At 30.8% G+C, this 115,343-nt stretch carries 104 protein-coding genes and 3 tRNA genes (2 of these 107 only partly in view); 27 read left to right on the forward strand and 80 right to left on the reverse strand.

The genetic code is table 11. The annotated features are described in order from the left end of the window. From EYR00_RS12720 to EYR00_RS12750, 7 genes are all read right to left on the reverse strand, one after another. Positions 1–263 carry the start of a MurR/RpiR family transcriptional regulator gene (locus EYR00_RS12720; protein WP_008790974.1) on the reverse strand. It extends 505 nt beyond the left edge of the window, so 263 of the gene's 768 nt are visible here — the first part of the coding sequence; the start codon lies at positions 261–263; its stop codon lies beyond the left edge, outside the window. A 103-nt stretch (positions 264–366) separates the two neighbouring features. Next, positions 367–1,362, reverse strand: a complete 996-nt coding sequence (locus EYR00_RS12725) for a PTS sugar transporter subunit IIC (protein ID WP_003537208.1) — start codon at positions 1,360–1,362, stop codon at positions 367–369. 1 nt (position 1,363) lies between these two features. Then, a complete protein-coding gene (locus tag EYR00_RS12730) occupies positions 1,364–2,725 on the reverse strand; it encodes an MATE family efflux transporter (RefSeq protein WP_226814572.1) in 1,362 nt (453 codons plus the stop codon). A 2-nt stretch (positions 2,726–2,727) separates the two neighbouring features. Continuing rightward, positions 2,728–3,483 carry a putative ABC transporter permease gene (locus EYR00_RS12735; RefSeq protein ID WP_009009628.1) on the reverse strand — a complete coding sequence of 252 codons (756 nt, stop codon included), beginning with the start codon at positions 3,481–3,483 and terminating at the stop codon, positions 2,728–2,730. Positions 3,484–3,539: 56 nt separating this feature from the next. Beyond that, a tRNA-Ala gene (locus EYR00_RS12740) sits at positions 3,540–3,615 on the reverse strand. A gap of 18 nt (positions 3,616–3,633) precedes the next feature. Beyond that, positions 3,634–3,710: transfer RNA gene (locus EYR00_RS12745), tRNA-Ile, on the reverse strand. 26 nt (positions 3,711–3,736) lie between these two features. Continuing rightward, positions 3,737–3,813 (reverse strand) — tRNA-Ile (locus EYR00_RS12750). A gap of 180 nt (positions 3,814–3,993) precedes the next feature. Between EYR00_RS12750 and EYR00_RS12755 the strand changes: the two genes are divergently transcribed. Further along, positions 3,994–4,470, forward strand: a complete 477-nt coding sequence (locus EYR00_RS12755) for a glutathione peroxidase (RefSeq protein WP_003537204.1) — start codon at positions 3,994–3,996, stop codon at positions 4,468–4,470. A gap of 188 nt (positions 4,471–4,658) precedes the next feature. Further along, positions 4,659–5,153: a putative ABC transporter permease gene (locus tag EYR00_RS12760; RefSeq protein ID WP_003537203.1), complete on the forward strand. Its 495-nt coding sequence runs from the start codon at positions 4,659–4,661 to the stop codon at positions 5,151–5,153. 12 nt (positions 5,154–5,165) lie between these two features. On the opposite strand, the gene EYR00_RS12765 is transcribed toward EYR00_RS12760, so the two are convergent. From EYR00_RS12765 to EYR00_RS12775, 3 genes are all read right to left on the reverse strand, one after another. Further along, positions 5,166–5,474 (reverse strand): hypothetical protein, encoded by a 309-nt coding sequence (locus EYR00_RS12765; RefSeq protein ID WP_008790970.1) that lies wholly within the window; start codon positions 5,472–5,474, stop codon positions 5,166–5,168. Positions 5,475–5,754: 280 nt separating this feature from the next. Further along, positions 5,755–6,489: an N-acetylmuramoyl-L-alanine amidase family protein gene (locus EYR00_RS12770; protein WP_003537201.1), complete on the reverse strand. Its 735-nt coding sequence runs from the start codon at positions 6,487–6,489 to the stop codon at positions 5,755–5,757. A gap of 121 nt (positions 6,490–6,610) precedes the next feature. Then, positions 6,611–7,471 carry a helix-turn-helix domain-containing protein gene (locus EYR00_RS12775; protein ID WP_003537199.1) on the reverse strand — a complete coding sequence of 287 codons (861 nt, stop codon included), beginning with the start codon at positions 7,469–7,471 and terminating at the stop codon, positions 6,611–6,613. A 187-nt stretch (positions 7,472–7,658) separates the two neighbouring features. On the opposite strand from EYR00_RS12775, the gene EYR00_RS12780 reads away from it, so the two are divergent. Beyond that, complete coding sequence (locus tag EYR00_RS12780) at positions 7,659–9,590, forward strand: putative bifunctional diguanylate cyclase/phosphodiesterase (RefSeq protein ID WP_050754563.1); 1,932 nt, start codon at positions 7,659–7,661, stop codon at positions 9,588–9,590. Positions 9,591–9,654: 64 nt separating this feature from the next. Here the strand turns inward: EYR00_RS12780 and EYR00_RS12785 are convergent, their stop codons facing one another. The 14 genes from EYR00_RS12785 to EYR00_RS12845 all read right to left on the reverse strand — a co-directional run bounded on the left by EYR00_RS12785 (position 9,655) and on the right by EYR00_RS12845 (position 23,603). Continuing rightward, entirely contained in the window at positions 9,655–11,601 is a 1,947-nt protein-coding gene (locus EYR00_RS12785; RefSeq protein WP_003537195.1) for a BglG family transcription antiterminator, read from the reverse strand. Positions 11,602–11,612: 11 nt separating this feature from the next. After that, on the reverse strand, positions 11,613–13,052 hold the full coding sequence (locus tag EYR00_RS12790; RefSeq protein WP_003537193.1) for a glycoside hydrolase family 1 protein: 1,440 nt from the start codon (positions 13,050–13,052) through the stop codon (positions 11,613–11,615). Between the two features lie 11 nt (positions 13,053–13,063). Then, positions 13,064–13,990, reverse strand: coding sequence for a class I mannose-6-phosphate isomerase (locus tag EYR00_RS12795; protein WP_003537191.1), 927 nt, complete (start codon positions 13,988–13,990; stop codon positions 13,064–13,066). Positions 13,991–14,029: 39 nt separating this feature from the next. Continuing rightward, the gene (locus EYR00_RS12800; RefSeq protein WP_003537190.1) at positions 14,030–14,479 is read right to left on the reverse strand and encodes a zinc ribbon domain-containing protein; all 450 of its coding nucleotides are present in this window, start codon (positions 14,477–14,479) and stop codon (positions 14,030–14,032) included. 11 nt (positions 14,480–14,490) lie between these two features. After that, a complete protein-coding gene (locus EYR00_RS12805; RefSeq protein WP_003537189.1) occupies positions 14,491–14,913 on the reverse strand; it encodes a zinc ribbon domain-containing protein in 423 nt (140 codons plus the stop codon). Positions 14,914–14,931: 18 nt separating this feature from the next. Beyond that, positions 14,932–16,245 (reverse strand): PTS sugar transporter subunit IIC, encoded by a 1,314-nt coding sequence (locus tag EYR00_RS12810; RefSeq protein ID WP_003537188.1) that lies wholly within the window; start codon positions 16,243–16,245, stop codon positions 14,932–14,934. 750 nt (positions 16,246–16,995) lie between these two features. Beyond that, entirely contained in the window at positions 16,996–17,592 is a 597-nt protein-coding gene (locus EYR00_RS12815) for a hypothetical protein (protein ID WP_003537187.1), read from the reverse strand. Position 17,593: 1 nt separating this feature from the next. After that, positions 17,594–17,890, reverse strand: a complete 297-nt coding sequence (locus EYR00_RS12820) for a transcriptional regulator (RefSeq protein ID WP_003537186.1) — start codon at positions 17,888–17,890, stop codon at positions 17,594–17,596. Positions 17,891–18,718: 828 nt separating this feature from the next. Further along, complete coding sequence (locus EYR00_RS12825; protein ID WP_003537183.1) at positions 18,719–19,459, reverse strand: hypothetical protein; 741 nt, start codon at positions 19,457–19,459, stop codon at positions 18,719–18,721. 74 nt (positions 19,460–19,533) lie between these two features. After that, the gene (locus EYR00_RS12830) at positions 19,534–19,962 is read right to left on the reverse strand and encodes a hypothetical protein (RefSeq protein ID WP_003537180.1); all 429 of its coding nucleotides are present in this window, start codon (positions 19,960–19,962) and stop codon (positions 19,534–19,536) included. A 217-nt stretch (positions 19,963–20,179) separates the two neighbouring features. Next, positions 20,180–20,707, reverse strand: a complete 528-nt coding sequence (locus EYR00_RS12835; RefSeq protein ID WP_003537179.1) for a putative immunity protein — start codon at positions 20,705–20,707, stop codon at positions 20,180–20,182. A 344-nt stretch (positions 20,708–21,051) separates the two neighbouring features. Beyond that, the gene (locus tag EYR00_RS15985; RefSeq protein WP_003537178.1) at positions 21,052–21,378 is read right to left on the reverse strand and encodes a hypothetical protein; all 327 of its coding nucleotides are present in this window, start codon (positions 21,376–21,378) and stop codon (positions 21,052–21,054) included. After that, positions 21,338–22,489: an HNH endonuclease signature motif containing protein gene (locus tag EYR00_RS12840; protein ID WP_003537176.1), complete on the reverse strand. Its 1,152-nt coding sequence runs from the start codon at positions 22,487–22,489 to the stop codon at positions 21,338–21,340. Before EYR00_RS12840 ends, EYR00_RS15985 begins: the two co-directional genes overlap by 41 nt. Before the next feature lie 169 nt (positions 22,490–22,658). Further along, positions 22,659–23,603, reverse strand: coding sequence for a PDDEXK nuclease domain-containing protein (locus EYR00_RS12845; RefSeq protein ID WP_307726373.1), 945 nt, complete (start codon positions 23,601–23,603; stop codon positions 22,659–22,661). A gap of 482 nt (positions 23,604–24,085) precedes the next feature. Here EYR00_RS12845 and EYR00_RS12850 point away from each other — a divergent pair, with 482 nt between their 5' ends. Then, positions 24,086–25,249 carry an AIPR family protein gene (locus EYR00_RS12850; RefSeq protein WP_008790958.1) on the forward strand — a complete coding sequence of 388 codons (1,164 nt, stop codon included), beginning with the start codon at positions 24,086–24,088 and terminating at the stop codon, positions 25,247–25,249. A gap of 11 nt (positions 25,250–25,260) precedes the next feature. Continuing rightward, positions 25,261–25,476 (forward strand): helix-turn-helix domain-containing protein, encoded by a 216-nt coding sequence (locus EYR00_RS12855; RefSeq protein ID WP_008790957.1) that lies wholly within the window; start codon positions 25,261–25,263, stop codon positions 25,474–25,476. Between the two features lie 505 nt (positions 25,477–25,981). On the opposite strand, the gene EYR00_RS12860 is transcribed toward EYR00_RS12855, so the two are convergent. Next, positions 25,982–26,452 carry a helix-turn-helix domain-containing protein gene (locus tag EYR00_RS12860; RefSeq protein WP_003537168.1) on the reverse strand — a complete coding sequence of 157 codons (471 nt, stop codon included), beginning with the start codon at positions 26,450–26,452 and terminating at the stop codon, positions 25,982–25,984. Positions 26,453–26,753: 301 nt separating this feature from the next. Between EYR00_RS12860 and EYR00_RS12865 the strand changes: the two genes are divergently transcribed. The 5 genes from EYR00_RS12865 to EYR00_RS12885 all read left to right on the forward strand — a co-directional run bounded on the left by EYR00_RS12865 (position 26,754) and on the right by EYR00_RS12885 (position 30,721). Then, a complete protein-coding gene (locus EYR00_RS12865) occupies positions 26,754–26,990 on the forward strand; it encodes a hypothetical protein (protein ID WP_003537166.1) in 237 nt (78 codons plus the stop codon). Further along, positions 26,987–27,919, forward strand: coding sequence for an AAA family ATPase (locus EYR00_RS12870; protein WP_003537163.1), 933 nt, complete (start codon positions 26,987–26,989; stop codon positions 27,917–27,919). Before EYR00_RS12865 ends, EYR00_RS12870 begins: the two co-directional genes overlap by 4 nt. A 186-nt stretch (positions 27,920–28,105) precedes the next feature. After that, positions 28,106–29,296: a plasmid recombination protein gene (locus tag EYR00_RS12875; RefSeq protein ID WP_003537161.1), complete on the forward strand. Its 1,191-nt coding sequence runs from the start codon at positions 28,106–28,108 to the stop codon at positions 29,294–29,296. Then, positions 29,277–29,519: a hypothetical protein gene (locus EYR00_RS12880; protein WP_003537159.1), complete on the forward strand. Its 243-nt coding sequence runs from the start codon at positions 29,277–29,279 to the stop codon at positions 29,517–29,519. Before EYR00_RS12875 ends, EYR00_RS12880 begins: the two co-directional genes overlap by 20 nt. Positions 29,520–29,629: 110 nt before the next feature. Next, the gene (locus EYR00_RS12885) at positions 29,630–30,721 is read left to right on the forward strand and encodes a tyrosine-type recombinase/integrase (RefSeq protein ID WP_003537157.1); all 1,092 of its coding nucleotides are present in this window, start codon (positions 29,630–29,632) and stop codon (positions 30,719–30,721) included. 77 nt (positions 30,722–30,798) lie between these two features. Here the strand turns inward: EYR00_RS12885 and EYR00_RS12890 are convergent, their stop codons facing one another. The 7 genes from EYR00_RS12890 to EYR00_RS12920 form a co-directional block, all read right to left on the reverse strand. Then, positions 30,799–31,728 carry an HNH endonuclease gene (locus tag EYR00_RS12890; protein WP_040434251.1) on the reverse strand — a complete coding sequence of 310 codons (930 nt, stop codon included), beginning with the start codon at positions 31,726–31,728 and terminating at the stop codon, positions 30,799–30,801. A 228-nt stretch (positions 31,729–31,956) separates the two neighbouring features. Then, a complete protein-coding gene (rpsI, locus tag EYR00_RS12895) occupies positions 31,957–32,349 on the reverse strand; it encodes a 30S ribosomal protein S9 (protein WP_003537153.1) in 393 nt (130 codons plus the stop codon). Positions 32,350–32,366: 17 nt separating this feature from the next. Further along, on the reverse strand, positions 32,367–32,804 hold the full coding sequence (gene rplM / locus EYR00_RS12900; protein ID WP_003537152.1) for a 50S ribosomal protein L13: 438 nt from the start codon (positions 32,802–32,804) through the stop codon (positions 32,367–32,369). A gap of 266 nt (positions 32,805–33,070) precedes the next feature. Beyond that, complete coding sequence (locus EYR00_RS12905; protein WP_003537151.1) at positions 33,071–35,614, reverse strand: family 16 glycosylhydrolase; 2,544 nt, start codon at positions 35,612–35,614, stop codon at positions 33,071–33,073. Positions 35,615–35,924: 310 nt separating this feature from the next. Further along, positions 35,925–36,665: an alpha/beta hydrolase gene (locus tag EYR00_RS12910; RefSeq protein ID WP_003537150.1), complete on the reverse strand. Its 741-nt coding sequence runs from the start codon at positions 36,663–36,665 to the stop codon at positions 35,925–35,927. Beyond that, the gene (locus EYR00_RS12915; RefSeq protein ID WP_003537149.1) at positions 36,665–36,907 is read right to left on the reverse strand and encodes a hypothetical protein; all 243 of its coding nucleotides are present in this window, start codon (positions 36,905–36,907) and stop codon (positions 36,665–36,667) included. Before EYR00_RS12915 ends, EYR00_RS12910 begins: the two co-directional genes overlap by 1 nt. After that, entirely contained in the window at positions 36,907–37,593 is a 687-nt protein-coding gene (locus EYR00_RS12920; RefSeq protein WP_003537148.1) for a tRNA threonylcarbamoyladenosine dehydratase, read from the reverse strand. Before EYR00_RS12920 ends, EYR00_RS12915 begins: the two co-directional genes overlap by 1 nt. 137 nt (positions 37,594–37,730) lie before the next feature. Between EYR00_RS12920 and EYR00_RS12925 the strand changes: the two genes are divergently transcribed. Further along, the gene (locus EYR00_RS12925; RefSeq protein WP_003537145.1) at positions 37,731–37,961 is read left to right on the forward strand and encodes a helix-turn-helix domain-containing protein; all 231 of its coding nucleotides are present in this window, start codon (positions 37,731–37,733) and stop codon (positions 37,959–37,961) included. Between the two features lie 91 nt (positions 37,962–38,052). After that, the gene (locus EYR00_RS12930) at positions 38,053–38,271 is read left to right on the forward strand and encodes a helix-turn-helix domain-containing protein (protein ID WP_008790949.1); all 219 of its coding nucleotides are present in this window, start codon (positions 38,053–38,055) and stop codon (positions 38,269–38,271) included. A 29-nt stretch (positions 38,272–38,300) separates the two neighbouring features. Here the strand turns inward: EYR00_RS12930 and thrB are convergent, their stop codons facing one another. Further along, on the reverse strand, positions 38,301–39,194 hold the full coding sequence (gene thrB, locus EYR00_RS12935; protein ID WP_003537141.1) for a homoserine kinase: 894 nt from the start codon (positions 39,192–39,194) through the stop codon (positions 38,301–38,303). A gap of 9 nt (positions 39,195–39,203) precedes the next feature. After that, entirely contained in the window at positions 39,204–40,688 is a 1,485-nt protein-coding gene (gene thrC / locus EYR00_RS12940; protein ID WP_003537139.1) for a threonine synthase, read from the reverse strand. Positions 40,689–41,017: 329 nt separating this feature from the next. On the opposite strand from thrC, the gene EYR00_RS12945 reads away from it, so the two are divergent. From EYR00_RS12945 to EYR00_RS12955, 3 genes are read left to right on the forward strand one after another with little or no spacing between them, the layout of a single operon-like run. After that, positions 41,018–42,172, forward strand: coding sequence for a homoserine dehydrogenase (locus tag EYR00_RS12945; protein WP_003537138.1), 1,155 nt, complete (start codon positions 41,018–41,020; stop codon positions 42,170–42,172). 1 nt (position 42,173) lies between these two features. Next, positions 42,174–43,415, forward strand: coding sequence for an aspartate kinase (locus EYR00_RS12950; RefSeq protein ID WP_003537136.1), 1,242 nt, complete (start codon positions 42,174–42,176; stop codon positions 43,413–43,415). Between the two features lie 3 nt (positions 43,416–43,418). Beyond that, positions 43,419–44,453 (forward strand): aspartate-semialdehyde dehydrogenase, encoded by a 1,035-nt coding sequence (locus tag EYR00_RS12955; RefSeq protein ID WP_003537130.1) that lies wholly within the window; start codon positions 43,419–43,421, stop codon positions 44,451–44,453. 113 nt (positions 44,454–44,566) lie between these two features. Here EYR00_RS12955 and EYR00_RS12960 read toward each other — a convergent pair whose 3' ends face one another. From EYR00_RS12960 to EYR00_RS12990, 7 genes are all read right to left on the reverse strand, one after another. After that, on the reverse strand, positions 44,567–46,756 hold the full coding sequence (locus EYR00_RS12960) for a bifunctional diguanylate cyclase/phosphodiesterase (protein ID WP_029481154.1): 2,190 nt from the start codon (positions 46,754–46,756) through the stop codon (positions 44,567–44,569). A 109-nt stretch (positions 46,757–46,865) separates the two neighbouring features. Next, complete coding sequence (locus EYR00_RS12965; protein ID WP_003537121.1) at positions 46,866–47,297, reverse strand: winged helix-turn-helix transcriptional regulator; 432 nt, start codon at positions 47,295–47,297, stop codon at positions 46,866–46,868. A 26-nt stretch (positions 47,298–47,323) separates the two neighbouring features. Next, positions 47,324–48,484: a cytochrome c biogenesis protein/redoxin gene (locus EYR00_RS12970; protein ID WP_003537119.1), complete on the reverse strand. Its 1,161-nt coding sequence runs from the start codon at positions 48,482–48,484 to the stop codon at positions 47,324–47,326. A 1-nt stretch (position 48,485) separates the two neighbouring features. Then, positions 48,486–48,794 carry a thioredoxin gene (gene trxA / locus EYR00_RS12975; protein ID WP_003537117.1) on the reverse strand — a complete coding sequence of 103 codons (309 nt, stop codon included), beginning with the start codon at positions 48,792–48,794 and terminating at the stop codon, positions 48,486–48,488. Between the two features lie 24 nt (positions 48,795–48,818). Further along, a complete protein-coding gene (locus EYR00_RS12980) occupies positions 48,819–50,138 on the reverse strand; it encodes an FAD-dependent oxidoreductase (protein WP_003537115.1) in 1,320 nt (439 codons plus the stop codon). A gap of 110 nt (positions 50,139–50,248) precedes the next feature. Further along, entirely contained in the window at positions 50,249–50,914 is a 666-nt protein-coding gene (locus EYR00_RS12985; protein ID WP_003537113.1) for a nitroreductase family protein, read from the reverse strand. Continuing rightward, on the reverse strand, positions 50,914–51,273 hold the full coding sequence (locus EYR00_RS12990; RefSeq protein WP_003537111.1) for an ArsR/SmtB family transcription factor: 360 nt from the start codon (positions 51,271–51,273) through the stop codon (positions 50,914–50,916). The genes EYR00_RS12985 and EYR00_RS12990 overlap by 1 nt, the downstream gene beginning before the upstream one ends. Before the next feature lie 183 nt (positions 51,274–51,456). Here EYR00_RS12990 and EYR00_RS12995 point away from each other — a divergent pair, with 183 nt between their 5' ends. From EYR00_RS12995 to EYR00_RS15925, 4 genes are all read left to right on the forward strand, one after another. After that, positions 51,457–52,134, forward strand: coding sequence for a TVP38/TMEM64 family protein (locus EYR00_RS12995; protein ID WP_003537109.1), 678 nt, complete (start codon positions 51,457–51,459; stop codon positions 52,132–52,134). 75 nt (positions 52,135–52,209) lie between these two features. Further along, on the forward strand, positions 52,210–52,920 hold the full coding sequence (locus EYR00_RS13000; RefSeq protein WP_008790938.1) for a response regulator transcription factor: 711 nt from the start codon (positions 52,210–52,212) through the stop codon (positions 52,918–52,920). Between the two features lie 8 nt (positions 52,921–52,928). Continuing rightward, positions 52,929–53,996, forward strand: a complete 1,068-nt coding sequence (locus EYR00_RS15920; protein ID WP_034559220.1) for a hypothetical protein — start codon at positions 52,929–52,931, stop codon at positions 53,994–53,996. Positions 53,997–54,205: 209 nt separating this feature from the next. Next, on the forward strand, positions 54,206–55,015 hold the full coding sequence (locus EYR00_RS15925) for a sensor histidine kinase (protein WP_259394446.1): 810 nt from the start codon (positions 54,206–54,208) through the stop codon (positions 55,013–55,015). A 71-nt stretch (positions 55,016–55,086) separates the two neighbouring features. On the opposite strand, the gene EYR00_RS13010 is transcribed toward EYR00_RS15925, so the two are convergent. The 18 genes from EYR00_RS13010 to EYR00_RS13095 all read right to left on the reverse strand — a co-directional run bounded on the left by EYR00_RS13010 (position 55,087) and on the right by EYR00_RS13095 (position 72,492). Next, a complete protein-coding gene (locus tag EYR00_RS13010) occupies positions 55,087–55,983 on the reverse strand; it encodes a DegV family protein (RefSeq protein WP_003537104.1) in 897 nt (298 codons plus the stop codon). A 52-nt stretch (positions 55,984–56,035) separates the two neighbouring features. Then, a complete protein-coding gene (locus tag EYR00_RS13015) occupies positions 56,036–56,755 on the reverse strand; it encodes a hypothetical protein (RefSeq protein WP_003537103.1) in 720 nt (239 codons plus the stop codon). 87 nt (positions 56,756–56,842) lie between these two features. Next, a complete protein-coding gene (locus EYR00_RS13020; RefSeq protein ID WP_003537102.1) occupies positions 56,843–58,540 on the reverse strand; it encodes a sensor histidine kinase in 1,698 nt (565 codons plus the stop codon). Then, complete coding sequence (locus tag EYR00_RS13025; protein ID WP_003537100.1) at positions 58,527–59,210, reverse strand: response regulator transcription factor; 684 nt, start codon at positions 59,208–59,210, stop codon at positions 58,527–58,529. Before EYR00_RS13025 ends, EYR00_RS13020 begins: the two co-directional genes overlap by 14 nt. 12 nt (positions 59,211–59,222) lie before the next feature. Beyond that, complete coding sequence (gene phoU, locus EYR00_RS13030) at positions 59,223–59,882, reverse strand: phosphate signaling complex protein PhoU (protein WP_003537098.1); 660 nt, start codon at positions 59,880–59,882, stop codon at positions 59,223–59,225. Between the two features lie 9 nt (positions 59,883–59,891). Beyond that, positions 59,892–60,647, reverse strand: a complete 756-nt coding sequence (gene pstB, locus EYR00_RS13035) for a phosphate ABC transporter ATP-binding protein PstB (RefSeq protein ID WP_003537096.1) — start codon at positions 60,645–60,647, stop codon at positions 59,892–59,894. A gap of 1 nt (position 60,648) precedes the next feature. Next, entirely contained in the window at positions 60,649–61,509 is an 861-nt protein-coding gene (gene pstA, locus EYR00_RS13040; RefSeq protein WP_003537094.1) for a phosphate ABC transporter permease PstA, read from the reverse strand. Further along, on the reverse strand, positions 61,502–62,434 hold the full coding sequence (pstC, locus tag EYR00_RS13045; RefSeq protein WP_003537092.1) for a phosphate ABC transporter permease subunit PstC: 933 nt from the start codon (positions 62,432–62,434) through the stop codon (positions 61,502–61,504). Before pstC ends, pstA begins: the two co-directional genes overlap by 8 nt. Before the next feature lie 9 nt (positions 62,435–62,443). After that, positions 62,444–63,286 (reverse strand): phosphate ABC transporter substrate-binding protein, encoded by an 843-nt coding sequence (locus EYR00_RS13050; protein ID WP_003537090.1) that lies wholly within the window; start codon positions 63,284–63,286, stop codon positions 62,444–62,446. A 131-nt stretch (positions 63,287–63,417) separates the two neighbouring features. Beyond that, positions 63,418–64,404 (reverse strand): helix-turn-helix transcriptional regulator, encoded by a 987-nt coding sequence (locus EYR00_RS13055; protein WP_003537088.1) that lies wholly within the window; start codon positions 64,402–64,404, stop codon positions 63,418–63,420. Between the two features lie 13 nt (positions 64,405–64,417). Then, the gene (locus EYR00_RS13060) at positions 64,418–65,050 is read right to left on the reverse strand and encodes a hypothetical protein (protein WP_003537087.1); all 633 of its coding nucleotides are present in this window, start codon (positions 65,048–65,050) and stop codon (positions 64,418–64,420) included. 215 nt (positions 65,051–65,265) lie between these two features. Further along, positions 65,266–67,584 (reverse strand): cation-translocating P-type ATPase, encoded by a 2,319-nt coding sequence (locus EYR00_RS13065; RefSeq protein ID WP_003537086.1) that lies wholly within the window; start codon positions 67,582–67,584, stop codon positions 65,266–65,268. A 109-nt stretch (positions 67,585–67,693) separates the two neighbouring features. Beyond that, a complete protein-coding gene (locus EYR00_RS13070; protein WP_003537085.1) occupies positions 67,694–68,263 on the reverse strand; it encodes a signal peptidase I in 570 nt (189 codons plus the stop codon). Between the two features lie 53 nt (positions 68,264–68,316). Next, positions 68,317–68,829 (reverse strand): hypothetical protein, encoded by a 513-nt coding sequence (locus EYR00_RS13075; protein WP_003537084.1) that lies wholly within the window; start codon positions 68,827–68,829, stop codon positions 68,317–68,319. Between the two features lie 140 nt (positions 68,830–68,969). Next, positions 68,970–69,890 carry a LysR family transcriptional regulator gene (locus EYR00_RS13080; protein WP_003537083.1) on the reverse strand — a complete coding sequence of 307 codons (921 nt, stop codon included), beginning with the start codon at positions 69,888–69,890 and terminating at the stop codon, positions 68,970–68,972. A gap of 70 nt (positions 69,891–69,960) precedes the next feature. Then, the gene (locus EYR00_RS13085) at positions 69,961–71,130 is read right to left on the reverse strand and encodes an aminotransferase class I/II-fold pyridoxal phosphate-dependent enzyme (protein WP_003537082.1); all 1,170 of its coding nucleotides are present in this window, start codon (positions 71,128–71,130) and stop codon (positions 69,961–69,963) included. Continuing rightward, positions 71,130–71,621, reverse strand: a complete 492-nt coding sequence (locus EYR00_RS13090; RefSeq protein WP_003537080.1) for an Lrp/AsnC family transcriptional regulator — start codon at positions 71,619–71,621, stop codon at positions 71,130–71,132. Before EYR00_RS13090 ends, EYR00_RS13085 begins: the two co-directional genes overlap by 1 nt. Before the next feature lie 409 nt (positions 71,622–72,030). Further along, positions 72,031–72,492, reverse strand: a complete 462-nt coding sequence (locus tag EYR00_RS13095) for a TetR-like C-terminal domain-containing protein (protein ID WP_003537078.1) — start codon at positions 72,490–72,492, stop codon at positions 72,031–72,033. A 332-nt stretch (positions 72,493–72,824) separates the two neighbouring features. On the opposite strand from EYR00_RS13095, the gene EYR00_RS13100 reads away from it, so the two are divergent. From EYR00_RS13100 to EYR00_RS13110, 3 genes are all read left to right on the forward strand, one after another. Next, positions 72,825–73,865, forward strand: coding sequence for a lactonase family protein (locus tag EYR00_RS13100; protein WP_003537076.1), 1,041 nt, complete (start codon positions 72,825–72,827; stop codon positions 73,863–73,865). Position 73,866: 1 nt separating this feature from the next. Continuing rightward, complete coding sequence (locus EYR00_RS13105) at positions 73,867–74,541, forward strand: TIGR00266 family protein (protein WP_003537074.1); 675 nt, start codon at positions 73,867–73,869, stop codon at positions 74,539–74,541. Between the two features lie 90 nt (positions 74,542–74,631). Further along, complete coding sequence (locus tag EYR00_RS13110) at positions 74,632–75,402, forward strand: Cof-type HAD-IIB family hydrolase (protein WP_040434249.1); 771 nt, start codon at positions 74,632–74,634, stop codon at positions 75,400–75,402. A 36-nt stretch (positions 75,403–75,438) separates the two neighbouring features. Here EYR00_RS13110 and EYR00_RS13115 read toward each other — a convergent pair whose 3' ends face one another. Together EYR00_RS13115 and EYR00_RS13120 are read right to left on the reverse strand one after the other, a co-directional pair. Continuing rightward, positions 75,439–77,022: a hypothetical protein gene (locus EYR00_RS13115; RefSeq protein WP_003537070.1), complete on the reverse strand. Its 1,584-nt coding sequence runs from the start codon at positions 77,020–77,022 to the stop codon at positions 75,439–75,441. 82 nt (positions 77,023–77,104) lie between these two features. After that, on the reverse strand, positions 77,105–77,935 hold the full coding sequence (locus EYR00_RS13120) for an AraC family transcriptional regulator (RefSeq protein ID WP_008793040.1): 831 nt from the start codon (positions 77,933–77,935) through the stop codon (positions 77,105–77,107). A gap of 245 nt (positions 77,936–78,180) precedes the next feature. On the opposite strand from EYR00_RS13120, the gene EYR00_RS13125 reads away from it, so the two are divergent. Then, positions 78,181–78,663 carry a QueT transporter family protein gene (locus EYR00_RS13125; RefSeq protein WP_003537067.1) on the forward strand — a complete coding sequence of 161 codons (483 nt, stop codon included), beginning with the start codon at positions 78,181–78,183 and terminating at the stop codon, positions 78,661–78,663. 36 nt (positions 78,664–78,699) lie between these two features. On the opposite strand, the gene EYR00_RS13130 is transcribed toward EYR00_RS13125, so the two are convergent. The 7 genes from EYR00_RS13130 to carB (EYR00_RS13160) all read right to left on the reverse strand — a co-directional run bounded on the left by EYR00_RS13130 (position 78,700) and on the right by carB (EYR00_RS13160) (position 89,469). After that, the gene (locus tag EYR00_RS13130; protein WP_003537065.1) at positions 78,700–79,164 is read right to left on the reverse strand and encodes a VOC family protein; all 465 of its coding nucleotides are present in this window, start codon (positions 79,162–79,164) and stop codon (positions 78,700–78,702) included. Between the two features lie 10 nt (positions 79,165–79,174). Beyond that, positions 79,175–80,608 carry a sensor domain-containing diguanylate cyclase gene (locus EYR00_RS13135; protein ID WP_003537064.1) on the reverse strand — a complete coding sequence of 478 codons (1,434 nt, stop codon included), beginning with the start codon at positions 80,606–80,608 and terminating at the stop codon, positions 79,175–79,177. 27 nt (positions 80,609–80,635) lie between these two features. Next, positions 80,636–80,905, reverse strand: a complete 270-nt coding sequence (locus EYR00_RS13140; RefSeq protein WP_008793043.1) for a DUF1905 domain-containing protein — start codon at positions 80,903–80,905, stop codon at positions 80,636–80,638. A 97-nt stretch (positions 80,906–81,002) separates the two neighbouring features. Beyond that, positions 81,003–81,389, reverse strand: a complete 387-nt coding sequence (locus EYR00_RS13145) for a MurR/RpiR family transcriptional regulator (RefSeq protein WP_226814466.1) — start codon at positions 81,387–81,389, stop codon at positions 81,003–81,005. Positions 81,390–81,622: 233 nt separating this feature from the next. Next, on the reverse strand, positions 81,623–84,820 hold the full coding sequence (carB, locus tag EYR00_RS13150; RefSeq protein ID WP_003537061.1) for a carbamoyl-phosphate synthase large subunit: 3,198 nt from the start codon (positions 84,818–84,820) through the stop codon (positions 81,623–81,625). Between the two features lies 1 nt (position 84,821). Next, the gene (locus EYR00_RS13155; protein WP_009300698.1) at positions 84,822–85,892 is read right to left on the reverse strand and encodes a carbamoyl phosphate synthase small subunit; all 1,071 of its coding nucleotides are present in this window, start codon (positions 85,890–85,892) and stop codon (positions 84,822–84,824) included. 358 nt (positions 85,893–86,250) lie between these two features. Next, entirely contained in the window at positions 86,251–89,469 is a 3,219-nt protein-coding gene (carB, locus tag EYR00_RS13160; protein ID WP_003537059.1) for a carbamoyl-phosphate synthase large subunit, read from the reverse strand. Between the two features lie 327 nt (positions 89,470–89,796). Between carB (EYR00_RS13160) and EYR00_RS13165 the strand changes: the two genes are divergently transcribed. Then, entirely contained in the window at positions 89,797–90,267 is a 471-nt protein-coding gene (locus EYR00_RS13165) for a DUF1003 domain-containing protein (protein ID WP_008793046.1), read from the forward strand. Positions 90,268–90,322: 55 nt separating this feature from the next. Beyond that, complete coding sequence (locus tag EYR00_RS13170) at positions 90,323–91,207, forward strand: GH25 family lysozyme (RefSeq protein ID WP_040434247.1); 885 nt, start codon at positions 90,323–90,325, stop codon at positions 91,205–91,207. A gap of 56 nt (positions 91,208–91,263) precedes the next feature. Here the strand turns inward: EYR00_RS13170 and EYR00_RS13175 are convergent, their stop codons facing one another. The 5 genes from EYR00_RS13175 to EYR00_RS13195 form a co-directional block, all read right to left on the reverse strand. Then, a complete protein-coding gene (locus tag EYR00_RS13175) occupies positions 91,264–93,126 on the reverse strand; it encodes a thioester domain-containing protein (protein WP_003537054.1) in 1,863 nt (620 codons plus the stop codon). 128 nt (positions 93,127–93,254) lie between these two features. Further along, positions 93,255–94,910, reverse strand: coding sequence for an alpha-glucosidase (locus EYR00_RS13180; protein WP_003537052.1), 1,656 nt, complete (start codon positions 94,908–94,910; stop codon positions 93,255–93,257). A gap of 145 nt (positions 94,911–95,055) precedes the next feature. Continuing rightward, the gene (gene ilvA / locus EYR00_RS13185; protein ID WP_003537050.1) at positions 95,056–96,258 is read right to left on the reverse strand and encodes a threonine ammonia-lyase; all 1,203 of its coding nucleotides are present in this window, start codon (positions 96,256–96,258) and stop codon (positions 95,056–95,058) included. Positions 96,259–96,383: 125 nt separating this feature from the next. Next, entirely contained in the window at positions 96,384–96,563 is a 180-nt protein-coding gene (locus tag EYR00_RS13190; RefSeq protein WP_003537049.1) for a DUF4250 domain-containing protein, read from the reverse strand. Then, positions 96,563–97,381, reverse strand: a complete 819-nt coding sequence (locus tag EYR00_RS13195) for a Cof-type HAD-IIB family hydrolase (RefSeq protein ID WP_003537047.1) — start codon at positions 97,379–97,381, stop codon at positions 96,563–96,565. Before EYR00_RS13195 ends, EYR00_RS13190 begins: the two co-directional genes overlap by 1 nt. Positions 97,382–97,595: 214 nt before the next feature. Here EYR00_RS13195 and EYR00_RS13200 point away from each other — a divergent pair, with 214 nt between their 5' ends. Both EYR00_RS13200 and asnB read left to right on the forward strand, forming a co-directional pair. Continuing rightward, positions 97,596–98,060: a YbaK/EbsC family protein gene (locus tag EYR00_RS13200; protein WP_003537045.1), complete on the forward strand. Its 465-nt coding sequence runs from the start codon at positions 97,596–97,598 to the stop codon at positions 98,058–98,060. Between the two features lie 396 nt (positions 98,061–98,456). Further along, a complete protein-coding gene (gene asnB / locus EYR00_RS13205; protein ID WP_003537043.1) occupies positions 98,457–100,043 on the forward strand; it encodes an asparagine synthase B in 1,587 nt (528 codons plus the stop codon). Positions 100,044–100,057: 14 nt separating this feature from the next. Here asnB and EYR00_RS13210 read toward each other — a convergent pair whose 3' ends face one another. From EYR00_RS13210 to EYR00_RS13240, 7 genes are all read right to left on the reverse strand, one after another. Continuing rightward, positions 100,058–102,535, reverse strand: coding sequence for a transporter substrate-binding domain-containing diguanylate cyclase (locus EYR00_RS13210; protein WP_003537041.1), 2,478 nt, complete (start codon positions 102,533–102,535; stop codon positions 100,058–100,060). A gap of 94 nt (positions 102,536–102,629) precedes the next feature. After that, on the reverse strand, positions 102,630–103,064 hold the full coding sequence (locus tag EYR00_RS13215; protein ID WP_003537039.1) for a YaiI/YqxD family protein: 435 nt from the start codon (positions 103,062–103,064) through the stop codon (positions 102,630–102,632). After that, positions 103,052–103,633 carry a rhomboid family intramembrane serine protease gene (locus tag EYR00_RS13220; protein ID WP_003537037.1) on the reverse strand — a complete coding sequence of 194 codons (582 nt, stop codon included), beginning with the start codon at positions 103,631–103,633 and terminating at the stop codon, positions 103,052–103,054. Before EYR00_RS13220 ends, EYR00_RS13215 begins: the two co-directional genes overlap by 13 nt. Continuing rightward, complete coding sequence (locus EYR00_RS13225) at positions 103,634–104,434, reverse strand: immunoglobulin-like domain-containing protein (RefSeq protein WP_224209033.1); 801 nt, start codon at positions 104,432–104,434, stop codon at positions 103,634–103,636. Positions 104,435–104,611: 177 nt separating this feature from the next. After that, the gene (locus tag EYR00_RS13230) at positions 104,612–106,843 is read right to left on the reverse strand and encodes a bifunctional diguanylate cyclase/phosphodiesterase (protein ID WP_003537035.1); all 2,232 of its coding nucleotides are present in this window, start codon (positions 106,841–106,843) and stop codon (positions 104,612–104,614) included. Positions 106,844–106,954: 111 nt separating this feature from the next. Beyond that, complete coding sequence (locus EYR00_RS13235) at positions 106,955–112,141, reverse strand: discoidin domain-containing protein (protein WP_226814465.1); 5,187 nt, start codon at positions 112,139–112,141, stop codon at positions 106,955–106,957. A gap of 342 nt (positions 112,142–112,483) precedes the next feature. Continuing rightward, positions 112,484–115,343: the 3' portion of a discoidin domain-containing protein gene (locus tag EYR00_RS13240; RefSeq protein ID WP_003537033.1), read on the reverse strand. Its footprint extends 2,981 nt past the window's final position; 2,860 of the gene's 5,841 nt are visible here — the last part of the coding sequence; the start codon falls outside the window, past its right edge — the gene reads right to left on this strand; it ends in the stop codon at positions 112,484–112,486.

Raw genomic sequence — 115,343 nt, forward strand, 5'->3', positions numbered from 1 at the left:
TCTAAAAGAACATCAATTTCATCATCAGTTTCTGGTAGAGTAAGTCCATCATTAAATAACTTTAACTTTGTCTTGAATTCTACAAAACCATTACAATCCAATTTTTGACAAAACCGTACTACTGTCGCCGTTGATACATGAGTACATTCAGCCAGATCACGAACACTCATATTTGTAACAACTTTAATGTGCTTCATTACATAACGATAAATAAATGTTTCTGTTTCATTCAAATTAGCAATTTGCTTGTATGTAAACAGCATTTTATCGCCCCCTTTTTTTGTTGGATGAAGCTTTCTTCCCTGATTATGTATAATTCTAACACATATATCCACCAAATTTAAGAGTTTAAAATTTATTTATTAACTAAAAACGGTCTAATTTAAGATACCCTGCTTTAATATAGTTTAATTTTCTAAAAGCTTTATAAATTCCAAAGCTGATCAACATTGGTGCTAGTAAATCAATAACAATGATTGGAATCCAATAATTATTTCCCATCACATTAACAGCTTCTAAAATCCCTACCAGTCCTGCAGTTCCCATTCCTGAACCAATTGCTGAACAAGATATTTCCAACAAACAAGTAGAAATTGGAGCAATAATAGCACTTGTTAAAATCGGCGGAAGCCAAATTATCGGATGCTTTACAATATTTTTAAACTGCAGCATACTTGTTCCAATGCCAATTGCTACAACATCACCAATATCATTATCATCCATCGACATTACCGCAAAACCAATCATTTGAGCACAACACCCAGCTAAAGCAGCCCCAGCAGCTAAACCATTAAGTCCCAACATCACTCCGATCGCCGCACTAGATATCGGTGCTGTTAAAGCCATTCCCATCAAAACTGCAACTACAATTGACATGAAAAATGGCTGCATGTTTACCCCTTGATTAATTAAATCACCAATCCAAACAATTAATTTAGTGATATATGGACCAATAAATATTGTCACTATTCCCGCAACTATAATAGAAGTAAAAGGCACTAACAAAATATCAACCGGTGTTTTTCCTTGTACTAATCTTGTTACTTCTACTGCAATAATTACGGCTACAAACGCTGCGATTGGATTTCCAGTTGTCGCCGTATTACCATTAAATGTTCCTGCTCCAATCGTTCCAGCAATTACTGCCGCAATTAGATTTAATCCTTTAGCATCGATTGCATAAGCAATACCTGCTCCAATCGCTGGTCCCATTAAATAAGTTGCCACCTCACCCCAAGCAGCTAGTTGGCTAATATTAGCAAAATTCCCTATTTGTTTAAAAATCGTTCCAATGATCAAACTGCAGAAAAAGCCATATGCCATTCCATTTAATGATTTAATAATATAGTTATCTTTTTTCATTCTAACCTCCTACAACTGCAATATTTTTAACCCAGCGTTCTTTTTTAAAGAAGTAGGTTGCAATTATTAATTTTATCAAATCCAAACTTTCAACAACGATATATAACGAAATTAAAGAAATAGTCGTAAATGACGATAATAGAGTTGAAACCAGTACTCCAGCAGCCCACAAAAAACCTGAATCCATAATCATCGTACTAACAACATCTCCACCCGCCCTTAAAATAAAGAAGATGCAGACATTAAAAGCATAGATATTAATCATTATCGATTTAATTCGAACCAATCTTACGATTGCTTCTTTAATTGGTATATCAACATTATACAGATTAGGAATCAGTGGTGCCAATAAAAAACATATCATCCCAATCATTAACGATACCATCAATGCAAAACATAATAATTTACGCGCATTATCTCTAGCCTCATCAAGTTTATTAGCACCTAATTTATTTCCTATCATGATCGACACAGCTGAAGATAGACCACCAAAAACAATAAACATTATATTAGCTACTGTGTCAACAACAGATATGGAAGCCACTAAATATTCGTCACATCGCATATATGACATAAAAATTAAAGCTTGTCCCAATGAAAACAAAATTTCATTGATTGTCAAAGGAATTGCTTTACGAACAATACTGGTTAATAAGTTGACATTAATTCTAATTATCCCTTTTAAATCAAAACTAAAGAAATGTTTATTTCGATATAAAATAATCAAATATATTGCCATTTCAACAAGTCGAGCAATAATCGTTGCAATAGCCGCCCCTTGAATTCCCATTTTAAAGAATCCAAAATTTCCAAAAATCAAACAATAGTTTAATGCGGTATTAGTTATTACTGCTACTATCCCCACTTTTAGCTGAATCTTGTTAATACCAACTGCTCGTAAAGCCATCATACAAGTGAACGAAACAGCAAAAGGGATATATGTATATTTAGCAAGATGTAAATATTTAATCGCCTCATCAACTATAATCGGTGTTTTAGAAAACAATTCAATTGCGTATTGAGGAAAAATAAAAATTATTAATGTAAATAAAAGTCCTGCCCCAACCGCAAAAGCCATATTAATATTAAATACCTCTTGGCAATTTTTCTTCTGCTTAGCCCCGAAAAATTGAGCAATATAGATTCCCGCCGCTCCACATAACCCAAATAAAATTGAGTTCATAATTAGAAAAAAACGATTTGCCACCGTTACTGAAGTTAATGCAATATTGCCAATACTGCCAATCATTACATTATCAATTAAATTTACAAACGTTGTGATAAACTGTTGAGCCATAATTGGAAAAGCAATACTAATAACAGTTCTATAGAATTGTTTAGTTCCAAAATATTTCTTCAGCATCATCACTCATCCTTTTTTCTCTTTAATAAATCAGGGAACGCACGTATCAAACGCCGGTGCCCATATTTAAACAACTTCTTTTGTCTAATTAATGATTTTAAGACGATTTGCTGCTTTTGCCATTCTAGACGCTGTTTTTCAATATATGCACGTGCTTCATTTTGTTTTTCCTCAATACTTGCAATCAATCTATTTTCACTTTCTTCCAGTACTTGTTTTACTAATTCTAATTTCTTTTCAATATCCAATGCTACATGTGTTGATACAATTGTATCAACAATAAAGAGAACTGATAAAACCCCACTTAAGACAAATAAAATATTTTCATCAACTAATAATAGCTTACTAGTAAAAAAAGGCTGAACATAATCGATTGCCACAACACTAAATAAACCAAAACAAATAAAACCCTCTAAACAAACACGACCATTCAAATTAAAAGCCTTTTGGCTATAATCCCACCAGCGTCGATGGAACAGTTTCTCCATTACATACGAAGTAATATATTCTAATAAACAAGCTACTACCCCGCCACTAATAAATAAAGTATAAATAGGATAATTAACCTGCTGAATATCAAATAAAACAATTACCAGCATTGCACCAAAACCATAAATAGGAATCCAGGGACCATTTAAAAAACCTCGATTATATGGTTTTTGATGCCGTGATAAAGGCAAAATGATTGATTCCCAAATCCACCCCATTAAACAATAAATAAAGAATGAAACCACAAGAATTATCAACTTTCCAGTCATATTTTGCCTCCTTTAAATAAATTAAAAAGTCTGCCAAAGCAGACTTAATATACAATTGGTGGAGCCTAGCGGGATCGAACCGCTGACCCCCTGCGTGCAAGGCAGGTGCTCTCCCAGCTGAGCTAAGGCCCCAAAATATTAAAATATATATGGTGGGCCTGAATGGATTTGAACCATCGACCTCACCCTTATCAGGGGTGCGCTCTAACCAACTGAGCTACAGGCCCATATATATCTATTTGCAATTAACTAATGGTGGGCCTGAATGGATTTGAACCATCGACCTCACCCTTATCAGGGGTGCGCTCTAACCAACTGAGCTACAGGCCCATCAATCAACTGCCCTAATATAATAGCATGTAGATTCTTTACCGTCAAGCATTTATTTATAATTTTGACAATTTTTTTTATTTCTTAATTTTATCAAAAAAATCGTCATTGCATATTATTTGTTTGCATATCTAAATATTGTTATACTTTGATTATAGTTTATATTTAAGGGAGGCAATTATGAACTTATATGAAATAGAAGTATTAGATAATAACAATCAAACAATCTCACTAAATAATTATAAAGATCAAGTTTTACTAATCGTCAATACAGCAACCGATTGTGAATTCACCGAGCAATATGATGATTTAGAAGAACTTTATGAAAAATATCATAATTATGGTTTTTGTATTCTAGATTTCCCATGTAATCAATTCGGTGAACAAGCACCTGGAACAATGGAAGAAATCATGTCTTTTTGTGCGGATACTTATGGTGTTAGTTTTCCGCAATTTGCTAAAATCGAAGTCAACGGCCCAAATGAATCACCACTTTATACATATTTAAAAGAAAAACAAGATAGTACTTTATCAAAACGAATCGACTGGAACTTCACAAAATTTTTAGTTAATCAAGAGGGTGATGTCGTTGCCCGCTTTGAACCGTTAGTAAAGCCAAGAGAAATTGAAAATAATATTAAAAAATTATTAAAATAAATCTTTATAACAACATACTTGCATTGCAACATAATAAAAACTACTAAATTGAATGAACTTATTATTTTAAATCAAAAATAATAAGTTCATTTTTAATATTAATATTCATCGTATCTGATACCTCATCTTTAAGATAAGATTCTTGTATATTCCTCTTTTAATTACATATATTATTAAAGGAGGTAATAATGGTAAAATTTGCAATTTATACATTTTTAGGATTTATTCTTGAGTCAGTATATGTTTCAATCTTAAAGAAAGAATTCTATCTATCGGGATTACTAAAAGGACCGTTTATCCCTATCTATGGCTTTGGTGCATTATTGATTTTAAGCATTGTCCCTTATCATACTAATAATTTTGAAATCTTTTTTTATTCACTATTCGGCTGTACTGCCCTAGAATATTTGACTCACTTTTTCTTATCATATGATTCACAAATAGAAGTATGGAATTATGGTAAAATACCTAGCAATTATACTAGCCGTATTTGTATGTTCTATAGCTTGATGTGGGGATTTTTAGGAATTATTTTAGTTAATTACATCGATCCATTTATTAATAGCCTTCTAATTAATTTAAATTATTATGCTGTTAATATTATCGCACTCATATATATCCTTATAATCCTATATCAATTTTATAATCAGCAATTTCAAGTAACAAAAAAGCAGCCTAAATAGGTTGCCTACATATTAGATTCTCTTTTTTCTCATCGCATCAAATGCTTTTAATAAAATTGCCTTAACATCAAATAAAGCATAAGCACCAATTCCGATTATATCAACCGGACAACGTACTAAACGCTCAATTTTAATTTGTTCAAAACAAATCAAAGGACTTAACAAGACAACATCAGCATCAATTCGGTTTTCTAATGCTTCAGCAATTGAATAAGCTTGAATTTCACATTTTACAGAGCCTTTTTCAGATTCTTCAATCAGCTTTTCAACAAAAAAATCACTTGGTATTTCTGTATCCCACAATAAAACAATTTTTTTCATCTTGCTAAACCCCTTTCTTTTATATTTTGGTATAATTTGTTGTATTTTATCCATTAATTTATCACATTAAAAACTTTTTATAAGCAAAAATTATTTTTTATACACACAAATATATCATTTACAAGAAAAGATGTAAATGCTTTCATTACTATTTATTATATTTTTTATTGTTTTTGACAATATATTTTATTATTTATATTTAAAAAACTCCTATAAAATGAAGCACACTTCCATAACTCAGCCAACTAAATTATAGAGTGTACTTAAAAAAGGAGTTTTTCTACGATAATATCTTTTCATAATCCTTTGGATCAATTGTATCTTCTGGATATTTCTCACGATATTTTTCAATCCCATCACATATTTTGACTGCTAATTTTTGATGATACTTACTACTTTGCAGTTGTCCTCTTTCATTAGCATTAGAGATAAAACCACATTCAATCAATACTCCGACTGTCTGGGTTGCCCGTAAAACTCGGAAATCTGCACCTGAAATGCGTTTTGCACTTCCTGTAACTTCTTTCATCGTAGTTTGTATTTCACTGGCAAGGCGCTTTCCTTTATCACTGTTTTTATAATAAAATACTTGGGAACCCCAAGCACCTGAGGCTGGAGCTGAGTTTAAATGAATACTGATTAAATAATCACTTTTATATGAATCTATCTTTTTAACCCTTAAATACATATCATCCTGTTTTGAATAGTGATGATTTCGTTTGGTCATATCCTGCTCGTCTTCACGAGTCATATTTACTGTTGCCCCTCGACTTTCAAGTTCTTCTTTCAAAGCATATGAAATTTTTAAATTTAATTCCGATTCATAAATTTTTCCAACACTTGCACCATTATCAAGGCCCCCATGTCCGGGATCAATTACTACTGATACATTTTTTAATGGTAAATCTTTGCTTACGGCCACATCATTTTTAGGATAAAAATAATGTCCCACAAGATACAATGCTGCTGTAATCGCTATTATAAGATACGTTCTCTTCACAAAATCACCTAACAAATTATATGCAGTAACGATTCTAATAATGCTAAAAACGCGTAAAACTAATTACACGTTTTTTAAGTATTTATCTATAAAGATGCGAATAAAGTGAAAACACGTCATTTAAAATGATGTATTTTTATGATCGTACTTTAGCCCAAAGTTCAATATAACAATTTTCCTGATAAGGATTATAATATTTTTGAACCAGAAGATCATCTGGTTCAAGACGATGTTCAACAAACCAAACTTCATACAAATATCGGCTAGCCTTATATAAAGCTTCATTCACTAATGATTCAAAATTTTCTGCTTCATAACTACATACTACATACTTACCACTAGGAATAATTCGTTGTTCACAATCAATTGACGGTCTATCAATTTCAATCCCTACAAAATAATTAAATAAGGCAGGATCATCACTCAATGTTAAAATATCTACTACTACCGCATCTTGAACATCTAATTCCTGGTACAAAGAAACTATGTTATTTATCTTCGGTTCACCTAATTCATCTACTTTAGCCATTTTGCTTTTACCATAAAAAATTCGATCATTACAAACTTGTTTTTCATTTATCTCTAAAACCATCCCTTCTACGATCAATGGCACGCCAGTATCAATTACAACATAATTAAGCTGTAAATCTGGTTTAATGAAATGATCTAAATGAATTTTTTGATTACGATAATCATCTGGTGTAATTTTATAGACTTCTTTAAAAGCCCGAGTAAAAGCACTATGTCCAGAAAAACCACAGGCTATTGCAATATCTAAGATTCTTTTTTCCGTATTTTTTAATTGATTGGCAGCTTTTTCTAAGCGCCGCAGCTTCACATAATCATTCACAGTTTTTTTAGTTAAACGAAAAAATAATCGCTGATAGTAGTATTTTGATAAATGAGCAATTGCTGCTAATTTATCAATATCAATCTCTTTATCATAATTTTCTTCAATATAATCAAGTGTCACCTGAATCTCTTGCCATGCATACATATTTAATAACCCCTTTCTTAAGTTACTTATAGTCTACCAATTAAATTATCTCTCTGTTTATCTGTCAATGCCTTTATTCACAAATTAGAGTTAAATAAATTTTTGAATGTCAAAAAATCTTTATATCTATTAACTTTATGTGATTGATTTGTGATATAATCTATAAAGAATACATTATAGGAATGTGGTGAAAATATTGATTTGGGATATCACGGCAGAACTTGTTTCAGCAATAACATTATGCATTATTTTAGTCTATGCCCGTAAAGGAAATCTTCTACCAACCGTAAAAAATAAAGTTTTTCAGTATTGTTTATTCATTACTTTTCTTTCAGTCAGCTCTAATATTATTTCAACAACACTTTTACAAAATTATAAGCAAGTACCATTATTCTTTAATAGCTTTTTTCTACTAATTTACTATTTAAGCACACCGTTAATGGGCGCTATCTATTTCATCTATGCACTAGCTAATATTTATGATGAAAAAGAGGTCAAGAAATATGCTGCACTTTGCAGTTTACCATCAATATTATACGTTCTTTTAGTTTTTAGTAATTTCTATACGTCGTTGCTCTTTTCGTTTGATCAAGTATCCGGTTATCAACAAGGACCTTGGATATTTATTACATATTTAGTCTTTTATATTTATGTCTTTTTTTCATTGATTCTAGTAATTCATAAAAGGAAATCGCTCGAACGAAATGTAAGTTATATTTTAGGGGTATTCCCTTTTATTTCTGCCTTTGTAATCCTATTTCAATATATTCACCCTGAATATATTTTAACAGGTACCGCAGCCACTAGTGCTCTTTTAATTATTTATTTGTATTTACAAAACAAGCAAATGTTCACAGACACATTAACGAATTTGTTGAATCGTCAAGAATTCAACAAGATGATCGATATCTTAATCGATAATAACAAACCTTTTATTGCTGTAGTTATTTCTTTAAAAAATTTTAAGTTTATTAATGATAAATTCGGCCAAGAAATAGGTGATCAAATTCTTTTAGAAGTTTGTCATTATTTACGTTATTTATTGCCTAAGCAGGCAATGTATCGCTATGGCGGAGATGAGTTTGCATTAATTTTTTATAATAAAAAGAATGTAATAAATGCTCTAGAAAAGATTGAAACACGAATGAAAAATCCATGGCAGATTTCAAATATTGACTTTATCATTAGTTATGTAGCTGGAGGAATTGCTTATCCTAAAGTTGCTCATAGCAAAGAAGAAATTATTAACGGTCTAGAATATGCTGTTTCGTTAGGAAAAAAGGATAATGCTCATAATATTAATTTTTGTGTTACTGCAATGATCAAACAAATTAGACGAAAATATCAAATTCTTGACTTATTAAGAATTTGTTTAGAAAACAATAGTTTTGAAGTTTATTTTCAACCTATCTATGATCTCAAAACACATAGCTATTGCAAGGCAGAGGCATTACTCCGTTTACCGGACAATCCACTTGGGTTTATTTCTCCCGAGGAATTTATTCCAATCGCTGAAGAAAATGGGTTGATTGCTCCAATTACTTATCAGGTACTTGATAAAACTTGTCTTTTTATAAAAAAAGTGATTGCTGAAAAAAAGGATTTTACCGGTGTTTCTATTAATTTTTCAGTATTACAATTTATGCAAGATGATCTTGAAAATAAAGTTTTAAAAGTTATTGAAAAACATCAACTGCCTTATGAATTAATAAAAATTGAAATTACCGAAAGTATGCTGGTAACTAATTTTGATGCAATCACAAATTTTATGACAAATATGATTAATCGTGGAATCCAATTCTTACTAGATGATTTTGGTACTGGTTATTCTAATATCACCTATGTCCTTACTATCCCTTTTCAAGTCGTTAAAGTAGATAAAAGCCTAATCTGGCAAGCAATGAAAGATGAGAAAGCTGCAATTCTTATTAAAAAAATGATTGAAGCATTTAATCAAATTGGTTTACATATCTTAGCTGAAGGAATCGAGACGAAGGAGCAAATGGAATTTATGAAAAAATGCGGCTGTGATTTATTGCAAGGTTATTATTTTTCTCGACCAGTATCATTTGATGAAGCTTTAAATGTAATCAAAACAACTAAAATTACCGAAAAATAATAGACATGGTTGTCTATAATAATGACCCGATCTCATTCATTAAGTCCAACGAATGAGGAGCGGGTCACTTTTTCACACTTATATCCTTGATGCCTTTGATAAAGCAAACATAAGTGGGATTATTAATAAATTGATCAAACCCCTGCTCATTGTCACATAGATATCTTAGTGATTTCAATAATCCTTGGGTTCTAACATTTCCTTCAAAATCATCTTGTAAAGTCGAAAAAATGATTATTGATACTTTTTTCTTATTATAGATAATAGGGTTTTTTAGTACAAATACAATTAATAGATTTTTTAAATTTAATTTCATATGACTCGAAAAAATAAGACTATGGCTACATGAATCAATAATCTCTACTTGATCTTTGTCTAGTAAGTTTTTCTTAAATATATCAAATGAAATAGCGACTTCTTTTTTTAATACACTATAGAGATAATCGTAAATTCCATTGATATTATCAATATCAACACAATTAAAATAATATTTCTTATTAAATAAAAATTCACTCATTTCGATTTGTCTTGTCTCCATTACAAGATTTTTAAAGTATCTCATTGTATTGTTATCTAAAAACTCAGATATTAAAACAATTGGGATATTGATATCAATATCCATTGAAATTGTTGAAATGATATAATCATATTGATTTATGTCACACTCTAAAATATTACCTACATTACCAAATAGTTCAATATCAACATACGATCCTATATCAAACAATAACTGCCTATATAATAAATCTCTATTTTGATGATCTAGCGTACATACAAATAAAACTTTCTGTTTTTGGAGTTTTGTTAAACAAATGAACTTTTCGAACAAAATTGTAAAAGACGATATACTGCTCATCGAAACATGGTGGATTGTTTTTTGCTCTATTATATTCTTGAGACATAAAGCAAGTTGAAATGAATTGGAGTAATTCTTCTCAACTTTATTATAGTATGTATTACGCTGTTTTGTATTAAAACTACAATGAAACAATGTCTTATCTACCATAGTAAACAATTCTTCCTTTAAATCTTTCAAAAGCGGTTCTTTAAATATAATAAAAAACTCATTTTCAATTGCTTTTAATGATTCATTGACAATCGTTAAAGACATTTCTTTATTATAATAAAATGACCCTTTATCTTCTTTAGCAAACAATTCAATAGCAATTTGTTTAATCTCATCATAGGTAATCTGGCAATTTATAGTATCTTTAATTTTTAATGCAATCTCTTTTGCAACTTGCATTTCAATAGATAAGTTAAACTCTTCCGGAATATCAATTTCAGTTAATAAATGCTTAGATTTAGCTCTTGAAATCATTACCAATATGTAAACGAGGAAATCAATTAAAGATGTATCAGATAAAGAAACATTATATTTTTTTAACAATGATATAATCTTATAATCTAACATCTCTTTATTTTTATAAAGGCTCTTTAAAAAATCAAACATAATATATGAGTGCTTGTAATTAATGAAAATAATATCTGATAATATAATTCGTTTGTTTTCTTCACGTCCTTCTAAAATCAACCCTACATTTGCTTTAGAGTTTATTTTCAGTTCATGCTTCGCAAACCATTCTCTAAGATTAGACAGTTCCTTAGATAAAGTTGATCTTGATACAAAAATTTCTTCTGCAAGATCATCTATCTTAATTCCTGTGTCGCATTCAAGGAGTCGCTTTGCAACATAAAAAGTTCTATTTATATATAGATAGTAATCAAAATTATGGTTACGCTCATGGTTTTCAATCTTGTTAATAAGCTCTAGTGCCTCCAAATAATCTGTAAAATCTATACGATACCCTTTAGGGGTACGTGAAATCAATCGATATCCAAATTCATTTAATAATTCTTGCACATTAATAATTTCATCTCTAACTAATCTCCTACTTATTCCAATATGATTTGCGATTTCATAAGAGGTTGCATAATCATCTAAGAAAGATAAATATCTTATAATTTGAATACAGTAACTTTCTTGATTAAAAATTTGAGCTCTAACCATAATTAATCACCTCACCAATACTCTACATTATTTTCCAAATCATTACCATTGCTTGCAATACATTTTTTATACCAATAAAATGATTTCTTTGGATATCTCTTTAGGTCCTTTAAATCTTCAACATCCCTATTAATATAAATAAATCCATATCGCTTCAACATTTCTTTGTGGGCACTTAGAAAATCAATACTACTCCAAGCTAGATACCCAATAACATCTACACCATCATTTTCAATCGCAGTTTTCATAGCTTGAATATGTTCTTGATAATAATCTATACGATTATCATCATAAATTTTACCATTAATCATTTCCTCTTTGATACCTATTCCATTTTCAACAATAAAAATAGGTAGATGATAACGTTCGTGTAATTGAATTAATGACAATCTAAGAGCATCAGGATCAATTGTCCAATTCCATTCACTTGCGTTATATAATGGATTTTGTACAAATCCTTTCCCCCATAAAAGATTGTTTTCAAAATCTATTATTGATTCATTTTTAATAGTTCTATATGATGTAACCATCATTGAACGATAATAAGATATAGCTAAATATCCTAATTCTTTAGAAGCCTTAAGTACATCCTCTTGTTCTTCATTATTAAATTCACATTCAATATCTCTTTTTTCCATGAAAGAAACAAAATATTCCGGTAAGTATCCTGATGTCATAATATCAAAGGAAAGATAATTCATGAATTTATGCGAGAATTCACAAGCAATCATATCCCTTGAAGTAGTAGTTGCAGGTTGGAACAAACAATAATTAACCATTCCACCAACCATAGCATCAGGTATTTCTTTTTTTATTGCTAAAACTGCCCTTGCATGAGCAACTTGAATATTAATATATAGTTGAGAATAAAATTCTTCTTTACTCATATAATCAGGCTTATTAGTTCCAGCAACCAAATCACTTTGATATGGAGCAAGATTTGTTTCATTATAAGTAATCCAGTATTTAACTTTATCATTCATTCTTTTAGCAATACACCTTACATGTTCAACATAAAAGTCTATAACTTTTTTATTAAAAAAACCATTATATGCCCTCATCAGATGATCAGGCATATCAAAATGAACTAAGGAAACAACTGGTTCAATTCCCTTCGATAACATATAATCAATCATTTCTTCATAAAAGTCTAATCCCTTTTCATTAGCTTCATCGTCGCCATTAGGATGTATCCGTGACCAAATAATTGAGAAACGGTAAGCTTTAATGCCCATTTCGGCCATTAAATCAATATCCTCTTTAAAATGATGATAATGATCTGTTGCAACCTTAGTATCACTATATTGAGATTCAATCCCAGGTTCAGGTGTAACAACAAGTGTGTCATATACATTTAATCCCTTTCCATCTTCTAGGTAGCCACCTTCTGCTTGAACATTGCTTAACGCAGCTCCCCATAAAAAATCTTTTCTTAATTCTTTCTTTTTCATCGTCTTTCCTCTTATTTTGTGGTCATCATAATTATCATCTGACCATCAAATTCTACTTTATTATTTATAGGAATGATAAAATTATCTCCCATTTTTATTTCAACACCATCAGCCTTTCCACAACCTTTAACAACCGTTGCTAGTTGATAGTTATTATAAATATAGCTACTCAATCCATTTACTTCTAACTTTGTAACTGTAAATGAGTCATTGGATATATAGACAGTTTCCTTAATGTTGTCATATTTTTTTTCAATTGGTTGAACATTATTTTCCATTTTTGATTGATCATAATTTAGACATTCAATAGCTTTATCTAAATGTAATTCACGTTCATTACCTTGAGAATCTTTTCGATGATAGTCATAAAAACGATAAGTAATATCTGTTGCTTGTTGTATTTCATAAACTACACTCCCTTTTCTCAAGGCGTGTAACAATCCAGCCGGCAAATATACAAAATCATCAGATTTCACATCTAGATATCTTATTAGATCATCCCAGTGTTCGTTTCTTATATAATCCTTTAAATCTTCTGGACTTGAAGCATTATGACCATAAACAATATTGTAATTTGGCATTGCTTCAATAAAGTACCAAGCCTCATTTTTCCCGCTATTAAAACCTTCTTTTAAAGCATAAATATTATCGGGATGTACTTGAATACTTAAATCATCTTCAGGACCAACCAATGAAATAATAACTGGGAATGGTTCGTTTGGATGACCAAACAATTCTTGATGACCGTTCCATAATTCATGCAATGTCTTACCAACAAATGGTTCAGTAATACAAACTGTAGAAGCGTTTTCTTGCGCGCTAAAAGACCATGATTGCCCTATACCATCCGGGAAATCGCAATAGTCAAAATAATCTTTGACAAGTGTATGTCCCCATATTGCAGGACGAGGTATAGGCTTAAAAAATAATATACTCATTTATATTCTCCTTTGAAAAAAAGACAATTTAAATTGTCTTTAAATTCTTGACATGAATACAAAAAGATCCGCTAAAATTGTGACTGTTGACAATATTCTCGCTACCTTAACTGTTTTTTCTTTAATGGTATAACAGTATTTTTGTGCATAAAATCTATTAACTTGGGTTGCTTTTACACTATGATAAGCCCCCAATAATGCAAAGACTAGAATAACAACACTTAACCATAGACTTGTACCAACTTCCCATGCTGCTGGATAAGGAAAAACACCTAGTATAAACCCAATACACGAAACTGTAATTGCTGGGATAACATATGGATTCTTTAAATCACAATATTTGTCTTGCTTTTTCAAATCACTTTTTGCATTTTTTTCTAAATACTTTTCTTCATAACTTTTTTGTTCCAACTTGATAATCTTCTCGCCACATATTTTACAAAAAACTGTTTTGTTATCTATCGGATTCCCACATTTTCGACAATACATAGAATTCTCCTTTATTTTAAAATAACACCAAATATATTTACGAGTAAAAAATACGAACTTAAAGCCATAGTAGCTAACGCTAATCCTAAATTACCATTCTTTCTATATCCTTGTTTAACAGCATTGTAATCAACAAAAAGCGCAAACCCTTCAGTTGCTAAAGCTAGTATATAGAAAACACTGCTAATATAGAAAACAATACGAGAGTTTCCGACAGTATTATGAACTACAGTTGCCATAAAAAAATCTAAAATAACCATTGAAAATAGAAATAAGATAAGACCCAGTTGGCAGAAATAGTTTTTTTGTGGATTCTCTTTTAATTCAACAACTCTAGAAACATCTTCTTCTTTTTTTGTTAATTCCTTCCCACAATAATCACAATATATTGCATCATCGAGTATTTCGTTATGACAGCATGGACAAGTCTTCATCTTAATTTCTCCTTTTCATTAAACAGCTACTTCAGTAGCTTTCTGCTCTTCTAATTTTTTTATTTCGTTCTTTTCATATGCTTTCCAGAACGGATACATGATAACCATACCGATTGCAAAGTTAATAAATACTAATAATACTGCACCAATTGATCCGGCAGTTGCCAAATATGCTAAAATTGGCGAAGGTGTTGCCCACGGAATGCTTATAACAAATCTTCCTACGAAACCAATTGAGGTTAACAAATAACTTACTGCAGCAGTAATAGTATGAATTAACACAAATGGAATTGCTAAGAAAGGATTTAATACAATAGGTAACCCAAACATCAAAGGTTCCACAATACAGAAAATCATTGATGGTGTTGATAACACAGCTAGTGGTTTTAATTGTGGTAACTTTTTAGAACTCATATACATGTAGATTAAGATCGGCCAACAAGTAGATACATATTGGAATAATCTATTTAATTGATCAATCCATATATGAGGTGCTGCTAAACCAGCTGTATATGCTTCTGTATTTTCAATCATCCAAGTTTGTAACATTGGAGAGATAACTGTCCCCACAATATTATCACCATGAATACCACATACCCAACATAATGAGGCAAAGAAATATGCAAAACAGAAAACAAAGATGTTATCCGCACCGGAAAGAACTGGTAATAAAATATTTGTGATTACTGCAGGAATGTCGAATCCCATAATAGTACGAATTGACCAACAAATTAAAGCAACAAATAAATATGGCACAATAGATGAAAAACTATCTGAAATTGCCGGTGGTACACTACTTGGTAATTTGATCATAATGTTATATTTGTAACATAAATGAATAACATTTACAGATATCGCCATCGCAATAATAGCAGTAACAATCCCCGCACTACCCCAATATGTAATTTCTAATGCATTTACACCTTCAGAAGTTGCTGCGATACCGTTATAGTTTAATAAAATGAACGCAAATAACGCTCCTACAGCACCAGTAGTTTTATTAATATCCTTAATATCAGCATATTCAGCTCCCATTGCCACACACATATAAATTGCCATGATATTCATTGACAAACTATTAATTAATGACAATTGGTCAATATATGGTGTTAAAAACGGTAATAATGCTTTTTCTGTAATATTTCCATCAGCTCCAAATAAACAAATAACCAAAAAGATTGATCCAACCATTGTAACACCAATTGACGAAACCATTCCTCTTTGTAAACCTTGAATAAATGGAATTTGACCAAATTTGATTAACGGACTGGAAATTTTATCCATAGGTCCCATAATCTTATCTACAAAAGAATTTTTTTCCTTTTTAGACATGATACTCTCCTCCTCTTCAATCGAAAAATAAGCGCTTTCTTTTTTCTAAAATCATTATAGATTTTAATGTCTATTTTATCAATTTTTCTAAACGAGCTTATATGTGCCGTTTTATTACATGTCTATATTCACTCTTATTTATGAAAAAACTGTAACACACCAATTGCTCATCTTATTGGTAATATTACAGTTTTATAATCATTTATATTTTTTAATTTTGTAATAATCTTTTTATAACTTTTTTCTTTACCAAACAACGTACTAGTTTATAAAACAAACTCTTTGACACTTACCTTTGATAACATCGCAATTTCTCCGGGAAATAAGTACTGAGAAAAAATAGAAGATGCTCACAAAGGTATTTCTTGATCAACTTCTTTAAAACAGACTAAATGGTTTGCTGAAAGATACAAAAACGTAGATGATAGATGCAGTATATTAGTAAAAGCAAAGATCAATAAAAAATATATACTAGCATCTTTTGAGGACAAAGATGAAGTAGTAATTGACTACAAAAGATTTTTTGATTTAGAATTCTTAAAATAAACAGTATAAAAAATAATTGTTATAATATTTAGGAAAATAAGTATCCGTCCCAAAGTTCTCATTTCTCAATCATGTATAGAAGGACATGTAGATGAATAAAGAAATACGCGATGTTCTTTATTCATCTTACCAGAGAAGTTTATATACAAAAAGCCTGTTAACTGAAGTGAACTAAAAAACACTTTAGTTAACAGGTTTTTATTCTTATAAATTAAAGTTTACTGTAAAAGATTTGTTTGATACAACTCCTGAAGGAGTTATGACTCTTCCCTTTGCAATAATGCTATATGTTTTATTAGAATTCTTAAATGACCCAGTATGACTACTCATTTCAAAGAAGTTTTTAGTATTTACCTTAGTAACAGTTACCCCTGGTTTATAGCTTGTATCAAATTTACTACCACTATATTTATATTTTAATATCATTTTATTATTTCCGTTATAAAATGATAAAGTTCTACTTCCTGAAGTTGAACGAAAATATGTTTCGATATTTACATTAATAGTTTCACTATCAACTGTAATATTGACTATTAATTCATTTTCTAGTTCGTTTAAGTCATAATTTAATAAATGTTTAACATAATCATCATAAGACTTGAAAGTATCCGTAATTTCTGAGTTAATAAACTCTTCCTCAGATAAAATGTAATAATTGGAATTATAAATTTCATTAATATGGTCAATCCGTCTTATTAATAAGTCTAACTCAGTTTCATTATCAAAAGCTTTTGTCGGAACTATATTAATTAACATTATCATTGATAGTGTTAAAAGGAATGTAAACATTATTTTTCTCATTTTATTTCTCCGTTTCTTCAATAATTTTTTTTAAAAATTTAATGTACTCCTTAAATTCCTTTTGCCCATATTCTGTCAAATTGTAAGTTGTTTTTGGTTTATTGTTGACAAATTCTTTTTTTACATCTATAAAACCAGCAGAAACTAGTTTTTTAGTATGTGTTGCTATATTACCATCACTACAATTGCAAAGCTCTCGTAGCTGATTATAAGTCAAATTAGATTTTGATAATCCTGCAACCATTTTTAGCCTAATATTTGATTCAAAAATTTTAAAGGTTTCTCTTCCTTTTATCATCCGTATCCCTCTTTAGAAAAATAATAGTAAATAACATAATAATGGCTACAAGTCCATATGTATCAAAATCATAAAATATATTCATAAAAACACCAAAAGAATTAGAAATAGCTCTTGAACTATAAATGTAAGCCTTAAGAATAAAAGATACAACAATATAACATATAAACAATAAAGTTATAATCATTGTTCTCTTGTTTCTAAAGTAGGAATAAATATAAAATAATTCAATTAAAACTATAATATAGGACAAAGAAATAGTTTGATAAAAAGATATCATTGCATCAGTGTTTAGATAGTTTGTTAATATCGGGATAATTATTTCTATGGAAAACAAAATAGGGAAAATAATCCATAATTTCAAAAACCTACGCTCTTTTACCGATAGTTCTTTTAAACATATTGTTTTCCAAATATATAAATTTATGCATATATTAAATAATACTTTTCCCCCATTATACAAATTGTAGAAATATTTGTAGTTATAAAAACCAAATTTAAAGTTTAAGATATCGATTACATATATAAGTAACATCATTGAAGAATAACATATAAGCCATTTACAAAACACACTAATTATTCCACGATATGGTGAATACTCCGTTGTAATATACTCTGTATCTTTAATAGCCTGATTTATTATTTTTAATTTATTAATATCGTTATTTTTGCTCATTAGTATAACCTCGATTATATATAAGGATATTATAACTTATTTTATATAAATCTACAATTTAAAGCTAAACTGCCCCCATATAACAGTTTAGCTCTTTATTTTGTATCATATCTATTTACTATTTAGATAGTTATATAGTAGATGATTTAAAATTATAGTCTTTGGGAAATTAATACATTATAAGGAACGATGGCTCCCGACTGTTGTGCTAGATACATCGCATTTACTGCAATACCTTCCATTCCATTATAATCACCACTTGCATAATCATAATAATCTGAGATATTAACTAATTTACTACTAGAAGTCGGTTTGCTATAGTTAAAACTATGAAGTGCATAATAACAATCCTTTGATGCAGTTCCTCCAGTATTTGTGAAAATGTCACTTCCATTTGTCTTAGAACCATTTGCTATTTTAACAAATACACTGTGAGACTTAACTCTACTGCCGTTAGTTGGACTATATGTGGAGTTTTTGTTTGTATTTACAGTAGCATGTATTAGTAATTCAGAGGCTAATTTATAATTTTTATTGCTAAAATAACCAATTACTGCAGCAACAGCGGTATTAGGCTGATTTGCTCTAGTTGTATTTTGAATAAAAGCCATGTACTCTTTTTTTATTTTCTCTAAACCGCTTATTAAATCTTTAATCTTATTAATTTCGGTCAGATTTTTATTTTGTGTCTCAATTACAAGTATTTCTTGATACTCATTAGTCAATTTGTCTAACTCTGCAATAATATCTATATGTTCTGATTCTATTTGTTGCTCTAATAATTCATAAGTTTTTTCTTCTTGATTAATTGATTGTGCATAAACATTAGTTTGCAGCAGGCACATACAAGTAACAACACTAATACATCGGATGAGCTTAATTTTATTTTTCATATTCTTCCTTCTTTCTATAAATATTACCTAAAAATATATAGATTTTGAATATTCTTTCTTATAAATTATAATGGTTATGATAAAGATTGAATAATGTATAGCCTTGTCTTATTTTTGTTAATAATTACTAACAATTTATCGGAATTATTTTTTTCAATGTATTTCCAATAATAATCATTTTTGAAATCTGGATATTGATTTGTATTAATTTTCAAGTTAACTAAGTATTCCTTAAATAATGCTTCAAAATCAGTATTTTTGTTAGAAGACAAATTGTTTGGAAGTTTACTTGTTTTTTCTAACTCAAAAATTTCATAAATAGTTCCGTCTCCCTGAAATCCGATTTCTGTTTTTTTCTCATATAGTGATTTCAAGTTAGAAGATAGTTCAATGTTCCAATTATTAATGTATTTTCTCGCATTTGAATTATGGACATAATAAAAATATGAGATTCCCAGAAATAGAAATAAAATAATAAATATAGATATGATAACCTTTTTCATTTCTTCTCTCCCCTTTCTAATTTAAGTATATCAAAAGTACTTTTTATTAACAAGTACTTTGTAATATTGAGAATTATAAAGGCAAATAATTTTTATGAAAAAGTAATGATAAAAAATTTTTTATTGACGATTTAACATTAATATTGATGAAAACAATTTAACACAAAAATAGACCTATATATTAAATAAAAATTTCTCATTTATACCTCTTTTTTAATTAACAATACCATTTAACTTTAACTGGATTATTTTCATTATCTATTGCTATCAGTTGCAGTGATTTTAATACTTTTTTAAACTCTTCTTTAGCAAGCTGATCATATATTTCTTTATTTTCACATAAGCCAGCTTGATGATACACTATTGCTGCCACAGCATAAAAAGTATAACCTAGAGCATTTGTTGGTGAATCTTTTGTTGCACATGCAATTAAAATTGCTCGCACAATTGCCAAAGGTACAATTGTCTCCTCAACATCTTTGATAAGCTCCTTAGCTTCTTTTAAAAGCATTCTTTGTTCTTTTTTTGTTTTAGTACCAGCTAAATATTTTCTAGTTTCACAAATAATATGTTTTAACCTTGCATCATCAGGATATTTATCTTGATAAATACTTAATAAATTTTGTTCCACGTAATTCAAACTCCAATTTGCTAATGTTTCAGCACTTTGACTCTCAATTAAAGCCATTAATACAACCACCGTAGGATCATCTATATCGCCTAACATTCTTTTTAATTTTACCATAAAATTATCTCCTTCTTAAATCTATTGCTTCGATAACAATATTATACCCATATCAACTTCTCCAAGCGATTAAATTGTTATTAATCCTACTTCTGTTTAGTTACTTATAAAAAGAAAAAATCCTTGAATAATCAAGGATTTTATAAACAACACATTTGATAAAATTAACGTTTTGAGAACTCCGAAACTTTATAAAATAAGTGTTTTAAAGTCTTTTTGTCGCTTACTTGTTGCATTGCTAAAACAAGTGAACACTATCTATTAAAACAGATTTTTATAATCACAAATTTTTATTGTTGTTCATAAGTGATTTATTATTTAATATTATTAATTACTTCAATTATTTATTTCAACTTTAGATATGACGAACTAATTCTTGTTAAAAAATTAGTTTCTCTTTCCTCCTCAATACTTAACACTGTAAAATCAACTGGTAATCCACATTCCTTTTCTAAAATGGAACAAATAAAATTTAAATCGTGTATTATATTATCCGATCTCTCTGAATAAATAAGTAATATATCAATATCATTTGGAACTTTATTAACGTCTAATAATGACCCAAACAAATAAACATAATTGAAATTTTCAAACAATGTAATATGTTGTTTAATTAATCTACTTATCTCTTTATTGCTTTTTAATCTCATATATGTATTTATAAAAATCATTCATAGTTAACAATGTTACTTTCATTTTTTCGGCAAGTTCATATGCTTGTTTGGAAATACAAGATTCCCCGTTCCAATTATGTAAATTAACAATAACATCATTTTCTTCTGGCATTAGATTTAATAGTTCAACCTCACTCAAACAATATTCATATACAAAAACTAATTTGACACCATTCACATCAACTTCTCTTAAATTGTTGTACGTAAAAAATCTATAAAATACGTCTCTGGATTTCATATATTTTAATGCAAAGTTTAAACTTTCTAATCTAACCTTAGCATATTTACAACAATCATAGTCAAAATATAATTGCCTCAATCTGGGGGTATCAAATAAATACAATTTACTTGATTCATCGTTCTCAATTAATTGAATATATGGATTATCTATTCCCAAAACTATAGTTTCAAATTTACCATCAGCTGTTAATTTTGTTATTAAATCTTCTAAGGTTTCTGTAGATGGTAAAAGAAACTCTTCAATTGGCTTTATTCCAAACATAGAGTTAATTATTTTAGGAAAAAGAACCTGTCTATTCTTTTCATCTTCACCACGAGTGGTTTCAAATTCATCTATATGTAACATAAATCTATGTATATATGCTAAATTTGAATATTCTTTTTTTGGATGACGTTGAATCAAGTCAAAATTTTTCTCAAACAGTTTTTTTATTTTTCTATTATTTACTAATATTTTAAGTTCAAATTTATCCCATAATTTCTTATTATGACCTAAATAATAATTTTCATAAATTGTTTTATTTTCTAAAAGAAGTGGTGCTACTTCTTTCTTTAATTCATCAAAAGTTTCAAATTTTCTTTGAAAAAATCTATTAACCTCATTTTCTCTAATTTTCTTCCATTCTTTAACTTCATCAGCTGTAAACAAAGAATTTTTATCGAAATCCTTATGACAATTAGGACACAAGATTATTAGATTTTCAAATGAATTATCAGCAGTTTCACAATAAGGAAGAATATGTGCCTTTTCAATTATATCTCCATCTTTTCTAAACAATTCTCTTTGACAGCTAGGATTCATGCATCTTCCTATTGATTCTGCATATAATTTTCTTTTAACATCTTCTGATATACTTTCTCTACTCATCGTATAATTGCTCCTTTCCATAGTTCATCTTAAATGAGAGAGATTATACTCCTATTCATAAAAAGAAGTATCTAATCTTCTCATGACAACATTTACGTTTTGACAACTGTAAAATACGATAAAACAAGATTTTTAAAGTGGTTTTGTTACATTATCAAAACAAAATAATTTAAGTCAATTCGTTTTTATTATCATTAGATGATAATACAGCTTCAACCTGAGCAATTAATTGTTCCTTATCAGGCATATATGTTACATATTTTGAAGCAAAAATATTATTACTCAATCCTCCTAATGCATACTGCATATCAACATTGCCTTTATCAGTGCATAAAATCAATCCAATTGGTGGATTATCATTTTCATCATTAATTTCTGCTGTATAATAATTCAAGTACATATTAAGTTGCCCAACTGCTTCAGGCATTAATTTGATAGTTTTTAATTCTATCAATACATAAGATTTTAAAATTTTGTTATAGAAAACCATATCCACATAATAATGCGTATTTCCGAATGTTATCCTTTGCTGAGTTCCTACAAACATAAATCCTTTTCCAAGTTTCAAAAGAAACTTTTCAATTTGTCTAACAAGAGCTTCTTCCAAATCAGATTCCATCATTGGTTTATTTTCTGGCAGACAAAGAAATTCAAAAACATAAGGATCTTTTACTATATCCTCTGGTTTAGCAATTTCATTTCCTTTTAACGCTAATTCAAGAACCTTCTTTTTATTAGTCTCCCCATTTGATAATAACAATCTTTCAAATAATGAAGTGCTAATTTGTCTTTTTAACTCTCTTACTGACCAATTTGCATTAATTGCTTCTTTTTCATAGAAACTACGTTTGTCATCATCAGATATATATAATAATTCGCAATAATGTGACCAACTTAATTTGCTAGACAGTGTCTGGCAATTTGGATATTTTAAATAAAGCAATCTCATATTTTGAAGATTTGCTCGAGAAAATCCTTTTCCAAATTTATTTGTAAGAGTTTTCGATAGTGTAAGTAATTGTTTTTTTCCATATTCGCCACGCTGAGATTTTAACTCATCCTCAACTATAATACGTCCTATATTCCAATATGCATTAATTAACTCAGTATTAATATTTTAATGACATTAGTTCTAGCATTTGTAATAATACTAGCGATTTCATTTACTAATGCTTCATTGTTTAACAAATTATTTCCCACAATCAACTACTACTTTCAATATTAATTATTCTTATTATACCCTTATTTTAAAAAGAAAAAAAGAAGTATCTAAACTTCTCACAAAGTCCAAATACTTCTCTAAACATCTCATTACTGTTATTACTAACGTTTTGTTAATTCCTAGATATGATAAAATCAGCACTTTTTATTGATTTTGCATCTTACCTGCTTATTTGCCAAACCACTTCAAACCAATTTATTACTATGATTTTTTAATATTTTAGTTTTATTAAAATTATTATTAGTATTTTAAAAAAATCTCATTTGATGTTGACGTTATAACGATATTTCGCTATAATGTAATTATAAAAGCTAACTTTATAAAATATTAATTCTGTTAACACTATGGTGTTAAGTAGAGAAAAGGAGACAAATATGATTACAAAAACATTTAAAGTTAAAGCAAATACATTTAGAAAATTAGATGATCCATTTGAAAATGGAAAATCAAAAAAATATGTATTTTATGTAAAAACATCGGATATCCCTGAGGGAATTCCTATGGCAACCAATCCACGTGAACAAAAATTATCTTCATCTGTTGCTAAAGCCATTGAGGAATCATTATGTAGCAATGATGGGTACTTTCATTTAAAAAATCGTGGTATTGTAATATCAGCAGGAAAAGTCATTTTTAATAACAAGAAAGAGGAAGTAACGATTGAATTTGATGATAACGCCCTCCATGGAAATATTGATGGTGGTCATACATATAAAATTATTTGCGAACACAAAGATGATTCAAAAATTGATCAATATGTACAATTTGAGATTATGACAGGTGTAGAAGATATTATAGAAGATTTGGCTAGGGCACGTAATACATCTGTACAAGTCGATGAAAAATCCATGGCTGAATTAGCTAATAAATTTGATCCAATTAAAGAAGGACTTGAAGGAATGCCATTCTATAATAGAATTGCTTTCAAACAAAATCAAATAGAAATTGATAACACAAATGGAAAAAATTTAAAAATGATTGATGCTAGAGAAATTGTTGCTATTATAAATATGTTTAATATCGATCGTTTTGATTTCAAAACACACCCAACTCAAGCATATTCTTCTAAAGCAAAAATGTTATCCATATATCTTGAAAATCCTGAGCACTATAGAAAATTCGTTAATATTGCACCAGATATTTTTGATCTTTATGATGCAATAGAAACTGAGTTTGCAGATGCTTATAACGAAGCAGGAGGACGATATGGTAGAAAAAAATATTCTGGTTATAAAGATGGACGCATTGTTGGAAAAAGTAAATTTGAGCAAAATGAACTTACATACAAAATACCAGATGGTCTTCTATATCCAGTAGTGGCTGCTTTTAGAACTTTAGTTGTTGATAACAATGTAACAGGAAAATATGAGTGGTATAATGGAGTGGATCCAATTAAAATTTGGAAAAAATGCAAAGTAGAATTAGTAAATAAAATAATGAGTTTTGCTAATTCAATTGGTGATAATCCAAATGCAGTTGGTAAGGATCAAAATATTTGGGATTTAGCATATATGACTGTATTATTTCAAAAAGAGTAAAAGGAGAGTTTATGAGCTATTCTATACACATTCGATTAAAAGAAATTTTAGATAGTAGAAACATCACACAAAAAGAGCTTGCCAAAATGGCTAATATTAGAGAATCAACAATAAGCGATATTTGTCGTGGAACTCGAACAGTAATGAATTTTGAACATATTGCCAAAATTGCAGAAGTTCTAAAAATAACAGATATTAGCGATTTAATTGAACTCACTAAAAAATAACAGAGATAAAATTTTTGTTTTTCAATAAAAAGATTAATACCCATTTGTTTTAATGGGTCTCTAAATTTTGACGGGGTTTGTCACTCGTAAAAATTTAAATATCTGTTTTAAGCACATTTTAATGTGCTTTTTTATTATAAAATTTAGTTAACTATCTGATATATGTAATTATTAAATATTCTAATCTTTAAATTAAAATCAAAACCATTCAACAATATAAATTTTCTGTATTAATTTAAAACAACTAAACGTTGTTCCCTTTAAAAAATCATAATAAATAACATATTAATGTAAAACATATGTGAAATACCTTTATATTATTTACATCATCAAAACCATAATATTCTGTAAAATTTCCATATCTATATAGTTAGCTTTCAATATATTCTTTTAGTTAATAAACAAATATATTGCTATAAAAAATTTTATCATTAAATTTTTTTAAATAATATTTTTCTAATTTTATTAAATCACACCATCTTTTTATTATTTTAAAATATTTAAATTAATCTCTATTAGAAATGTTTTCATTTCTTGTATCTTCCACATCAATATACGTCTTTTCATTAAATGGGCATAATAATTTCCATAATTCATAATTTTGATGCGTTTCAAATCCTTCAGTTAACATTTCTTTTAAACTCATCCAATTATGTAAAAAACGATTAAGATCATCATCATCAAACTCTAAAGTGTATTTAGTTCCTTTTCTTTGTATTTTCAAAGGAAACTTCTCATCTATTGCAAATAATAAAGGTAATATATCAGGTTTTTCATCAATATGATATTCATAAAAAGTATTTAATGGTACATTTAATGCATTTGCAATTTTTAATAACTGTTCTTGCTTTGGCATAACCTTGTTCAACTCATACTTTCGAATAGCAACCTCATGAATACCCGAAAGCTCTCCTAATTGCTTTTGTGTTAATCCTCTATAATTTCTGATTTTTTTTATTTTATCACCTGTTGTCATTATAACGTCTCCTTTATATCTTATAATTATATCATACTATTTTAGTTTTACAATAAAACTTTATAATATCGTTGACAGAGTATATAATGCTCTGTATAATATTTTTATAGAGCAATAATTGCTCTGAAATATAATTGGAGGTGATAAATTGTTAAAATAAAAAAATTCATTAGACTCCGCGACCAAACTTTGTCTAATGAACTATGTATCGAAAGAACAGTTTTTATAATGTCCTTTCTTTGAACATTATATCAAAACATTCTTTCGTATTCAAATACTCTTACAAAGGAGGTATAAGTTTATGGAAGAAAAAAGAGTATATATTGAATTACCAGCCTTTACTGGTAGAAATGTACCGATTAGTGAATTAGCAAAAGCTATAGGTAAAGATGCTCAATACATTCGTATCGGATTACAAATGGGTATCTTAAAATTTGGATATGCATTGAAAAGAGAAAATTCTTCAGAATTTAATTATTATTGTCCTGATAAAAAAGTATGGGAAGAAACAGGATATTTTAAAGAGGTTCGTGTATGAGTAAACCAAAATTAGAATTGATTTCATTAGAGGAAGTTAATGCTAAAAGCGTAGATTGGTTATGGTATCCGTATATTCCATTAGGAAAGGTAACAATTATTCAAGGTGATCCTGGCGGAGGAAAGACAACATTAATTCTCCGTCTTTCTTCCCTCCTATCTAGAGGTAAACCTCTTCCTTTTGAAAATCAAGATATAAACAAAGAACCTATTAAAATCATTTATCAAACTGCTGAAGATGGTTATGATGATACCATTAAACCTAGATTACTTGATGCTAATGCTGATTGTTCTCAAATTCAATTTATTAATGAAGCGGATATACCTTTAACTATGTTAGATGAAAGAATTGAAGAAGCAATAATTAGACTTCAAGCAAAATTATTTATTCTTGATCCAATTCAAGCCTATCTAGGTTCAAATGTTGATATGAATAGAGCCAATGAAATTCGACCACTTATGAAAAATCTAGCAAATATTGCAAGTAGACAAAATTGTGCAATCGTTTTAGTTGGTCATATGAATAAAACAAGAGGTAATAAATCAATATATCGAGGTATAGGTACCATTGATATTCCTGCTGCAGCTAGAAGTGTGTTAATAGTTGGTGAATTAAAAAGCAACCTAGATATTAGAGCAGTTATTCATGATAAAAGTAGTCTTGCTCCAAAAGGTGATGCATTTGCATTCAAATTAAGCAAAGAAAAAGGATTTCAATGGATTGGCAAATATGATATTAATTCCGATGAATTATTAGCCGGATACCATAAAGAATCTGAAAAATCAAGAGCCACCCAATTTATCTTAGAACAACTTCCATCTGGTCCAGTTGCCTCTGTAGAAATATTTAAGCAAGCAAAAATAAATAATATATGTGAAAGAACTCTCAATCAAGCTAAGGCAGAATTAAATGTCCGCTCAAAAAAATAGGTACTTCATGGTGTTGGATATTAAACGATTAAGATTGCATGAATGCAAAACCTTTAAATACTGCAATATTACAATCTTCCTTTCTGTCAGGTACCTTTGTTACTTTGTCGAAAGTAACGCAAATGCACTTTTGACAATATCAAAAGATGCTTGCGCTCTGCGAGGCATTTTAAGGAGTAAAACCAAATGGAACGTACAATAAGTGTAATGATTGGTAGAGGAAACGTTAATCATAATAGACGTCATTTTATCACTAAAAATGTAGATGCATCCCGTACAATATACAATCATGAATATGTTTATATAGACATTCGAGATGCATATCATTTTCTCTTCGATGAAGCATTGCAAAGATATAATAGTAAGCAATATAGAAAAGACCGTGTAATTGATGATTATTATGAAAAAATAAGATTAAGCAAACAAGAAAAGAGTTTTCATGAAATCATTATTCAAATAGGAAATAAAGATGATATGAATGTCAAATCAGAAAATGGAGAGTTAGCAAAAAATATTCTTGATGAATATATGAAAAGTTTTCAGGAAAGAAATCCAAATCTATATGTATATTCTGCTCATCTTCATATGGATGAAGAAACACCTCATTTGCATATTGATTTTATTCCATTCATTACTAACAGTAAAAGAGGACTAGATACACGAGTATCATTGAAACAAGCACTTAATAATCAAGGATTTAAGGGTGGTACAAGAACAAATACAGAGTGGAATCAATGGATTTTATCAGAAAAACAATATCTTGCTAAAATAATGAAAAAATATCAGATCAAGTGGAAACAACTCGGTACACATGAACAACATCTAGATATATTAGATTTTAAAAAAATGAAAAGAAATGAAGAAATTATATCTCTTAAAAATGAAATAAATGATTTAACAAATCAAAAACAACATTTAAACCATATAATTTCATCTACAAAAGAAGAAATCAATGAGATTGAGAACAGACTCACAATTATTAAAGAGGATGAAAAATTATTTAACAAATTAAGTAGTGAAGTTAAAAATGATAAAATTTGGAATATACCTAAACCGTCCCATATGATAAGTTCAAAAACTTATCACAAAAATACAGTGATTCCATTTATTCAAAATATCAAATCATATGTTAATAAAATTATCAAAAAGTGTATTGATTTAACTAAACAAGTAAAATATCTTAATCAATCAACATTTAAATTAAAAATTCAAGTCAATGAACTTAATGAAACAATTGATAAACTCATTAAGGAAAATAGAGAAATAAAAAATGATTTATCTGCAATTCGAAAAGCTCTAGGTCATAGACAATTTCAAGAAATCTTAAATCAAAAAAAGGAAAGAGAGGTTAATCAAAATGAAAAAAATAATCGTTGATGAAAAGAATCATATAGCATATCAATTAATAGGAGATATTTATTATCCTATTTTATGTAACTATCAATTACCATTAGGTAATTACGCAAAAGAAAAGATACAATATTTGAAAAGTTATTATCCTAAAGAATATGTACAGTTATTAAAAGACAAAGATTTTCATAATCAACTATTTATCTTAAACTGCTATTGTGAACAATATTATCAAAAGAGACTTATATAATGGTTCAATTCCCATCCTCATGCCAAGCCAATAGAAATTAAAGATTTTCAGACAAAATTAAAAAAACAAATTATAGAACAATATATTAATACAAAGTAGGAGGATTTCACATGAAAAATATTAAACTACCAAATAGTTATGGAGGCGTTATAAAAATGGGTAATGCCTCCCGTAGAAGAAGACCATATATGGTAAGAATTACCACAGGCTATGAAATAAATGAAAAAACAGGAAAATCAAAACAAAAGTATGGAATCATTGGATATGCAAAAACAAGGACAGAAAGATTACAAATGCTTGCCGACTACCATAATGCACCTTTTGATTTAAATAATAGTTCTACTACATTTAGAGAAGTTTATGAGCAATGGTCTAAAGAAAAGTTTGAAAATGCTTCTAAATCTACAATCAATGGTTATCGTGCTTCATATAATACATGTACATTATTATTTGAAAGAACATTTAGAGAATTAAAAACTTCAGATTTACAAAAAGTTATTGATACTTGTGAAAAAAACTATCCAACATTAAAGAATATTAAAATATTATTTAATCAACTTTATAAATATGCTATGAAAAATGATATTTGCAATAAAGATTATTCAAAGTATGTAGACATTGCTAAATACAGTAATAAAAATCCTAATTCAGTTGAAAGAAAACCTTTCACTAAAGAACAAATTGATATATTTTGGGATTTATCAGATGATATATACTATCAAATTATCCTTATGTTGATTTATACAGGTGTGAGAATAAGTGAGATGTTAGATTTAAAAAAAGAAAACATTTATTTAGATGAACAATATTTTGAAATTATTGACTCGAAAACAGAAAATGGCATACGTAAAGTTCCTATTTCAGACTATATACTACCATTCTTTAAAAATTGGTATCAATCATCAAAAATAGAATACTTACTTCATACTCCAGATCAAAAACACTTTAAATATAGAAACTATTATGATAGTTACTTTAGACCATTATTAGACAGATTCAATTTAGATCATACACCTCATTGTTGTAGACATACTCTTGTATCACTAATGGCAGAAGCTAATATATCATCAACATTTAATAAAATGATTATTGGTCATGCTGGAGCAATGTCATTAAATGAAAAAGTATATACACATATAGATATAAAAGAATTAGTAAAAACTGTTAATAGTGTTTATTATCCATCTTTTATAAAAAAATAACACGAGTATAATCTAAAAATACATTTAAATCATTTTGCATAAAAAGAACTCTATTATAAATCAAATAGAGTTCTTGTTTATAAATCATAATAAGACAGTAATTTTATTAAAGAAATATAAATATTCTTTTTTTCTAACAGACTCTTTCTTTCATAATATAACTTTGTTATTAATTCTCTTGCATTCTCCCCATAATGAATTTCATTATGACAATTACTACACAATGATACTATATTCTCTTCTATATCAATAGAAAAATCAAATTCATCTTGAAAAGCCATTGGTATCAAATGATGGGGTTCAGTATAAGGAACACCATCTTTTTTCCGCTTAAAAGTTTTATGTTTTTTATCAATTTCACAAGAAAAATTAGCTATCCCTAATGCATTAATAGCTACTGCTTTATTTCTTTTATATACTTTATTAAATTTATTTTCTACTAATTTTGGTTTAGGTTTTAAAACATCTGAATATGAATATATTTTTGATGGATTAATGATTATGTCAGTTATAACTGTTTTCAACATATCATCTAATTGATCATTCTGCTTCATTATTTTAGCACGTGTTTTATCTTTTTTGAATATACTAAGTGAATTATGAATATATTGACCAAATTCTAAAAGATTTCCCATTTCATCATATAATTTTCTAGGTCCTTGTATATTTCCTATAAGCCCATTTTTATGTAACTCATCAATCGTTATTTGACTTGTGTCAAAATGTTCAACAAGTTTAAAACGTGTATATTTTGAGTATTTTCTTCCCTTTTCATATTCCCCCATATCAACCCAATAATTCTTATCATCTATAACATTATCACTGGTAATATCAGTTTCAATAACATCAACTAAAAACTCAATAGCACTTACTGGTTTAGTAGAATAAATAAAAACTTTATCTCCTACAGAATAATTAGCATTTTGTTTCCAATCAATATATGGTAATTCTTTAAATGCTCTTACATGATCATATTTATTATGATTAGCTGAAATAATCCATTCCAAAAAAATCCACTCCCATCTATATATAACTTTTATTATAATTAATTTTGATACTTTGTGCATCTTAAATGACAATTGTGCTAGTTAATTTTGCATATTACTTGCTTCTTACGTGCTACTTATCTTTAAAAATCCAAAAAATTTTAAAACATCCATATACAACAAAAGCCCCATAAAAAGGGGCTTTGTGTAGTTTTGAATTGTTCAAAACTGTGAAATAATTTGTGTAAATTAACGTTTTGAGAATTGTGGAGCACGACGAGCTTTTTTAAGACCATATTTTTTACGTTCTTTAACGCGTGCATCACGAGTAAGGAATCCAGCTGCTTTTAAAGTTGGTCTATAATCAGTACCAGCTTGTAATAATGCTCTTGAGATACCATGACGGATAGCTCCAGCTTGTCCAGAGTATCCACCACCATATACGTTTACACTAACATCAAATTGAGAAGTTGTGTTAGTCAATTCTAATGGTTGATTAACAATCATTAATAAAACGTCTGATGGTAAGTATTCTTTAGCTGGTTTATCGTTAATTACGATATTTCCTGTACCTGGTGTTAGGATAACACGAGCTACAGAAGATTTTCTACGTCCAGTTCCTCTATATTGTACATTTGCCATTGTTCTGTATTTCCCCCTTACCCTTTAATCTTCAATTCTTCTGGTTTTTGTGCTGCATGTGGATGTTCACTACCTGCATATACAAATAATTTCATCCCTTGTTTTCTACCTAATGTGTTATGTGGTAACATACCTTTTACCGCTGCTTCAACCCAACCAGTTGGATTTTGTTCTTTGAATTGGCGAGCAGTTTTAACTTTTAAACCACCTAACCATCCAGAGTGACGATAGTAATTTACTGTATCTAATTTCTTTCCAGTCATTACTACTTTATCAGCGTTTACGATGATTACATAATCACCAGTATCCACATGTGGTGTGTAAGTAGGTTTATTTTTACCTCTTAACACTGTTGCTACTTCTGATGCCAAACGACCTAAAGTTAAGTCAGTTGCATCAACTACGTACCATTTTCTTTCGATTGTGGCTGCATTAGCCATAGTTGTTTGTCTCATTTTACTTTCTCCTATATCCTTACCGGGGACTTAGAGTTCATAAGAACATTCTCATTATAAATACTTCTATATTTAATGTCAATGATTTTTCTACAAATAAATTACCTTATTATCATATATTTTTCTATTTTTGACTTTTAAAAAAACTCTAGAATAAAAACACCATTTTAATCATTATTTTTATTCATTAATTACTGTTACTATTTAATATTTAACTCATTTAAAAAGACAGTGCTAGAAATAATCAATAGCACTATCTTTCTATTTTAATTATACTTTCTTTTTTTAAACAATACTAAACCGCCCGCAGATAATAACAATGATGTCATAATTGCACCTAAATATGTATTATCACCAGTTTTAACACTTGTATTAGGTTTATTTTCTGGTTTTACCTCAGGTTTCACTTCAGGTGTAGGAGCATCAATTTTAACTAATTTATCAATTGCTTCTGTTAATTGAGCATAAGCTGATTCAATTGCTTCTTTGTCACCTGATGTTATCGCACTTCTTACTTTTGCTAAAGCAGTACTTAATATATCTAGTGACTCTTTAGTATAAATATCTGTTTTCCCTAAAAATTCTTCACCTTTAGCAATCACTTGATCTAATTCTGCTTCTGTTACATATTTCTCAAGATTAGCTATAGCTGTATTTAAAGCTCTAATTGCTTCTTCTACAGCCTCTTTATTAGCACTTGTATCATTTAATACTTTAGTCGCTTCTTCGATTACTGTATTTAATTTTTCAATAGTTGCAGCTTTATATACATCTATCTTAGCTGCTTCAGCTGTTGCTTCTGCTAGCCTAGCTTTTAAACCTTCTTTATCAACGACAACTGCATTAACTACAACTTTTACTGTTTTTGAATATTCACCATTGACATATTTTACATCATATTCATCTGCTGTACCTGTAATTTTTGTTTCTGGATCAACCCAAGACCATCCTTCTGGTAATGCTACATTTGCTAATTTATCACCAACGATTCCATTTAATTTAAAATCACTAGGGAAAGTACGTTCAGCAACTGTTAAAGTCATCGTTTTACGAGTGAATTTATAATCACTTTCACGCTCTGGTCTATTTCCATCATATTCTATATCATTTGGAATAGCAGTATAATGAATGTTATATTTACCAACTGGTAATTTTGCTAAACTAGCTAGATCATCTTTGCCTGTACAAAGTAAATCAACACTAGTTAATCCACCTTCATTTTTAAACATATGTTCATTTTCAATTGAAAAATCTACAAAACTATTACGATTAGATGTAACACCAGCTAATAGATCAGGTGTTGCTCCTTCTTGCATTGTTACATCTTTTAACCCACTAATTTCTGGTGCAGCATCGTAATATTCTTTTGCTGCAGCTTTTTGTTCTTCATTTTGAGCATAATATACATAATCAATTGCAAATTCAGTTCCTGCTAAATTAGTTTCTACATCACCAGGCCAGTTTCCACCCATAGCTAAGTTTAATTGAATATATTGTGGACGATTAAAACATTTTTTTGCAGATTCACCCCAAGTTGGATTAGTTAAATCTAGGGTATTATAAATCACTCCATCGACGTACCATTCAATTTTATCTGGTGACCAATTGATACCAAATACATGATAATCATCATTGAAATCAGCACCGCTTGGGTTTGTATATGCTTTTCCCCCAGAACCAGTTGTATCTTGATCCCATTGATCACCGATATTTTTATCATAAAAATGTGGTGTCCCCCATACTTGTTTATTTCGAGCTTCACCTTCATAACCACCTAATAATTCCATGATATCGATTTCACCGCAACGTGACCATCCATATCCTTGTTTACCATTAATCTTTCCATCAAGTGTAAAATCAGCACCTAATGTCCAAAACGCAGGGAATGCTCCTCTTCCTTTTGGTAATTTTGCTCTCATTTCAATTCTTCCGTATAAAAATTCTTGTTTTCCATGAGTTCTCACACTTCCAGAATTATAGATTACTTGACGATTACCACGAGGATTTTTATATTGATCTTCTTTTGCACGATCAGTAGCCTTTAAAACTAAGTTTCCATCACGCATAAATACATTTTCGTCACTTTTTACATAGTGTTGTTGTTCAACACCACGAATACTTCCTAATTCATATCCCCAGTCACTTGTATCTAATTGCGATTCATTAAAATCATCAGCCCATAAAATATCATAATTTGAATCTTCTTCGCTGTCTCCACCGATAAGTTCTACATCATCAAAATAAACAGTAGAATTTTTCAGTGAGTCACTTGCATTCCCATCTACCCAACGTGCAACACCAACAACATATGCTGTTTCTGATGATGTTGTAAATTCTAATTCTACTTCTTCCCATCCGTTGGTAGGACTAATTGGCTTATCCTTAAATGTTTTCGGAGCGTTTAATCCTCCCGTCTTAACATCCAAGGTAATTGTATCATCAGAATTTTCGCTTGAAAACTTAACTTTTGCTTTTAATGTATATTTAGTGTTTGGTTTCAAGGTCACTTCTTGCCAAATATGTCCATTAGCATGCAAATCAGTAGTTGCCCCAAGTTTCCCTGATTTACCAATAGTTACACCATCTTCAGCAACAACACCAGAATTTTGCCCTGCAATATTCCAGTTAGTAGCCCCATTATCAAAATTACCGTTTTTCAAAACTGAATCTTTTTTCATCTCTACTAGATCATATTGATGATCTACAGCCGCATTTACTGGTGAAATTGTAGGTACTGCTGCCATACTAGTTAACATTCCTGCAACTGCTACAGATGATAAAACTTTTCTAAAACTCCATCTTCTCTCCATAATGTTCTCCTTTTCTCGTATAGAATAGCGATTTAGATTATAACTTAATGTATTTATTGTCCCACTTACCCAATACAAAAGACCTGACTAAAAACAACACGAAAACACGGTATAAAATACCTTACACTAAAAGTGTATTAATCGTATTCTTTTAATCAGGTCTTGCCTAATCTAATAGTAACAATCCTATCGCAATATCATTATATATTCTTTCATCACTAAAAGTCAATATTATTTTAGTAAATAATCATAGTTAATTTACTTTCATTTTAGTAAATTAACTAACAAAAAAAGTAGAGCATAACTCTACTTACTTTGTTAAAAAATCCAACGATAATTTTAAAACTTCTTTAATATGTTCAACAGTATCATAATTATGGTTTGCCCCTTCAATTGGTACAAATTTTAATTGTTGATTAAACTTGGGAACATATATTTTACTAATATCAAATGGTACAGTTGTATCATTTGTACCATGAATTACTAATAATTCATTTTTATATGTATCTAGATCAGCATAAAAATCTCTAGCCAAAATATCATCTACAAATGTCTGAGAGATTTCATAACCGCCATGATCATATAATCCATTAGAACTTGGCTCAACCTTACCAGTAAGATAATCTAAAGCTGCTGGTAAATTAAAAGCAGGAGCCCATAATACTAATTTGCTAATTACTTGTGGATATAACTTCGCTAATTCACTAGCAACTGCACCGCCCATAGAATGTCCTAAAACATAAATTTCAGTACAGTTTTCCATTTTTAATGCTTCCTCTAGAATAACACGTGCACAAGCCAACTCATCTTTAAAAGTCATATCTTTAAAATTAAGATCACTTTCCCCACTACCTAAAAAATCAAATCTAAATGTAGCTATTCCTTTTGCTTCCAGCATCCTTGCTAATTGAACATAACAAAACTTCGTCCCCGTCTTTTGACCGGTAAAGCCGTGAAAAATTATACATACTGGATGTCTATCTAAATCCGGCTTATGAAAAAATCCTCTCATCGTTCCTTTTGGAGTAGGAATTTCACAATAATGTTGCATTACAACACCTCGTGCGCTTTTTTAAAGCGTTTAATTCCACCATTATTAATGTATTGGTTTGTAATATTACGAATATTTGCTTCTTCAAAATCACCACCAATAAATAAACATGTATCCATAATTTCACCAGTTAAAGCAAGCCAGATTTCATCACTAAAATCTTCTTCAGTAATCATCTCTTTGACAATTTTTAAACAATTATCAATGTAATCATCCTTATTAATTTCTGTAATTCCTTCCATTATTCTTCCTCCTTCACTAATTCTTTTATTACATACCCCGCAATCATCAGACCAGCTACACTAGGAACAAAACTCACACTACCTGGTGTACTGCCGTCAACTTCTTGCGGAGATTCTGTCGAATATAAAATAGGACATTTTTTTATGCCCCGATTCTTTAGTTCACGACGCATTACTCGTGCTAATGGACACACACTAGTTTTATAAATATCTGTGATTTCAAAACGGCTTGGATCTAATTTATTACCTGTTCCCATTGATGAAATGACTCTAACTCCAAGGTGCTGACAATTTTCAATTAGTGCCAATTTAGCCTTAACAGTATCAATTGCATCAACCACAAAATCACAATCTTCAAAAATAGTTTCCATTCCTTGATCTGGTAAATAAAACTGTTGGTAGGTAGTGATCTTTAGATTAGGATTAATATCTAAACATCGTGCTCTAGCAACATCTACTTTATTCATCCCAATCGTTGAATGCAACGCATATAACTGACGATTCAAATTAGTTATATCAATAATATCATGATCAACCAAAACTAATTCGCCGATCCCGTTTCTAACAAGAGCCTCAACTACATAGCTCCCAACTCCCCCTAAACCAAAAACTGCAACTTTTTTATTTTGAAGACACTCGATCCATGAAGATCCTACCATCCTTGTAATTCTTGCAAACTGTTCCATATTCCACCTCGTGCTTATTATAAACTAATCTATCTCTTTTATAAAGAATAAGCAAATAATTTTTTCTTAGTCCAATTTAGGACATTTATGCATAGACCAATAAGGTCCACTCTATAATAAATTTAGGTGGTGGTTTTATGTATTACAAAAGAATTCGCGATTTAAGAGAAGATAAAGACCTTACTCAAAAACAATTAGCAGAATATTTAAATGTCTCTCAAAAATCTTATTCTCGTTACGAACGAGGAGAAAGAACCATCGATCCAGAGATTTTATCCAAACTCGCAACATTTCATGAAACCACTGTTGATTACTTGATCGAACGTACTGATGATAAAACTGATTACACTAAGAAAAAACGGCGCTAGTTAACTAGCGTTTTATTATTTTAGACCGTTTTGGTCTAAAAACTTCTAGTCCTAATTAGACTAATCTATAATTGAAAAAGGCGGTGATATGATGCAATACAAACGATTAAAAGAGCTTCGAACTAAATATGGCTACACTCAAGAAAAAGTAGCCAAATATTTACATGTCGATCAAAAAACATACTCCCGCTATGAACTAGGTCAACACGAAATGACGCCTGATACGCTTGGAAAACTTGCAACTCTCTATGATACCTCCGTTGATTATCTAATTGAAAGAACTGATAATATAAAAAGTTTTACTAAATAAAAAACGTTTGATGTTCCAAACGTTTTTTATTATTCATAATCAGCCGTGTAACCACGATTATCTAATTCCAATTTCACAACTTGCCAATCTTTAATTAATGCACCTAGCTCTTCTTTAATCCGAACTACACCCATCTTATCCTCACCACGAATAACAGCCATTATTGTTGGACCAGCCCCCGACAAATAAGCCCCAAGTACTTTTTCATCTTGTTCTAAAACTCCCATGATTTCATTAAAGCCTTTAATTAAATCACCACGATATGGTTGATGCAAACGGTCTTTAAAGCCTAATTTTAGCCCCTCATCATATCCATTAATCAATGAAGCAACCATCAACGCTAAATGAGATACGTTTTTAATCGCGTCAGCTCTTGGCAAAACCTGTGGTAAAACTGATCTTGATTGTTCAGTTGATAATGTAAATGGCGGAATCAATGTAACAAACCGATAGTCATGTTTAACAGGGATATTTAATGTTAATACATTATCTTCTTCCATTACTGATACTGTCAAGCCTCCAAAAATTGCCGGTGCCACATTATCAGGATGACCTTCAATTGCAGTTGCTAATTCTAGAATTTCTTGTCGATCTTCAACTTTATCTTTAAAAGCAAAAGCCCCAACGATTCCTGCTACAATACAAGTAGAACTACTACCCAATCCACGGGTATAAGGAACATCCCCACTACATTCAATATTTACGCCTTGATATTCTAAGCCACAAATTTCAGCAGCTTGTTTAAAAGCCTGGTAGGTCATATTTTCTTCATTACAAAACTGTTCTGGACAACCAGTAATATTTAAACCTTGATCAGCCAGTTCAAAGGTAAAGGTATTATATAAAGTCAGTGCCAACCCTGCAACGTCAAATCCGGGTCCTAAGTTAGCACTTGTCGCTGGTACTTTTACTTTTACTTTCATGCTAACCTCCTACATTGCTTCTATTTCTGATTTGATAAAACTAATAATCTCAGTTTTATCAATCGCTTCTTTATGTAACACTTCACGCTCTTTAATTCCTGCTAATGCTTGAGGCACAGGAACACCAGTCTTTTCACTTAATTTATCAATTGCTGTATAAACATCAAGTTCTTCCCCATAAATAGCTTGATAAACTGATTCAGGGAACTTATAAGGAGATGCAGTTGATAATAATACTGTTTTAGTATGGTCTCCAGTCTCCTGCTGATATTGTTTTAGAACACCATAACCAATGGCAGTATGCGTATCTAATAAATATCCAGTTTCATTGAAACATGTTTTAATTGTAGTTAAGATTTCATCTTCACTTAAACATCCTGCTTTAAACTGATCTTTAATTTTAGCAAAAGTTGCATCATCTACTTCATAAACACCTTCGCTATTTAATTTATCCATATATTGACGAACTTTTTCTCCATCACCATCAGACATAAACCAAACCAATCTTTCTAAGTTACTAGATACTAAAATATCCATAGCTGGAGCATTTGTTTTATAAAACTCACGATTTGCATCATATTTACCAGTAGTAAAGAAATCTGTTAAAATATTATTTTTATTTGAAGCACAAACAAATTTATCAATTGGTAAACCCATTTTTTTAGCAAAATATCCTGCTAAACAGTTACCAAAATTACCACTAGGAACACAGAAATTAATCTTATCTCCTAATTTGATTTCGTTATTTCTTACTAATTCAAAATAACTATGGAAATAGTAAACGATTTGAGGAATCAAACGTCCGACATTGATTGAATTTGCAGATGATAAGAAAACATTATGTTGATCACTTGCAACTTTCAATTCTTCAGATGCAAAAGCTTTTTTTACCGCACTTTGAGCATCATCAAAATTACCGTGAATTCCTACTACCTTAACATTCTTTCCTGTTTGACTGACCATCTGTTGTTGTTGAATCGCAGATACCCCATCCAAAGGATAGAATACTTTGATACAAGTTCCCTCAACATCTTTAAAACCTTCTAATGCCGCTTTACCAGTATCGCCACTAGTAGCTGCTAAGATCATTACTTCACGTTCCTCTTTTAATTGTTTTAAAGATAACGTCATTAAATAAGGTAGTAACGATAATGCCATATCCTTGAATGCTGCCGTTTGTCCATGGAATAGTTCAGCAACATAAACATCACCAGCCTTTTTTACTGGTACAACGATTTCTGGAAATAATCCTTTTCCATACGCATTTAAACACGCATCATGAATCAATTCTTTTCCTTCTTCAGGTACAAATGTACTTAATACTTCAGTTGCTAAATCAACATAATTCAATTTAGATAAAACATCTAAATCCATCTTTGTAAAATCAAAATCCGGCACTAATAACCCACCGTCTTCCCCAATTCCTTGGACGATAGCCTGATAAAAATTAATCTCTTTTTGTTGGTTTCGTGTACTTATATATTTCTTTTCCATTGTTCATCCCCCTGTGTGATTTAAACTATTGTATACAATTTATTTATATAAGTCAATACATACTTATTATAACATATCAAAGTAAAATAACTTTGATTATTTCAATTATTATTGATTACCATTGACTATTGTATACAATCGTGGTAATATGTCATAAATTAGGAAATTGGAGGACCGAGATATGTTATCAATGAACATGTTTGCAATAATTATGGCAACGATTAGTTCCATTATTGTGCATGCTCAATAATATATTGGTTCTGCTATTTATTTAATGATATTGGGACCTTATTTTAAAGGTCTATTTTTATTATATAAGGGGGAATTAGATGAAAATCGGTGTTATCGGACTAGGTACTGTTGGTTATGGAGTTATCGAAATCCTAACTAATGAAAGAAAACGTCTCGAAAAAGTCATTAATGATGAAGTAATGATTAAATATGGTTGTGGTCTTGAAGAGGTTGATCTACCAGAGGGGGTAATTTACACAAAAGACTTTAATGATGTTATAAATGATCATGAAATTGATGTTGTAGTTGAATTGATTGGTGGAGTAACTGTCGCTAAAACAATTATTTTAGAAGCTATAAGAAATGGTAAACATGTTGTTACTGCCAATAAAGCATTATTAGCCCATGATGGTAAAGAAATCTTTATGGCAGCAAAAGAAAAAAATGTCCACATTTTCTACGAAGCTAGTGTTGGTGGCGGAATCCCTGTTTTAGTCAGCCAAAAAGAAAGTTTAGTCGCTAACAACACAAAAGAAATCATTGGTATATTAAATGGAACAACAAACTTTATTTTAACTTTGATGGAAAATGAAAATTTAGATTTTGATGAAGCTTTGACCATTGCCGATGGCCTAGGTTATGTTGAAGCAAATCCAGCATTGGATTTAGATGGAATCGATGCTGCCCATAAAATTTGTATTTTAGCTCAAAATGGATTTAAAAAATATATTGATTTTGATAAAATTAGTGCTAGTGGAATCCGTAATGTAACTAAAGTTGATATGGATTATGCTAAAAAACTGGGATATCGTTTTAAGATGATTGCTCAGGCAAAAGAAGTTAATAACGGAATTGGAATTGATGTCGCAGCTACTCTAGTTAGTAAAAAAGAACTAGTAGCAAACGTCATGGATGCATATAATGTAGTAGAGATCGATAATGACTATGTTGAAAATGTTATTTACTACGGTAAAGGTGCAGGTCGTTATGTTACCGCTTCTGCAGTTGTAAGTGATATAATTAAAACTACCCAAGTAGAAAGATGGGATCATGATTATGAAGACTGCTCAAACATCTACCCGATTACTAAATCTAAGTATTATCTTAGAGCAAATAAGCCATTAGATGTTGATTATGAAATGTACTTCACTGAAAAACACGATCACATCTACATTACTCATGAAATTGAGTTAGCAGATCTAACTACAGATCTTGGTGATACAGAATACACAATTTTCAAAGTGAGGGGATAAAATGAACATAATTGTCCAAAAATTTGGTGGTACTTCCACTCGTTCGCGTGAATCACGTTCAACCATGTACAACAATATTATTAGAGAAATCAATAATGGTAATAAAGTTGTTGCGGTTGTTTCGGCGATGGGTCGTTATGATGATCCATATGCTACTGATACACTATTATCAATTGTTAATACCCAGCAGTTAACAGATGAGGAGATTGATCGTCTAACTAGTATTGGTGAAACAATTTCAACTTTAGTTTGTAAAGGAGAAGTTGCTTCTCTCGGTTATCGAGCGGCAACAATCACTAATTCAGAATTAGGAATTGTTACAGATTCAACTTTTAATAACGCAACGATCAATAAGGTTGAAGGTAAAGATATTATTGAAAAATTAAAATACGCTGATGTCGTATTTTGCCCTGGTTTTCAAGGGCATTCTATCCATGGTAAAATTACCACTTTAGGTCGCGGGGGGAGCGATTTATCAGCAGTTGCAATTGGGGTAGCAATTGATGCTAGTGAAGTAGAGATATACAGTGATGTAAATGGAATCTACACTGCTGATCCAAGATTAGTTCCTGATGCTCTTAAATTGGATTGTATCAGTTATGCAGAAATGCTGGAACTAGCTAAAAATGGTGCTAAAGTTTTAAATCACCGTTGTGTTCAATTAGCAGCTAGTCACAATATTGCAATTCACGCCCGTTCTTCATTTGAAGACACTAAAGGGACATATGTTATAGGAGATGAGCGCATTATGAAAGAAAATTTAAATCAATTAATTATTTCCGGAATCACCGGTTCACAAAATGAAGCGCGGATCACTTTAGTTAAAGTAGATGCCACCAACAATAGTGCGGGAAGCTTATTTGAAAAAATTGCTGATGCTGGCGTTAATGTAAATGTATTTAATCAAGCATTAGTTGGAGGCGGAAGAATGGATATTTCACTAGTTATTAGTGATGTTGATGTTCCTACTGTCGTTGATATTATCAATGATTTAAAACCACAGTTAAATGCTGATCGTATCATTGTCCGTGGTAACATTGGTAAAGTATCGGTTATTGGGGTTGGAATTAAAAATAATCGTGGAATGTTCCAAAAAGCATATAATACATTAAGCAGCAATGGTATTAATGTTGAAATGACATCTTGCTCAGAAATAAATATTTCTTGTTACATCGATCGTGACGATGTTAAAAAAGCACAAATTTTATTACATGAAGCGTTTTTAGGAAAGGTTGGTAAATAAAAAATGAAAAAATATAAAGTTGCAGTCGTGGGGGCTACTGGAGCCGTCGGAAGAGAAATGTTAAGATGTATCTTCCAATTTAAATTTCCTTTTGAAAGTATTAAATTATTAGCATCAGCTCGTAGTGCAGGAAAAGTTGTTGAATTTGAAGGTCATGAATTTACTGTTGAAGAATTAACAGAAAATAGCTTTGAAGGTATCGATGTAGCGTTTTGGTCTGCCGGGGGAAGTATTTCTGAAAAATATATGCCATTCGCTGTTAAAGCTGGGTGTGTCAATATTGATAATACTAGTCATTTCAGAATGGATCCTGAGGTGCCATTAGTAGTACCTGAAGTAAACGGAGAAGCTTTAAGAAATCATAAAGGAATTATTGCTAATCCAAACTGCACTACTATCCAAATGGTTAGTGCTTTAAATCGTTTAAATGAATATTTTGATATCGAAAGAATCATCGTTTCTACTTATCAAGCGGTTTCAGGAGCAGGTGTTGCAGGAATGGAAGAATTATACCGCCAGTCTCAAGAAATCTTAGATGGTAAAGAACCTGTTGCCAAAACATTACCTTGCGCTGGGGATAAAAAACATTTTCCAATTGCTTTCAATTGCATTCCACAAGTTGATAAATTTGATTTAGACAATCATTTTTCTAAAGAAGAAATGAAAATGGTTAATGAAACTAAAAAAATCTTCAATAAAGATATCAAGGTCAATGCTACTTGTGTTCGTGTTCCTGTACTTCGGGGACATTCTGAATCAGTATATATTGAAACTAAAAAACCAATCGATATTGATAAAGTATTCGAGCTACTAAACAATTCTACTGGGGTTGAATTATATGATGATATTGAAAATCAAATCTATCCAATGGCTAATTTATTTGTTGGAGATGAGTTAGTACACGTTGGACGTGTTCGTAAAGATTTAGATAACCCTAACGGATTAAGTTTATGGGTAGTTGCCGATCAATTAATGAAAGGTGCTGCTTACAACTCTGTTGATATTGGACTTAAAATGATTGAAATGGGCTTAATTTAATAAAAAAGGAATTTTATTCGATGGTGATATGCCCCTTGTTAAGTAGATAAGGTAAATAACCAAAATCTACTTAAGGAGGAGCGTACCATAGCTTGAATAAAGTTCCTTTTTATTTATTTATTTATATTTTCCAATACAAATAATGCTTCAAATTCTTTTAGCAGCATCGGCCGATAATAATAATACCCTTGAATATAATCACAATCATGAGCTTCAAGAAACTCTTTTTGTTCAATCGTTTCCACTCCCTCGGCTACAACTTCAAGGTTTAACTTATGACATAATTGGATTATCTCTTCAATAATAATATGACTGCGAGTATGTGTATAGTCATTTGTTCTAAAAAACTCCTGATCAATCTTCACTACATCAATAGGAAGATCTTTTAAGATATTCAAGGATGAATATCCGCTTCCAAAATCATCTAATGCTACTTTAAAATGATAACTTTTTAATTGATTTAAAATCTTAATTAACTCTTCTTTATGATTAAGTGCTGTTGTTTCTGTGATTTCAATCTCTACTTGTTCGGGATTAACATTACACGCTTTAACCAGATGAATCAATTTATCCACATATCCCTCATTAAAAATATAAGTTCTTGAAACATTGACAGAGATACTTATCTTAATACCATAATACTTGTTCCAATAATCGATCTGTTCCAAAGCTTTTTTAAAAATATGGAAATCAAGAGCTTCCAACATTCCGTTTTTTTCATAAACCGGGATAAAATCACCAGGTGAAATAATATTGTACTCAGGATGATGCCAACGTGTTAAAATTTCGCCTGAGCAAACCTTCCCTGTTTGAAGATTTACTTTCGGTTGAATGTAAGCTTTAAAATGATTAGCTTTTAACGAATCTTGAAACTCTTTTTCAATTTGCAATGCATAAAGCTCTTTTTGAAAAACTTCTTCTTGATAAAAGCTCACATCATCTTTTGATAAACGTTTTAAATCATTACTAGTATATTGAGTCTTCTTGAAAGCCAAATTAATGTCAACATCATCCTCAAGAATTTTATAAACACCAAAATGGAAATAATATGGTGAGGTATTATATTCTTTCGCAAATTCACCTCTAATATAATTGGCTAACACAAATAAACGATTCTTGATTTGTTCAAAGTCATCACTATCCAATAAAATTACAAAATGATCGGCAGATTGGCGACAGCAAAATTCTTCATTTTGACATTGAGTATCTATGCAAATAATAATTTGTTTTAATAATCTATTAGCAATCTCTTCTCCATATATTTCATTAAACCATTTAAATCCTTTAACATCACAATTTACTAAAACATATTTAGATAAATGATTGATATTTTGACAATATTCAATAAACCGATAGTAATTATAATGACCAGTAATCTCATCTTCATAAGCTAATTTAGTAATTTGCAGCTTATTTTTCCCTTGAATAAAATAAAAATAAGCAACTACGACTGCACTGCCAACCCCAATTATAAGCCAGGTAAGATAAGCTGTTTGAATAAAATTTTGAAACTTCCCAGTTACAGCTTCTTTGGGAAAAACAGAAGCAACTAGCCAATCATTACCTTCAATATTAGCATAAATCAAATAATTAAGAGTATTATTTTCATCACGAAAGTTTATTATGCCCTTCCCATTTATATCGATATCATTAAGATCAATGCCATTCAACGATTCAATATTATTAAAATCATCTGTCTTCTTATTACTTAAAACAACATCACCATTTTCATTAAAAATAAATGCATAGCCAACATTATTATAAGTTGCAGACGACAAAATACTTGATAACTTATCTGTATAAAAAGTAGCAAACAAAACCCCACTAACTTCATTATGTTTATATATTGGTACAGAATAAACATTGATTGCCTCACCATCCGTATAATCAGTAATACTTTTCGAGGTTACAGTTTTACCATTTAATGAATCTTTAAAATAATCTCGATCAGAAATATTAAAAGTCTGATGATCAGAGGTTACTACATTTCCTTGTAAATCTGCTATACCAAAACGCTTTACCCCATCCCTTTGTGCCAACTGGTTTAGATAATCAAGTAATGGCTCTTGAAGAATTCCATCTTGTTGAATAATTAAACTTATCGTCGTTAATTGGGTCAAATTTTCATTGATCCGGTTTTTTATTGCTTTAGCTGTCTGATTGGTTAAATCATTCAAATACTCGTCAGTTTCACTATACAGATTATCTGACAAGTTATTAATATACAAAGTTGCTAAAGTTCCAAAGAGAATTAATAGTATTATTGCAACAATAATTGATTTCTTCATTATTGAACTTCTCATTATCTTCACCACTCTTTCTTCTATTATAGCTAATTCTATAAAGAAAAGCATTAAAATAAAAAGGCCATAGCCTAAATAAGTTAAATAAACTCATTTGACTATAACCATATTATTCTTTGGGAGCAATTTTTAAATCTTCCTTATTAATAATTTCACCACATTCTTTACAACGATAAACAATCTCGATTTCACCTTGACATCCATCATGGCTAATACATTTATAACTTTTATCTAAATGGCGATCACCCCAGATAATCAAAGCATTATAAATATCATCAAGATCAATACTTTTAGCTGTTAAACTATATCGATAACGGGGAGGATGTTTTGAATATAGTTCACATTGTAATAAATCATCTTGACAGAGCTCCTTAAGTCGATTTGATAATAAATTTGTAGGGATACCTGGTAATGACTCATGAATCTCTTTATAAGTATGTTTTTTTTCTTTTACCGCATGAAGAATCAATAATGTCCATTTATCACCAATTATATTTAATGTTTGAGCGATATTACAACAAAGATCATATTGCTTTTTCATTTTATTCACCTCAGTTCAATCATATCTTACTTGCCTTTTAACGTTCGGTCAATAATATTTTCCATCATATCACTCGATAATTGTCCAACTACAGAGCCGTATACATTCCCATCACGATCAAACATATATGTTGTTGGTAAGCTTGTAATCTGAAAGCTACTGCTTAAACGACCATCATCAAATATAACTGGCATAGTAAAGCCTTTTTCTTTTAAAAACTTTTTAATTCCAGCAGCATCCATTTCCTGACCTCCTGGCATTACAACTGTTAGAATAGCTATATCTTCACTATTTTGATATTTTTCTGAAAGTTTTTGAATTTCCGGCATTTCTCTTTGGCAGGGAGGGCACCAAGTTGCCCAAAAATTCAAAAATACTACCTTTCCATGATAATCAGCTAAGCTAATCGGTTTATCATCTTGATTCAATAAAGCATTGCCATAATTAACCGAATCATCACTATTTTCAGCTTGGTTAGTGGATACTTGCCCTTGTGAAGGTGACATATAATTGCTAATTGTATTAAGTTTGCCACTAAACATCATCAAACCAAAGATAATCAAAATAACAGCGCCTATTTTAGTTGTATATTTAACTATATCACGATGGCTATTTAACCAGTTTAAAGCTTTATTTGTAAACAATCCTAAAACTAGAAATGGTAAAGTAAAACCAAAAGCATAAATAATCATTAGAAAATTACTATACCAAAAATCACCTGAACTAGCTGCTAAAAGTAAGATTGATGACAGCGCTGGCCCAATACAAGGAGTCCAAGCAAAACTAAATGTAAATCCCATGATAAACGCCACCATCACATTCATTTTATTATCTGTTTTTAAAGAAAAACGGAAAGTTCGTTGTAAAAAATTTATTTTGATAAATCCTAACTGATAAATTCCTAATAAAACGATAAGAATACCGCCGATTCGAACAAATAAAGTCATGTGTTCTTTTAAAAAACTTTGTAATAAATTTATTGACGCATTCATCAGAAAAATTGCTAAAAGTATCCCAAAGATAAAGCTGATTGTAAATAATAATACTTTTTTATTTGAGTTTCTTTTTTCGTTACTATTACCAGCTAAATAGCCCATATAAATAGGAATTATTGGTAAAACACAGGGTGAAAGAAACGATACTAACCCTTCAACAAAAACTAATGCAAGACTTATATGTGTTGCCATTTTAACTTGTAATCATTGCTAAGATTTCAGGATATGGAATAAATCCAATTTTTTGATTTACAATCTGTCCTTTTTTAAAGGCTATTAGTGTCGGGATTGTTTGAACCCCATATACCGCAGCAATTTCTGGATGTTTATCAACATCAATCTTTATCACTGTAGCATCAGCATTTTCTTCCGCTAGTTTTTCAATATTAGGACCAATCATCTTACATGGTCCACACCATGTTGCAAAAAAATCTACTAATACTTTTTCATTTTTGATTAATTCATCAAATTCTTGTTTATTTGGATATAATACATTACTCATTTTTATTTTCTCCTTTTTTCTATTTTATAAATCAAACAAATCATTTAACGCTTCAGCCATTGTTGGATGTGTAAAGATTTGGTTCTTTAGGACCTTGTAAGATAAATCATTATTCATCACTAAAGTTACTAAATTAATTAATTCTTCTGAATGTTCACATAACAATACACAACCTAAGATTCGCTCAGTTTTTTTATCAATGATCGCTTTCAACAATCCTTCTGGTTTTTTTAGAACATTAGCTTTAGGTACTGCAGCTGTTAATAACTTAGTCACAATCACTTCATAACCGGCAGCTTTAGCTTCTACTTCACTTAAACCAATTCTTGAAAAAGTTGGTGAAATAAATACCGAATAAGCAATATTACCACGATTTAAAGTAGAACGCTTTTTATCACCAAATAGATAATCCATAACAATTCTTGAATCATCTAAAGAAATATAAGTAAACTGAAGACTACCTTTTACATCACCAAGAGCAAAAATATTTTTCTTTGTTGTTTGCAGATACTTATTGACTACAATTTCACCTCGTTGGTTAACCTCAATACCTGCAGCATCAAGATTTAAATCAGCTGTATTTGCCTTACGACCAGTAGCCATCAATATCCCGGCGAAGCGTTGTGAAACTTGGTCATTATAAGTAACTAGAACTTCTTCGCCTTCATTAGCAAGAGCTTGAATATTAGCATTAAAAACAAACTTAACACCTTGTTTTTCTAAAATTCTTTGAATTTCTTCAGCAATATCCCGATCCTCACGAGCAATCAAACGATCATTACTTTCATATACTGTTACCTCGCTACCATAACGTGCATACATACTAGCAAATTCTAAACCAATATATCCACCGCCAATGATTGCTAAGGTTTTTGGCAGTTCTTCTAATTTCATCAAACTAGCACTTGTGTATACTTTGTTAGCAGTTGCTAGCCCCTTAATTGGAGGCATAACTGGAGTAGCTCCAGTATTAACAAAGATCAGGTCACCAAAAATTATTTCTTCTTCATTTTCGGTACAGATAGCTACATGGTGGTCATCCACAAATTTGGCAGTTGCTGTAATTACATCAACATTTTGTAAATCAGCTAATTTTGCATAATTCTTATTACGTAATTTAGTAATTAAATCCTCTTTATTAATTATCGCATCATGATAATTATATTTTTCTGCTTGAGTGATTAATGATTTTGAAGGAATACACCCTTCATTGATACATGTCCCACCATACATTTGAGCGGATTTTTCAATTATTGCAACCCTTTTTCCTAATTTTGCCATCTTACCAGCAATTGTTTTACCACCTTTTCCAAAACCAATTATTATTGCATCATACTGTTTCATTTTCAGTTCCTCCGTTCCTTACATTTACACTTTAACATAGTAACTTTATTTTTTCAAGTAATTTGATTTAAGAAAGTTATAATTAATAAAAAAACTGGATTTTTCCAGCTTTATTGCCATATAAAGTTGTTCGTTCCAGCTCCAATTTCAAAATGATATTTAACAATTCCTAAATCTAGCTTTGTATAAAAACCCAGACCCGGCTTTACTTTGACAGTATTATCATTAAGGATAAACTTAAACTTTTGTTGATTCATCGCTGTTGGCGCTAATAAAGCAGTTTTAACACCTGTTTCAAACCAACTAGGCATATCTCCAGTAACTTCACTAACTTGCTCAATCGTCTTAATTTTATGTGTAGCTCCATTATCAATACCATAACCAAGTGTAATCAAGCAACATAAACGCTCATCATCGTCAATCACAAAGGCACTTTTAACTTTCTTGTATGTCAAAGCCACCCAACAACTGTTCAATCCAAGCTGCTGAGCTTTTAAAACGATTTTCTCACCATAATAACCGCACATTTCCTCAAGTTTCACACTCTTTTTTCCAATTAATGCCAAATAATTTTTGACCCCACTGAATTTACCATAATGAGCCATAAAGTTATCAAAGGCTTTTGGTTCATCCAAAATCAATTGAATATTTAAACCACTTGTCTGATTACATTGATTAATAAAATCCAATAATTCTTTTTTTATAGAATCTGGAATTTCTCTATCTTGATACATTCTGACTGAATGCCGTTTTTGAACTGCTTCTAAAAGTTCCATTACTCTTCCTCCATTTCACACCTTGATACATTATTCATAATCTCTTTAATATGCTGAAATAAATTAATCAGTTTATCAATTTCACAATGCTGCGGTTCTAAATAATAATAAATACAAGTCTTAACTTTCCGCGTCTTAACAATTCCTGCCTGCTTTAATATTTGTAAATGATGAGATACCGCCGGTCTAGAAAGATTTACTTTGGGAGCCAAATCAATTACCCGACTACCATCACATGAACCTTCAAGCATAATCAATAATAAATACATTCTTGTCTCATCACCAAGTGCATTAAAAACTTTTTGACTCGCTAAAAATTGTTTTCTCAAAGATTCGCTATCTTGAATTGTATTTTTCATCGATTCATCCTCCCTGTTCAAATATTTAAACACTTGTATTATAGCATAATAACTGTTACTTATTTTATCGGTAAAGAAAATCAAGATAGAGATATTATCTTTAAGTTTTCTTTAGAATCACTTTTTAACTTTTGCTAGTTATGTTTTAGATTCGTTGTCTATACTAATAACGAGGTGAAAAAGATGGATAAACTAAATGAGCATAAAAAAAACCTTTCGCTTTTAATAACCGGTTTCATAATTATTACAATTCTGTGTCTAGTTCTTTATCATTTTTTTGAAAACTTTTTAAATGATCCTATTGAATTGAAAGAAAAGTTAACTGAATTTGGTAGTTGGGGAAAATTAATTCTTGTTGCTGCTATGGCAATCCAAGTTATTTTTGTTTTTTTACCAGGTGAAATAATCGAGATTGCTGCCGGATTTAGTTATGGAACTATTGAAGGGATGGCAATTTGTTTACTTGGTGCTATTATTGGTACTATCGTTATCTATGCTATTGTTAATAGATATGGCATCAAGTTAGTTAATCATTTTTATGATACTAACAAATTTAATGAAATTTCATTTTTAAAAAAAGAAAAAAATCTTGAAATTATCCTCTTTGTCATCTTCTTTATTCCCGGCACTCCTAAAGACATTTTAACATACCTTGCACCTTTTACGCGTTTAAAACTTTCAAGTTTTATATTCATTACTAGTATCGCTAGAATCCCATCTGTAATTACAAGTACAATAGGGGGCAACGCTATCTCAAATCAAAATTATCGTTTTACAATATTTATTTTTGTAATTACTGGAATTATTTCCATTTTTGGCCTTCTTAGCTATAAGCGTTACATCAAGAAAAAAAATCTTTAGAAAATCTTTTGAAATCATTTCTACTATTCTTTAATGATTGGCTTTATAATTAATATTATGAAAGAGGGTATGAGGATGAATCAAGATAATATATTAGTGGTAGAAGACGAAATTGAAATTGCCAAAGCCATTGAAATATACTTAAAATCACAAGGTTATAATGTATATATTGCTAATAACGGGAAAGCTGGTTTAGAGATGGTGGAAAGATATGATATCCATCTTGCTATCGTAGATATTATGATGCCAGTAATGGATGGAATTGAAATGACAATGAAAATAAGGGAAAATTATGATTTCCCAATTATTTTCTTATCCGCTAAATCTGAGGATATTGATAAAATTACAGGATTAAATATTGGTGGTGATGATTATGTCACCAAACCATTTGTTCCAATGGAACTCCTAGCGCGTGTTTCTTCACAATTACGACGCTATCATAAATATTTAAATATGATCGGTAAGATTCAAGAAGATCAAGCAGCAAATAAATATGTTGTGGGTGGTCTAGAACTTGATCTTGATACCAAAGAAGTTAGTGTTGACGGTAAAGCTGTTAAAGTCACTCCAATTGAATTAAAAATTCTCGAATTACTAATGGAAAAGCCCGGGAGAGTTTTTTCAAGCGAACAAATTTATGAAAATGTTTGGCATGAAGCTGCAATCAACACAGAAACAGTCATGGTTCATGTGCGAAATTTGCGAGAAAAAATCGAAATTAACCCTAGTAATCCCCAATATTTAAAAGTTGTCTGGGGTGTCGGTTATAAAATTGAAAAACAGTAGGTGATAAAATGAACAGAAAAAAAATAATTTTTTCAATTTTAACAATTGTAATTATTCTCCTTAGCAGTGTTGGTATATATAGCTGCTATGAGGTTGTAGAAACCAGTAACGGGAAAAGTATTAACTTTTCAAGTAATCAAATTCTTTATGATATTTTTGACAATATCTATGCTCTGAGCTTCCAGCTTGACAATGTCAGCAAAAAAGAAGGTATTCCAAAATATCTTACTGCCAACGAAGAAGCTAGTGATGAATTTTATCGGAATAATATTTTATATTGTCGTGAAATGATGTCTGAAAAGAAAAATATTAAATACTATGCAGAAGGCAATAATAATAGCTTAGGTAATACTAATGACGATATAAAAAACATTCGTAACAATAAAGAATTGAAAGAAAAATATCAATGGTATTTAATGATTCACTTTGATGAAAATGGTCAATTTAGCTATGATACTTTAGGCTGTTTAGTAGCTGGCAATCAAAACTATGAACTAGTTTGGAATAATTATAAACAAACATATTTTCAATATCTCCAAGAGTATGATGAAGATAGTACATTGCATAATCCAGTAAATACAACTATCTACTTTGCCGTTCCCCATAAAATCGTAAGCAATTCAATTGATACGATTGCCTGGTATAGCGAAAAAAACAATCGAACTATAAATGTTGAAAATATTGTGCCATTTGCTGCAATTGCTGTAGCTGCTGTTGGCTTATTTATCTTATTAGCTCCATATGAAACAATTAAAGAAATCAACATCTTTAAATATCCCGCTAAAATCAAATTAGAACCATTAGTAATTGGGATTACATTGGCATTTGCAGGAATAATCGTTGTAATTTATGGTTTAATTCTCGATACCATAAACGGCTATTACATTACTAAATTGTCAGGGATTGGTTTTGGTGAATCAAGTGAACTGATCCTTGGAGCGATGAATGTACTATCATGGGCAGCTTTTTTATTCCTATGTATGTTCTCTGTCTTTTATTTAAAATCATTCTTTAAAGAAGGGATTATTAATTCTATTAAAAAAATACTGTTTGTATTTGGTTACTTAATGTATTAAGAAAGATAATTTATAAAGCCAGTAGATTTGACTTAAATGATGATACAAATAAAACAATTCTTAAAATCGTTTTAGCAAACTGCTTAATTATATCAATAATCTGTTGTTTCTTTACCTTTGGTATTTTCTTTGCCTTAGTATATTCTGCCATTTTATTTATTATTTTAAGAAAACGATTTGATGAACTTAAACATGATTATGAAATTCTATTGGATGCTGTTAAACGTTTATCAAACGGTGATTTTGATGTTGAAATCAATCAAGATATTGGTATGTTTAATTCTTTAGGTACTGAATTTTCTAATATTAAAGATGGCTTTGAAAAAGCTGTTAGCGAGGAAGTAAAATCACAAAAAATGAAAACTGAATTAATCTCTAATGTCTCTCACGACTTAAAAACACCATTAACCTCCATCATTACTTATATTGATTTGTTAAAAGACGAACAACTTGATTATGAAAAAAGAAAAGAATATCTCGATACACTAGATCGTAATTCACTTAGATTAAAGAACTTAATTGATGATCTTTTTGAAGTTAGTAAAGTCAATAGTGGTGATGTAAAACTCAACCTTGTTGATGTCGATATTATTGCATTGATCCAGCAAGCTAAGTTTGAATTAATAGATAAATTTAACGAAAAAAGCCTAATTTTTAAAACTGCTTTTCCAAATGAAAAAATTATTTTATCATTAGATAGTTTAAAAACATATCGTATTTTTGAAAATCTCTTAATGAATATTGGAAAATACGCTTTAGAAAATACACGTGTTTATATCGATATTGACAATAGTGATGATGAAGTTACAATCACTTTTAAAAATATATCAGCAGATGAAATAAAAGTTAGCGAAGATGAATTAGTTGAGCGTTTTGTTCAAGGTGATACTTCAAGAAATACTAGTGGTAGTGGCCTCGGTTTAGCTATTGCTAAAAGTTTCACTGAACTGCAAAAAGGTAATTTTAAAATTAGTGTTGATGGTGATTTATTCAAAGCATCGGTAACTTTTAAAAAATAATTTCATACAAAAAGACTTGTATCCTAACAAATAAGGTCTACAAGTCTTTTTATCATAATTGAATTTTCATTTTACTTTTGTAATTTTTCAAGTAGACCAACACCTAGTGGATGTGGTCCTGTATGAACACCGATCGTTGCTCCAATTTGCCGAATTGGTACCTCAGCACTAAATGATGGATCAAACCCTTTCAAAGCAGCAAGGAATGTTGTTTTAAACTCTACAGCCTCATCATAATCATAACCAAATCCTATACAAAAACGATATTTACTCAATTCCAAATTATCTTCCTTAAAATAATTAATAATTTGTTCAACTATCTTTTGTTTAGATTTTTTTCGTCCGCGTGTTAATCCGTTATTAAATATTTCTCCTTCTTTAAGCAAGATCAAAGGTTTAATTCCCAAAGCTCCAGCCGCAATTCCTGATAATTTTCCAACTCTTCCACCATGAACTAAATAATCCATACCACCAATAGTAAAGAAGATCCTTCCAGTGATTTTAATTTTGTTAATATATGCAACCGTCTCCTCAAAGGTTGCACCCATCTGCTTGTATGCAACCGCTTCTTCTACTAACATTCCTTGTAATACCGTATTAACGGTAGCATCGATAACTTCAATTTTCACATCAGGAAATTCATCAGTAAGCATATTTTTAGCATTCATTGCTGAATTATATGATCCCGAAAATTTTGTTGTAATACAAATACAAATAATATCAATACCATCTTTAGCCAAAGGTCCAAAAACATCTAAATAATCTTGAATCGACGGCATTGACGTTTTAGGAAATACTTTGGGGTTATCAATCATAAATTGATAGAAATCACGGATACCCAATTCAACAATTTCCTTTTGATGATTAATCCCATCTGTTGATACATAAAAAGGTACTACTGACACATCAAGCTCTTGTGCACGTTCGGTTGACAGATCGCAAGATCCATCTGTTATAATCTTATACATTCTTTTTCCTCTTCTCTATAATACTATAATTATAACCCCTAATTATTAACTTTTAATAAACTACTTTACTTTTTCTTTTATTGATCAGCGATAAACTCCGTTCTATTTCAGCTTGGACAACTGGATTTTGAAAATCCAGCTGTTTTAAAAAAGCCTCACTTTGATTAAACGACGATAAACAAATGATCAATTTCCATTTCATCAATTCATTATCATGATAACGTTCAAATGATTGAATAACTGTTTGATAATTTTTAGCAGTTGCCAATTCTTGATGATAAAAAACCATCCAGCCAATTGCATCAATTGCTTCTGCAACCACTTTATCTTCAGGATAATTAATGATTTCTAAAATCGTAGAAAAATAATCAGGATTCATTTTAGCCATAGTTCTAGCAATAATATCCCGTGGCAAAGGATAGCTTTTTTTCTTTGATACCTTTTCAGGAATCGTCCGATGTTGATTACCTCTAATTGTCCCCATATAAGGAATCATTCTTTTTATTGTCAACTCATTTCCGGTAGTCAAAATATCGCATATTTCTAATTTAGTATATAAGGCTTTTTCTTTAACCAACATTCTAAGTAAGATTTCATCAAGTTCATTAATGTCAACAAAGCTTCTAAGAATAAATAACGCCGCAGTACGATTTACGGCTGTTTTATCTTTTAATAGTTCTAATAACTCCTCTTTTGAATATAAAAAGTAGGGTTCGGCTTCTGTATTTGTTAAAAAGCCACGTTTTCTAAGTGTTTCAGTATCTGTTTTCATAGTCTTATTATACCAAAAATTAATTCGCTTAAAAAGTTTATTACTACTTCAATCTACAAATAAAAAGCCACAGTTATCAAACTGTGACTAAATAACTTCTTCTTCCATTGGTAAAGTTACTTTAAATGTTGTTCCTTCATGTAATTTACTTGTTAATGTAATATTTCCTTGATAATATTGAACGATATGTTTGACAATCGCTAATCCTAGACCAGTTCCCCCTGTTTCTTTATCACGACCTTGATCACACCTAAAGAAACGTTCAAATACTCGTCCTTGATCAATTTTTGAAATTCCTCGTCCAGTATCACTAACTTCAATGATAATATTACGACCAAATTGGTATGACTTAATTATAATTTTACCACCATCAACATTATACTTAATTGCATTAGTAATCAAATTACTTAATAACTGATGCATATGCTGATGATTTGATGTATATGTAATATCTTCTAATTCTTTATCTACTTGTAAATGTTTCTTATCAATCTCTACTTGCATCGTATCAATTATCTCATCTACTAGTGGTGTTAAATGAACTGGATGCTTGATTACATCAACATCTTTATTTTCTAATCTCGATATCATTAAAATATCATTAATTAAAGTAGACATATTATTCACTTCATCATGAATTTTATCCAATGCTTTTTTTGAAGCATCTTTATCATTGATAACTCCCGTTTCTAATAATTCACTATATCCACGAATCGAAGTCATTGGTGTTTTCAACTCATGAGAAACATTAGAGAAAAATTCCTGACGCATCTTCATAGCATTATGCTGCTCAGTAATATTTACAAACAGCAAAGTTACCCCATAATCAACCTTAGCGACATAACAGTTATAGAATTCTTTTTCCTTTTCAACTTCAACTACCTGTTGTTCATCACTTAAATGGTCAAGTGCATTAATAATTTTAAAGTCAAAAATAAAGTCTTTGATTGAACAATTTAACTTGATTGTATGACCATATAATTTTTGAGCTTTACGATTAACCATTAAAACTGTTAAATCACTATCTAATAAGACAAAGCCCTCTTTCATTTGATCAAGAATCCCATTGATTTTTATTTGTTCACTTTTAAGCTTTTTCATAGTATCATGAATTGTTTTAGCCTGTTCTTCCAATTTTGAAGCAATGATATTAAACTCATCATATTTATAACTATCAAATTCTAGTTCACGATAATCCTTCATTTTTGTAACCTGTGTCGTAATATCCTGAATTGGTGCTGTCAATGTATTAGCAAATCGTTTCGATAAGAATAAAGCAATGACTAACGACATTATCGCGCCTACCCCTAGCGGTCTAACCAAAGTTGGAAGATTATCAAAAATACCATTATATGGTAAAGCCAGACGAACTATATATCCTTTATTAAATACTGCCACATAGAGCATATTTCTTTTAACAGTACTTGAGTAACGGGTTGCATAACCAACCCCTTCACTTAGAGCCTGTTTAACTTCTTCACGACCTTTATGATTTTCATCAATTTCTTCACTACCACTATCTGCTAATACTTCACCATTAGTATCAATGACAGTTAATCTAGTTTGATCATTGTAAGCAAGTGGATTCAATGCATCTACTTGTGCTTTTAAATCGTGTGATTCATCTAATTGATAATCAACCAACTTAACCGCGTAAAGCATATCATGTTTAGTATTTTCCAACATTTGACTTGATAAAATAACCATTGAAACACTGCTTGATAAAACTAGAGTGACTAATAAAACTGTGAGAAAATAGCGAAAAATAGTTTTATTCACTACCATCACCTTCCTCATAAAAACGATATCCAACACTACGTATCGTCTTAATATACTTATGGCCATCATCATTTAATTTACTTCGTAAAGCACGAATATGAACATCTAAAGCACGAGATTCACCAATAAAATCATATCCCCAAATTTCGTTTAATAATTCTTCACGTTCAACTACACGATGTTTATTATCCATTAAATAGACCAATAATTGATACTCTTTATTAGTTAATTCTAATTTCTGATCATCTAATTTTACTAAACGTGTTTGCTTGTCAACAGTAAGATGTTTAGTTCTAATAATATCGCTAGTAACATGGCGTCTTAATAATGAGCGAACGCGAGCTTGCAATTCAAGAATCCCAAACGGTTTAGTCATATAGTCATCAGAACCGCTATCTAAACCATTAACCTTATCTATCTCACGATCTTTAGCACTTAAAATTAAGATAGGTAATTCACTATCAGTTTCACGAATTTCCTTGATTGCATCAATTCCGCTCATTTTTGGTAACATTAAATCAAAAATAGCTAATGATGGTGCTTTTTTATCAATTTCTGCCAGTGCATCGATAGCATTATCAAATTGAACAACTTCATAACCATTGCTTACTAATGCTAAATTAATTATCTCGCGGATATTTTCATCATCTTCAACTACAAATATACGTTCACCCATGTTCAGTCCCCCTTAGATCAAACGATAATTATCAACTGTTCCAGTTTGGTTAAATTCAACCCATTCACAAATATTTACAGCATGATCACCAATTCTTTCGAAATATTTAGCAATCATTAGGAAGTTAATCGCTAAATCAATCGTTTCCTTTGACTCATTTACTATTTGTATTAATTCTACCTTAACTTCTTCAAATAGTCCATCCATATCATCTTCCAATTTTTTTACTTCTGAAGCTTTTTTTAAATCATGCTGATGAAAAGCTTCAATTGATTGTTTAACCATATTTTTAGCAAGATGAGCCATATTAGGTATATGTTCAACCATTTTATAAGGGCAGGTTACATCTGTATCTAATAAAATTTCTGCAATATCTGCTCCTTGGTCACCAATTCTTTCTAAATCTGTAACGACTTTTAAAGCTGTAGACACATTTCTTAAATCACTAGCTACAGGCTGTTGTTTTAAAATTAACGATAGACAACGAGCTTCTATCGTTCTTTCCATATCATTAATCACTTTGTCTCCAGCTAAAATATCACGGCATAATTCACGATCTCCTGATTTAAATGCCACAATACAGTTTTCAATTGCTAAAATAACTAGATGACACATCTTATCAAGATCTACGTGTAATTTGTTTAAATCATTTTCAAAATTTGTTCTTAACATTTTTTTCTCCTATCCAAATCTTCCGGTAATATAATCTTCAGTACGTTTATCTTTAGGCATTGCAAAAACATCCTTAGTTTTTCCATATTCAACCATCTCACCTACTAAGAAAAACGCAGTATAATCAGCGATACGACTCGCTTGCTGCATATTATGTGTAACAATTGCAATCGTATACTTTTCTTTAAGTTCCATTAACAATTCTTCAATTTTTAATGTTGAAATTGGATCCAATGCACTTGTTGGTTCATCTAATAAGATCACATCAGGTTCTACTGCTAAAGCACGAGCAATGCACAAACGTTGCTGTTGTCCTCCAGATAATCCTAAAGCACTGCTGTGCAAACGATCTTTTACCTCTTCATATAAAGCAGCTGCTTCTAATGAATCTTTAACAATCTTATCTAACTGTTTTTTATTTTTGATTCCATGAATTCTTGGTCCATATGCGATATTATCATAAATACTCATCGGAAACGGATTTGGCTGTTGGAAAACCATTCCAACTTTTTTCCTCAAAACCGTTGTATCAACACGACTATCATAAATATCTTCACCATCAAGAACCACACTACCAGTTATCTTAATATCTTTAACATAATCATTCATGCGATTTAATGTCTTTAAAAATGTTGATTTACCACAACCGGAAGGCCCGATAAAAGCCGTAATTTTATTTGTTTTAATATCTAGACTAACATTTTTTAAAGCATGCTTTTCACCATAATACAGATCTAGATTTTTTGCTTCAATTTTATTTTCCATTCTAATCCACCCTATTTACATCAAATTTATTTGTAATCAGTTTTGCTAACATATTTAATCCTAAAACAATAACAATTAAAACTAAGGCAATCACAAAGGCCGATTCATAATTAGCTTTAGCCATCTCCAAATATAATTGAATCGTTAGTGTTGCACCTGAACTTGATAAATGTGTAAAGATATTTTTTGGCAAAACACTTACTGAACCAGCTGTAAACAATAACGCCGCTGATTCTGCAACAATTCTACCCATTCCTAGGATCACACCCGTTAAAATTCCTGGCATAGCACTTGGCAATAACACAGTTCTAATCATATACCATTTAGTAGCTCCAATACCCAATGCAGCTTCACGATAACTTTTTGGTACCCCTTCTAAAGCTACCTGAGTATTTCTTGTAATAATTGGTAAGATCATAATTGCAAGTGTGAAAGAACCCGTTAATATTGAGAATTTAAATCCTAATAAATTTCCAAAAAATAACATCCCAAATAAACCATATATAATCGAAGGAATTCCCGCTAATACTTCAGTTGTAAAAGAAATAATATTAACAAATTTCTTATTTTTTGCATACTCATTTAAATAGATTGCTCCCCCAATCCCAATTGGGCAGGCAATTAATAAAGTAATTACAATAATATATAATGTGTTAATAATATTTGGTAGTATCCCTACCGTACCTTTTAAAATACTAGTAGTATTAATTAAATATGAAAAATTAAAGTATGGTAATCCACGATATAAAATATATCCAATACATACAACCAAGATCAGCACTGACAAGGCACTAGAAAGCTGTATCAAAAAATTTAATATTTTATCGCTGCTGCGATGTCTTCTTTCAAAGATACTATTCATGCTGATCTCCTCTCTTAATAATAAATGTTAGGATCAAGTTAATAATTATGATGAAAACAAATAGTACTAATCCAATCGTAAATAAAACTTGACGGTGTGTCCCTGAGGCATATCCCATTTCAGAAACAATTCCCGTAGTTAAAAAACGAACTGAATTGAATGGTAAAGGCAGATTAACTGAGTTTCCTGCTACTAATAAAATTGCCATTGCTTCCCCAATTGCACGCCCTACTCCTAATACAATTGCTGAAACTATCCCTGATTTAGCACTAGGCAAAACAACTTTAAAAATTGTTTGCATTTGACTTGCCCCTAAAGCCAATGAACTTTTACGATAATCATCTGGAACTGCCTTTAAAGCTGTTTCAGTAATATTGATCAAAGTTGGTAAAATCATAATCGCAAGAACTAAAATTGCTGAAATCAGATTTGCCCCACCAGTAAACTGATGAGTCTTTGATCCTGCAAAAATTAATAATTCTAACCTATACATAAACGGACAAATAATTAAAATTCCTAGTAATCCATATACCACTGAAGGAATTCCGGCAAGTAATTCGATTGCAGATTTAACAATTTTACGCACTTTCGGATTTGCCAATTCAGCTAAATTGATAGCTGTAAACAATCCGATTGGTACCCCAATACAAATAGCTAAAAAAACACCAATAATTGAGGTAAGTATAATTAAAAGGATTCCAAATTGAGGATCAGCAGCGGTTGGCGCCCAAACAGTTCCAAAAAGAATATCTAGTATTCCCACTTTGAAAATAGCTGGTGTACCAGAAATAATCATATAACCTGTAATAGAGACAACAGCAATGATAGACATAACAGCACAGCCACGAAAAATTATCGCGGCTGTTTTCTCTACCAAAGATTTTGTTTTTCTATTACTTATAATAGATAACATATCTTTTTCCATAATTAACTCCTATTTTTTATCTGGAATTATTAAACCAACTTGTTCAATAACTTTTTGTCCAGCTTCACTATTGATAAAATCGAACACAGCTTGTACTTCTTTACTTTGTTCACTGATTTTTCCTTTAGTAGCCATTACGAATGGTCTTTGTAAAGTGTAGCTTCCATCTTTAATAGTTTTTTCAGAAGCTTTTACACCATCTAATTTTAATGATTTAACTGTGTCATCAACAACATCTAAAGAAACATAACCAATTGCTCCTGCTGTTTCACTAACTTTTGCCATTACTGCACCAGTTTCGTTTAATTCTTGAGCATATTTACAAGCATCTTCAATTCCTAAAATTTCTTCAAATGCTCCACGAGTTCCTGAACCAGCTTCACGTCCAACAACAACGATTGCTTGATCATCACCACCTAAATCTTTCCAGTTTGTAATTTCACCAGTATAGATTTTCTTTAAGTCATCAGTAGTTAAATCAGACACTTTGTTATCTTTATGAGTAACTACAGCAATACCATCAATAGCAACAATATTTTCTTCAATTCCTTTTGCTTTTTCTTCATCTTTTAAAGCTCTTGAAGAATCTCCGATATCAGCAGTTCCATTTGTAACAGCTTCAATCCCTGCACCTGAACCAGTAAATTGTGGTTCTAATGTTAAGTTTGGATATTCTTCAGTAATCGCTTCTTTTAAAGCATTTACGAATTTTTCCATAGATGTAGACCCGTTAAGGCTAACATTTCCGCTTACATCGTTTCCACTTGCAGAAGAATCATCACCAGATCCCCCACATCCAGTAAGCCCTAAGCATAATACTAATGTTAATAAAACTCCGAATACTTTTTTCATATTTAATAATCCCTTTCTTTATCTTTTCTTAAGACACCTATATAATAATCAAATTGCAATTTACGATATATCAATAAATTGTATTTATTATGTTAAGTTTACGTAAAGAAAAAAGAGAACCCTCAAGTTCTCTATTCATATATCCTTAACATAGCCCTTATTCGTGTCTTTACAATCTCTTTTAGACTTAAAGGAAAAACAACTTCAACCTTATCTTGAAGCATCATTATCCAGCCAATTAAACCATCTGATAAAGCCACATCTTTAATAAATGCTTCAATTCGACCATCAAAGCATTTATTTACATTAATATCTTGTCCAAACTGATTAACAACTTCTCTTAGTACACTAGATTCAAAAGCAATCTTTAAATCGATTCGTTCATTACTAACATACATATTAACATTATTTTCAAATTCTTTTTCCATATCGAAACGATCTTGAATATCTTCATAACTACTGCTATGATTTCTCACGATACGCATTCGATCAATTCGATAAACACTTAAACTATCTTTTCTTTTATCAAAATAACCAATCAAATAATAATTAGAATTTCTAAGAATCAATTTATATGGGGAAATAACATATGTTTCAGGATTAAGATTACCATTAGTATGGTATACCTCTTGAAGAGCATTATCTTTGATATCATAACTAATATATTTAAAAGCAATATTTTTGTGGTTATTAATTGCTTTGATTACCGTAGTTAAATTTAATAATAGATCATATGTTAATTCATTATCATTTTGATGTTCCGTATTTAAACGTTCCATTTGAATAACTGAACTAATCAAAGCTAATTTATTAACTAAATCATTCGCTGATTTTTTATCAAGATTGGGATTAAATAAAACACTGTCAATTAATAGCTGCAGCTGTCCATCTTCAAAAAAATCCTCATCAATAATATAACCCCTTCTTCTAATTGTTTTTATTAACTGCTTATTACTCAAACAATAATAAAAATCATTAAGTTTTTTTATTAAACTATATACCGTTTTAATATCTAGAAAAATCTCATAATTTTCCAAACGCTTTAAAATATCTTTAGCACTAATCGGCTCCCTAGCTTCCTTAATGATTTTAAAAACATAATACAGTTTTTCACCCATAATTTCCTTACTCCTACATTATCGCTAAATTTAATGGTATATACATCATTCTAGCATATTTGTTGTATAATCGGGGACTAAAGTTATACAACGCCGGTAAATAACGTCCCAGTCTTTCATCAATTGTAATGTATTCAAGATGATTATATACTTTTTTATATTGCTTTTCTAATAATAAGATATGACTTGCAAGATAGTGATAACGTTCATTACTAAAGTTTAAACGTGTAGCCAAAGCCATGATAAAATCATTAAGATTATTATTAGTAAACTTAATTAGATGTCTTAATAAACAATACGTTTCAATTGAAAATCCACCATTTTCAATAATATAATTTAATAACTTATATTTATATGTCAACATCGGACTATAATGTTTATCCAATAAAAGATTCATCATGATCAAATGATTTTCCATCTCATTTAAACCCTGAGCCTGATCAATTAGTTTTTTTATCTTACTAAATACTGCTAATTCTAAATCCTTACGTCTCATTAATTTTTTGCGAATAATTTTAACATCCATACTTATATTAATAAGATCATGGATATCCTGCATCCAATATCCTTCACTTATATCCAATAAATACTGTTTAACTTCAATAATATCCTTATCTATAACTTTTTGATAACTTTGCTTTTTCATGATATCACTCCTTTAACTACTTCTATTATAGTAATTTAAAAAATTTTTATACCAAAAATAAGCTAATTAAAAACCGTTATTTTGGTTTTTAATTATTTTGTTAAAATTTGTCGTAAGAAAAACTAAGGAAATCCATTTCAGATAAAATGTTCTTCCTTAGCTATCAATAAAATATATTTATTTAAATTAGCAAAAAGTCTTCAATCCCTTAACAATTATGCGAGTCTTTTCTTAATAACAAAATGAATAATTCTTTCAATAAATAGTCCAAAAATAGATAAAATTAAACCAATAAAAACTAAATTTAATGTTATCGGTGCTAAATGTAATAAACCACTAAATAATAATACTGCACCATAAAAACCTCCAGCCATCATCGTACAGATAATAATTCTTAACATTGTAAAAGGATAACAAGAGCGTATTACCGCTGCCATAGAAATAGTTCCTAAAACTAAATACATTAATGTTACTAGTTCTAAATCATTTATTTTCCACATTGGTCCAAAAATCATGATAGCAATGAATAAAATCACAATACTTAGTGCATTACCAGCTGCTTTACTAAATACTTTAGGCAAAAAACGTCCAGTAATTTTACGAGTATCAGCTTCAAAAATCGTCATAAACGATGGCATTGCTTCAATCAATAAATCAATTAATGTAATTTGTAACGGAATAAATGGGAAGGCAGTATTACTGATTACACAAAACAACGATAATAAAATCGTATAAATTGTTTTGATAAAGAATACACCCGCTACACGCGTAACATTATTAACAACTTTACGTCCTTCGAGAAGAACATCTGGTAAACATGTAAAATCTGAATTTAATAAAACTACTTGTGAGATTTGTTTTGAAGCATCACTTCCATCAGCAATTGCAATTGAACAATCAGCTTCTTTTAACGCTAACAGGTCATTAACTCCATCACCTGTCATAGCTACATGATGACCATCATTTTTTAAAGCTTCGACAATCATTTTCTTTTGACTAGGAGTTACCCGACCAAAAATAGTGTAATTACGAACTACCTCTTGAATTTCATCATCATTTATCGTTGACATATCAATGCAACGTTCATAATTTAATACCCCTGCTTTTTTAGCAATTGCCATAACTGTATTTACATTATCACCAGAAATAATTTTCGCATCTATTCCTTCTTGATGAAAATATTCTAATGTTTCTTTAGTATTATTTCTAATTGTATCTGATAAAATAATCGCCATTAGTGGTTGTAATCGTGGCAACTCTTCTTTATCATCAACAGTCTTTTCAGTATAACCAATGGCAATCGCACGCATTCCTTGCAACATTAATTCATGAATATCTTCAGGCAGTTCACCAGAAATAATTTTTTCTGCTGCTCCTACGACGATGGTTCCTATACCTTTAAATTCAATCGCACTCCACTTACGTAATGAAGAAAATGGGATCTTTTTAACATATTCATAAAGATTATTTTCTCCAAAATAGCTATTCATCGCTTGAAAAGTTGCATTATTATCATCACTGGCACGCATATATGAGCCCATTACTTCATCGAGTTTAAAATTCTGAGTTGTTTCTAACGTATATGTTTTTTCGACCTTCATTTTTCCATCAGTGATTGTTCCTGTTTTATCTAAACACAAAACATCAACATGCGATAATGTCTCTAATGAATATAAATCTTGAATCAACACTTTACGTCTTGCTAAACGAGTCACTCCATTTGCTAACGACACACTAGTTAACAAGACTAACCCTTTAGGCAACATTCCTAATAATCCTGCTGCCGAAGAGACAACTGCATTAAATAACGTATCTTGTCGTAAATACATTGCTTCAACAAACAAAATAATTCCCAATGGGATTATCATAAAAGTAGTAACTTTTGTAACTTTATTCATTGAATCCATTAATTCAGAATTCTTCTCTTTAACTTTTTGTGCCTCTTTAACAATAGTTGTTGCATAATTACTATCACCAACATTTTTAACCCTTGCATAACATTTTCCAGAAACTACACTACTACCTGACAGCAGGTGCCCACCTATATTTTTATGAATCGGATCTGATTCCCCAGTTAATAGTGACTCATTGGCCTCAATCATTCCATGAATCACAGTTGCATCATTACATACTTGATTTCCACTTTCAAGAACTAAAACATCATCTAGAACAACTTCATTAATATCGACAATTACATGTCTGCTGTTACGAACAACCATAATTGTTGGCTTAGTTAAAATTGATAATTGATCTACTAGTTTTTTTGCCTTTACTTCTTGCCAAATTCCAATAACTGAGTTGGTAACAATAATTGCCATAAAAACTAAATTTGACCAAGCCTGAACAAATACTAAAGCTACAAATATTAAAAAATTCAAAAGATTAAATAATGTGCAAACATTATCTTTTATAATCTGCCCATAACTTTTACTGACAGGCTTACTAACTCCGTTAACTTGCCCCTTAGCAATTCTTTCCTGGACTTCACTATCATTTAAACCCACTTTATAATACATAGGTAATTCCTTTTCCATCTATTCCACCTCCGGATTTCTCATCATTATATTACACTTTGTTGAGCAAGCATATACACTTTACTAATTCTTAACATTCCCTTAACTAAAATAAAACAAAAAAGGATAACTAAGCGTTATCCAATTTTCGCGGTATTTTAACCTCATCATCAAGCTCTCCCTTTTCTTCCCAGTGAGCTTTTATTGTTTTATTGATTAGCCAAATCAGTAAAAATTCACAATATAGAATCCAACTGAATTTGCTTTGAATAAACATAATAAACTTTCCTAATAATGGTATATGCCAAACATATTTACCAATGATATCACTACGTTTTGTATAATATAGATCTAATTCATCTCGACCCTCGGCATTTGTTCGATAATATAATTGTCCATTTTCTTCTTGTGTTTTATTAAAATGATGTGTCAACACTATTTCTTGCTCTCCCCGCTGAACTTTAAATGTAATTATTTCTCCAGGGGCAATAGATTCATTTTCATCAATTGTTTTAGTAAGTACCATTGAATACGTTGGAATTCTAGGTTCCATGCTATCCGTCATGACTGCATAAAAGCGATATCCAATAAAATCAGTTATCTCTTGAGCATAAAATTGCATCCCAACAATATACATCAATATCATTCCCAATATCAGCCAATATGCCAGCTTGCTAAATTTTCTCACCTTTTCTTTCATGACTTTCACATCCTATATTATATACTTGGACAAAAATGCCATTATTGATAGCATTAAACAGTAGTCTTTTGTAATGTTGCTTTTAGTTCAACAGTTACTTTTTTATTTGCTAACGCATCAGTTCCAGCTTTATCATCTGTTGCAGTAACTACTACTTTGTAAGTATTAGTTCCAGTAAGACTTTTATCAACATTACCGGCGACTTTTTCTGCCGATTCCTCTGTTCCATCATAAATTTCTAAAGTATAGCCAGTTGAAATTGCTGTATCATTAGCTTTAACTACTGGTTCTAATTTTAGTTCCTTACCACTTAAATCAGCTGCATCTATACCTGTTATATTAAATGTTACTTCCCCACTTGAACTAGGTACGTAAGAACTAGTTAAATCACTAGCAACTGGCTCGGTAAGAACAATATCAGCTGCCTTTTCCACATTAATTTGTTTAAATGTCACTTCATTGCTTGTAGTAGTATCAGATAAATTATCCCATGCCGCAAAGGTCATTGCAGAAGTTAAAGCTACGGCACCAACTGATGCCATTGTTAATAATGTACTCTTTTTCATAATAATTTTCTCCTTTAGTATTTTTTATATTATATGTGTCGGAATTTGTCATTCCTGTTTCTATACCTATATTCTAATACTAAATTCAAAAAGCAGTTAATACTTATCTTGGTAGGTCTAGTTATACTTTTTGTGTATATCTACATATCCGCATAATTATCGTTAATAATTTCTAAAAATATTTTAGCAGCATCTGATAAAATTTCTCTTTTACGCTTAATAATAATGAATGATTTATTTATATTACAATTTTGAAACTGCATACTTTTTATTCTTGAATGTTTCAGTTCTTCTATTTGCCATTTATGCCCCAACATAAAAGCATCAGTATGATTAAGCATATTGATAATAGCATGATAATTACTCATCGTAATAGTTTTATGAAAACTGCTGATTTGAATACTGCCGTCAATCGTTAGTGATAAATTTAAATTAGAAAAGAAATCATGAGGCAAATGGATATATGTACTGCTAACCAATTCTTTAGCATCTATAATTTCGCCCTTAGCTAACGGATTTTGTTCGTTTATATGAACATATAATGGTCCTGTTCCAAGTACAATCATTTCTACATCTTTCAATTCTGTCATTTTTCTAAAGATTGCCAACTGATAATTATTTAGAATTACTATTCCTATTTCAGATGTCATATCACTAACGTTATTTAGAACTTCTTCTGCCGTAGTCTCAATCATTTTTATTTCGGTATCTGCAGACTTAATGTGATTATAGAATTGTAAAATCAGGTCATCCCTTAAAAAAATAGAATCGACTGATACTGCTAATTTACTATAAATCGATTCCTCACTTAAATTCTTTAATTTCTCTAAAACTTGAAACTGTTCTAAAATTGAGCTCCCGTAATAATATAGCAATCTCCCTGTTGGCGTAAGTGTAACTCCCCGATTACTGCGAATAACTAATTCTTTCCCCATTTCCTCTTCTAATGAATGAATTGAACGACTTAAACTTGGCTGTGAAACATAAAGTTGTTCAGCAGCTTTATTGATACTGCCACAATCAACAACTTTAATAAAATTCCGTAACTGCTCATTTTTCATGCTATCCCTCCAATAACTTATATATCACTATTGTATCACATGAAAATACAAAAAAATAACGCTATTAACGTTATTTTTTCAATTTATCTAGGAATTTTTTTATTCTTGATGTAGCTTCCTTGATTTGTTCGATTGAGTAAGCATACGATACCCTAATAAATCCTTCACCAGCTTCCCCAAAGGCAGTACCAGGGACACAAGCAACTAATTGATCCTTTAATAATTCTTCACAAAATTGATCAGAAGTCATTCCTGTTGATTTAATACACGGGAATACATAAAATGCTCCTTGAGGAGTAAATGTATGTAATCCTAAATCATTAAATGCTTTAACAATGTAATTACGACGAAGCATGTATGCTTTTCGCATTTCTTCAATTTCATTATCACAATGACGCATTGCTTCAATTGCTCCATATTGAGCACCTGTCGGTGCTGACATGATTACATATTGATGAATTTTATTCATTGCTTTAGTCAAAACTTCATTAGCTAATACATATCCTAAACGCCAGCCTGTCATTGCATAAGCTTTAGAATATCCGCTGACTAAAATTACCTGATCCTTGATTTCATCAAATGCAGCAATTGAACAAAATTTTTGTTCATATGATAATTCGGCATATATTTCATCAGTTATTACAATAATCTCATGCTTTTTTATAATTGAAACAATCTTTTCATAATCCTCACGAGTCATAAATCCACCTGTTGGATTACTTGGATAGTTTAATAAGATTGCTTTTGTTTTAGGTGTAATAGCAGCTTCTAATAATTCAGGTGTTAATTTAAACTCATTGTCTTCTTTAAGCTCAATATTTACTACCTTTCCACCTGCTAAAGCAACTCCTGGAGTATATGCGACATAACTCGGCTGTAATAAAATCACTTCATCTCCAGGATTGATAATTGCACGAAAAGCAAGATCAATCGCCTCTGAGCCCCCAACTGTAACGATACATTCCTTATCATAACAATAATCCAAACCAAATCTTCTTTTTTGATAACGACAAATTTCTTTTCTCAGTTCTACTAAACCTTGATTAGCTGTATAAAAGGTTTTACCTTGTTCAATTGAATAAATTGCAGCCTCTCTAATTTTCCATGGAGTATCAAAATCGGGTTCCCCAACCCCTAAAGATATAACTCCCTCCATTTGATTAGCTAAATCAAAGAATTTTCGAATACCACTAGGTGGTATTTCTCTTACTGTATCATTTAATACCTTATTGAAATCCATTATGGAGTTACCAATAATCTTTCTGCAGCTTCTTTGTCATCATCATCAAAACTTAATCCATTATTTTTATATTGCTTTAATACAAACATTGTTGCAGTACCAGTTACCCCTTCTAATGGTGCCAATTTAGAGGCAACGAAACGGGCGGCTTCTTGCATTGTGTGTCCTTTAACAATCGCAACGAATTCAAAGCTTCCGCTTAGCAAATACATTGTATCTACTTCTGGGAATGCATAGATCTTTTTAGCAATACGATCATAACCATACTCACGTTCAGGAGTTGCATTAATTTGAATTAATGCCATTACATTATCAACGTTTGTACGATCCCAATTAATAATCGTATGATATCCGCAGATAACTTTATCCTTTTCTAATTGGCTGATGGTATCAACAACATTATCTTCTGTTTCGTTTAATGCCATCGCAAGATCCGTAACGTCCATACGTGCATTATTATGAAGTAATGTTAATAATAAGTTCTCATCCATATTTCTTTCCTCCAATTTATTTTACTCATTATATAACATTTTATGTTTGAGGTAAAGGTGAAGAACTATTACAATCATTATTTTTTTCTTTAAAAACCATTATTCAAAGTGACTTCCAACATTTAGCTTTTCTTCCTCTTTTTCACCACTATCACCCCAATTACATTAATTGCCATAATCTATATAGGTACCATCTTAATCCCATCACTTGTAGATCCCAATAATTTTGGATATCTTGTTTGCCATTATTGTTAGGTATTTCTTAATCAGGTACTTCAATAATTTCTTCTAAACCAGTCACGGCCATAGCTAAGTTTTCAGTGATCTTAACAATAAGATTCTATCGCTAAATTCAGGTAAGACTAAGCGTAACTAAAAAAGTAACAATCATTAATATTTGTCACCTTCTTTAAAAATAATTATTAACCATAGCTTTAACTGCCCATTTATGAGAACTTAACACCATCTCTCGTGGTGTAAGTTCTAAATCATTAATCAACCATTTCTTTATTAACATAACTTGTGAAGCAGCAAAAAAGTAAGCTGCATACTCCTTTTCGACTAAACTTATTTCTACATCTTTTAATATCTCTAAGTTAATTTCCTCAAAACAATATAAAAGACAATGTTCTAAAGAATTATTCCCCTCAATATTTATAGCCTTTACATAAAACTCTTTTTCGTCATAAAAATGTTGATACATCTTTTCTAATATAATCGGTTGATTTAATTCCACCTTTCCTAACAATTCTAGCATTCCTTTTAAATCACTAATCACATTATCAACAACAATGCGTTCAATCACTTCATATTTATCATGATATAATGCATAAAAAGTTTTTCTCGAAACATTTGCCATTTGACAGATCATTTTAACAGTAATATTCTCAAATTTTTTGTTTTAACAAGTTCCTTAGCAGCAGTTTCTATCTTCTGATATGATTTCACTTATACCATCTCACTTTCACTTTTAATTATAAACAAATACATTAATTATTTACTATAATAGTCCAAACAATATATATTGTCTACACAAATAAATTACTAAATATCTTTTATTTTTATAATCAACCATTTATAATCAAATTCAAAGGTTAGTAGTTAATAAAACATTTATTAAGAATAAAAATTTATTGCAAAAATGGTATAATAAAACCCTTTCATTAATAATTTATGATAAAATAAAAACAAGGAGGTTTTAACATGAAAACATTCTATGTATCTAGTTATGGTAAAAGTGACAATAAAGGAATTTACATTATTGATCTTAATGAAGAAAATCAAAAATTATCTCTGGTACAACATATAGTAACCCATGATTATCCATCTTACATGATCACTAAAAATAATATTTTATACGTAGCTTACAAAAATGCTAGTCGACTTAATAATGGAGGTGGAATTGGAAGTTTTTCAATTCACAAAGAAGAACTTATTCCCAACAATAATTATAATTCTAATGGACGTTCTTATACCCATTTATGTGTTAGCGATAATTCACGATATCTTTTTGCAGCTAACTATCATGTTGGTTCCACAGCATCATATTTATTAGAAAATAATTTTATTAAAGAAAAAATCTGTGCTATCCACCATACTGGACTTGGTCCCGATCTACTAAAACGACAAACTGGACCACACTGCCATTATGTTGGAATAACCCCTGATAAGGAATTTGTTTATGCTGTTGATTTAGGAGCTGATAAAGTAATCATGTATACTTATCAGGATGGAAAATTAGAAGAAGATGTTGAACATACTTTAAATGTGGTACCAGGCTCTGGACCACGTCACATGATTTTCTCTAAAGATGGTCGTTTTGCTTATCTAGTAAATGAGATTTCTAATAATTTAATGGTTTATAAATATAATGATAAATATTTAAATCTAATTCAAGTTATTCATACAACGCCTCGTCATTTTCACGGTTTTTCTAGCGCTAGCGCTATTCGTCTAAGTGCGACAGGAAATCATTTATTCATTTCAAACCGTGGTCATGATAGCATCGTTCTATATCGAGTCAACCAAGAAACTGGTAAAGTTTCATTACTATATATGGTTCATACTGGTAAAAATCCTCGTGATTTTAATATTATTGATGATAAATATTTAATTGTTGGTGCGCAAGACGATGATGAATTAGAGTTATTAACATTTGATGAAAAAAGCGAACAACTAGTTAGAACAGCTTCAACTTTAGCTATTCCTGCACCAGTTTGTATCGCAATAAATAAGGAGAAATAAAATGAAATACGAGATTAAAGGGGACAATCTCCCTGTAGTGATTTGTCACTTAGAAAAAGGAGAATCAATGATTACTGATAGCGGTGCCATGAGTTGGATGGATCCCGTTATGGAAATGGAAACAACAAGTGGTGGTTTTGGTAAAGCATTTGGTCGAATGTTTAGTGGAGAAACAATGTTCCAAAATCGTTATCATGCTAAAGAAGACGGCATGATTGCTTTTGCATCTTCTTTTCCAGGGTCAATCGAAGCTGTTGAAATTAATCCAAATCATGAAATTATTGTACAAAAGTCATCATTCCTAGCAGGAACTTCAGGAATTGACATGTCAGTTTTTTTCAATAAAAAAATGGCAACAGGAATTTTTGGTGGTGAAGGATTCATTATGAATAAGATCAGCGGTACAGGTACTGTCTTTTTAGAAATTGACGGTTCAGCTATTTCTTACGATTTATTACCTGGTCAACAAATGGTTATTGATACAGGATATCTAGCTATGATGGATGCTACATGCAAGATGGAAATTCAAAGCGTTAAAGGAGTTAAAAATAAACTGTTAGGTGGTGAAGGTTTTTTTAATACGGTTGTCACAGGACCAGGAAAAGTAGTTCTTCAATCAATGCCAATCAGTGCCGTAGCAGCGGGATTAATTCCATTTTTACCAAGCGGAAAATAATTTAATTAAGGAATATGTTTAGTCATATTCCTTTTTTGTTTACATTCATAGGTATGCTTGCTAAAATATACGCATGAAAAGGGGGAGCTTATGAAACCAATGATTTTCTTTGATGTTGATGGAACATTAATGGATAACCATGACTACCAGGTTACTCCATCAACTAAAAAAGCATTACAAAAATTACAAGAGAATGGTTATAAAATTGGAATTGCAACTGGTCGTGCTGTTAATTCATTAAAACGTACCGGGGTTGTTGATATTGCTAATTGGGACGGCTTTGTTTGTAATAATGGTCAAACTGTGCTTAATAAAAATTTTCAAATCGTCGAAGAATTGGTTATTTCCCCGGAAATAGTCCATCGTTGTATAAAAATTGCTAAAGATAATAATATTCCACTCGCTTTAAAAATGGAGCATCGAATCATTACCCAAGAGCCCGATGAAAATGTTTACACTGCACGCAAATTTTTTAACTCTATCATCCCTCCGGTAGGTATTTATCAAAACCAAAAAGTTGAAGCGATGATTGCCTATGGACCAAATGGATATGATTATGCGCCATTTAAACAATTAGAAGGTTTACATATCTTACCCGGAGTCTCTACATATTGTGATATAACTCATGCTGATGCAACTAAAGCAACTGGTATTCAAGTTATCTTAAAACAATATAATCTTGATAAATATATTTGTTTTGGCGATTCTTTAAATGATGTTGAGATGTTTAATCATGCTGCTATCTCTATTTGCATGGGACAAGGTGACGCATATCTTAAAAACATTGCAACTTTTGTCACTGACAGTATTGATGATGATGGTATTTATAACGCTTGTATTAACTTAGGTTTATTTAAATAGTTATAAAAAGTTCTACAAAAATGTAGAACTTTTTTCTTAATCAAATTTTCGTTTAGATACAGCTACCATCATCAATGAAATAATCATTAAGCTTCCAGCACCTAAAACATTTAAATCATCGCCTGTTTTAACAGCTGTTTGTTTATCATCAGGATTTGTTGTTGAATTATCCTCAACAATCATTGGTAGAGCTACTGATGCTAGTTTATATCTAATCTTAGTCGCAAGATTACGAGCCAAAGAAGTATAATTTAATACTCCATTCTGTGTTGCTAAATCTAATATGATATTACCCTTTTCATTTACTGATACTCTAGCCACCTCAATATCTACAGGCTCATCTTCGCTTCCAAAAATTCCATAAGACTGAACATCACCTTTAACCAAACCACTAGCATCACTATTGTATCCGGTTATTTTAAACATCTCAGTTGTTAATTTAGAAGCATCAACTTTCTTACCGTTCATATCAATTTCAAGAGCCGTTATTTTTTCACCACTATTAGTTACTGTAGCAATTAAGTTATAAGCATAAATATTGTCACCTACTGCTTCTCCAGCTACAGGATTAGTAACTGTTTTTAATTGATAATCATTAGTTGAAGTTGATAAAGATTTAAACCATGTAATCGTATCTAAACTCGCATTAGTTGAAGCATAAACATCACCATTCAACATTTTGATCCACGACCAGTGAGCGCTGCTATATGTTTCATCAGGATAACTGACATCCTCAAATAAACCACAGTAGATATCTCCATCAAGCCCCCTGTCATCACGATAGGATTTAATCATATTATAAGCATATTGAGTCCATCCATAATAGATTGTTGTATCATAATAACAATGTACCATGAAAATCGGAACATTGCTTACGGCAATATTTTCTAGCCATTCGTCATAATTAGCTAAATATTGATTGAAATCAACTGGTTTCTTAAAGGTATCACCACTTGTATAAGCATCACCAGCATCTAAATATTCAGTAGAATCAGTGTAATTTCCACCTAGACCTTCAACATATTGGTCATTTTTGGCAATAGCAGCACATGACATTAATGCGCCTGCAAAGAAATCACCATATTTTGCTAACATCCGTTGTGTCATTAAACCGCCTGCTGATAATCCAGAAACAAATACTTCTTTAATTCCAAATTCTGCTATAGCTTGATCAATAATAGTTTTTGCTTGTTGCGTATAATCATTATACCAATAATCTGGTGCTTGAAAAGCTAATACATAAGCTCCCTTAAAAGCACTTTGTAGTTCATCAGTTGTATAAGTTACAGCTAAACGATTAGCAGCTATCTGTGAGTAGTTATTACTAACCCCATCAACACCACCTTCTCCATTACCATGAAAAACAACGATTAGAGTATCTCCAGATAATGGTTTATAAACTTTTGAAGCAATGCTTGTATAATTCCCAGCACTTCCTGAAACCTTACTATAAGTTTCAAATTGATCTGTTTCATAATTTACATAACCATATGTATTACTTGTGTTCGTATTTTGAACAAACGAGCTATTTACCTCTAATGCACTTAGATTAGAAGTAACCATTGTTGCAACTATCATTATTGCAATTAGCGATGATAAAAACTTTTTAATCTTTTTCATAACATCCTCCTCTTTGACACTTATCTTAGCATGGCGGATTTTATTATTATTGTTGTTTATTTGTTTTAATCTTCATTAATCTTTACTTCTTATTCTTTTCACGATACTGCTTTGGTGTCATTTGATAAACTTCTTTAAATACACGATTAAATATTTGAATATTTGCAAATCCGTTATTTAAAGCAATACTTACAATCGTATCATCAGAATGTTTTAGTTCATATAAACAATGCTGCATTCTGACATTACGTAAATACTCAAAAATAGTAATACCTGTCTTTTTCTTAAAAATATTTGATAAATAAGTCTTGTTATAGCATGTCATTCTTGCTAAATCATCTAAACTAATTTTTTGAGCATAATGATAATCAATATATTCAGTAATCGAAATAACTAATTCATAACTTTCATCATCATGCTTTTCTTTAATATAATGCCCCTCTAACATTAACTGTTCAGCCAAAACACTAATAATTTCTAAAACAATAATATTAGCTTTAACTTTATTATTATTTTCATAGGCTTCTACTAATTTGAATAAATAATCCACAATTTTCTTTTTAGCTAATGGTTCTTTTTCCAAGCTAAAGCCACGTTCAATACATTGTGGACAAACATGGTCAATATAATTACGGTCAATCAATAAGACAATCCCCTCTAATCCCTTCTTTACATCAACATCATGAATTACTCCCGAATTCACTAATAACAAAGTTCCTGCTGGTGCAATAACTTCTTTATTCTCCATCTGTTGAACCTTTAAGCCCTTTACTACATAAGTGATTTCAATACTATTATGCCAATGATTTTCCATATAATAATCTTTATCATAATGTGTATGGGCAAGTGTAAAGAAAGTACTGCGCTGATAATCAATTTTTTCGTGTTTGCGCACCACTATACGATGTGACATGTTAACCTTCCTTTCGTAATTATACATCATTATTATCGTATCACATATTTTATTAATTAGGATTAATCTTTTTGATAAAAAGAGCAAGTATTTAATTTTAAATATTGTTTTATTTATATAAAATATTTTAATTCTCATATTCCTATACAGAAAGACTAGTCTTTTTACTTAAAATAGTATATAATATCCATGTTTTCAATGAGGTGACATTTAAGTGAAAATAATACTATGAAAGGATATAATATATGAACAAAGGTATTTCAGTAAAACTGGTTGTAATCAATGCGATGATTGCGGGGGTTTATGCTGTACTCACTTTAGCAATCTCACCCATCGCATATTCAGAAATCCAATTTAGGCTATCAGAAATAATTGTTTTTTTAGCATTTTATAATCGACGCTATATTCCTGGCTTAACGATTGGTTGCATTATTGCTAATCTATTTTCACCAATGGGAATGTTAGATATTGTCTTTGGAACTTTAAGTACGATTATAGTATGTATTGCTATGTACTTGATTAAAAATCGCTATTTAGCTGCTGGAGCAGGAGCAATTATAACAGGAATGATTATTGGGGCTGAATTATGGTATGCTTTCAATATTCCATATGTAATAAACGCAATCTATGTTGCTGTTGGAGAATTAATTGTTTTAATTATCGGAGCACTTGTCTTTAAATCATTAGAAAAAAATGACCGTTTAATGAACTTATTAGATTTAAAATAAGATCATTGACGGTCTTTTATTACTTTAATATTCTTTTTAATCATTAAGCAGTTTTTTAAGATCAGCAACTGACACATCCATTTTTTTTGAAATCTGCTCCGTTGTCATCCCACGATCAATAAAACGGTTAATTACCATCTTCATCGACTCACCTACTTCAATAATATGTTTATCCAAGTCATAAAAACGGACTACTCGTTGACCCCAGCTATGCTCTATAACATCATCAAGATACTCTATTTGTGGGTACACAGATAATCTTTTTAAAAATGCATCAAAATTTTCTTCTTCAAAACAAATTTCATGATTATTTGCTTTTTCAATAATCTTCTCTTTCTCTATATTAATAAGCCAGTCAAAATCTTGCTGCAATGATAACCCACAATCAAACGTAATATTTATTCCATAATCCTGATAAACTTCTAAATCAAATAGTTCTTCATAAAATTTTTTTGATGCATTAATGTCTTTTACTGATATTACAAATCCTGTATATCTCATCTTCTTCTCCTTAAAATTTTGCCAATTTATTTTTTCCTAATGATTTAGCAATATATAAGGCACTGTCTGCAGCCTTATATAGTTCCGCTACGGTTTCTCCATCCTTTGGTGCAACTGCTAACCCACAACTACATGTGACAACAATATCTGGATGTTCTTCTATTTTTATTTTAGCAATTTGGTTACAAGTCAGTTCAAGTTTTTGAATAACAATATTAATAATTTGAACATTTTCAATTAAGATAACAAACTCGTCACCGCCTAAACGTCCGACCAAATATTCACCAAGATTATCTCTTAAAATTTGTCCAATTTCTTTCAAAATAATATCACCAATAGGATGACCATATGTATCATTGATTTTCTTAAAATCATCAATATCTAAAATCGCTAATCCAAATTCACTTTGAGCTTTTAAATACCTCTTAATTTCCTCTGTTAATTTCCGACGATTATATAAACCTGTCAAACTATCATAATCAGCTCTTTTTAACAAAACACGACGCTCTTTTTTATTTACAATAAAAATATAAAGAACCGTAACTGTTAGAACCATTGCAACAGCTCCCAGCAAATATGTCTCATATTTCATAATAAACTGATAATCTTGAAATGCATCAGAGACTAATACAGAATAACAAATTACCCACTCACTTGACTCTAAAGGAACATATACTAAATAACGTGTTTCTTTACCTCCTTTAGTCAAAACACATCCTGAAACATAATTACTAATGTCTGTTTTTATCTGCTGCAGCTGCTGATTACTTAAAATATTACTTTCCTGACAATAGTCATAAAAATTTCCTTGATAATTATGAAGCTTCTGATCATTAATCAAAAAATTACCAGAATAATCAATTAAATAAGTATAACCCTTGTTATTATATAAATTAGAAAACTCAATTTCACTAATTGCCCGTACATCATAAGATCCCATTACCATACCGATTATTTGACCATGTTGACTATAAATTGGAACAGATAAAGCCATCCTACGCTCACCATCAATAACTGAATCTACTGGTTCACTATTTCTAGCTCCTCCATTCATCGTATCTTGATAATATCCTCTAGTACTTATATCATAACTACTACCATCACTTAGATATCCAATTCCATCTTCAAACGCCACAACAATTCGATCAAATCCATTTTTAGAAACAAATGCTTTAGTAAAATTTATCAATTGTGACATATCACGTGTGTTTAAGCTAGTGATATACCCAGATATCCCTTCTAATTCTTGATATTGTATAGAGATCGTCGCTTCCAAACTTTTGCGATGAGAAATTACTTCGTTAAGTAAAATTTCTTGAACTTTTTCATTAATCCCACTATTGATATTAGTTAAAAAAATAGTTACACATATAATTGACATTATAATAAAAAACAAGATGGCGAATAGGTACTTCTTTGTGTATTTAGACTCTACTTTTAGCATCTTTTTCACCCCTTGTTTTATTTACTATTATTCACGTTCTTGAATCGTTACGTGAACAATATCTCCTGGTTGTTTATTAATTATTTTTCGAATATCTTTTCTCAACCCAATAATATGATTAGGGGTTTTCATTTTTACTAAACTTCCTAAATATTCGATTCCATCAAATGTAGCAATGACTTTTACACGTCCTTTATTAAATTCCTTTTTTACATCGTATGGAAAATCAACATAAGCACCATCTATATTCGGTACTTTTTTAATTACAGCATCAAATTCATATCTTTTCATATTCATTTTATCACTTCCATATGTAATTGTAACCCATATCAAGAAAATAATCTAATTTCATTACTTTTAACTAGATATAATCTTATTATAAGAAACTCTAAGATTATAAAAATTTAAATATCGATCCCATGATTAAATAAATAAAAACTAAGTCTTTTAAAACATGATATCTCCCATGAATTACCATAAAAAACAACTCGTTTAGCTTTTTTATTGTCTTTATTAGAATTCTAATTTGGTGATCTTCAAACTCAGTTTCTAGAGCACTCCAAGCCATATTGGAACGATACTGTTGATAATCAATATTAAACATTTTTTTCTGTTTTACTTCTTCATCTAATATAGTAATTAAATCTTTAAAACTCTCATAGCCATCCTTACTAAAAAAACGATGTAAAGAAGCCTTAGAGATCCCTACATCATCAATAACTTTCTTAATCGTCAACTGTTCCAATGAATTTAAATGCATTAATAAATAGTGTGCAATCACACTATCACTAGATTCTTAGCTACACAACCGATATAGCATTTCATATGTATACATATTATCTACCTCTTTCAATAATTATACTTCAATATAAAAAAACATAAAGTTAATTATCTTCATTAACAACTCAAAATAATAATGTTATTGGCCATAATTTTATCAAGAAACTACTTATCAAAGTTTATATTTTACAAAAAACAGACTTAATGATGCAATCTCACTAAGTCTGTTTTAAACTATTTTAGTTTAGTAATATCTACTAAAGAAGTATCCCCTTTATGACGTTTTTCTAAACTAGTAATCAATGCTTGAGCAGTATCTAATGAAGTAAAGATTGGAATTCCTGCTTCTACAGCAAATCTTCTAATTAAGAAACCATCTTTTAAGTTATCATTGCGAGTGGGAATATCAATGATTAAATCAACAGTATCTGTTAACATTAAATCAAACAATGTGTTACTTTTAGCACTAATGCGATTCACTAAACTAACTGGTACATCATTTTCTTTTAAGAAATTATAAGTTCCTTCGGTTGCATATAAATCATAACCAAACATATAATATTGTTTTGCAATTGGTAAAAATTCATCTTTTGCAGAATCTTTAATCGTACAAATAATATTCTTTTTCTTTGGTAAATTGATTCCTGAACCAATAAATGCTTTATAAATTGCCTCATCATAATCAGTTGAAATTCCAAGCACTTCTCCTGTTGATTTCATTTCTGGACCAAGACTAATCTCAGCTCCCTTAATTTTTTCAAAAGAGAAAACCGGCATTTTAATCGCAATTGTTTCTTTTTCTGGTGCTAAGCCATATTCATATCCCTGTTCTTTAATTGTTTTTCCCATAATAACATGAGTTGCCACATCTACCACCGGAATATCTGTTACTTTAGAAATATATGGAATTGTTCTACTTGAACGAGGATTTACTTCAATTACATATACTTGGTCTTCATATACAATAAATTGAATATTAATTAAACCGATGACATTTAAAGCTTTAGCTAAACGACCTGTGTATTCAACAATCGTATCTTTAATATGCTGTTTGATCTTTTGAGTTGGATAAACTGATATACTATCACCTGAATGGACTCCCGCACGTTCAACATGTTCCATAATTCCCGGAATCAGTATTCCATTTTCATCACAAATAGCATCAACTTCTACTTCTTTACCAGCTAAATATTTATCAATTAAAATTGGGTGTTCTTGATATTGACGATTAATGATTTTCATAAATTTCTTTACATCACCATCATTTAAACAGATCTCCATTCCTGCTCCCCCTAAAACATATGAAGGACGAACTAAAACTGGATATTTTAATCGATTAGCAACTTCTAAAGCCTCCTCAATTGTAAAGACTGTTGAACCACGAGGACGATCAATTTCACATTTTTCTAAAATCTCATCAAATCTTTCACGGTCTTCAGCTGCATCAACATCGTCAGCTGATGTTCCTAAAATTTTAACCCCCATCTCCATTAATGCCTTTGTTAGTTTGATTGCAGTTTGACCACCAAATTGAACAATTGCTCCATCAGGATGTTCGATATTAACAATATTCTCAACATCCTCTGGTGTTAATGGTTCAAAATATAAGCGATCTGCAATATCAAAGTCAGTACTTACTGTTTCAGGATTATTATTTACAATAATTGTATCATAACCAGCTTCTTTTAAAGCCCAAACGCAATGAACTGAGCAATAATCAAATTCAATTCCTTGTCCAATTCTGATTGGTCCTGAACCTAAAACCATTATTTTTTTCTTATCATCAGCTGGATTTACTTCATTTACTCCACCATAGACTGAATAATAATATGGAGTTGTTGCATCAAATTCAGCCGCACATGTATCAACCACTTTATACACTGCGTTAATTTTATTTTCTTGGCACATATTTTTTACTTCATCACTAGTTTTACCTGTTAACTTAGCAATTACTTGATTTGGGAATTCTAAACGTTTAGCTTTTTTCAATAACTCTCCACTTAATTCTTTATTTTGTAATTCCTTTTCTACTTCTACTAAATGTTTGATTTTATCGATAAACCATAAATCAATTTTTGTGATATCATGAATTTCTTTTTCACTAATTCCTTGGCGTAATGCTTCTGCTACCGCAAAAATTCTTTGATCGTCAACATCTTTTAATTTCTTTTGGAGAAATTCAACATCTTTTCCATCAAGTTCATCTAGATGCAAATAGTAAAGATTTTGCTCCAGTGAACGTAATGCTTTCATTAGCGCACCTTCAAAATTATTGCAAATGCTCATAACTTCTCCAGTTGCTTTCATTTGAGTCCCTAATTCCCTTGAAGCATCAACAAATTTATCAAATGGCCATTTAGGAATTTTACATACGACATAATCTAATGTTGGTTCATATGAAGCATAAGTTTTCCCTGTTACTGCATTGATGATTTCATCTAATGTGTACCCTAAAGCAATCTTTGCTGCTAGTTTTGCAATTGGATAACCAGTAGCTTTACTAGCTAAAGCTGAAGAACGACTAACTCGTGGATTTACTTCAATTACACAGTATTCAAAACTATCGGGATTTAGCGCATATTGAACATTACACCCACCTTGAATATCTAATGCTGTAATAATATTTAAAGCAGAGGTTCTTAACATTTGATATTCTTTATCTGATAAAGTTTGGCTTGGCGCTACAACAATACTGTCACCAGTATGAACTCCTACAGGATCTAAATTTTCCATGTTGCATACAGTGATGCAGTTTCCAGCACCATCACGCATTACTTCATACTCAATTTCTTTCCATCCGGCAATACACCTTTCAATTAAACATTGACTAACTCGTGATAACCTTAATCCATTTGAACAGATATCATGTAATTCTGTTTCATCATAAGCGATTCCGCCTCCCGTTCCACCTAAAGTATAAGCAGGACGTACTACAACTGGATAACCAATCTTTTTAGCAAACTCTAAAGCATCATCAACATGATTAACAACTAATGAGGCTGCACATGGTTCATTAATATTTTCCATTAGGGTTTTAAACTCTAAGCGATCTTCGGCTAATTTAATCGTATTAGTTGAAGTCCCAATCGTTTGAACATTATGTTCTTCTAAAAAACCTTCATCAGCTAATGCCATCGCAATATTCAAAGCATTTTGACCACCCAGGGTTGGCAAAATACTGTCTGGTTGTTCTTTAATTATTAAACTTTTAACAACCGGTACGGTTAAGGGCTCAATATAAACCTTATCAGCAATATCCTTATCAGTCATGATTGTTGCAGGGTTAGAGTTGATTAAAACTACTTCAATCCCTTCTTCTTTTAATGCCCGACAAGCTTGAGTTCCAGCATAATCAAATTCTGCTGCTTGACCAATAATAATTGGTCCCGAACCAATTACTAATACTTTTTTTATTCTACTATCTTTTGGCATTCTATTTTCCCTCCATCATCTTTATAAATTCTTCAAATAAAGCATCAGTATCCAATGGACCAGCACATGCTTCAGGGTGAAATTGTACTGTTTTAATATTTTCTTTAAGATAAGTAACACCTTCGATTGTCTTATCATTTACATTGATAAACCATGGTTTTGCTACTGCTGAATCAATTGAATCTTCTTTAATCACAAAATTATGATTCTGAGTAGAAATATATACTCGACCAGTTTCTAAATCTTTAACCGGATGATTAGCACCATGATGGCCATACTTCATCTTTTCAGTTTTGAAACCATGGGCTAAAGCCATTAACTGATGTCCTAAACAAATCGCAAAAATCGGTGTTTGACTACTTGCAAGCAGCTTGATTTCTTCAATAATTTGAACATTTTCCTCAGGATCTCCAGGACCATTTGAAAGCATGATTCCATCATACTTTTCTTTTAGAATAACTGACGCTGGCGTACTGGCAGGATAGACTGTAACTTGACATCCACGTTTCACTAAACTTTTAGCAATGTTAGCTTTTGCTCCATAATCTAATAAAGCAACTCTTTTATCTCCAGTACCAATTGTATAAGACTCTTTACATGTAGTTTGTTCCACAACTCCAGTTACTTTGAAAGCATGAATCCGTTTCATTACTTCATCAAGATTTTCATATTTAGTTGTTGTTATCATTCCATTCATACATCCAATATTACGAATAATTTTCGTTAGATTTCGAGTATCAATTCCTTGAATCCCAGGAATATCATGTTGGATTAGGTATTCCTCTAAATCAATATTTTTTCTAAAATTACTTCCCAATCTAGCTAGTTCATTTACAATAAATCCCTCTACATGTGGTTTACTTGACTCTTGGTCTTCTAAACAAACCCCATAATTCCCAATTAATGGATAAGTCATTACGACTGACTGACCAGCATAAGAAGGATCTGTTAACACTTCTAAATATCCTGTCATCGAAGTATTAAATACAAACTCACTAACTACTTCTTTAACTGCACCAATACTTGTTCCTTCAAATACACTGCCATCTTCTAAAATTAAGTATGCTTTCATCATTCATCCTCCTTAATTACTATAAAAAAACATATCAATATAACTGATATGTTTAATAACAATAAAAATATAAAAATGAGTTCATAATATCAAATTTTTCACTTACTAATTCTTTAAAAAACACCAACATATGCCTCATTCCTTTCTTATTCTTGTATAGTATAGTAGAAATCATTTGAATATTCAAGATATTTTTATACTTTTTTATTATCACGAGTCAAATTTATTGATATAGATTAATATTTTCAAGCCTAATAATAAAAAATCATTGATACAAACACAATAAAATCCCACCTCCATAGATTTAGTGAAATTATCTCATTTATCTACTTTGGTGGGAATAGCTTAAATTTAAATTTTATTTAATTGCTAAATGATACTCTTGTAAAGATTTAACTTCATGACTACCATGAATTTTCATTTCCATAATTCCTTCTAATGATGCTTTAGCAGCAGCAATATTAGTCATATATGGAATTCTCATTTTAATTGCAGCTTTACGAATATAACTATCATCATGAGCACTTTGTTTACCATGAGGTGTATTAATGATCATTGCTAATTCACCATTAGTTAAAGCATCACTAATATTTGGACGACCTTCATGAATTTTTTTGATTTTTTCTACTGGAATACCACTTTCTTTGATCAAGTTATAAGTATTCCCTGTTGCTACAATAGTAAATCCAGCATCATAATATCCTTGTGCAAGCTCAACAACTTCTGGTTTGTCTAAGTCACTAACACTGATCAAAACTTTTCCTTCAGTTGGTAAAATTGTTTTCGCCCCTTCTTCAGCTTTATATAAAGCTGCTCCATATGAACTGGCAATTCCTAATACCTCTCCAGTTGAACGCATTTCAGGTCCTAAAACAGGATCTACTTCCGGGAACATATTGAATGGGAAAACTGCTTGTTTAACTCCAATATGAGGAATTTTCTTTTCTGTTAAAGTTGGTACTGGTGAAGGACGCCCAGTCAATTCACGAGTAACAATATCTGTCGCAATTTTTACCATATTAATATTACATACCTTTGAAACTAGTGGTACTGTTCTTGAAGCTCTTGGATTGGCTTCTAATACATATACTTTATCATCAGCAATTGCATATTGCATATTCATTAAACCACGAACATTCATTTCTTTAGCAATTTTCTTTGTATATTCTTTAATTGTTTCTAAATGACGGATAGGAATATGTTTAGAGGGTAAGATACATGCTGAATCACCTGAGTGGATACCAGCTAATTCGATATGTTCCATAACCGCAGGAACAAAAACAGTTTCACCGTCACTGATTGCATCAGCTTCACATTCCATAGCATTATTTAAGAAACGGTCGATTAAGATTGGGCGATCAGGAGTTACCCCAACAGCTGCTTTCATATATTGTTCAAGACTTTCATCATCATAAACAACTTCCATTCCACGACCACCTAAAACATAAGAAGGTCTTACCATTAATGGATAGCCGATTCTTTTAGCAATTTCTAATGCTTCTTCAACATTTACTGCCATTCCAGATTCAGGCATTGGAATTTCTAATTTTTCCATCATTGCATTAAATAAGTCACGATCTTCTGCCATATCAATAGTTTCTGGTGTTGTTCCTAAAATATTCACACCATTTTTCTTTAATTGAGCAGCTAAGTTAAGTGGTGTCTGTCCACCAAATTGTGCAATTACACCTACTGGTTTTTCTTTTTCATGAATACTTAAAACATCTTCTAATGTTAGTGGTTCAAAGTATAATTTATCAGATGTATCATAGTCAGTTGATACAGTTTCAGGGTTACAGTTAACAATAATTGTTTCAAATCCTAATTTCTTTAATGCTAAAGCAGCATGAACACAGCAATAGTCAAATTCAATTCCTTGTCCAATACGATTAGGTCCACCACCTAAAATCATAATTTTCTTTTTATCGTGATGAATGTCGCTATTATCTTCAGCATTATATGTTGAATAATAATAAGCACTATCCTTTGTTCCACTTACGTGTACTGGTTCCCATGCTTGATTAATATTATTAGCTAATCTTTCTTCTCTAATTACATTTTCCTCAACATTCAAAATTTGACTTAAATATTTATCTGAGAATCCATCTTGTTTTGCTTGTTTTAGTACTTCAGCCGGTAATTCTTTACCTTCGTATGATTTTATATTTTCTTCTTCTTCAACTAATTCTTTCATTTGTTCAATGAAGTAATGTTTGATTTGTGTTAGTTCAAATAATTCTTCAACTGTTGCTCCCTTTCTTAACGCTTCATACATAATGAATTGTCTTTCGCTAGTTGGAACAGTTAACATATGTAATAATTCTTCTTTAGATAACTTATTGAAGTTTTTAGCATACCCTAAGCCATAACGTCCAATTTCCAATGAACGAATTGCTTTTTGGAAAGCTTCTTTATAAGTTTTGCCGATACTCATAACTTCCCCAACAGCTTTCATTTGAGTACCAAGTTTATCTTCAGCCCCTTTGAATTTTTCAAATGCCCAACGTGCAAACTTGATTACAACATAATCACCATCAGGTACATATTTATCTAAAGTTCCATATTTACCACAAGGAATATCTTCCATAGTCAAACCAGCCGCTAACATTGCTGAAACTAAAGCAATTGGGAATCCTGTTGCTTTTGATGCTAAAGCTGATGAACGAGATGTTCTTGGATTAATTTCAATAACAACGATTCGATCAGTTTCTGGATCATGAGCAAATTGAACATTTGTCCCTCCAATTACACCAATTGATTCAACAATTCTAAATGCTTGGTCTTTTAAACGATCTTGCACTTCTTGGCTAATTGTTAACATTGGAGCGCTACAGAATGAATCTCCAGTATGAACTCCTAATGGATCAATATTTTCAATGAAACATACTGTGATCATGTTGTTGTTAGCATCACGAACAACTTCAACTTCTAATTCTTCCCAACCTAAAATAGATTCTTCGATTAAACATTGACCAACTAAACTAGCTTGTAACCCCCGAGATACAACTGTTTTTAATTCTTCAACGTTATATACCAGTCCACCACCGGCACCACCCATAGTATAAGCAGGGCGCACAACTACTGGATAACCTAACCGTTCAGCAATTGCTAAGGCTTCTTCAACAGTTGTTGAAACCTCACTACGAGCCATTTCAATGCCTAATTTATCCATTTCTTTTTTAAATTCTAAACGGTCTTCACCACGTTCAATCGCATCAACTTGAACTCCTAATACTTGAACGTTATATTTTTCTAAAACACCAGCCTCATTTAATTCAGAACATAAGTTTAATGCTGATTGCCCACCTAAGTTAGGAAGTAACGCATCTGGTCTTTCTTTTTCAATGATCTGTGTTAATCGTTCTACATTTAATGGTTCAATATAAGTAACATCAGCAGTTTCCGGATCTGTCATGATCGTTGCAGGATTTGAGTTCACTAACACGATCTTATAACCTAACCCTCTTAAAGCTTTACACGCTTGAGTTCCTGAATAATCAAATTCACAAGCTTGACCAATAATAATTGGACCTGAACCAATTACTAATACTGTATTAATATCTTCTCTTTTTGGCATTTTTGTTCCTCCGTATAATCTTGATTAATTTCACAAAAAAACATATCAAGTAAATGATATGTTAATTATAAAAAATAGAAATATAAAAGAATTGAAAATGATCAGTAATAGTCTTAACAATGCGTTCACCAAATACTTTAAACATCATAATCACTCCTTCATAACTTTATCCATATTAGTATACAAAACTAAATGACACTATTCAACAAATTTATAATTAGTTATCATTGTAAGAAACCTTCTTCAAAATCCATATTTTTATTTAAAATCTAGTTATTGCGTTTAAAACAAAACAAGCTGTAAATACTATATAAAAGGATGGTTTTAATGAAAAATTTAACACACACTAAAATAATAAATGAAATCATTGAAAATGTTCGTGATGATATGCAGGATGAAGAAATAATTCATCTTGTTCTTGAAAAAACAGTTGCTTTACCTGATGGTAAGGATGAAACACTAGGACAAAAAATTGCTGATAAAATTGCTCATCTTGGTGGTAGTTGGACTTTTATCATTATTTTTATTATATTACTAATTTCCTGGATGATTTATAATATCCTTGCTAAAGATAGCCTCGATCCTTATCCCTTTATTCTTTTAAATCTGATTTTGTCATGTATTGCTGCGATTCAAGCACCTATTATTATGATGTCGCAAAATCGTCAAGAGCAAAAAGATCGTCAAAGAAACGAAAATGATTATAAAGTAAATTTGAAAACTGAAATCATTATTCAGGATCTTCATAATAAATTAGATCAAATTCTTGAAGAACTTGAAAAACAAAATCATCAATAAGCATCAATCGACAACTATTTTTAATTATGTTAGAATTAGTTGTCGAGGTGATATCATGAAAAAGAAAACTAAAAATAAAATTTTTAGTCAAAAAAATATTATTTTTCTTTTTATTGCTGGTACCCTTCTTTTTTCATGTTCATTATATTATAAACAATATTTACCAAAGTATCTGACCCATAGTATCGTTATTTTACTAATTATGATATTTTGTTTACTGCCATTTTTATTTAAGCGATTTAAAAAGCAACGTAATCTAATCAAAATCATCGTATCTGCTTTATCATTTAGTTTAATTGTTACTGGTATATTAGTCTTTAATCATAATGATCGATTAGCTAAAGACGGCCAATATATTGGTATTGATATTTCTAAATGGAATAATAATGTGAATTTGCAGTTAGCTCGTCAAGAAATTGATTTTGTGATTATCCGTTGCGGCTATACTTCTCTAACTGATGGTACCAAAACCAAAGTTGATCCGCTTTTTGAACAAAATATCAAGCAATGTCAAAATTTAAATATTCCTTACGGTGTATATTATTATTCTTTAGCCACTGAAGCTACTCAAGCAAAAAAAGAGGCTGAATATGTTAATCATTTACTAGATGGAAGAGTTCCCGAACTTGGGGTTTTTATTGATTTAGAAGATGAAACTTTTCAAGGGGCTTTAACAAATGATCAATTAACAATCGTAGCTACAACTTTTTTAGATAACATTCAAAATCAAAATAAAAAAGGAATCTATGCTAATCATCACTGGTGGACAACTAAATTAACTGATAAAAAACTAGATTCTTACATTAAATGGAAAGCACGTTATAATGATACTCCAGTATTAGAAGAAGAATATCATATTTTACAATATAGTGAAACTGGTCAAATTAGAGGAATCAATGGTAACGTTGATTTAAATATGACTATCAATAAATATTGGTAATAATTTCATTTTAATAGCTTAATTAAAAGCCCCATTAACTGGGGCTTTCGTCATATTTATAATATTCTACGTTTCTGTTTTGTAAAAATTAAAAAGAATATAAAGCTTATTAATGCAATTCCAGCATAACCACTATAATCGCTTATATCACCAGTTGGTACCACAGGAATATGCTGATTTTCAAATACTATTTCTTTTATACTCTCACTGTTCTCAACTTTAAACGTAAGTTCCGGCGCAAGTGTATAACCGGCTGGAGCCTTGACCTCTTTTAAAACATATTCACAATCAACTAACAGCCCCTTGATTAAATGTGCATCATCAGTTGATACCCATTGTTCAATCAAACTCAATGATTCTCCATCCTTTAAATATAGTTCTAATGTTGCTCCTGGTAATAATTGCTTAGTTAGAGCGTCAATTTTAGAAATTGTTGTTTGTGTTAATTTATTTTCTACATTTAAAGTATACTGGTATTCTTTGGTAACCCTATCTTCTTTATTAAAAGCTACTTCATAAACAGTATCATCAAATACATATCCCGGTAAAGTCTTTACCTCACTAATAAGATAACTTCCCATCGGTAACTTATCAATAATAATTTGTCCATTTTGATCTGTAATATAAATTCCTTGATTTTGACCAATTGGCATACCAGCTCGATAAAGAACTGTCCCTGTAATTATATCTTTAATGTCCTCCTTAGCAGTTATCTTAAATTCAATTCCAGATAAATCATCTAAATGTCCTTCTAGTTTCTTATTGATTATTAATTTACCGACTGGTATCAATTCATTGACAATTGTTTTTGTAGTCACTTCATTACTTTTAATCGTAACAGTGTATTCCTTATTAAGACTATCATGATCGGCTGGTGTCTTAATTTCCGTTAAGATATAATCTCCAACTAATAAATTATCTATTTGTAATACGCCATTTTTAACCACATGATCTTGATTATAATCATTATTTTTCCCCTTCAAATTAAATACCGCCCCATCTAGCATCTGTTTATCCTCATTTGTTTTGATTAATTTCAAACTCCCCACTGGTAAATATTCTACTTGCAAACTAGTTGGTTTGGTTTCTCCATTCCCTAAAACCATTGTTCCAATCGTTTGGGTTTCATCGTCAATCGTTAAAACTAAAGGTCGATAATAACTATTCGTTGTTCCCATCAAAGAACCACTCGACCAGTTATAATTGTCTCGTTTGGTTAATGGAGACGATAAATAGAATTTTTGACCACTACTTAATTGTACCGTCCCAGTAACTGTTTGATTTGTCGTTAAATTATGTAATTCCATGTCTTTGTCTAAAACCATCGTTAAAGTAGCATCAGCATCACCAATTACCGTAATTTCTTCACTCCGCTGCCTACCATCTTTTTGATACATTTTCAAACTATTTTTTGAAAATCCAATCTCTCCTTTAGGAATTGCAGGACGATTAGGGATTGCTTCGATCCATTCTGCCCAGCCCCAGCCACGTAGTTTTTCCAAGTCAACACCATGAAGATCTCCAGCATAATAATAGCTTGCGGCAATATGAGTTAACAGATATGCCATTTCAACACTAGTTACACCATCTGTTGATAGTGTATCAGCAGGACCCCCATAGCCATAATAAAGTACTTTTTGAAGATTTTCATTATCTACATAACTTCCTTCTCCTACAGTTCCATTACCTGGTGAATGTTTGCTTGCTTCTAAACAATATGCTATTTTTCCATCTACAGTATACATTCGTGTTGACCAGGTTCCACTACTGTCAAACCAGCTAGGATATTTAATTTTCTCACCTGCACTAATTTGATATTGCTGTCCATTGACATAAGTTACAGCATTACAAAACACCAAAATAAAAGTCACTGCAACTAACAGTGACTTTCGAATATATTGATTTAATTTTCTTTTCATCTTTCTGCTCCTTTGTTGATTTATATCACTAATATAATGACACTCTGACAAGGAGAACGACAATAATATCTCACATTTCCCTCCAACAAAAAAGAGATCTCATTGAATGAAATCTCTTTTATCATATTTTATTTATTTTCTTCAAGATACATAATCGTTTGATATGGTTTCAATACTTTACCATCATATTCTTTATAATTATTTAAAATAAGCTCTTTAGCACAAATAAATGGCTGCTCTTGATTCGAAAAATTACATACATTGACAATAAGTTGTCCTTGATAACTTCTCTGGTAGACAATCAAATTATCATTTTCACATTCATCGGGAATAAAGCTTCCAAAAGTTAAAGTATTACTATAAACACTTTGTTGTCTTAAATAGATCATTTTCTTATAAAAACTATAAACTGAATCCGGATCATTAAACTGTGCCTTAACATTTATAACTGGATAACTTTCATTTAACGCTAACCACGGTTCAACATCAGAAAACCCAGCATATTGACTGTCATCAAACGGCATTGGAGTTCTAGAATTATCACGACTGCGTTTATTAACTAGAGCCAATGCCTCACTTTCACTAAATCCTTCTTCAAGCATTCTTTGATATTGGCCATGTGAACTAATATCATCAAAATCATCAATAGATCGCCGAACACAATTTGCCATTCCTAATTCTTCTCCTTGATAAATATAGGGAACCCCTCTTAAAAAGAAATACATTGAAGCAATCATTGTAGCACTATAATAACCATGATCTGCTTTATTTACAATCAACTTATCTAAAGAACGCGGCTGATCATGATTTTCTAGGAAAGTTCCTACCCAGCCTACTTTATTTACTTCGACTTGTGAAGTAAATAGTAAATCTCTAAATTGTTTTGCAGTCCAGTCTTTACGAATAAACCATTCCTCATTATCTCCAATATCAAAATTAGAGTAATTAAAGTCGAACATACTGTCAAAACATCCATTTTCACCAATATAGATACCTAATTTATCATATGATACCCCATAAGCCTCAGAAATTGTCATACAGTCATGTTTAGCAAACGTATTCTCCTTTAATTCCTTAAAGAAAACTTCAATTCCTGGCTGATTACGCGCAAAAGGGATACAAGACACTAATCCATCTTCACCATCAGGCTCACCATCTTGATAACGTTGATCCTTTTTAATAAAATTAATGGCATCCACCCTAAATCCTGCAATTCCTTTATCTAACCACCAGTTGATCATTTGATAAATTTCTTGCCGTAATACAGGGTTTTCCCAATTTAAGCATGGTTGCTTTTTTGAAAAAGCATGAAAATAATATTCATCTTCAGTAACTTTTTGCCATACTGAGCCACCGAAAATACTCCGCCAATTAGTTGGCGCACGACCATCTTTTCCATGTTTAAATATATAATAATTCCGATACTTACTCGTCGGATCAGCGATTGCTGCTTTAAACCATGGGTGTTCATCAGAGGTGTGATTTACAACTAAATCCATAATTATCTTAATTCCTCGTGCTTTTCCTTTTTTAATTAACTCATCCAAATCTTCCATTGTTCCAAACATAGGATTAATTGCATAATAATCACTAATATCATAACCATTATCATCCATTGGTGAAGCATAAATTGGACATAACCATAGGCTCGTTACCCCTAAATCACTAAAATAATCTAATTTCTCAATAATTCCTTGTAAATCACCAATTCCATCACCATTGCTATCTTTAAAGCTTTTAGGATAAATCTGATAAACTACTTCCTTTTGCCACCATTTCTCCATTATTAAATCACTCTCCTTTTATTCATATAAATAAATCATATATCTTCATTATAAAAGCCTAATCCCTTCAATATTTCTAATTTTCATATTATAAAAATAAATATGATAAAAAGGATAAGCTGCTGCCTACCCTTATGTAAAAATATTAATTTATTTTAGTAATTGTATACCCAAGTTTATTAAACTCATCAATAATCATTTGAATGTGCGCATTACCATTAGTCTCAACTGTTACTCTTAATTCTACTTCAGAAAAACGAGCAAAATTTTTAAACTGATTATGGTCAACACCAATTACATTGGCATTACATTGATTTAAAACCTTCGATACTAATTCCAACTGCCCTGGTTTATCAGGTAATTGAACAGAGAAAGTAAAAATTCGTCCTCTTGAAATAAGTCCTTTATTAATCATAGACGAAATAGTTAACACATCAATATTTCCACCACTGATCAATGATACAACTTTCTTCCCTTTAGTTTTTAGCTTCTTTAATCCTGCTAAAGCTAAAATCCCAGAACCTTCAGCTACCAGCTTATGTTTTTCAACTAATAACAAGAATGCTTCCATCAATTCATAGTCATTGACCAAAACAATATCATCAACATATTCTTTAATATATTTAAACGTTTTAGAGCCAATTTGTTGCACAGCTGTACCATCGGCAATCGTATTAACCTCACTCAATAAAACTACCTGATCCTCTTGAATAGCTGCAGAAGCACTTGCCGCTCCTTCAGGTTCAACCCCAATGATTTGAATATCGGGTTTAATTAATTTAGCAGCTGCAGCAATCCCCGAAATTAAGCCACCGCCACCAATTGGTACTAAAATCATATCAGCATCTGGTAATTCTTCAAGAATCTCCAATGCGATCGTCCCTTGTCCTTCCATAACATCTTCATCATCAAACGGATGGACAAAAGTATACCCTTCACTTTCTTGTAGTTCAACTGCCTTAGCGTAAGCATCATCATAAACCTCGCCAGCTAAAACCACATCAGCACCATGGGCCTTTGTTGCCTCAACCTTGATCAATGGTGTATGACTAGGCATTACAATAGTTGCCTTAACTCCTAGTTTATTAGCTGCATAAGCAACCCCTTGAGCATGATTTCCCGCTGAAGATGCAATTAATCCATGCTTTTTAGCTTCATCATCTAATTTCACGATCTTATTATAGGCACCTCTAATCTTGAAAGCACCAGTTTTTTGTAAATTTTCTGGTTTGATATAAACATCATTACCACATTCAGCTGAAAAAGCATCGCTATGAATTAAATGTGTCTCTAAAATTACTTCATCAACTCTTTGCTTTGCGGCTTTAAAATCTTCTAACTTCAACATTTGACATGTCCCCCTTAATTAAATTACATTATAGCATTTATCATTAAAAAGTAAAAGATTGTCTTTAATAATATCAGATGATTAAAAATATAATCATAAAAAAAGACAAATCATATTGATCTGCCTTATTTAATTTTTATTTGGTTAATTTTTTCATCAAAATAATATCCATTCACATCCAATAATTCCATGATTTCAATTTCATTAGCATCATTAATTTCTAATATTTGTGCCAATGACATATCATCATCACGTAATTTAGTATTTAAAAAACTCACTAGCATATTAATATCATTTGGTAACATTAAATTTCACCCTTTTCACTTAACATCTTTAAGCACTCATAAATTCCTTCTTCATCATTTGATAAAGTGATATAAGCCGCTCTCTTTTTTACTTCATCAACTGCATTGGCCATTGCTACACCGAATTTTGCAAACTCAATCATACTCAAATCATTATAACCATCACCAAAGCTAATTACTTCATCTCGTTTAATTCCTAAACGCTCAATTAAAGCCTGCAATGAAGCCGCTTTATCAATTCCTTGCGCCATCACTTCAATGAAAAATGGTGCTGAACGATAAATACTTAAAGAATCACCATATGGTGCCTTAAACTCATCAAGTATTGTCTCAGCATATTCAGGCTTTGCCGTTAATAAGACTTTATTTACAGAAAAATTCACTGCATCTTTAAAATTATCAATATGTTTGATTGGCATATGATTAATATCGCCTTCAATACAAACATACTCATCGGTTTCATCTTCTGTAAGAATCAATTCATCAGTATAAGTCATTACCGCCAAATTATACTGTTTCGCTCGCTCATAAACCTGATGTGCCGTTTTAGCATCGTACACTTTTTGATATATGATTTCTTTTGTTTTATAATCAACAACCTTAGCACCATTAAATGATAGTAAATAGCCACCTGTTTTATCTAATTCCAGCTCATTAGCTTCTGCATACAATCCAGCAGTTGGACGACCTGAAGCCAAAACAATCACTACACCTCTTTTTGCCAGCTCCTGCAAGATGGCTTTTGTCTTTGGTAAGATTTGTTTATCAGTACTCTTCAAAGTACCATCTAAATCTAATGCAATTAATTTATACGTCATTTTTCTACCTCTCAATATAATCAAAGTTTATTAAAAGATAGTTATTTTGTCAAATATATTTAAAGATAATATTTGATACTAGTATTATAACCCTAAAATAACCTATTTTAGTCTCAAATCAATAATAAATTAGTCTTATTATCATCTCAATATTTTTGCTTGAAAATATTAATAATTATGGTAGAATTGCTTTAATTTATAAGGAGGTTGCATCATGTCACTACAACAAGCTAAAAATTATTTGAAACAATTCAACCGGGAACAAGATATTATCGAATTCGATGTTTCTAGTGCTACTGTTGAACTTGCTGCTAAAGCTTTAAACTGTGCGCCTGAACGTATTGCTAAGACATTATCTTTTAAAATCAACGAACGCGCGATTTTGATTGTTACTGCTGGTGATGTTAAAATCGATAATCGCAAATACAAAGAAACCTTTAAAACCAAAGCAAAAATGCTCGCACGCGATGAAGTATTGCCAATCATCGGTCATGATATTGGGGGAGTATGCCCTTTTGGCGTTAATCCTGATGTTACTATCTATCTTGATGAATCACTTAAGCGATTTCAAACAGTTTTTCCTGCCTGCGGCAATTCTAACAGTGCTATTGAATTAACGATTGATGAACTTTCTAGCTATATTAAAGCAGAATGGATTGATGTTTGTAAAACCATCTGATGATGGTTTTTTATTATTTTGCAATTTTTTCTATCGTATTGAAGCTTTTTTATTGCATTTAATAAAAAAATAATATATACTATTTTCAATTACTATAAAGTAATTAAAAGCAATGACGAGGAGAGTAGTAATCTACAGAAGCTTTAGCGAATCAGGGAACGGTGCAAGCCTGATAGTGAAGTAGTTTATGAAGAACACCTAAGAGCTGTCTACCGAAAGCATTATGCAAGTAGGCTAGAACGTTACCAGTAACGTTACTATTGGCGGGTATCGAGTACTCTATGAAGTATTTTCCGTACCATGTAACTATAAATTCCTTTTCTAGTTATACGGTACTCGCTTCTTTAGGCGAGTTTTTATATTCTCGCAACAATAATTTTAAGGGGGAAACAAATTATGTGCGGTTTTTTAGTAGTAGGAAGTAGTGAATTAGAATTACAAGTATTCAATGATGCATTAAATCAGGCTGCTTATCGTGGTCCTGATCATCAACATGTAAGCATTAACAACGGTATAACCTGGGGATTTAACCGTCTTTCAATTATGGATTTGTCATCAAAAGGTAATCAGCCTTTTGTCTATAAGGATTGTGTTCTTGTCTGCAATGGTGAAGTTTATAACTATCATAGCTTAAAAGCTATGTTAGAAACGGACTATACTTTTAAGTCAGGAAGTGACTGTGAAGTACTGATTCCGCTATATCACAAATACGGGATAGAGATATTATGTAAATTTTTAGATGCCGAATTTGCAATGGTAATCTATGATGCCAAAAAGGATAAAATTTTAGCTGCACGTGATCCAATGGGAATTCGCCCTATGTTCTATGGATATCATAAAGAAGACGGTAAGATCTGCTTTGCTTCAGAAGCAAAAGGATTATTTCCTTTATGCCAAGAAATAATGCCATTTCCACCAGGGCATTATTATGAAGATGGCAAATTTATTTGTTATAATGATTTAAGTAATCCTAAAACGATCAATAACGATGATTTAGAAACAATTGCAACAAATTTACGCCTCAAATTAGAAAAAGCAGTGAAAAAAAGATTGCAAAGCGATGCTCCAATCGGATATTTATTAAGCGGTGGTTTAGATTCATCCTTGGTTTGTGCGATTGCCGCACGTTTAAATGATCAACCAATCAAAACCTTTGCAATCGGTATGGATACTGATCCTATTGATTTAAAGTATGCTAAACAAGTTGCTGATTACTTAGGAACTGATCATACAGAAGTAATTATGACCAAGGAAGATCTATTAGAAAATTTAAGAGATGTTATTTTTCATTTAGAAACTTATGATATCACAACGATCAGAGCCAGTATGGCAATGTATTTATTATGTAAATATATTCATGAAAAAACTGATTTAAAAGTTATTCTAACCGGTGAAGTAAGCGATGAGTTATTTGGCTACAAATATACTGATTTTGCACCAGATCCATCACAATTTCAAAAAGAAGCACAAAAGCGAATTAAAGAATTATATATGTATGATGTTCTAAGAGCTGATCGTTGTATCTCTGCTCACGCTTTAGAGGGACGGGTTCCATTTGCAGATATTGATTTTGTTGATTATTCAATGAGTATTGATCCAGCTAAGAAAATGAATATCTATAATAAAGGAAAATATTTATTAAGACATGCTTTTGAAAATCAGGATTATTTACCTGATGAAATTTTATTTAGGGAAAAGGCCGCATTTTCAGACGCTGTTGGTCATTCAATGGTTGATTATTTAAAAGAATATGCAGCTACTTTATATACTGATGAAGATGTTATTAAAGCTAAAGAAAAATATGCTTTTGCAACACCTTTTACTAAAGAATCTCTCTTATACCGTGATATTTTTGAATCGTTTTATCCGGGGCAAGCAAAATGGGTCAAAGACTTTTGGATGCCAAATAAAGATTGGGAAAACTGTAATGTTGATGATCCCAGTGCTCGAGTTTTAAAAAACTATGGTGACAGCGGTAAATAAAAATACCAGTTCTTTTACGAACTGGTATTTTCTTTATCATAATCAATAATACAATAATTATTGCGACCATTGTTTTTCACACGATAAAGAGCATCATCTGCCAATCTATATAATTCATCATAAGACAACGAAACACTCGAAACTACGGCACCAACACTAATACTTGTAATAATATGGGTCCCCTGGTATTCTACTTTTGAAGTTGATTTAATCATATTTTGACAATACTCAGCTACTTTTTCAATACTCTTAGGATATTTTATTAATGTTAAAAATTCATCTCCACCAACCCGTCCAAAGATATCTAAAGGATGGCTCACTTCCAATAATGCCTGAGCTATTTTTTGAAGGACAATATCACCACATAAATGTCCATAAGTATCATTAATATATTTAAAGTTATCAATATCAATAATTATCAAAGCAACTTGGGCTGCTGTATTATTTTGTAAAAACTCTTCTGCCTTTTCACGACAAGCTGCAGAATTATAAATTTTTGTTAAACTATCTTTTTGAGCCAGCTCCCGCCATAATAACTGTTCTTCTTTTTCAGAATGGATATCAATAACCTTTCCAATAATATGTGTCGGTTTATTATTCAAATCAAAAATCGGACGCAAATTAATCTTTAACCAACGTTTTTTCCCATCAATAAATTTAACAAACTCCTCACTCTCACATTCCGTCAAATTACGTAGACTCATTTCTAAAGTATCTTTATTAGAAATTGGTCTCTTTAAAAAATCTTTAATAATCGTTTCCTTTGAAAGCAGTTTGGCTCCACCTCCCATTAAAACAAGGGTATCAGTTGCAATGTTATATTCAACAAAGCAATCATGAGAAAATTCACTAATTTGTTGATAACGCTTATACTCACTTAAAATCTTTTCATTATTACGTTTATTTATATAATTACGCCAAATCAAGAAAAACAGCACAATAATGGCAACTGCCATAAGCGTAAAAGTAGCTACTTGAAGTTGATTATTTTCAACATAGTCAAAGAAAGTAACATCATTTTCACTGGTACTGGCATTAGTAAATATAATTTCTTCAATCTTACTGTAAGATACGACATCAATTCCTTTATTGATAATATCTAAAAGCTCATCCGCAACACCTGTATTAATTGCAAAATAACTGCCTTGATTTCTTAAATTCCCTTGAGGAATAATATTAATATTCTTGAAATCATAATTACTATTATAAAACAAGGCAACATGATTATTTATATACGTATAGTCAGCTGTGCCGTTTTCTACCGCTTTGATACATTCTAACTGAGTTCCATAATAATTAACTTTGTTACTACTATCTCCAACTGCGGCACTATCAACTTCAGAATCATAAATCATTGCTGCCTGTTTACCGTCTAGCTCATTAGCATTAATATTTTTATTAGTTACTAGCGTCATCGCTGAATCTAAATAAGCTTTCGTCGTAATATATTTTTCTGGATTGCTATTATACACCCCACCAATAATCATTGGTTTCTTCGTCTCAATCTGCTTATTATATTCATCAATATCATTGGCATAAATATAATTAAACTTCAAACCGCTCAGTTTTCCAATATAATTAAGCACATCAACGGTAATTCCTACAACCTTGCCTTTTTTTTCATCATAATACTGGATTGGGGCTTTCCCACCCAATATAAGAACATCAATTTTTGAATTATTTGCAACAAAACCTTTCTCAGCTTCGGTAAGAATGAAATTACGGTTCGCTAAAGAAAAGTAACGTTCATGAAGATTGCTCATATAATTAGGCTGTTCTTTATTTAACTGTGTCATCGCTTCATTTAGCTCTGACATCAGTTCTTGATTTCCTTTTGTCATTACAAAATAAAATGGACGAGGCGAAAAACGTGCTACGACCCGATAATTACCTTCTTCAATTGATAAATCTGATAATACCATAGCATCTATTTCATTTCTCTCTAATGATGTTAATAAATCTGGGGTATTATCAAAAAATATTTGATTAATATTAATTCCATTAATATCTCCAAAATCTTTTAAATTAACATTAGTTTCCTTTTTAGTTGAAACAACTCCAACATTTAAATTCTTAAGAGAATATATACTAGTATCATTGATTTCAGCATTATTAGAATTAACATAGATAGCCATATTTCCCATGCCATAATTGGTTGCCGAATAATCATAATCATTGATTAAGGTATCAATATAGAGCATCCCACCCATTAAATCAATCTCGCCTGTTTTGACCTTTTCCATAGCGCTTGACAGCTGCTCATTTACTGTGCCTTCTAAGCGTACAAATTCTAAGTTCCAATTCGTAAATCGAGAGATTTCTTTTAAATATTCATAAGTATAGCCGGAATATAATCCATCTTCATCTATCTCTGTTAATCCAGATTGAATTGGATAAGCAACTTTAACAGTTCGGGAGGCTGCTTTAATTGGGATGATATTGATCAGCATTGACATAATTAACAATACTAAAATTGTTTTTAGTGTTTTCATCAAACCACCCCTTTTTACATCACAATATTATCATATTAATTATACATTAAATTGATGAACATTAAAATAAAAAGGCACAAATCATCAGAATAATTCATGCCTGTATCAATATTTTATCTAATTGTTTTAAAAACTGATTTCTTACTTCATCAGTTCTTTTAGCTGGTCCACGTGTCCGCCTACCACTTTTTCGTTGTTTAGCTGATACATAACGACTCATTAATAATTCTTCAATATTATTATCATCAATTACTTTTCCTGAAATATGCAAAACTTTAGCCCCTTTTGATAACACTAAACTTGCTAGACCATAGTCCTGAGTAATAACAAGATCATTTGCTTGAACCTGTTTCAATAAAACTAGATCAACACTGTCACTTCCCACTTCACATAGAATAGTTCTAAAATAATCATCCTGTATAAAATGAGCATAATCAACAAAAACCGTCATTTCAACCTGATATTTCCAAGCTAAATCTTTAATTGCTGGTAAATCAGGACAAGCATCACCATCAACTAAAAGTGCCATACACCACAACCAATCAACATTGCAGTTGCTAAAAAGCCACCTGCCAGACCTCCAAAATGTCCCGCCTTTGATACCTGACGATTGAAAAATGTAAAAGCTACATTAATTAAAATCACATATATATATTGTTGCAACATATAATCAAAATAACCGCCTACAAGTATTCCTAAAGCAATCATTGCACCTAAATAACCATAAAAAATCCCACTAGCTCCTAAAGTCACAGTATTATATGCATAAGCATATTTTTTACCATGATAATAACAAGCTCCGCTAGTAGCAAGACAGCTTATGAAGATTAGATATAAATATGCGCCCGTTCCTAATAAGTATTCAAAAAAATGGCCAAGATTATAAATACAATATACATTCATAAAAATATGCATAATATCGATATGAACGAAATTAGCGGTAATAAAACGCCAATATTCTTTTTTTACTTCAATTCGCGGCATATAAAAAGCCCCGTATTTAATCGCTAAAGAGGTTTTATCATAATTACTCTTATCAATAAAATTAATTAAAATAAAGATTATAATCGATATGATAATAATAGCATTGGTTATCATCTATTCTCCTGCCTTTTCTGTTTTAATGACACTAACGCGTCTTGTTCTTTGGAGATTATGTCCCTTATCATTTGTAATTGAATAAATTACTTCATAATCACCAACTTTATCTGTATTAACATTATTTTTTAAAATTTTTATATTCTTAGTAATATCATTCCCACTACCATCAGTAGCTTTCACTCCATCAAGAGGATTAAATTTACTATTTTTTAATACCTCAATATCATCAATTCCTGTAAGAGTAGGATTATTACCATTTTGTCCAGCTACTATTTTAACTCGTAAACTGGCAGATTGATTTCCTGCCTGATCTTCAACAATTATCCTTTCAACATAAGAACCTTTTTCAGTGAACACTTTATGTGTTGACTTCTCACCATTTTCATCAATAAAATATGCAGCTATATCTGAATTATCCTCAACCTTTTCAATTAAATCAATTGCATATACTTCAGTATTTAAATGAACATTAAACGTAGATGCTTTTAATGTTACAACTGGTTTAGTTGTATCAACTATCTTTATATAAAAAGGATATTCAACACCTAAATATGTAGCAGATACTTTATATTCACCAATTTCATTTTTTAAATTCGAAAAATTCAAAATAACTTGTGATAAAATTGCCTCATTAGCATTAATATAATCTTGCGGCTTAGTCGATATTTCACTACCATATTCATAAACAAATGTATCTCTTTTGATCGTTAGGGGGGTAACATTGAAGGCACAAGCAATTAAAATTATATTTACTATGACAAAGAAGCTTAAAACAACTGATATAATTCGATTTTTCATGCTATCACCCTCTCCCATCTTTAAATCCATTTTTCTATATTCACGAACTATCTTATGCTTTTTCCAGCTAAAAATCAATGAGATTTTATGATTATTAAGACTTTTTAAGTTTCAATAATCATAACTTAGAAATTTCTAAAAAAATTCAAAAAATTACGTTAAAATAATTGAATCTTTTTACTTTTTTAATTTTAAAATTTTCTCATACTCATCTAATGGCAGCGGTCGAGCACAATAATATCCCTGAATATAATCTACCTTCATTCTAATTAATTCCTCATACTGTCCAGCCTGTTCTACACCTTCAGCTACAACGACTAGCCCTAAAGATTGAGCTAAACTAATAATCGATTTCAAAATTTCTTTAGCCTTTGAATTGACCTCCAAATCATCAATCATTGTTTTATCAATTTTTAAACAATCGATTGGCATTGATTCGAGCATCATGATTGAAGAATAACCTGAACCAAAATCATCCATAGATACTGTAATCTTTAATTTCCTAAATTTATTGAGAATATCTTTTAAAATATCACGATTATCAAACAGACTTGTTTCCGTCATCTCTAATTCAATTAAATTATAGGGTATCTGATAAGCATCAATTACTTTTAGATAACTTTCAACAAAATCTTGACGATATAAATGTAATTGCGAAACATTTACCGCTATAGGAGCAACCTCAAGACCATCATCAAGCCATTTACGAATCTGCTTACACGTAATTACAAAAACATACTCATCCAATTCAATAATATTACTGCTGCGTTCTAAAACCGGTATAAATTCTCCAGGACTTATCGATCCTAGTTTACTGCTTTTCCACCTAACCAGCGCCTCAGCTCCATAAAGTCTTTTTTTCTTTGTACTATATTTTGGCTGAAAATAAACTTCAAATTCATGATTATGCAAGGCTTCCTCAAACAAGTCTTCCAACTCTTTATTTTTATACATTCTTTGACGAATGTTATCATTGTAAAAATTACAATTCTCTAGTTCATGGCGATTTTCATCACGAATCACAGTTGCGGCTCGATCAACCATTGATTCAATTCGATCATTATAATTTTCAATTAAATAAATCCCAACAATCATTTTAATTCGATAAGCTGCTTCATCATTACTGTTAATTGCATTTTCCATATTTTTAATCATATACTCTGCCCGCTTTTTCAACTGTGTAACAGAGTCATATTGTAATAAAGCAACAAAGTGATCAGCTTGAATTCGTGCACAAAACTCTTTTTCCTGCAACAAATTATTTAAAATTTTAGCTATTTTCACTAAAATAAGATTACCCTCATCATAGCCATATAAATCATTAATATACTGAAACTTCAAAATATTGAAATAAACCATTGTATATTTAGATTTGGTAGATTTTAAAATATCACCACCAGCCAGTCTAAAGCGTGTATATGAACCGCATCCCGTTACCTCATCAACTAGTGCCACTTCTTCTAAACGTTTTTGATTATTACGATACATCAATACAATTCGAGTAATTAAATATAAAATTCCTAATAAACAGCAGCCTAGCATCATATAACCTAAAAAAAGCATTCCATTAATATTATTATCAACCACCGAAGCAGGAATAACACTCAACAAATACCAATCATTAACATCAAGCTTTTGGTAATACAAATATCTAGCTTCATCTGTCCGATCATACTCTAAAAATCCACTTTTTTCATTTTTAATATTATGTTTTAAATTTTCCAGCTTTTCTTTATTTTCTTTTGAAATTGCCCCAATATCATCAAAAAAGTTAGAAAATTTAATGCTTGTCTTGTTAGAAGAATCTACAATTTTATCACCATTTTCCTTAATAATAAAACTATACCCTAAACCATCAAATGTAGAAACCGATAAAGTCTCTTTATAATACCGTGATGCATAAGCTCCAAAAAGTACACAATGTTGATCATTATCAAAGGTTATGGGTAACGTATAAACACTAACTTCTTCACCATCAATCAAATCCGGCAATGTATCAGTAATTGATACTTCACCATTCATCGCTTTATTAAAACGGGTCATTTGCTGTTCATTTAATAAAATATTATTATCATCTGTCGTATAGGACTGTCCTCTCTCATCAATTATTCCAATTCGTTTAAAATTATTAATTTCATTCACTTTTTTTATTTTGTTAATAATTTTGACGGGATCAAAAGCATCCTCTTGGCTAATATAAATTGATAAATTTGCTAAAACTGCAACATTTTTTTGAATCTCTTTATCAATCACATTTACACTTTGACTAGAAATTTCTGATAACGTATTTAGAACCTGTTCTTGTGAAATTGTTTGAGATTTAAAAGCAAAAAAAGTTGCGACAACAGCAATGATCAAACATGATATCACGATGTCGACATAGATTCTTTTAAAGTTTTTAATTTTCATCTCATACACCCCACATTTATCTCTACAATATTATATCATTATCGATTAATAAAATCGATTAATTGTATAATTAAGGGTCATATTCGCTTTTGAACATGACCCTTTAACTAATTAACTCTTCTTTCTTAATCTAACCACAGCTAAAAGTGCAACTAATGATATCATTGCAAATTCAAAGAGCATTGTTTCATCACCTGTTTTAGCATTTTTCTTTGTTTTGTCTGATACCTCAGTCCCTGGCTGTTCCTCAACCTTCGGTTCCTCTTTTTGACTAGCTTTAACAGCTTCGATTTTTGTTAATAGAGCATCACTCATTTTATTAACATCTTCACTGCTAACATCATTAGCAATCAGTGCAACTGCCTGACTTAATAATTCTTCTAATTCCTTGACTAACTCAATATCATATTTATCTTTGTTAGCAAGAACTTGTTTTGCCAATTCAATTTGGAGTAATAAATTATCTTTATTAACAACTTGCTTTAATTCATTGAAAGCTCTTAGTAATTCATCGTAGGCATTTTGAATAGCACCTTCATTAGCGTCAAGATCCTGATTAACTGTGACGGCCCTTTCATAACCATTTTTAAACGTTTTCCATGATTCTTCAGTATAATCTTCTTCTTTTAAATCTTTAACCTGTTCAATCAATTTATCTAAATCCTTGCGCTCTACTATTTCTAAAAGTCCTTCAATCGCTTCATTGATTTCTTGTTTTGCATTTTGTAAAACTATAAGTTCCTTACTGTTATCATCTATTAGTTTTCTTCCTGCTTCATAAGCATCTTGCAATACTTTCAAAGTAGCTGGTCGAAGATTTACTGCTTCTTTATCCAAAATCTCTTTTGCAACTTCAACGCTTACCTTTAATTCCCGGTAACTAATCAGAATGGCTTTTTCATTTGCAAGATTTGTTAGATTGGCTTGAACATCTTTTTCAACTACTTCTCCTGCTCCTAGTGCAACTAAGGCATTTGCTTGATCAAGATATCCTTTCATAACCTTAAACATTTCTGCAGAATAATCAGTTTCCATCTTAGTAACTTCATCAATCAGTACAACCAGTTCATTAAATGATGATTCCAATGCCCTAAATGTTAAATTATCTAATGCTGTTTGCAGTTCAGATACCATCTTATCAACATCGCTTTGAGTAATATCCATTCTATCAGCCATTGCTTCAGCTGCTTCTTTGTTTTGTATGAAACTTTGCCAGCTTGAAACTGTACTATTTGCTTCACTGTACCCTTCTGCCAGTTTACTCTCCGCCACTTCAAGCACTGTTTCTAAAGCACTTTTATCAACTCTTACAACCTGTTTCTTTAAATTTGTGTATTTTTTAGACAATTCTTCTTTGAACTTAAGCATTTCTTCTTCACTGATACTTTCTTTTCCTACCACTTCATTTTCAAGATTGGTTAAATAAGCCGTGAAAGTTTGATAAGTTTCTTCTTTGATTTGACCGTGGAAATTACCCACATTCATTTCACTTAATTTATCTTTAACTTGACTAATTGTTCTAAGTAAATCATTTTTAGGATTTTCATATACTTCAATTTCATAAATAGAATATCCATACTTAGCGTTATTAGCAGCTTTTGTACCAATTAATTTAATATAACGTGCTTCAATATCACCTAATCCAGTATGATTATTTTCCTTAGCTACATTACCAGTTACATTTTTGATCGTAAACCAGTCTTTACCGTTAACTGAGCCTTTTAATTCATAGTCCACTCCATAAGCATCTTCCCAGGTAATCTTGATTTGATCAACTTTATAAACTTTATTTAAATCTACCTGGATCCACTGATCATGCGTACGTGCTGACGCCCAGCGTGATTGCTCAGGACCACTAGCACTTTGATTAATGATTCCATCAAATGCTTTATTTGGTGTTTGATAATCAGTATAGCTGCTTGAAGCTGTTGCTTTTTTATTCAAAGCAACATTTTCATGAATAACATCTATTCCTGTATCATAAAGATTTTTAATTTCTTCATTATTCAATAAACGATTATAAACTTTAATATTATCTAATGTTCCTACTAAATTTTGTCCAATCTTTTGTAGTGGTAAATTGATTGAAGCTGAATCATACCACTTATTCCCCGAATTGGTAAGAATTGGTCCATTGATTGTTGATTTAACTACTCCATCTAGATAAACATTAGTATATTTTTTATCAGAAGTAAAAGCTAATTGATATAATTTTCCCTTTTCAAGTTCTATATTATGCTCATAATGATAACTATCACGATCGTACATCAGCTTGTATTTACCATCAATTTCTTTTAAATAGATTTTTCTTGTTTGATACTTTGTATCAATCCACTGATTACATTCTTCTATTGGCATTGTTTCTTCAAATAATACAATATCGCCTGTTTGTGATTCATCGATTTTTAAATCAAAAGCTAAAGTATACGGCCATTTCAATGCACTATGCTGCATTTGTAGATTACCATCACCATTTAATTTCAATGCCTGACCTTCATCAGTTGTTTCAACTGTTGCTTTGATTGCAGTAGCATCATAACCATTTCCAGAATTATCTTTAATGACTAAATTATCCCCTTGTTTTGAAGTATTTTCCATATCAAAGTCATATACTTTTTCTGTTTTACTGCTAATTTCTTTATCCATCTCAACATTTGGACCAGTACCTAAAGTATTGACCTCAGCTTTAAATTGGTCATATGACTTGTCATTATCTTTACCGTACCAAAAGGTTTGAGCATATATTGGTAAGATACTTTGTGTTCTTGCAAAAACATCATAAACAGAAATCCCATTAAAGATTCCTCGGTCATTCCATAATGAAATCGAACCCCCAACAATTTTTGGATGTCCTTCAGCAACATCAACTCCAGCGCCCATTTTATCTCTAAATTTTCCAGCACTTAAGTTATTGTACATTTCTTCTTCTTTCGCAAAATCTGGATAACCATTATTCCCGCCAGGAACAATATAACCATACTTATTAGTTGCGTTAATTAATTTATAATCCTGATTAAATAATGATTTTAAACTGATTGCATAATTTGCCCAAGCATCCATAATTGGATAATCTGGTATTTTTGTTTTATCAGAATCTACACATCCCATAGAAGCCCATGCCATTGGCGTTTTACCATATTTATTATAAACAAGATCCATTACGTATTGAGTATACTGGGTCATATCTTCCTTGTATGCACTATTGTACTCATCAAGCCCTACATTAAATGCATCGGTTACAAAAACCGGATTATCTCCCCCCATATATTCTTCATATAGATCAGCAATAAATTTATACACTGTTTCTTTTTTATCAGAATTTAAGCGTATATCTAAATGTGTTCCATCAAATCCTAATTCAGAATTATTGTCAATAAACACTGCTGAATGTGCTGGAGTATCGAACTCAGAAACAATTCTAATTCCATAATCCTCAGCATAATATTGGAAATCACGATACTCACCTTTTGTATAATAACCATCTGTTGCCGTTAATCCTGGAATATCTGACTCCAATCTAAAACGCGAATGACCGTTGTATGAAGTATCATTTAAATGTACTTGAATATCTGTGAACTTGTACCAAGATGCATATTTAACAAAATCTTTTAAATACCACATTGGCATATATTTACGGGCAACATCCAACATGAATTTACGATATTCATATTTAGCATAATCTCGTGCTTCACCTTTATTAATTGTCAGTGCATCCCCACTTGCAACTAATGCTTGTAAAACACTGCGTGTTCCAAAGAAAATACCTTGATAAGTTGTTGACTTAATTGTAATACTATCCCCAATTTCTAATGTATATCCCTGATCACCAATAGTGGTATCCGCATTTTCTTTAGTTAATAAAATATCTCCTTTTTTTACTGTTGTATTACTAATTTCTAATTCTAATCCAAATAAATCCTTAATATCATCTTTAGTAATTTGAGCTGCTTTATATAAACTTTCATCTTGAACAATAATTCTAGAATTATTAGTTAATTGATAAGTTCCTGTTGCTCCATTCCATTCTTGAATCGTTGGAACTGTAGTAGGGACAGGATTACTATCTAAAGCAACTGAATTTTGCCCTGGAATTATAACTGGAATATTTTTCATTTCCTTAGTTGCATTAGTTCTTTTATCTTTAATAATATAAGTAACTAACACTTCCTTATCTACCAATGGCTTATGAATCATTCCATTATCTTCAACTACAAAGTCAGTATCACTACAAAAAATTTCTGCTACAATATTATCATTATCATAATGATATACTGGCATCTTATCCATATTTGAAGTAATTGTTCCGATTGTAAAATCTTTGGCAATATCATCAACTGTAAGACTATTATTTACTTCTTCATAAATTTCCATTTCCCAAATAGAAATCGGTTTAGCACTACCAACACCATTACTTGCTGTAGCATATAAACGAACAAACCGAGCTGTAATTGGATCAAAATCAAATTTTTCCCAACTTCCCTTACCATCATCTACATTTACAAATGTTATCCAATTTTTATCAGTTCCAACATCATTAGAATATTGCAATACATATTTTGTCGCAAAAGCATTTTCCCAAAAAATATGTATTGATGAAAATGTCATTTCTGCTTCTAAATCAACATAGATCCATTGGGGACTCTTAGTAATATTTCCACTTGACCAGCGTTCATTATAATCATTACTGTATTTACCATCAAAGGCTCCACCTGGTCCAAGACGATCCAAATTAGCTTCATTGCCAGAAGCATATGCTGGTTTATTTAAAGCAATATTAACTGGATCATTACTAGTATCCTTCTTAACTCTTAAAACTTCTAATTCTTTTAAACCAATCGTACTTTCTCCGCTCTTAGCTTCAATCAGTTCAATTTTCACATAGCGGGCAATTGTATTTTCTTCCATTTCCCATTCTTCATCGCCACCAGTACCCTCTTCGTGGAATAGGACTTGTCCATATTTTTGGTCGGTCTTAGCCACATATAGTTTATAACGAAATGCAAAATTACTAGCCCACTTTAATGTAATTTTTTCAAAACTTTCCTCTTTCCCTAAATCAACTATAATACTTGGGTTTGTACTAATATTACCTACTTCCCATTTAGTATCCATCTTACCATCAACTGCATTGCTCCCCTCATTGCCGGCAATAGCACTACTCGCCACAACCACTTTATCCAATGCGATATTTTCATACTCTTGTTCAGCAGCTACATTTGTAATAAGTTGGTTAAATGTAGTAAATACCATCAAGAGTGATAATAATGAAATAAAACCTTTCCTTAATATCTTTTCCATAATTCTTCCCTTTCTTTGATTAATAAAAATCTTACTTATTTTCCCTCTGTGCATGTCCCTCCTTTTTTGAAGCCAGATGTTTTTAGTAAAAAAAGACAAGACTAAAAAGCATCTCGCTTTTTCGGTCTTGCCTACTGAAAGTAACAATCCTTTGCTATATTTTTAATATAGCACTATTTATACATAAAAGAAATGTGTCTATACAATTACGGTACAATGTTTCGTATAAAAGATATAAACATGGCACAATGTTCCATATAAAAACCCCCTAAAGTGATAGATATCTAGAATTCTGGACACATATCACTTTATAGAGGGTCACCACAAAAATACTGTTTTTAATTAATCAAATTTTTTACGACAAATTAATCCCATTAGAGCTATTCCTAATAATCCTGCATAACCAAATAAATTAACATCATCACCTGTTTTTACAGATTTATCACTTGTATCAGTTACTGGTTTGTTAGTTGGTGTTTCCGTTTCCTCACCAGGTTTTACTTCTATTGGTTTTAAAGCATCATAAACTTGATTTAATGAATCTAACATAGCATCTAATTCCGCCTGAGATACATCTTTACTATCTAATAATTCTTTTGCTGCCTTAATCATTGTTTGAAGTTTATTCCATGAATCTTGATTATAATTAGCTTGATCTAGATCTTTTATCGCTTCAGTTATTTTATTGATAACTTTTTCAAGGTCTTTTGAATTACCTAATTCTAGAAGTTTCATCGCAGCCTCTCGAACTAATGCAACCATTGCATCTACTTGTTCTTGGTTAACATCACTATTATCGACTACCATTGCATTTGCTGCCTGATATACTCCTGCAAATTCTGCCCATGTACTTATTGTATAATCAGCCTCATCGTATTCTTTTAATAATTTCGCTAATTCTTTAGTATTTCCTCGTTTTTCTAAATTAATTTCATTAAGAGCAGCTATCGCATTATCTACATCCACTTGATTTAAACTTACATTTTCATAAACAAGCTTAGCAGCATCAACAATTGTTTTCATCGTTTGCCATGAACTCGTTGTATAATCAGTTTCTTGAAAATTATCATAACTTTCAATAGCTGTTTTTAATTTACTTCGATCCAATTTAACTAAACTACTATCTAAAGTTTGTAATTGTCCCATTGCTTCATTTACTTTAATATAATCATCAGCATTATCAATTAATCCTTTAATAGCAGTTAATTTTGTATTAAAATCAACAAAGCTATCCTTTGTGAAATCTTTTTCTTGATATAAACTAACTTTTTGATATAGTTCATTTAATTCGTTTTTTGAATAAATCACACTATCTTCTATTGAGTTGATTATCGCAGTCACTTCTTTTAATAGCTTGCCAATTTCCTCAGTAGAAATTTCTGTACCGTCTGCAAGTGCTAAATAATCCTCAAATTTTTGTTCAAATACTTCATAATCATCTTTAGCAATATTTCCATTTTTATTACCAGCATCAAATTTTGCTAGCTCAGCTTGACCTTCTTTAACTAATGCTCTTAATCCCTCATTAGTACTTTGATATACTTCTAATTCATAAATTGAATATCCCCAATTACGATTTTTAGCATCATGACAAGCAATTCTTACATAACGTGTTTCAACATCACCTAAGTCTTTATGAGTTATTTCTCCTCCAGTACCATTAGTAATATCTTTAATGTCAAAGAAGTTTACACCATCCAATGAGCCTTGAATCGTGTATTTAGTTGCATAAGCACCTTCCCAAGAAATAAATACTTTATCAACTTTATAGTTTGCCCCTAAATCTACCGTAAGATCTTGTTCAACTGTTCCATATTCAGTATCGCCTTCATTAGTTCCTGCACCTGTTGCCCGTTTGCTTGACCAGCGATTAGTTGTAACTTTAGTATTGTCTCCATCAACTGCTAAATTTGGTGTCAAATTAGGAGTAAGTGGATTTACGGAAGATGCAGTTGCATTTTTGTTTAAAGCTAAATTTTCTAATTGAATATAACCTAATTCATCAGAAATTTCTGTCGCACTAAAGGTTTTATTATAAATCTTAATGTTATCAACACTACCTTTTGCATTATTTAAGATTTTTTCAACTGGTAAAACAAATGTACTAGAATCTTTACGGTTATTAATTGCAGTGCCCATATTAATTCCCGTTGTTATCGCTTTTCCATTAATGTATAAAGTCGTATTCTTTTGATCACAAGTCAAAGCTAAATTTACCCAAGTATCTTTGGGAAGTTCATAATCAAAAGTAAAGTTATATCCACTACGTGAGTATCCTATTTTTCCAGTTCCATCGATATTAGCATACATAACACCATCATCACCACTAAATATTTCGGTATTTTCAGATGTATTGCTGTCTAATTTAATATCCATCATTACTGTATAAGGATAACCAATTGATTTATATGGCAATGCCACATACCCATCTCCATTTACAGTAGCAATATTATTACCATTAGCTTTTTCAATAATTGCGTTATTCAATGTAGCATTATAATTATTTCCTGAAGTATCTACTGCTTTTCCATTTTTAATTGTTTCAAAATCAATTGCTGTAATATTTTCTCCTTTTGATTCGACTACCCTTCCCGGATTTGCCCCAGGTACAACACTATTTAATTTATTAGCCCGTTCAACAAACTCAGCAGCAGTTTGACCATCCGTCTTTTCTCCATACCAAGTTTTTTCACTAGTAATCATAACTGCATCAATAAAACGATCGTAAATATCAAACCATGTAAATCCTCCACCATATGAAGTCATATCATTCCATACACAGAATTGACCACCTTTAGTTTGAGGATGAGCAATTGGCATGATTGCAGTACCTTGTCCGGCATTTCGACTTGGTGAGAAATTATTAACATCGAACTTATCATATAATGAAGCAATATCCAAACGATCTGGATAACCAGCATTAGCTCCAGGAACAATATATAACCATCCCCCACAAGTATTGATGATATCATAACCGGCATTATAAGTTTCTTTAACATCTGCCCAATATGGTGCCCATAAGTTAACCGTAGCATCATTTGATACTGGTGTTGTTCCGTTAAATCCTCGACTACCTAAAGACCCCCATAACCTTGTATCATATCCTTTATCATTAACATAATTAATAAAATGATCAGTCCATTTACGCATTTGCTCTGAATATGATTTATCATATTCATCTGTTCCAATATGGAATTTATCA

The sequence above is a fragment of the Thomasclavelia ramosa DSM 1402 genome, from assembly GCF_014131695.1.
GTDB classification, from domain to species: Bacteria; Bacillota_I; Bacilli_A; order Erysipelotrichales; family Coprobacillaceae; genus Thomasclavelia; species Thomasclavelia ramosa.

What these genes read in the sequence shown, in the direction of transcription:
- EYR00_RS13180 (WP_003537052.1), bottom strand. Translation starts at nt 94,910, where the DNA reads ATGGAGAAATGGTGGCAAAAGGAAGTAGTTTATCAGATTTATCCTAAA.
- EYR00_RS13115 (WP_003537070.1), bottom strand. Translation starts at nt 77,022, where the DNA reads ATGAAAAAGATTAAAAAGTTTTTATCATCGCTAATTGCAATAATGATA.
- EYR00_RS12945 (WP_003537138.1), top strand. Translation starts at nt 41,018, where the DNA reads ATGAAAATCGGTGTTATCGGACTAGGTACTGTTGGTTATGGAGTTATC.
- EYR00_RS12855 (WP_008790957.1), top strand. Translation starts at nt 25,261, where the DNA reads ATGAGCTATTCTATACACATTCGATTAAAAGAAATTTTAGATAGTAGA.
- EYR00_RS13140 (WP_008793043.1), bottom strand. Translation starts at nt 80,905, where the DNA reads ATGAATATGAAAAGATATGAATTTGATGCTGTAATTAAAAAAGTACCG.
- EYR00_RS13020 (WP_003537102.1), bottom strand. Translation starts at nt 58,540, where the DNA reads ATGGTAGTGAATAAAACTATTTTTCGCTATTTTCTCACAGTTTTATTA.
- EYR00_RS15920 (WP_034559220.1), top strand. Translation starts at nt 52,929, where the DNA reads ATGAACAGAAAAAAAATAATTTTTTCAATTTTAACAATTGTAATTATT.
- EYR00_RS13080 (WP_003537083.1), bottom strand. Translation starts at nt 69,890, where the DNA reads ATGAAAAATGAGCAGTTACGGAATTTTATTAAAGTTGTTGATTGTGGC.
- rpsI (WP_003537153.1), bottom strand. Translation starts at nt 32,349, where the DNA reads ATGGCAAATGTACAATATAGAGGAACTGGACGTAGAAAATCTTCTGTA.
- EYR00_RS12840 (WP_003537176.1), bottom strand. Translation starts at nt 22,489, where the DNA reads ATGAGTAGAGAAAGTATATCAGAAGATGTTAAAAGAAAATTATATGCA.
- EYR00_RS12880 (WP_003537159.1), top strand. Translation starts at nt 29,277, where the DNA reads ATGAAAAAAATAATCGTTGATGAAAAGAATCATATAGCATATCAATTA.
- EYR00_RS12905 (WP_003537151.1), bottom strand. Translation starts at nt 35,614, where the DNA reads ATGGAGAGAAGATGGAGTTTTAGAAAAGTTTTATCATCTGTAGCAGTT.
- EYR00_RS12860 (WP_003537168.1), bottom strand. Translation starts at nt 26,452, where the DNA reads ATGACAACAGGTGATAAAATAAAAAAAATCAGAAATTATAGAGGATTA.
- pstB (WP_003537096.1), bottom strand. Translation starts at nt 60,647, where the DNA reads ATGGAAAATAAAATTGAAGCAAAAAATCTAGATCTGTATTATGGTGAA.
- thrC (WP_003537139.1), bottom strand. Translation starts at nt 40,688, where the DNA reads ATGGAAAAGAAATATATAAGTACACGAAACCAACAAAAAGAGATTAAT.
- phoU (WP_003537098.1), bottom strand. Translation starts at nt 59,882, where the DNA reads ATGTTAAGAACAAATTTTGAAAATGATTTAAACAAATTACACGTAGAT.
- EYR00_RS12955 (WP_003537130.1), top strand. Translation starts at nt 43,419, where the DNA reads ATGAAAAAATATAAAGTTGCAGTCGTGGGGGCTACTGGAGCCGTCGGA.
- EYR00_RS13095 (WP_003537078.1), bottom strand. Translation starts at nt 72,492, where the DNA reads ATGATCTGTCAAATGGCAAATGTTTCGAGAAAAACTTTTTATGCATTA.
- EYR00_RS12735 (WP_009009628.1), bottom strand. Translation starts at nt 3,483, where the DNA reads ATGACTGGAAAGTTGATAATTCTTGTGGTTTCATTCTTTATTTATTGT.
- EYR00_RS12865 (WP_003537166.1), top strand. Translation starts at nt 26,754, where the DNA reads ATGGAAGAAAAAAGAGTATATATTGAATTACCAGCCTTTACTGGTAGA.
- EYR00_RS15985 (WP_003537178.1), bottom strand. Translation starts at nt 21,378, where the DNA reads ATGATTTTTATAAATACATATATGAGATTAAAAAGCAATAAAGAGATA.
- EYR00_RS13165 (WP_008793046.1), top strand. Translation starts at nt 89,797, where the DNA reads ATGAAAAATTTAACACACACTAAAATAATAAATGAAATCATTGAAAAT.
- EYR00_RS12875 (WP_003537161.1), top strand. Translation starts at nt 28,106, where the DNA reads ATGGAACGTACAATAAGTGTAATGATTGGTAGAGGAAACGTTAATCAT.
- EYR00_RS13215 (WP_003537039.1), bottom strand. Translation starts at nt 103,064, where the DNA reads ATGGCACTTTTAGTTGATGGTGATGCTTGTCCTGATTTACCAGCAATT.
- EYR00_RS12985 (WP_003537113.1), bottom strand. Translation starts at nt 50,914, where the DNA reads ATGGAACTTTTAGAAGCAGTTCAAAAACGGCATTCAGTCAGAATGTAT.
- pstC (WP_003537092.1), bottom strand. Translation starts at nt 62,434, where the DNA reads ATGGAAAAAGATATGTTATCTATTATAAGTAATAGAAAAACAAAATCT.
- EYR00_RS12995 (WP_003537109.1), top strand. Translation starts at nt 51,457, where the DNA reads ATGGATAAACTAAATGAGCATAAAAAAAACCTTTCGCTTTTAATAACC.
- trxA (WP_003537117.1), bottom strand. Translation starts at nt 48,794, where the DNA reads ATGAGTAATGTATTATATCCAAATAAACAAGAATTTGATGAATTAATC.
- EYR00_RS13225 (WP_224209033.1), bottom strand. Translation starts at nt 104,434, where the DNA reads ATGAAAAATCGAATTATATCAGTTGTTTTAAGCTTCTTTGTCATAGTA.
- ilvA (WP_003537050.1), bottom strand. Translation starts at nt 96,258, where the DNA reads ATGTTGAAGTTAGAAGATTTTAAAGCCGCAAAGCAAAGAGTTGATGAA.
- EYR00_RS13025 (WP_003537100.1), bottom strand. Translation starts at nt 59,210, where the DNA reads ATGGGTGAACGTATATTTGTAGTTGAAGATGATGAAAATATCCGCGAG.
- EYR00_RS13175 (WP_003537054.1), bottom strand. Translation starts at nt 93,126, where the DNA reads ATGAAAAGAAAATTAAATCAATATATTCGAAAGTCACTGTTAGTTGCA.
- EYR00_RS13085 (WP_003537082.1), bottom strand. Translation starts at nt 71,130, where the DNA reads ATGGATTTCAATAAGGTATTAAATGATACAGTAAGAGAAATACCACCT.
- EYR00_RS12820 (WP_003537186.1), bottom strand. Translation starts at nt 17,890, where the DNA reads ATGATAAAAGGAAGAGAAACCTTTAAAATTTTTGAATCAAATATTAGG.
- EYR00_RS12965 (WP_003537121.1), bottom strand. Translation starts at nt 47,297, where the DNA reads ATGAAAAAGCAATATGATCTTTGTTGTAATATCGCTCAAACATTAAAT.
- EYR00_RS13075 (WP_003537084.1), bottom strand. Translation starts at nt 68,829, where the DNA reads ATGAAAAAGAGTACATTATTAACAATGGCATCAGTTGGTGCCGTAGCT.
- EYR00_RS13170 (WP_040434247.1), top strand. Translation starts at nt 90,323, where the DNA reads ATGAAAAAGAAAACTAAAAATAAAATTTTTAGTCAAAAAAATATTATT.
- EYR00_RS13090 (WP_003537080.1), bottom strand. Translation starts at nt 71,621, where the DNA reads ATGGATGAGAACTTATTATTAACATTACTTCATAATAATGCACGTATG.
- EYR00_RS12815 (WP_003537187.1), bottom strand. Translation starts at nt 17,592, where the DNA reads ATGAGAAAAATAATGTTTACATTCCTTTTAACACTATCAATGATAATG.
- EYR00_RS12870 (WP_003537163.1), top strand. Translation starts at nt 26,987, where the DNA reads ATGAGTAAACCAAAATTAGAATTGATTTCATTAGAGGAAGTTAATGCT.
- EYR00_RS13125 (WP_003537067.1), top strand. Translation starts at nt 78,181, where the DNA reads ATGAACAAAGGTATTTCAGTAAAACTGGTTGTAATCAATGCGATGATT.
- EYR00_RS12825 (WP_003537183.1), bottom strand. Translation starts at nt 19,459, where the DNA reads ATGAAAAATAAAATTAAGCTCATCCGATGTATTAGTGTTGTTACTTGT.
- EYR00_RS12850 (WP_008790958.1), top strand. Translation starts at nt 24,086, where the DNA reads ATGATTACAAAAACATTTAAAGTTAAAGCAAATACATTTAGAAAATTA.
- EYR00_RS12810 (WP_003537188.1), bottom strand. Translation starts at nt 16,245, where the DNA reads ATGTCTAAAAAGGAAAAAAATTCTTTTGTAGATAAGATTATGGGACCT.
- EYR00_RS12950 (WP_003537136.1), top strand. Translation starts at nt 42,174, where the DNA reads ATGAACATAATTGTCCAAAAATTTGGTGGTACTTCCACTCGTTCGCGT.
- EYR00_RS12725 (WP_003537208.1), bottom strand. Translation starts at nt 1,362, where the DNA reads ATGAAAAAAGATAACTATATTATTAAATCATTAAATGGAATGGCATAT.
- EYR00_RS13060 (WP_003537087.1), bottom strand. Translation starts at nt 65,050, where the DNA reads ATGAAAAAGCAAAGTTATCAAAAAGTTATAGATAAGGATATTATTGAA.
- EYR00_RS12920 (WP_003537148.1), bottom strand. Translation starts at nt 37,593, where the DNA reads ATGGAACAGTTTGCAAGAATTACAAGGATGGTAGGATCTTCATGGATC.
- rplM (WP_003537152.1), bottom strand. Translation starts at nt 32,804, where the DNA reads ATGAGACAAACAACTATGGCTAATGCAGCCACAATCGAAAGAAAATGG.
- EYR00_RS13195 (WP_003537047.1), bottom strand. Translation starts at nt 97,381, where the DNA reads ATGACGTATAAATTAATTGCATTAGATTTAGATGGTACTTTGAAGAGT.
- EYR00_RS12800 (WP_003537190.1), bottom strand. Translation starts at nt 14,479, where the DNA reads ATGTATTGTCGAAAATGTGGGAATCCGATAGATAACAAAACAGTTTTT.
- asnB (WP_003537043.1), top strand. Translation starts at nt 98,457, where the DNA reads ATGTGCGGTTTTTTAGTAGTAGGAAGTAGTGAATTAGAATTACAAGTA.
- EYR00_RS12885 (WP_003537157.1), top strand. Translation starts at nt 29,630, where the DNA reads ATGAAAAATATTAAACTACCAAATAGTTATGGAGGCGTTATAAAAATG.
- EYR00_RS13105 (WP_003537074.1), top strand. Translation starts at nt 73,867, where the DNA reads ATGAAATACGAGATTAAAGGGGACAATCTCCCTGTAGTGATTTGTCAC.
- thrB (WP_003537141.1), bottom strand. Translation starts at nt 39,194, where the DNA reads ATGAAAGTAAAAGTAAAAGTACCAGCGACAAGTGCTAACTTAGGACCC.
- EYR00_RS12970 (WP_003537119.1), bottom strand. Translation starts at nt 48,484, where the DNA reads ATGGCAACACATATAAGTCTTGCATTAGTTTTTGTTGAAGGGTTAGTA.
- EYR00_RS13135 (WP_003537064.1), bottom strand. Translation starts at nt 80,608, where the DNA reads ATGCTAAAAGTAGAGTCTAAATACACAAAGAAGTACCTATTCGCCATC.
- EYR00_RS13015 (WP_003537103.1), bottom strand. Translation starts at nt 56,755, where the DNA reads ATGAAAACAGATACTGAAACACTTAGAAAACGTGGCTTTTTAACAAAT.
- EYR00_RS12785 (WP_003537195.1), bottom strand. Translation starts at nt 11,601, where the DNA reads ATGGTTAGAGCTCAAATTTTTAATCAAGAAAGTTACTGTATTCAAATT.
- EYR00_RS12835 (WP_003537179.1), bottom strand. Translation starts at nt 20,707, where the DNA reads ATGGTAAAATTAAAAAGAATGTTAGGCGATATAGATGATCCTACGGTG.
- EYR00_RS13100 (WP_003537076.1), top strand. Translation starts at nt 72,825, where the DNA reads ATGAAAACATTCTATGTATCTAGTTATGGTAAAAGTGACAATAAAGGA.
- carB (WP_003537061.1), bottom strand. Translation starts at nt 84,820, where the DNA reads ATGCCAAAAGATAGTAGAATAAAAAAAGTATTAGTAATTGGTTCGGGA.
- EYR00_RS12990 (WP_003537111.1), bottom strand. Translation starts at nt 51,273, where the DNA reads ATGAAAAATACAATTCAAGATAGCGAATCTTTGAGAAAACAATTTTTA.
- EYR00_RS12925 (WP_003537145.1), top strand. Translation starts at nt 37,731, where the DNA reads ATGTATTACAAAAGAATTCGCGATTTAAGAGAAGATAAAGACCTTACT.
- EYR00_RS12760 (WP_003537203.1), top strand. Translation starts at nt 4,659, where the DNA reads ATGGTAAAATTTGCAATTTATACATTTTTAGGATTTATTCTTGAGTCA.
- EYR00_RS13110 (WP_040434249.1), top strand. Translation starts at nt 74,632, where the DNA reads ATGAAACCAATGATTTTCTTTGATGTTGATGGAACATTAATGGATAAC.
- EYR00_RS13000 (WP_008790938.1), top strand. Translation starts at nt 52,210, where the DNA reads ATGAATCAAGATAATATATTAGTGGTAGAAGACGAAATTGAAATTGCC.
- EYR00_RS12910 (WP_003537150.1), bottom strand. Translation starts at nt 36,665, where the DNA reads ATGCAACATTATTGTGAAATTCCTACTCCAAAAGGAACGATGAGAGGA.
- carB (WP_003537059.1), bottom strand. Translation starts at nt 89,469, where the DNA reads ATGCCAAAAAGAGAAGATATTAATACAGTATTAGTAATTGGTTCAGGT.
- EYR00_RS13065 (WP_003537086.1), bottom strand. Translation starts at nt 67,584, where the DNA reads ATGGAAAAGGAATTACCTATGTATTATAAAGTGGGTTTAAATGATAGT.
- EYR00_RS12930 (WP_008790949.1), top strand. Translation starts at nt 38,053, where the DNA reads ATGCAATACAAACGATTAAAAGAGCTTCGAACTAAATATGGCTACACT.
- EYR00_RS12790 (WP_003537193.1), bottom strand. Translation starts at nt 13,052, where the DNA reads ATGAAAAAGAAAGAATTAAGAAAAGATTTTTTATGGGGAGCTGCGTTA.
- EYR00_RS12765 (WP_008790970.1), bottom strand. Translation starts at nt 5,474, where the DNA reads ATGAAAAAAATTGTTTTATTGTGGGATACAGAAATACCAAGTGATTTT.
- EYR00_RS13230 (WP_003537035.1), bottom strand. Translation starts at nt 106,843, where the DNA reads ATGAAAATTAAAAACTTTAAAAGAATCTATGTCGACATCGTGATATCA.
- EYR00_RS12755 (WP_003537204.1), top strand. Translation starts at nt 3,994, where the DNA reads ATGAACTTATATGAAATAGAAGTATTAGATAATAACAATCAAACAATC.
- EYR00_RS13055 (WP_003537088.1), bottom strand. Translation starts at nt 64,404, where the DNA reads ATGGGTGAAAAACTGTATTATGTTTTTAAAATCATTAAGGAAGCTAGG.
- EYR00_RS13200 (WP_003537045.1), top strand. Translation starts at nt 97,596, where the DNA reads ATGTCACTACAACAAGCTAAAAATTATTTGAAACAATTCAACCGGGAA.
- EYR00_RS13050 (WP_003537090.1), bottom strand. Translation starts at nt 63,286, where the DNA reads ATGAAAAAAGTATTCGGAGTTTTATTAACATTAGTATTATGCTTAGGG.
- EYR00_RS12795 (WP_003537191.1), bottom strand. Translation starts at nt 13,990, where the DNA reads ATGAGTATATTATTTTTTAAGCCTATACCTCGTCCTGCAATATGGGGA.
- EYR00_RS12915 (WP_003537149.1), bottom strand. Translation starts at nt 36,907, where the DNA reads ATGGAAGGAATTACAGAAATTAATAAGGATGATTACATTGATAATTGT.
- EYR00_RS13210 (WP_003537041.1), bottom strand. Translation starts at nt 102,535, where the DNA reads ATGAAAACACTAAAAACAATTTTAGTATTGTTAATTATGTCAATGCTG.
- EYR00_RS12775 (WP_003537199.1), bottom strand. Translation starts at nt 7,471, where the DNA reads ATGTATGCATGGCAAGAGATTCAGGTGACACTTGATTATATTGAAGAA.
- EYR00_RS13130 (WP_003537065.1), bottom strand. Translation starts at nt 79,164, where the DNA reads ATGAGATATACAGGATTTGTAATATCAGTAAAAGACATTAATGCATCA.
- EYR00_RS13235 (WP_226814465.1), bottom strand. Translation starts at nt 112,141, where the DNA reads ATGGAAAAGATATTAAGGAAAGGTTTTATTTCATTATTATCACTCTTG.
- EYR00_RS13190 (WP_003537049.1), bottom strand. Translation starts at nt 96,563, where the DNA reads ATGTTACCAAATGATATTAATATGCTAGTGAGTTTTTTAAATACTAAA.
- EYR00_RS12960 (WP_029481154.1), bottom strand. Translation starts at nt 46,756, where the DNA reads ATGAGAAGTTCAATAATGAAGAAATCAATTATTGTTGCAATAATACTA.
- pstA (WP_003537094.1), bottom strand. Translation starts at nt 61,509, where the DNA reads ATGAATAGTATCTTTGAAAGAAGACATCGCAGCAGCGATAAAATATTA.
- EYR00_RS12730 (WP_226814572.1), bottom strand. Translation starts at nt 2,725, where the DNA reads ATGCTGAAGAAATATTTTGGAACTAAACAATTCTATAGAACTGTTATT.
- EYR00_RS13155 (WP_009300698.1), bottom strand. Translation starts at nt 85,892, where the DNA reads ATGAAAGCATACTTAATTTTAGAAGATGGCAGTGTATTTGAAGGAACA.
- EYR00_RS12830 (WP_003537180.1), bottom strand. Translation starts at nt 19,962, where the DNA reads ATGAAAAAGGTTATCATATCTATATTTATTATTTTATTTCTATTTCTG.
- EYR00_RS13070 (WP_003537085.1), bottom strand. Translation starts at nt 68,263, where the DNA reads ATGAAAGAAAAGGTGAGAAAATTTAGCAAGCTGGCATATTGGCTGATA.
- EYR00_RS12805 (WP_003537189.1), bottom strand. Translation starts at nt 14,913, where the DNA reads ATGAAGACTTGTCCATGCTGTCATAACGAAATACTCGATGATGCAATA.
- EYR00_RS13120 (WP_008793040.1), bottom strand. Translation starts at nt 77,935, where the DNA reads ATGTCACATCGTATAGTGGTGCGCAAACACGAAAAAATTGATTATCAG.
- EYR00_RS13220 (WP_003537037.1), bottom strand. Translation starts at nt 103,633, where the DNA reads ATGATAACCAATGCTATTATTATCATATCGATTATAATCTTTATTTTA.
- EYR00_RS13010 (WP_003537104.1), bottom strand. Translation starts at nt 55,983, where the DNA reads ATGTATAAGATTATAACAGATGGATCTTGCGATCTGTCAACCGAACGT.
- EYR00_RS12980 (WP_003537115.1), bottom strand. Translation starts at nt 50,138, where the DNA reads ATGAAACAGTATGATGCAATAATAATTGGTTTTGGAAAAGGTGGTAAA.